102 protein-coding genes, 1 tRNA gene and 1 pseudogene (2 of these 104 only partly in view) are annotated in these 112,250 nt (G+C 72.1%); 53 read left to right on the top strand and 51 right to left on the bottom strand.

Features of this window, described 5'->3' with window-relative positions; all coding sequences use genetic code 11:
* Positions 1-838 carry the 5' portion of a cation diffusion facilitator family transporter gene (locus IFT88_RS13320; RefSeq protein WP_192121128.1) on the bottom strand. The gene continues 143 nt to the left of window position 1, outside the view, so 838 of the gene's 981 nt are visible here — the first part of the coding sequence; it begins with the start codon at positions 836-838; the stop codon falls past the left edge of the window.
* A gap of 326 nt (positions 839-1,164) precedes the next feature.
* Here IFT88_RS13320 and ileS point away from each other — a divergent pair, with 326 nt between their 5' ends.
* From ileS to ndk, 4 genes are all read left to right on the top strand, one after another.
* The gene (ileS, locus tag IFT88_RS13315) at positions 1,165-4,458 is read left to right on the top strand and encodes an isoleucine--tRNA ligase (RefSeq protein ID WP_192121126.1); all 3,294 of its coding nucleotides are present in this window, start codon (positions 1,165-1,167) and stop codon (positions 4,456-4,458) included.
* The gene (locus IFT88_RS13310; protein WP_192121124.1) at positions 4,455-5,861 is read left to right on the top strand and encodes a bifunctional folylpolyglutamate synthase/dihydrofolate synthase; all 1,407 of its coding nucleotides are present in this window, start codon (positions 4,455-4,457) and stop codon (positions 5,859-5,861) included. Before ileS ends, IFT88_RS13310 begins: the two co-directional genes overlap by 4 nt.
* Positions 5,858-6,286 (top strand): DUF4233 domain-containing protein, encoded by a 429-nt coding sequence (locus tag IFT88_RS13305; RefSeq protein ID WP_192121122.1) that lies wholly within the window; start codon positions 5,858-5,860, stop codon positions 6,284-6,286. Before IFT88_RS13310 ends, IFT88_RS13305 begins: the two co-directional genes overlap by 4 nt.
* Before the next feature lie 72 nt (positions 6,287-6,358).
* Positions 6,359-6,775: a nucleoside-diphosphate kinase gene (ndk, locus tag IFT88_RS13300; RefSeq protein ID WP_137847636.1), complete on the top strand. Its 417-nt coding sequence runs from the start codon at positions 6,359-6,361 to the stop codon at positions 6,773-6,775.
* A gap of 93 nt (positions 6,776-6,868) precedes the next feature.
* On the opposite strand, the gene IFT88_RS13295 is transcribed toward ndk, so the two are convergent.
* The 3 genes from IFT88_RS13295 to IFT88_RS13285 all read right to left on the bottom strand — a co-directional run bounded on the left by IFT88_RS13295 (position 6,869) and on the right by IFT88_RS13285 (position 8,839).
* Positions 6,869-7,792: a DsbA family protein gene (locus IFT88_RS13295; protein ID WP_192121120.1), complete on the bottom strand. Its 924-nt coding sequence runs from the start codon at positions 7,790-7,792 to the stop codon at positions 6,869-6,871.
* A 128-nt stretch (positions 7,793-7,920) separates the two neighbouring features.
* Positions 7,921-8,550, bottom strand: a complete 630-nt coding sequence (locus IFT88_RS13290) for a vitamin K epoxide reductase family protein (RefSeq protein WP_342212157.1) — start codon at positions 8,548-8,550, stop codon at positions 7,921-7,923.
* 106 nt (positions 8,551-8,656) lie between these two features.
* On the bottom strand, positions 8,657-8,839 hold the full coding sequence (locus IFT88_RS13285) for a hypothetical protein (RefSeq protein ID WP_043597068.1): 183 nt from the start codon (positions 8,837-8,839) through the stop codon (positions 8,657-8,659).
* Positions 8,840-9,161: 322 nt separating this feature from the next.
* On the opposite strand from IFT88_RS13285, the gene IFT88_RS13280 reads away from it, so the two are divergent.
* The 5 genes from IFT88_RS13280 to IFT88_RS13260 are packed head-to-tail and all read left to right on the top strand — an operon-like array spanning position 9,162 to position 16,050.
* Complete coding sequence (locus IFT88_RS13280) at positions 9,162-11,855, top strand: Rne/Rng family ribonuclease (RefSeq protein WP_446718832.1); 2,694 nt, start codon at positions 9,162-9,164, stop codon at positions 11,853-11,855.
* An 18-nt stretch (positions 11,856-11,873) separates the two neighbouring features.
* A complete protein-coding gene (locus IFT88_RS13275; protein ID WP_192121116.1) occupies positions 11,874-12,680 on the top strand; it encodes a hypothetical protein in 807 nt (268 codons plus the stop codon).
* Complete coding sequence (locus IFT88_RS13270; RefSeq protein ID WP_056227003.1) at positions 12,677-13,729, top strand: permease; 1,053 nt, start codon at positions 12,677-12,679, stop codon at positions 13,727-13,729. The genes IFT88_RS13275 and IFT88_RS13270 overlap by 4 nt, the downstream gene beginning before the upstream one ends.
* Positions 13,719-14,609, top strand: coding sequence for a TIGR03943 family putative permease subunit (locus tag IFT88_RS13265; protein ID WP_192121114.1), 891 nt, complete (start codon positions 13,719-13,721; stop codon positions 14,607-14,609). Before IFT88_RS13270 ends, IFT88_RS13265 begins: the two co-directional genes overlap by 11 nt.
* Complete coding sequence (locus tag IFT88_RS13260; RefSeq protein ID WP_192121112.1) at positions 14,590-16,050, top strand: hypothetical protein; 1,461 nt, start codon at positions 14,590-14,592, stop codon at positions 16,048-16,050. The genes IFT88_RS13265 and IFT88_RS13260 overlap by 20 nt, the downstream gene beginning before the upstream one ends.
* Before the next feature lie 37 nt (positions 16,051-16,087).
* On the opposite strand, the gene IFT88_RS13255 is transcribed toward IFT88_RS13260, so the two are convergent.
* Entirely contained in the window at positions 16,088-16,363 is a 276-nt protein-coding gene (locus IFT88_RS13255) for a DUF4031 domain-containing protein (protein ID WP_369700714.1), read from the bottom strand.
* Positions 16,364-16,541: 178 nt separating this feature from the next.
* Between IFT88_RS13255 and rplU the strand changes: the two genes are divergently transcribed.
* The 11 genes from rplU to IFT88_RS13200 all read left to right on the top strand — a co-directional run bounded on the left by rplU (position 16,542) and on the right by IFT88_RS13200 (position 24,656).
* The gene (gene rplU, locus IFT88_RS13250; RefSeq protein WP_043597080.1) at positions 16,542-16,850 is read left to right on the top strand and encodes a 50S ribosomal protein L21; all 309 of its coding nucleotides are present in this window, start codon (positions 16,542-16,544) and stop codon (positions 16,848-16,850) included.
* Positions 16,851-16,868: 18 nt separating this feature from the next.
* Positions 16,869-17,135 carry a 50S ribosomal protein L27 gene (rpmA, locus tag IFT88_RS13245; protein WP_043597083.1) on the top strand — a complete coding sequence of 89 codons (267 nt, stop codon included), beginning with the start codon at positions 16,869-16,871 and terminating at the stop codon, positions 17,133-17,135.
* A 143-nt stretch (positions 17,136-17,278) separates the two neighbouring features.
* Positions 17,279-18,829 carry a GTPase ObgE gene (gene obgE / locus IFT88_RS13240; protein WP_192121110.1) on the top strand — a complete coding sequence of 517 codons (1,551 nt, stop codon included), beginning with the start codon at positions 17,279-17,281 and terminating at the stop codon, positions 18,827-18,829.
* Complete coding sequence (gene proB / locus IFT88_RS13235; protein WP_082060194.1) at positions 18,826-19,671, top strand: glutamate 5-kinase; 846 nt, start codon at positions 18,826-18,828, stop codon at positions 19,669-19,671. Before obgE ends, proB begins: the two co-directional genes overlap by 4 nt.
* An 87-nt stretch (positions 19,672-19,758) precedes the next feature.
* Positions 19,759-21,027, top strand: a complete 1,269-nt coding sequence (locus IFT88_RS13230) for a glutamate-5-semialdehyde dehydrogenase (RefSeq protein WP_192121108.1) — start codon at positions 19,759-19,761, stop codon at positions 21,025-21,027.
* A gap of 38 nt (positions 21,028-21,065) precedes the next feature.
* Positions 21,066-21,287, top strand: coding sequence for a hypothetical protein (locus IFT88_RS13225; RefSeq protein WP_043597092.1), 222 nt, complete (start codon positions 21,066-21,068; stop codon positions 21,285-21,287).
* 17 nt (positions 21,288-21,304) lie between these two features.
* Positions 21,305-21,931 carry a nicotinate-nucleotide adenylyltransferase gene (nadD, locus tag IFT88_RS13220; RefSeq protein WP_082060195.1) on the top strand — a complete coding sequence of 209 codons (627 nt, stop codon included), beginning with the start codon at positions 21,305-21,307 and terminating at the stop codon, positions 21,929-21,931.
* Positions 21,928-23,136 carry a hypothetical protein gene (locus tag IFT88_RS13215; protein ID WP_192121106.1) on the top strand — a complete coding sequence of 403 codons (1,209 nt, stop codon included), beginning with the start codon at positions 21,928-21,930 and terminating at the stop codon, positions 23,134-23,136. Before nadD ends, IFT88_RS13215 begins: the two co-directional genes overlap by 4 nt.
* Before the next feature lie 62 nt (positions 23,137-23,198).
* A complete protein-coding gene (rsfS, locus tag IFT88_RS13210) occupies positions 23,199-23,612 on the top strand; it encodes a ribosome silencing factor (RefSeq protein ID WP_043597095.1) in 414 nt (137 codons plus the stop codon).
* Positions 23,613-23,783: 171 nt separating this feature from the next.
* Positions 23,784-24,491, top strand: coding sequence for an AAA family ATPase (locus IFT88_RS17690; protein ID WP_192121104.1), 708 nt, complete (start codon positions 23,784-23,786; stop codon positions 24,489-24,491).
* 89 nt (positions 24,492-24,580) lie between these two features.
* Positions 24,581-24,656, top strand: a tRNA-Ala gene (locus tag IFT88_RS13200).
* A gap of 229 nt (positions 24,657-24,885) precedes the next feature.
* On the opposite strand, the gene IFT88_RS13195 is transcribed toward IFT88_RS13200, so the two are convergent.
* The 7 genes from IFT88_RS13195 to IFT88_RS13165 are packed head-to-tail and all read right to left on the bottom strand — an operon-like array spanning position 24,886 to position 32,183.
* Positions 24,886-26,358, bottom strand: coding sequence for an 8-oxoguanine deaminase (locus IFT88_RS13195; RefSeq protein ID WP_213016677.1), 1,473 nt, complete (start codon positions 26,356-26,358; stop codon positions 24,886-24,888).
* On the bottom strand, positions 26,343-27,392 hold the full coding sequence (gene add, locus IFT88_RS13190; RefSeq protein ID WP_199859248.1) for an adenosine deaminase: 1,050 nt from the start codon (positions 27,390-27,392) through the stop codon (positions 26,343-26,345). Before add ends, IFT88_RS13195 begins: the two co-directional genes overlap by 16 nt.
* The gene (locus IFT88_RS13185) at positions 27,389-28,408 is read right to left on the bottom strand and encodes a nucleoside hydrolase (protein WP_192121102.1); all 1,020 of its coding nucleotides are present in this window, start codon (positions 28,406-28,408) and stop codon (positions 27,389-27,391) included. Before IFT88_RS13185 ends, add begins: the two co-directional genes overlap by 4 nt.
* The gene (locus IFT88_RS13180) at positions 28,405-29,301 is read right to left on the bottom strand and encodes an ABC transporter permease (RefSeq protein WP_056227014.1); all 897 of its coding nucleotides are present in this window, start codon (positions 29,299-29,301) and stop codon (positions 28,405-28,407) included. Before IFT88_RS13180 ends, IFT88_RS13185 begins: the two co-directional genes overlap by 4 nt.
* Complete coding sequence (locus IFT88_RS13175) at positions 29,301-30,215, bottom strand: ABC transporter permease (protein WP_192121100.1); 915 nt, start codon at positions 30,213-30,215, stop codon at positions 29,301-29,303. Before IFT88_RS13175 ends, IFT88_RS13180 begins: the two co-directional genes overlap by 1 nt.
* Entirely contained in the window at positions 30,208-31,050 is an 843-nt protein-coding gene (locus tag IFT88_RS13170) for an ABC transporter ATP-binding protein (protein WP_156155610.1), read from the bottom strand. Before IFT88_RS13170 ends, IFT88_RS13175 begins: the two co-directional genes overlap by 8 nt.
* Before the next feature lie 2 nt (positions 31,051-31,052).
* Positions 31,053-32,183 (bottom strand): ABC transporter substrate-binding protein, encoded by a 1,131-nt coding sequence (locus IFT88_RS13165; protein WP_043596631.1) that lies wholly within the window; start codon positions 32,181-32,183, stop codon positions 31,053-31,055.
* Positions 32,184-32,302: 119 nt separating this feature from the next.
* Here IFT88_RS13165 and IFT88_RS13160 point away from each other — a divergent pair, with 119 nt between their 5' ends.
* The gene (locus tag IFT88_RS13160) at positions 32,303-32,902 is read left to right on the top strand and encodes a TetR/AcrR family transcriptional regulator (protein WP_192121098.1); all 600 of its coding nucleotides are present in this window, start codon (positions 32,303-32,305) and stop codon (positions 32,900-32,902) included.
* A gap of 68 nt (positions 32,903-32,970) precedes the next feature.
* Positions 32,971-34,371: an NtaA/DmoA family FMN-dependent monooxygenase gene (locus IFT88_RS13155; protein ID WP_192121095.1), complete on the top strand. Its 1,401-nt coding sequence runs from the start codon at positions 32,971-32,973 to the stop codon at positions 34,369-34,371.
* A gap of 80 nt (positions 34,372-34,451) precedes the next feature.
* Here the strand turns inward: IFT88_RS13155 and IFT88_RS13150 are convergent, their stop codons facing one another.
* A complete protein-coding gene (locus IFT88_RS13150; RefSeq protein WP_192121094.1) occupies positions 34,452-35,189 on the bottom strand; it encodes an HAD family hydrolase in 738 nt (245 codons plus the stop codon).
* 138 nt (positions 35,190-35,327) lie between these two features.
* Between IFT88_RS13150 and IFT88_RS17245 the strand changes: the two genes are divergently transcribed.
* From IFT88_RS17245 to IFT88_RS13135, 3 genes are all read left to right on the top strand, one after another.
* Positions 35,328-36,029 (top strand): general stress protein, encoded by a 702-nt coding sequence (locus IFT88_RS17245; RefSeq protein ID WP_249409033.1) that lies wholly within the window; start codon positions 35,328-35,330, stop codon positions 36,027-36,029.
* Between the two features lie 127 nt (positions 36,030-36,156).
* Positions 36,157-36,396 carry a hypothetical protein gene (locus tag IFT88_RS13140; protein WP_043596013.1) on the top strand — a complete coding sequence of 80 codons (240 nt, stop codon included), beginning with the start codon at positions 36,157-36,159 and terminating at the stop codon, positions 36,394-36,396.
* Positions 36,393-36,845 carry a MarR family winged helix-turn-helix transcriptional regulator gene (locus IFT88_RS13135; protein WP_192121092.1) on the top strand — a complete coding sequence of 151 codons (453 nt, stop codon included), beginning with the start codon at positions 36,393-36,395 and terminating at the stop codon, positions 36,843-36,845. Before IFT88_RS13140 ends, IFT88_RS13135 begins: the two co-directional genes overlap by 4 nt.
* 22 nt (positions 36,846-36,867) lie before the next feature.
* On the opposite strand, the gene IFT88_RS13130 is transcribed toward IFT88_RS13135, so the two are convergent.
* Positions 36,868-37,179, bottom strand: a complete 312-nt coding sequence (locus IFT88_RS13130) for a hypothetical protein (RefSeq protein ID WP_043596011.1) — start codon at positions 37,177-37,179, stop codon at positions 36,868-36,870.
* A gap of 345 nt (positions 37,180-37,524) precedes the next feature.
* On the bottom strand, positions 37,525-38,259 hold the full coding sequence (locus IFT88_RS13125) for a FadR/GntR family transcriptional regulator (RefSeq protein ID WP_043596009.1): 735 nt from the start codon (positions 38,257-38,259) through the stop codon (positions 37,525-37,527).
* Positions 38,260-38,473: 214 nt separating this feature from the next.
* Between IFT88_RS13125 and IFT88_RS13120 the strand changes: the two genes are divergently transcribed.
* The 3 genes from IFT88_RS13120 (at position 38,474) to IFT88_RS13110 (ending at position 41,793) form a co-directional block, all read left to right on the top strand.
* Positions 38,474-39,865: a GntP family permease gene (locus tag IFT88_RS13120; RefSeq protein WP_043596008.1), complete on the top strand. Its 1,392-nt coding sequence runs from the start codon at positions 38,474-38,476 to the stop codon at positions 39,863-39,865.
* Positions 39,865-40,458, top strand: a complete 594-nt coding sequence (locus tag IFT88_RS13115; RefSeq protein WP_192121090.1) for a gluconokinase — start codon at positions 39,865-39,867, stop codon at positions 40,456-40,458. The genes IFT88_RS13120 and IFT88_RS13115 overlap by 1 nt, the downstream gene beginning before the upstream one ends.
* Before the next feature lie 123 nt (positions 40,459-40,581).
* Positions 40,582-41,793 (top strand): alcohol dehydrogenase catalytic domain-containing protein, encoded by a 1,212-nt coding sequence (locus tag IFT88_RS13110; RefSeq protein ID WP_192121088.1) that lies wholly within the window; start codon positions 40,582-40,584, stop codon positions 41,791-41,793.
* Positions 41,794-41,860: 67 nt separating this feature from the next.
* Here the strand turns inward: IFT88_RS13110 and IFT88_RS17465 are convergent.
* From IFT88_RS17465 to IFT88_RS13095, 3 genes and pseudogenes are all read right to left on the bottom strand, one after another.
* Positions 41,861-42,115 (bottom strand): annotated as a pseudogene (locus tag IFT88_RS17465) (GNAT family N-acetyltransferase); the annotation flags it as partial.
* Between the two features lie 91 nt (positions 42,116-42,206).
* Positions 42,207-47,297 (bottom strand): glycoside hydrolase family 3 N-terminal domain-containing protein, encoded by a 5,091-nt coding sequence (locus IFT88_RS13100; protein WP_192121086.1) that lies wholly within the window; start codon positions 47,295-47,297, stop codon positions 42,207-42,209.
* 139 nt (positions 47,298-47,436) lie between these two features.
* Positions 47,437-47,934: a DUF4188 domain-containing protein gene (locus IFT88_RS13095; protein WP_173152438.1), complete on the bottom strand. Its 498-nt coding sequence runs from the start codon at positions 47,932-47,934 to the stop codon at positions 47,437-47,439.
* Positions 47,935-48,007: 73 nt separating this feature from the next.
* On the opposite strand from IFT88_RS13095, the gene IFT88_RS13090 reads away from it, so the two are divergent.
* Positions 48,008-48,616, top strand: a complete 609-nt coding sequence (locus IFT88_RS13090) for a MerR family transcriptional regulator (protein WP_192121084.1) — start codon at positions 48,008-48,010, stop codon at positions 48,614-48,616.
* Positions 48,617-48,667: 51 nt separating this feature from the next.
* Here IFT88_RS13090 and IFT88_RS13085 read toward each other — a convergent pair whose 3' ends face one another.
* The 3 genes from IFT88_RS13085 to IFT88_RS13075 form a co-directional block, all read right to left on the bottom strand.
* The gene (locus IFT88_RS13085) at positions 48,668-50,104 is read right to left on the bottom strand and encodes an MFS transporter (protein ID WP_192121082.1); all 1,437 of its coding nucleotides are present in this window, start codon (positions 50,102-50,104) and stop codon (positions 48,668-48,670) included.
* A 136-nt stretch (positions 50,105-50,240) separates the two neighbouring features.
* The gene (locus IFT88_RS13080) at positions 50,241-52,772 is read right to left on the bottom strand and encodes an ATP-dependent DNA ligase (protein WP_192121080.1); all 2,532 of its coding nucleotides are present in this window, start codon (positions 52,770-52,772) and stop codon (positions 50,241-50,243) included.
* A 191-nt stretch (positions 52,773-52,963) separates the two neighbouring features.
* Complete coding sequence (locus IFT88_RS13075) at positions 52,964-53,851, bottom strand: SDR family oxidoreductase (RefSeq protein WP_043594244.1); 888 nt, start codon at positions 53,849-53,851, stop codon at positions 52,964-52,966.
* A 93-nt stretch (positions 53,852-53,944) separates the two neighbouring features.
* Here IFT88_RS13075 and ku point away from each other — a divergent pair, with 93 nt between their 5' ends.
* A complete protein-coding gene (gene ku / locus IFT88_RS13070) occupies positions 53,945-55,057 on the top strand; it encodes a non-homologous end joining protein Ku (RefSeq protein WP_192121078.1) in 1,113 nt (370 codons plus the stop codon).
* A 9-nt stretch (positions 55,058-55,066) separates the two neighbouring features.
* Here ku and IFT88_RS13065 read toward each other — a convergent pair whose 3' ends face one another.
* Genes IFT88_RS13065 through IFT88_RS13055 form a run of 3 tightly spaced genes read right to left on the bottom strand, consistent with a single transcriptional unit; the run spans position 55,067 to position 59,603 of the window.
* A complete protein-coding gene (locus IFT88_RS13065) occupies positions 55,067-55,345 on the bottom strand; it encodes a DUF7218 family protein (protein WP_043594234.1) in 279 nt (92 codons plus the stop codon).
* 41 nt (positions 55,346-55,386) lie between these two features.
* Positions 55,387-57,762, bottom strand: coding sequence for a phosphoketolase family protein (locus IFT88_RS13060; RefSeq protein WP_192121194.1), 2,376 nt, complete (start codon positions 57,760-57,762; stop codon positions 55,387-55,389).
* A gap of 20 nt (positions 57,763-57,782) precedes the next feature.
* On the bottom strand, positions 57,783-59,603 hold the full coding sequence (locus IFT88_RS13055; protein ID WP_043594249.1) for a glycoside hydrolase family 15 protein: 1,821 nt from the start codon (positions 59,601-59,603) through the stop codon (positions 57,783-57,785).
* Between the two features lie 239 nt (positions 59,604-59,842).
* Here IFT88_RS13055 and IFT88_RS13050 point away from each other — a divergent pair, with 239 nt between their 5' ends.
* Positions 59,843-60,715, top strand: coding sequence for an SMP-30/gluconolactonase/LRE family protein (locus IFT88_RS13050; RefSeq protein ID WP_192121077.1), 873 nt, complete (start codon positions 59,843-59,845; stop codon positions 60,713-60,715).
* A 166-nt stretch (positions 60,716-60,881) separates the two neighbouring features.
* On the opposite strand, the gene IFT88_RS13045 is transcribed toward IFT88_RS13050, so the two are convergent.
* Together IFT88_RS13045 and IFT88_RS13040 are read right to left on the bottom strand one after the other, a co-directional pair.
* On the bottom strand, positions 60,882-62,063 hold the full coding sequence (locus tag IFT88_RS13045; RefSeq protein WP_192121075.1) for an NAD(P)/FAD-dependent oxidoreductase: 1,182 nt from the start codon (positions 62,061-62,063) through the stop codon (positions 60,882-60,884).
* Positions 62,064-62,148: 85 nt separating this feature from the next.
* Entirely contained in the window at positions 62,149-62,688 is a 540-nt protein-coding gene (locus IFT88_RS13040) for a Dps family protein (RefSeq protein ID WP_082059886.1), read from the bottom strand.
* Positions 62,689-62,993: 305 nt separating this feature from the next.
* Here IFT88_RS13040 and IFT88_RS13035 point away from each other — a divergent pair, with 305 nt between their 5' ends.
* Positions 62,994-63,368: a hypothetical protein gene (locus tag IFT88_RS13035; RefSeq protein WP_055973580.1), complete on the top strand. Its 375-nt coding sequence runs from the start codon at positions 62,994-62,996 to the stop codon at positions 63,366-63,368.
* A 19-nt stretch (positions 63,369-63,387) separates the two neighbouring features.
* On the top strand, positions 63,388-64,128 hold the full coding sequence (locus IFT88_RS13030; protein ID WP_137847120.1) for an esterase/lipase family protein: 741 nt from the start codon (positions 63,388-63,390) through the stop codon (positions 64,126-64,128).
* Here IFT88_RS13030 and IFT88_RS13025 read toward each other — a convergent pair.
* Both IFT88_RS13025 and IFT88_RS13020 read right to left on the bottom strand, forming a co-directional pair.
* Positions 64,125-65,081 (bottom strand): alpha/beta fold hydrolase, encoded by a 957-nt coding sequence (locus tag IFT88_RS13025; RefSeq protein WP_192121073.1) that lies wholly within the window; start codon positions 65,079-65,081, stop codon positions 64,125-64,127. The two genes, IFT88_RS13030 and IFT88_RS13025, sit on opposite strands and share 4 nt — an antisense overlap.
* Before the next feature lie 9 nt (positions 65,082-65,090).
* The gene (locus IFT88_RS13020; RefSeq protein ID WP_192121071.1) at positions 65,091-66,167 is read right to left on the bottom strand and encodes an FUSC family protein; all 1,077 of its coding nucleotides are present in this window, start codon (positions 66,165-66,167) and stop codon (positions 65,091-65,093) included.
* A gap of 118 nt (positions 66,168-66,285) precedes the next feature.
* Between IFT88_RS13020 and IFT88_RS13015 the strand changes: the two genes are divergently transcribed.
* From IFT88_RS13015 to IFT88_RS13005, 3 genes are all read left to right on the top strand, one after another.
* The gene (locus tag IFT88_RS13015; protein WP_052505173.1) at positions 66,286-67,482 is read left to right on the top strand and encodes a phosphotransferase family protein; all 1,197 of its coding nucleotides are present in this window, start codon (positions 66,286-66,288) and stop codon (positions 67,480-67,482) included.
* A gap of 346 nt (positions 67,483-67,828) precedes the next feature.
* Positions 67,829-69,301 (top strand): FAD-dependent oxidoreductase, encoded by a 1,473-nt coding sequence (locus IFT88_RS13010; RefSeq protein ID WP_192121069.1) that lies wholly within the window; start codon positions 67,829-67,831, stop codon positions 69,299-69,301.
* Between the two features lie 421 nt (positions 69,302-69,722).
* Complete coding sequence (locus tag IFT88_RS13005; protein WP_192121067.1) at positions 69,723-71,855, top strand: DEAD/DEAH box helicase; 2,133 nt, start codon at positions 69,723-69,725, stop codon at positions 71,853-71,855.
* A 102-nt stretch (positions 71,856-71,957) separates the two neighbouring features.
* Here IFT88_RS13005 and IFT88_RS13000 read toward each other — a convergent pair whose 3' ends face one another.
* The gene (locus tag IFT88_RS13000) at positions 71,958-72,911 is read right to left on the bottom strand and encodes a hypothetical protein (protein ID WP_052505383.1); all 954 of its coding nucleotides are present in this window, start codon (positions 72,909-72,911) and stop codon (positions 71,958-71,960) included.
* 154 nt (positions 72,912-73,065) lie between these two features.
* Here IFT88_RS13000 and IFT88_RS12995 point away from each other — a divergent pair, with 154 nt between their 5' ends.
* Positions 73,066-73,461, top strand: a complete 396-nt coding sequence (locus IFT88_RS12995) for a VOC family protein (protein ID WP_192121065.1) — start codon at positions 73,066-73,068, stop codon at positions 73,459-73,461.
* Between the two features lie 152 nt (positions 73,462-73,613).
* Here the strand turns inward: IFT88_RS12995 and IFT88_RS12990 are convergent, their stop codons facing one another.
* A complete protein-coding gene (locus IFT88_RS12990; protein ID WP_342212156.1) occupies positions 73,614-74,651 on the bottom strand; it encodes an NAD-dependent epimerase/dehydratase family protein in 1,038 nt (345 codons plus the stop codon).
* Between the two features lie 7 nt (positions 74,652-74,658).
* The gene (locus tag IFT88_RS12985) at positions 74,659-74,931 is read right to left on the bottom strand and encodes a mycoredoxin (protein ID WP_043596421.1); all 273 of its coding nucleotides are present in this window, start codon (positions 74,929-74,931) and stop codon (positions 74,659-74,661) included.
* Between the two features lie 83 nt (positions 74,932-75,014).
* On the opposite strand from IFT88_RS12985, the gene IFT88_RS12980 reads away from it, so the two are divergent.
* Positions 75,015-76,772, top strand: coding sequence for a pyruvate dehydrogenase (locus IFT88_RS12980; protein WP_192121063.1), 1,758 nt, complete (start codon positions 75,015-75,017; stop codon positions 76,770-76,772).
* 93 nt (positions 76,773-76,865) lie between these two features.
* Here the strand turns inward: IFT88_RS12980 and IFT88_RS12975 are convergent, their stop codons facing one another.
* Positions 76,866-78,221 (bottom strand): maltokinase N-terminal cap-like domain-containing protein, encoded by a 1,356-nt coding sequence (locus tag IFT88_RS12975; RefSeq protein WP_192121061.1) that lies wholly within the window; start codon positions 78,219-78,221, stop codon positions 76,866-76,868.
* A 72-nt stretch (positions 78,222-78,293) separates the two neighbouring features.
* Here IFT88_RS12975 and IFT88_RS12970 point away from each other — a divergent pair, with 72 nt between their 5' ends.
* A complete protein-coding gene (locus IFT88_RS12970) occupies positions 78,294-79,907 on the top strand; it encodes a CYTH and CHAD domain-containing protein (RefSeq protein WP_192121059.1) in 1,614 nt (537 codons plus the stop codon).
* A gap of 430 nt (positions 79,908-80,337) precedes the next feature.
* Here IFT88_RS12970 and IFT88_RS16815 read toward each other — a convergent pair whose 3' ends face one another.
* The 5 genes from IFT88_RS16815 to IFT88_RS12945 all read right to left on the bottom strand — a co-directional run bounded on the left by IFT88_RS16815 (position 80,338) and on the right by IFT88_RS12945 (position 84,379).
* Positions 80,338-80,940 (bottom strand): DUF1697 domain-containing protein, encoded by a 603-nt coding sequence (locus IFT88_RS16815; protein ID WP_199859246.1) that lies wholly within the window; start codon positions 80,938-80,940, stop codon positions 80,338-80,340.
* Positions 80,941-80,945: 5 nt separating this feature from the next.
* A complete protein-coding gene (locus IFT88_RS12960) occupies positions 80,946-83,054 on the bottom strand; it encodes a S9 family peptidase (RefSeq protein ID WP_192121056.1) in 2,109 nt (702 codons plus the stop codon).
* Between the two features lie 20 nt (positions 83,055-83,074).
* Positions 83,075-83,353: a hypothetical protein gene (locus IFT88_RS12955; RefSeq protein ID WP_192121055.1), complete on the bottom strand. Its 279-nt coding sequence runs from the start codon at positions 83,351-83,353 to the stop codon at positions 83,075-83,077.
* A gap of 92 nt (positions 83,354-83,445) precedes the next feature.
* Entirely contained in the window at positions 83,446-83,976 is a 531-nt protein-coding gene (locus tag IFT88_RS12950) for a hypothetical protein (protein WP_143048733.1), read from the bottom strand.
* Between the two features lie 49 nt (positions 83,977-84,025).
* Positions 84,026-84,379 carry a hypothetical protein gene (locus IFT88_RS12945; protein ID WP_249409032.1) on the bottom strand — a complete coding sequence of 118 codons (354 nt, stop codon included), beginning with the start codon at positions 84,377-84,379 and terminating at the stop codon, positions 84,026-84,028.
* A 103-nt stretch (positions 84,380-84,482) separates the two neighbouring features.
* On the opposite strand from IFT88_RS12945, the gene IFT88_RS12940 reads away from it, so the two are divergent.
* Positions 84,483-84,980, top strand: coding sequence for an 8-oxo-dGTP diphosphatase (locus tag IFT88_RS12940; protein WP_043596434.1), 498 nt, complete (start codon positions 84,483-84,485; stop codon positions 84,978-84,980).
* 128 nt (positions 84,981-85,108) lie between these two features.
* Positions 85,109-85,408: a hypothetical protein gene (locus IFT88_RS12935; protein ID WP_192121053.1), complete on the top strand. Its 300-nt coding sequence runs from the start codon at positions 85,109-85,111 to the stop codon at positions 85,406-85,408.
* A gap of 24 nt (positions 85,409-85,432) precedes the next feature.
* Here IFT88_RS12935 and IFT88_RS12930 read toward each other — a convergent pair whose 3' ends face one another.
* The 3 genes from IFT88_RS12930 to IFT88_RS12920 all read right to left on the bottom strand — a co-directional run bounded on the left by IFT88_RS12930 (position 85,433) and on the right by IFT88_RS12920 (position 88,858).
* Positions 85,433-85,666, bottom strand: a complete 234-nt coding sequence (locus tag IFT88_RS12930) for a hypothetical protein (protein ID WP_192121051.1) — start codon at positions 85,664-85,666, stop codon at positions 85,433-85,435.
* A gap of 19 nt (positions 85,667-85,685) precedes the next feature.
* Complete coding sequence (locus IFT88_RS12925) at positions 85,686-87,035, bottom strand: ABC transporter permease (RefSeq protein ID WP_192121049.1); 1,350 nt, start codon at positions 87,033-87,035, stop codon at positions 85,686-85,688.
* 74 nt (positions 87,036-87,109) lie between these two features.
* Positions 87,110-88,858: a cation:proton antiporter gene (locus IFT88_RS12920; protein ID WP_192121047.1), complete on the bottom strand. Its 1,749-nt coding sequence runs from the start codon at positions 88,856-88,858 to the stop codon at positions 87,110-87,112.
* A gap of 143 nt (positions 88,859-89,001) precedes the next feature.
* Here IFT88_RS12920 and IFT88_RS12915 point away from each other — a divergent pair, with 143 nt between their 5' ends.
* The 4 genes from IFT88_RS12915 (at position 89,002) to IFT88_RS12900 (ending at position 93,840) form a co-directional block, all read left to right on the top strand.
* The gene (locus tag IFT88_RS12915) at positions 89,002-90,561 is read left to right on the top strand and encodes a carboxylesterase family protein (protein ID WP_192121045.1); all 1,560 of its coding nucleotides are present in this window, start codon (positions 89,002-89,004) and stop codon (positions 90,559-90,561) included.
* Positions 90,562-90,671: 110 nt separating this feature from the next.
* Positions 90,672-91,952, top strand: a complete 1,281-nt coding sequence (locus tag IFT88_RS12910; RefSeq protein WP_082060131.1) for an inorganic phosphate transporter — start codon at positions 90,672-90,674, stop codon at positions 91,950-91,952.
* Complete coding sequence (locus IFT88_RS12905; protein ID WP_043596441.1) at positions 91,952-92,161, top strand: hypothetical protein; 210 nt, start codon at positions 91,952-91,954, stop codon at positions 92,159-92,161. The genes IFT88_RS12910 and IFT88_RS12905 overlap by 1 nt, the downstream gene beginning before the upstream one ends.
* A gap of 161 nt (positions 92,162-92,322) precedes the next feature.
* Complete coding sequence (locus IFT88_RS12900) at positions 92,323-93,840, top strand: aspartate ammonia-lyase (RefSeq protein ID WP_192121043.1); 1,518 nt, start codon at positions 92,323-92,325, stop codon at positions 93,838-93,840.
* A 67-nt stretch (positions 93,841-93,907) separates the two neighbouring features.
* Here the strand turns inward: IFT88_RS12900 and IFT88_RS12895 are convergent, their stop codons facing one another.
* Positions 93,908-95,041, bottom strand: coding sequence for a YihY/virulence factor BrkB family protein (locus tag IFT88_RS12895; protein ID WP_192121041.1), 1,134 nt, complete (start codon positions 95,039-95,041; stop codon positions 93,908-93,910).
* A 119-nt stretch (positions 95,042-95,160) separates the two neighbouring features.
* Here IFT88_RS12895 and IFT88_RS12890 point away from each other — a divergent pair, with 119 nt between their 5' ends.
* Positions 95,161-96,537, top strand: coding sequence for a PrsW family intramembrane metalloprotease (locus tag IFT88_RS12890; RefSeq protein WP_137847136.1), 1,377 nt, complete (start codon positions 95,161-95,163; stop codon positions 96,535-96,537).
* Positions 96,538-96,604: 67 nt separating this feature from the next.
* Here IFT88_RS12890 and IFT88_RS12885 read toward each other — a convergent pair whose 3' ends face one another.
* A complete protein-coding gene (locus IFT88_RS12885) occupies positions 96,605-97,945 on the bottom strand; it encodes an MFS transporter (RefSeq protein ID WP_249409031.1) in 1,341 nt (446 codons plus the stop codon).
* Positions 97,946-98,208: 263 nt separating this feature from the next.
* Between IFT88_RS12885 and IFT88_RS12880 the strand changes: the two genes are divergently transcribed.
* From IFT88_RS12880 to IFT88_RS12870, 3 genes are all read left to right on the top strand, one after another.
* Positions 98,209-98,583 (top strand): FKBP-type peptidyl-prolyl cis-trans isomerase, encoded by a 375-nt coding sequence (locus IFT88_RS12880; protein ID WP_043596717.1) that lies wholly within the window; start codon positions 98,209-98,211, stop codon positions 98,581-98,583.
* Positions 98,583-99,416 carry an aldo/keto reductase gene (locus tag IFT88_RS12875; protein ID WP_043596643.1) on the top strand — a complete coding sequence of 278 codons (834 nt, stop codon included), beginning with the start codon at positions 98,583-98,585 and terminating at the stop codon, positions 99,414-99,416. The genes IFT88_RS12880 and IFT88_RS12875 overlap by 1 nt, the downstream gene beginning before the upstream one ends.
* Positions 99,417-99,563: 147 nt before the next feature.
* A complete protein-coding gene (locus IFT88_RS12870) occupies positions 99,564-101,855 on the top strand; it encodes a HelD family protein (RefSeq protein ID WP_192121190.1) in 2,292 nt (763 codons plus the stop codon).
* A gap of 22 nt (positions 101,856-101,877) precedes the next feature.
* Here IFT88_RS12870 and IFT88_RS12865 read toward each other — a convergent pair whose 3' ends face one another.
* The 5 genes from IFT88_RS12865 to IFT88_RS12845 all read right to left on the bottom strand — a co-directional run bounded on the left by IFT88_RS12865 (position 101,878) and on the right by IFT88_RS12845 (position 106,805).
* On the bottom strand, positions 101,878-102,996 hold the full coding sequence (locus IFT88_RS12865; RefSeq protein ID WP_249409030.1) for an adenosine deaminase family protein: 1,119 nt from the start codon (positions 102,994-102,996) through the stop codon (positions 101,878-101,880).
* Entirely contained in the window at positions 102,996-104,066 is a 1,071-nt protein-coding gene (locus tag IFT88_RS12860; RefSeq protein ID WP_043596644.1) for an extracellular solute-binding protein, read from the bottom strand. The genes IFT88_RS12865 and IFT88_RS12860 overlap by 1 nt, the downstream gene beginning before the upstream one ends.
* Positions 104,067-104,179: 113 nt before the next feature.
* Positions 104,180-105,190 (bottom strand): ABC transporter ATP-binding protein, encoded by a 1,011-nt coding sequence (locus IFT88_RS12855; protein WP_137847646.1) that lies wholly within the window; start codon positions 105,188-105,190, stop codon positions 104,180-104,182.
* Positions 105,187-105,984, bottom strand: a complete 798-nt coding sequence (locus tag IFT88_RS12850) for an ABC transporter permease (protein WP_231567170.1) — start codon at positions 105,982-105,984, stop codon at positions 105,187-105,189. Before IFT88_RS12850 ends, IFT88_RS12855 begins: the two co-directional genes overlap by 4 nt.
* Positions 105,981-106,805 (bottom strand): ABC transporter permease, encoded by an 825-nt coding sequence (locus IFT88_RS12845; RefSeq protein WP_235472234.1) that lies wholly within the window; start codon positions 106,803-106,805, stop codon positions 105,981-105,983. Before IFT88_RS12845 ends, IFT88_RS12850 begins: the two co-directional genes overlap by 4 nt.
* 176 nt (positions 106,806-106,981) lie before the next feature.
* Here IFT88_RS12845 and IFT88_RS12840 point away from each other — a divergent pair, with 176 nt between their 5' ends.
* A complete protein-coding gene (locus IFT88_RS12840) occupies positions 106,982-107,950 on the top strand; it encodes a LacI family DNA-binding transcriptional regulator (protein WP_137847647.1) in 969 nt (322 codons plus the stop codon).
* Positions 107,951-107,996: 46 nt separating this feature from the next.
* On the opposite strand, the gene IFT88_RS12835 is transcribed toward IFT88_RS12840, so the two are convergent.
* The 3 genes from IFT88_RS12835 to IFT88_RS12825 are packed head-to-tail and all read right to left on the bottom strand — an operon-like array spanning position 107,997 to position 110,025.
* Positions 107,997-108,635, bottom strand: coding sequence for a hypothetical protein (locus IFT88_RS12835; RefSeq protein ID WP_192121037.1), 639 nt, complete (start codon positions 108,633-108,635; stop codon positions 107,997-107,999).
* Positions 108,632-108,931 carry a protealysin inhibitor emfourin gene (locus IFT88_RS12830; RefSeq protein WP_056227093.1) on the bottom strand — a complete coding sequence of 100 codons (300 nt, stop codon included), beginning with the start codon at positions 108,929-108,931 and terminating at the stop codon, positions 108,632-108,634. Before IFT88_RS12830 ends, IFT88_RS12835 begins: the two co-directional genes overlap by 4 nt.
* Positions 108,932-108,987: 56 nt before the next feature.
* Positions 108,988-110,025 (bottom strand): M4 family metallopeptidase, encoded by a 1,038-nt coding sequence (locus IFT88_RS12825; RefSeq protein ID WP_192121035.1) that lies wholly within the window; start codon positions 110,023-110,025, stop codon positions 108,988-108,990.
* A gap of 141 nt (positions 110,026-110,166) precedes the next feature.
* Between IFT88_RS12825 and IFT88_RS12820 the strand changes: the two genes are divergently transcribed.
* Entirely contained in the window at positions 110,167-110,706 is a 540-nt protein-coding gene (locus IFT88_RS12820) for an adenine phosphoribosyltransferase (protein WP_043596654.1), read from the top strand.
* 33 nt (positions 110,707-110,739) lie between these two features.
* Here the strand turns inward: IFT88_RS12820 and IFT88_RS12815 are convergent, their stop codons facing one another.
* Positions 110,740-111,474 carry a M50 family metallopeptidase gene (locus tag IFT88_RS12815; protein WP_192121033.1) on the bottom strand — a complete coding sequence of 245 codons (735 nt, stop codon included), beginning with the start codon at positions 111,472-111,474 and terminating at the stop codon, positions 110,740-110,742.
* A 147-nt stretch (positions 111,475-111,621) separates the two neighbouring features.
* Here IFT88_RS12815 and IFT88_RS12810 point away from each other — a divergent pair, with 147 nt between their 5' ends.
* Together IFT88_RS12810 and rpsO are read left to right on the top strand one after the other, a co-directional pair.
* The gene (locus IFT88_RS12810) at positions 111,622-112,077 is read left to right on the top strand and encodes a VanZ family protein (protein ID WP_043596658.1); all 456 of its coding nucleotides are present in this window, start codon (positions 111,622-111,624) and stop codon (positions 112,075-112,077) included.
* A 94-nt stretch (positions 112,078-112,171) separates the two neighbouring features.
* Positions 112,172-112,250, top strand: partial view of a 30S ribosomal protein S15 gene (rpsO, locus tag IFT88_RS12805; RefSeq protein ID WP_043596660.1) — the 5' end (the start) only. The gene runs 191 nt beyond the window's last position; only the first 79 of its 270 coding nucleotides appear in the window; the start codon lies at positions 112,172-112,174; the stop codon falls past the right edge of the window.

Here is a 112,250-nt window from a genome sequence, read left to right as displayed (position 1 = left end):
CACGGTCGTTGCCGGTCATGTCGACCGCTGCGACCAGGTAGAGCCGGCCGGGGCCCACGAACTCGGTGTGCAGATACGTCACGCGAGCGATCTCGGGGCGGGCCAGGAGGCGCTCGAGGACGGTCGACTCGAGTTCGTCCGACGGGCTCTCACCGACGAGGAACCGCCGGTTGCGGTCGACCAGCACGAGAGCCACCACGCCGAGCAGCACGCCGACGGCGATCGACCCGATCGCGTCGAACACCGCCGACCCGGTGATCTGGTGCAGGAAGATCCCGAGGAACGCGATGAGGAGCCCGACCAGAGCCGCCGCGTCCTCGGCGAAGACGGCCCGCAGGGTCGAGTTCGAGCTGCGCAGGACGAAGTGCAGGGTCGGCGCGCCCCGCTCGCGGGCCGAACCCCTGGCCTGACGGAAGGCCTGCAGGAACGACGTGCCCTCGAGCACGAAGGCGATCGCGAGGACGACGTAGTTGATCAGGTAGTTCTCCGCCTCCTCCTCGGCGGTCAACTGCGAGATGCCGTGCTGGATCGACACGACGGCACCGACGGTGAAGAGGCCGAAGGCGGCGAACATCGACCAGACGTAGGTCTCCTTCCCGTAGCCGAGGGGGTGGGCGTCGTCCCGGCGCTTGACGCCGCGCTTGTCGGCGACGAAGAGGAAGACCTCGTTGCCCGTGTCCGCCCACGAGTGCGCCGACTCGGCGACCATCGAGGCCGACCCCGTCAGGAAGGCGGCGACCGTCTTCGCGACGGCGATGAGCAGGTTGGCGAGGAACGCCACGATGACGGTGACCGTGCTCTCGGGCTTGGCCGGCGACGCGGACGGGGTGGAGGACATGGCCTCGATCCTGCTCCTCGGAACGACCTCGCGCCTCCTCGGCTCTGACGGTAGGATCGACCACGCATCGATCCGGCCATCACCGGGGAGCACCCGGAAGAAAGCGACCGGCGGGCCACGGCCCGGTGGTCGTCGGTAGAACCGGGCGGGGCAGGCCCGTCACAGCCGCAGCAGAGCGGTCGCGGTCACCGTCCGAGAGGGCGACGACGGCGGCAAGCGGGGTGGTACCGCGCCACCCGGGTCAGGCACCCGGTCGGCGTCCTCGTGGTCAGAAGGTCCCTCGGCCAGAGCAGCGGGGGCGACCCACCGCACGACCTGGAGAACCGATGACCTACCCCAAGGGTTCCGACGCCACGGGCGTCCCCGCCTCACCGCGCTTCCCCGAGATCGAGACCGGCGTCCTCGCCTTCTGGAAGCGCGACGACACGTTCGCCGAGTCGATCCGGGCCCGCGAGGGCTGCGACGAGTGGGTCTTCTACGACGGCCCGCCGTTCGCCAACGGCCTGCCGCACTACGGACACCTCCTGACGGGCTACGCCAAGGACGTGTTCCCGCGGTACCAGACCATGCGCGGCAAGCAGGTGCACCGGCGTTTCGGCTGGGACACCCACGGGCTGCCCGCCGAGCTCGAGGCGATGCGCCAGCTCGGGCTGACCGAGAAGCACGAGATCGACGACATGGGCATCGACGTCTTCAACGCCGCCGCCCGCAAGTCGGTGCTGCAGTACACCGACGAGTGGCAGCAGTACGTCACCCGTCAGGCGCGCTGGGTCGACTTCGACGACGACTACAAGACCCTCGACGTCGACTACATGGAGAGCGTCGTCTGGGCCTTCAAGCAGCTGCACGACAAGGGGCTCGCCTACGAGGGCTTCCGCGTGCTGCCCTACTGCTGGCACGACCAGACCCCCCTGTCGAACCACGAGCTGCGCATGGACGACGACGTCTACAAGAGCCGCCAGGACCAGACGGTCACCGTCGCCTTCCCGCTCGTCGGCGCCAAGGCCGAGGCGCTCGGCCTGACCGGCGTCGAGGCCCTCGCCTGGACGACCACCCCGTGGACCCTGCCGACCAACATGGCGCTCGCCGTGGGGCCGGCCATCGACTACGTCGCCGTGCCGCACGCCCTGCTGCCGGGCGAGCGCACCGGCGACCAAGAGCTGCTCACCGGCAGCGTGTTCCTGCTCGCGGCCGACACGCTCGCCGCCTACGCCCGCGACCTGGGCTACGAATCCGCCGAGGCCGCCCAGTCCGCCGTCACCGCGACCTTCACCGGTGCCGAGCTCGAGGGCGTCGAGTACGACCGCATCTGGGACCTCTACGCCGACACCGAGGCCTGGGGCACCGAGAACGCCTGGCGCATCCTGGTCGCGGACTACGTCGCCACCGGCGAGGGCACCGGCATCGTCCACCAGGCCCCGGCCTACGGCGAGGACGACCAGCTGGTCTGCGCCGCCGCCGGCATCCCCGTCATCGTCTCGGTCGACGACGGTGGGCGCTTCCTGCCGATGTTCGACGAGCTGGGCGTCGCCGGCCTGCAGGTCTTCGACGCCAACAAGCCGCTCGTGCAGCGCCTCCGTGCCGACGGTCGCCTGGTGCGCCTCGCCAGCTACGAGCACAGCTACCCGCACTGCTGGCGCTGCCGCAATCCCCTGATCTACAAGGCCGTGTCGAGCTGGTTCGTCCGCGTCACCGAGTTCCGCGACCGCATGGGCGAGCTGAACCAGCAGATCACCTGGGTGCCCGACAACGTCAAGGACGGCCAGTTCGGCAAGTGGGTCGGCAACGCCCGCGACTGGTCGATCTCGCGCAACCGCTACTGGGGTTCACCGATCCCGGTGTGGAAGAGCGACGACCCCGCGTACCCGCGCGTCGACGTCTACGGCTCGCTGGCCGAGATGGAGGCCGACTTCGGTCGACTCCCGACGAACGCCGACGGCGAGCCCGACCTGCACCGCCCCTTCATCGACGAGCTCACCCGCCCGAACCCCGACGACCCGACGGGGCAGAGCACCATGCGCCGCATCGAGGACGTCCTCGACGTCTGGTTCGACAGCGGCTCGATGCCGTTCGCCCAGGTGCACTACCCGTTCGAGAACCAGCAGTGGTTCGATGAGCACAGCCCTGCCGACTTCATCGTCGAGTACATCGGTCAGACCCGCGGCTGGTTCTACACGCTGCACACGCTGTCCACCGCGCTGTTCGACCGCCCGGCCTTCTCGAACGTCATCAGCCACGGCATCGTGCTCGGCTCCGACGGTCAGAAGATGTCGAAGAGCCTGCGCAACTACCCGGACGTCAGCGAGGTGTTCGACCGCGACGGGGCCGACGCCATGCGCTGGTTCCTCATGTCGAGCTCGGTGATCCGCGGCGGCAACCTCGTCGTCACCGAAGAGGGCATCCGCGAGGGCGTCCGACAGTTCCTGCTGCCGCTGTGGAGCACCTGGTACTTCTTCTCGCTCTACGCCAACGCCGCGTCCGGAGGCGCGGGTCGGCATGCCGCCCCCGGTTACGACGCGCAGTGGCGAACCGACTCGAGCGACGTCCTCGACCGCTACCTGCTCGCGAAGACGCGCCTCCTGGTGTCCGACGTCGAGGCCGCGCTCGACGCCCTCGACACGCCGCGGGCCACCGCGACGCTGCGTGACTTCGCCGACGTGCTGACCAACTGGTACGTCCGACGCTCGCGCGACCGGTTCTGGTCGGGCGACGACGTCGACGCGTTCGACACCCTCTTCACGGTGCTCGAGACGCTCACACGGGTCGCGGCCCCGCTCGCCCCGCTCGTCGCTGACGAGGTCTACAAGGGCCTCACCGGGGCGCGCTCGGTGCACCTGACCGACTGGCCCGACGCCTCGGCGTTCCCGGCCGACGACGCTCTCGTGACCGCGATGGACGCCGTCCGCGCCGTCGCGTCGAGCGGTCTGGCCCTGCGCAAGTCCCAGGGGCTGCGCGTCCGTCTGCCGCTGGCCCGTCTGACGGTCGTCACGCCCGACCCGGCAGGCCTCGAGGCGTTCGCCGACATCGTGCGTGACGAACTCAACGTCAAGCGGGTCGTCGTGACCCGCCTGACCGAGGAGAGCCTCGGCGAGTACGGAGTCACCCGCAAGCTCACCGTCAACGCCCGGGCCGCGGGCCCCCGCATCGGCAAGCAGGTGCAGCAGGTCATCCCCGCGGCGAAGAAGGGCGACTGGCAGCCCGCGGGCGAGAACGTCGTCGTCGGCGGCGTCGAGCTGCTGCCGGGGGAGTTCACCCTCGAGCTGGCGGTCGCGGACGCGTCGAGCGCCCTCGCCTTCGTCGGTGACGGCGGCTTCGTGCTGCTCGACACCGCGACGACGCCCGAGCTCGAGGCCGAGGGCCTGGCTCGCGACGTCGTCCGCGCCGTCCAGCAGGCCCGCAAGGTCGCCGACCTCGACGTGTCCGACCGCATCACGACGACGCTCACGACGGACGCCGCCGCGGCCGCCGCCGTCGAGGCACACCGCGAGCTGATCTCTCGCGAGACCCTGACCACCGAGCTGATCGTCGACGTCCACGAGGGCGTCGGCGACAGGCCCGAGAAGACCGTCGTCGGATCGGGCCCCGGCTCGGCCGTCGTCGTGGAGGTACGACGCGCATGACCCCGAAGAAGAACGACCGTCAGGGCGACCCCGCCGACGAGCAGGGAGGCGAGTTCGTGGCCGGCGCCCGGCGCGTCCACGACGAGCTGCTGGCACGCATCGGCGAGCAGGCCCCGCAGCCCCGGCTCGAGCCGACCCGGCGCGCCGTCGAACTGCTGGGTGACCCGCAGCGGGCCTACCCGGTCATCCACCTCACCGGCACGAACGGCAAGACGTCGACCAGCCGGATGATCGAGAGCATCCTGCGGGCGCACGGCCTGCGCACCGGGCTCATGACGAGCCCGCATCTCGTGCACCTCAACGAGCGCATCGTCGTCGACGGCGAGCCGATCAGCGACGAGCGCCTGGTCGCCAACTGGGACGACATCCAGCCCTACCTGACCATGGTCGACACCGACCTCGAGGCCTCGGGCGAGCCCGCCCTGACCTTCTTCGAGGCCTTGACGGTGCTCGCCTTCGCCTGCTTCGCCGACGCTCCGGCCGACGTGGTCGTGCTCGAGGTCGGCATGGGGGGCGAATGGGACAGCACGAACGTGGCCGACGGCCAGGTCGCCGTCTTCACCCCCATCGCCCTCGACCACCAGAACCGTCTCGGCTCGACCGTGGCCGAGATCGCCCGCACGAAGGCCGGGATCGTCAAGCCCACGGCCGCCGTGGTCTCGGCGTCGCAGACCCCCGAAGCCCTGGTCGAACTCGAACGTGCCGTCGAGTTGAGCGAGGGGTCGCTCGCGGTCGAGGGCACCGCCTTCGGCGTCCAGTCGACCACCGTCGCGGTCGGCGGCCAGGTCGTCACGATCCGCGGGCTCGCGGGCCGCTACGACGATCTGCTGCTGCCGCAGTTCGGAGACCACCAGGCCCAGAACGCGGCCGTCGCGGTCGCGGCCGTCGAGTCCTTCCTCGGCGGCGGGTCGCAGCCGCTCGACCACGAGGTGCTCGCCGAGGGACTCGCGAGTGCGACGTCGCCCGGCCGTCTGCAGATCGTCGCCAACGAGCCGACGATCCTGGTCGACGCGGCGCACAACCCGCACGGCGCCCGCGCCCTCGCCAAGGCGCTCGACGACTACTTCCAGTTCGGCGGCGTCGTCGCGGTGCTCAGCGTGCTGGCCGACAAGGACGCCGCGGGCATCGTCCGCGCCCTGGCGCCCACGGTCACCCAGTTCGTCGTGACGAGCTCGCAGTCCGACCGGGCGATCGACGCCGACGAGCTCGCCGCCATCGCGGTGGGCGTCGTGGGTGCCGACCGCGTCGTCGTCGAGACCGACCTCGTGGCAGCCCTGCGCACGGCGCGCGACCTGGCCGACGAGGTCGAGGGCGACGAGCCCGGCGGCGTCGTCGTGACGGGTTCGATCACGCTGGTCGGCGACGTCATCGCCCTCTCGCAGCAGCCCGAGGGGCTCTCGTGACGACGGCACCGCCTCCCGCCGGAGCCGGAGCCGGAGCCGGCGGACGCGCGCCGCGCCCCCGTCGACGCCGCGGGGCGGCCGAGAGCCTGCTCTCGATCGTCCTCGTGCTCGAGGCGATGACGCTGTTCTTCGTCACCCTCGTGGTCTTCGGGCGGCAGTTGCTGCCGGCCGGCGTCGCCTGGGGCGGAGGCCTCGCCGCGATCGTCCTGACGCTGCTGATCTCGCAGACCCTGCGCTGGCGGTGGGGCGTCGCCCTCGGCTGGCTCGTCCAGCTGGGTCTCGTGGCCTGTGGGTTCCTCGATTCGGTCATGTTCGTCGTGGCCGCCCTGTTCGTCGCCATCTGGACCTACTGCCTGGTCAAGGGCACGCAGCTCGACCGCATGAACGCCGCCCGGCTGCGCGACGCCCCCGGCGACGTGGCCTGAGCCGAGACCCCCCCCGACCCGTCCTCCGGGCGACCGCCCGCGAGCCATCCGCCACCCACCGAAAGAGGAGCAATGTCCGATCTCGAAGAAACACTCGTCCTCGTCAAGCCCGACGGCGTCGCCCGCGGCCTGACCGGCGAGATCCTGCGCCGCATCGAGGCCAAGGGGTACTCGCTCGTCGACGTCCGCCTCGTGCAGGCCGACCGCGACCTGCTCGCGAAGCACTACGAGGAGCACGTGGGCAAGCCGTTCTACGAGCCCCTCGTCGACTTCATGCAGAGCGGCCCGACCGTCGCGCTGCGCATCGCGGGCGACGCCGTCATCGCGGGCTTCCGCTCGCTGGCCGGCACGACCGACCCGACGACCGCGGCCCCCGGCACGATCCGTGGCGACCTCGGCCGCGACTGGGGCTTGAAGGTCCAGCAGAACCTGGTGCACGGCAGCGACAGCCCCGAGAGCGCCGCGCGCGAGCTGGCCCTCTGGTTCTGAGCCACCCGCCGGCGTGACGCCGGAGACCACCGAGCCCGCGCCTCCTGAGTCCATCAGGAGGCGGGGGCTCGGTCGTGTCGACGGGTCGCGTCGTCAGGGGGTCGGCGTCGCCGTCGAGCCACCGGTCTCGCCCGTGCTGGTGTCGCCGGTCGGGGCGTCGTTCTGCACCTCGGCGACGAACTGCGCGAAGGTGCTCGCATCGGTCAGCGAGCCCTGGTACTGCTGGCCGTTCACCAGGACGAGCGGGGTGCTCGCGAGCTTGTCGAGCGACGAGTTCGGGATCGGGTCGTTCAACGCCCGCTGGGTGGCCGAGGCGACCCAGTCCTCGAAGTCGCCCCCCTTGATGCACGACGGGATCTGCTCGTCGGTCGCCCCGGCACCCTGAACCAGGGTGACGAGCTCGTCGTTCGTCAGACCCCGGGTGTTCTCCTCGGGCTGTTGCGCGAACAGGGCCGTGTTGACGTCGAGCGCCTTGTCGGGCTCGTGGTTCGCGACGCAGGCGAAGGCGTTGGCGGCGCGCGTCGAGTACCGGCTGCCCTGCGAGGCGTTGTCGAGGAACCCGATGGGGTGGATCGCCAGGGTGGCGGCGCCGCTCGAGACGGCCTCGTCGAGCTGCTGGGCGTTCGTCGTGTCGAACTGGCCGCAGAACGGGCACATGTAGTCGAGGTAGACCACGATCGACGGCACGTCGCCGGTCGCACTCGGGGCCGGGGTCGGCGTCGCGTCGGCCGCGAGGGCCCCGCTCGGCACGGCGGTGACGGCGCCGTTCGACCCCTCGAGCACGAGACCGTCGCTCGCCATGTTGGCGGGGCCGGGACCGGCCGGCTTGATCGACTGCGTGATGACGAGCGCGACGATCGCGAGGACCGCCACCACGCCGACCACCAGGCCGCCCTGCAGGAGCCACTTGTTGCGTCGGCGCCGTCGGGCCTCGGCCTCACGGGTGATGCGGGCCTTCTCGCGGGCCGCCTCTCGGCGTTCCTTCTTGCTGGCGGGGGAGTCGGTGGGTGGCGTCATCAGTCCTCGTCGTGGCTCGGTGGTCGTCCGACCAGACTGGCGAGGTCGTCCTCGAATCTGCTGGGAGCAGCCTGAGCGCGACGGACGTCGCAGGGGGTCGGCCGCCCCGGGACGAGAGGAGTGGCGGGTCAGCCGAACAGCGTCGGCAGCAGCAGCGGGAACACGACGACGATGGTCGTGGCGACGACGATGTAGTTGAGCACCGGCAGGACCCACGAGTACGGGAGGAACCGTGCCGCCGCCCGCTGGAGAGGCCCCACGGGGACGGTGACGCCGCGAGCCGCGCCCCACACCGTATAGACCCAGAACAGCGGGATGGTGAAGAGCCAGACGAGCATGCACCACGGGCAGAGCGCCCCGATGACGAACACCGTCTGCGTGAAGAGCCAGGTGACGAAGACCCAGGCGAGCAGCAGCCCGAGGTTGAACGCCAGCCAGAACCACCGGGCGAAGCGGGCACCGGCGAGGAGGCCGAGACCCACCGCCACGGGGGCGGCGAAGCCGATCAGGCCGAGGATCGGGTTGGGGAAGCCGAAGAGCGAGGCCTGCCAGCTGTTGATGACCGGCGAGCAGCCCACGAACGGGTTGACGTCGCAGCCGAGCGCCGCGCCCGGGTTCTCGAGCAGCCGGAACTTGTCGAGGGTGAGGGCGAAAGCCCCCACCAGGCCGCCGAGGCCGGCGACGATCAGCAGCACGGCGGCCACGAACGGGGTGCGGCCGGTGGGCAGGGTCACGGCCCGAGGCGTCTCGACGGTCACGGTGAGCAGTATCGCACGGGCCGTCGGGGCGTCCGCTTTGACCCCGCACCGGCCTGGGCGTGCGATAATCGAGCCAGTCGTGGGGCCCAGGCCCCGAGATCCAGGCTTACCGGGCACTGCCGGCCGTCGTCGTCACGCGAGAGATCGCGTTCTCGACGAGGTCGAGCCGAAACCGGGCCAGAGCGCAGGCGCTCATCGTCGGATGGCCAGTTCCGAACCAGCAAGGCGACACGAAGAACAGCACGTCGACGAACGACATCGAGGGCGACGACCGCAGGTCGGTCGACACCCCGGATGACCGAACGTGACGTGTCCGACAAGGCGCGCCGTGAGAGGGCGCGGTGGTCAGGGGCAGGTGCGACGTCACCGCCCGACCACGACACGAGAATTCCTGCCGACGGCATGGCCTCGGCGGGGCGAGGAGCGCACCGCAAGTGGTGAACGACAACACAGACAACGACGGACGTCCGAAGAAGAGAAGGGGATTGTTCGCAGGCCTCAGGGCTCGCCAGGCGGCGGTCGACGCCGCCCCGGCGGCGACCCCCGACGCGCAGCGAGCACCACTCCCTTCACCCGTCCGGACGACAGACGACGCCCAGGAGGCATCACCCGTGACCCACGAGACCGAGACCACCGACGAGCAGGTCGCGGCCCAGGCCCCGACCTCCGAGCAGAACGCGACCGACGCCGTCGCCGAGGCGTTCGTCGCCGCGGCGACCCAGCCGGCCCAGGCCGACGACGCGTCGACCGACGAGTCGTCCGGGTCGCCGATCCCGGCGAACCTGACGACCACGTCGCTGATCTTCCACGCGCCCGAGATCACCGTCCTGCCGGCACGCCCCGGTCGACGACAGCGGGACGACCGTGACGACCGCGACGACTCGTGGGACGACGACGGCGACGACGAGCGCGACGAGCGCGACGACCGCGACGAGCGCGAGCAGCAGCCCGCCTCGCGCCGTCGTCAGCGCGGCCGCTCGCAGGACCGCGAGGAGCGCGACTCCGAGACCCGCGGTCGCGACCGCGACCGTGCCCCGCGACAGGCGGAGCTCATCACCGAGCCGCAGCGCATCAAGGGTTCGACGCGTCTCGAGGCGAAGAAGCAGCGCCGCCGCGACGGCCGCGACGCCGGACGCCGCCGCACCGTCATCACCGAGGCCGAGTTCCTCGCCCGTCGCGAGAGCGTCGATCGCAAGATGATCGTCCGCTCGTCGGGCGACCGCATCGAGATCGGCGTCATGGAGGACGGCACGCTGGCCGAGCACTACGTCGCCAAGGCACAGAACGTGTCGCTCATCGGCAACGTCTACCTCGGTCGCGTGCAGAACGTGCTGCCCAGCATGGAGGCCGCGTTCGTCGACATCGGACGTGGCCGCAACGCCGTCCTCTACTCGGGCGAGGTCGACTGGGACTCCCTGTCGACCGGCAACCAGCCCCGTCGCATCGAGCTGGCCCTCAAGCCCGGCGACCGCGTGCTCGTCCAGGTCACGAAGGACCCCGTCGGCCACAAGGGTGCTCGTCTCACGAGCCAGATCTCGCTGCCGGGACGCTACCTCGTCTACGTGCCCAACGGCTCGATGAACGGCATCAGCCGCAAGCTGCCCGACACCGAGCGTGCGCGCCTCAAGAAGATCCTCAAAGAGGCCCTGCCCGAGAACACCGGCGTCATCGTGCGCACCGCGGCCGAGGGCGCGACCGAAGAGCAGTTGACCCTCGACGTCAAGCGCCTCACGAACCAGTGGGCCGACATCGAGAAGAAGGTCGCGGCGGGCAACGCCCCGAACCAGCTGCACTCCGAGCCCGACCTGCTCATCAAGATCGTGCGCGACGTCTTCAACGAGGACTTCCACGAGATGGTCATCGACGGCGACGAGGCCTTCGAGACGCTGCAGTCCTACCTGTCGGCCGTGGCGCCCGACCTCATGGACCGCGTCAAGCGCTACGAGGGCGACAAGGACGCGTTCGACGAGTACCGCCTCAACGAGCAGATCGAGAAGGCGCTCGACCGCAAGGTCTGGCTGCCCTCGGGCGGTTCGCTCGTCATCGACCGCACCGAGGCGATGACCGTCGTCGACGTCAACACCGGCAAGTTCGTCGGCTCGGGCGGCAACCTCGAAGAGACGGTCACGAAGAACAACCTCGAGGCCGCCGAAGAGATCGTCCGTCAGCTGCGTCTGCGCGACATCGGAGGCATCATCGTCGTCGACTTCATCGACATGGTGCTCGAGTCCAACCGTGACCTCGTGCTGCGTCGCCTGGTCGAGTGCCTCAGCCGCGACCGCACCAAGCACCAGGTGGCCGAGGTCACGTCGCTCGGGCTCGTCCAGATGACGCGCAAGAAGTTGGGACTCGGCCTGGCCGAGTCGTTCTCCGAGGCCGGCAGTGCCGCGCGCGTCCAAGAACAACAGCCCCGCAAGGGCGGCCAGCAGGGCGACCGTCGACGTGGCGGCCAGGCCGGTGGGCCCGGCAAGTCGGGCGGCAACGGCCACAACACGGGCTCCGGTGCCGGCACCGGGCCGCAGTCCGGTCGCGGCGGCCCCTCGGCGCCGACCGGTGGGGCACACCCCACGACGGGCACCCACGCCATCACCGACGACGTGAAGAACGCCCTCTCGCGCATCGCGGCGAGCACCATCGCCCACGCCGAAGAAGGCGGCGGCAAGGACGACGACGCGGCCAGCCAGGCCGCGGCGGCCGTCGAGGCCGCCATCGACGCCGCCGCCGCGAGCGCCACGAAGGCCGAGCCGGTCGCCGAGGCAGCCGGTGACCAGGCGGACGAAGGCCGTCGCGGGCGTTCGGGCCGCAAGGGTCGCCGTGGTTCGTCACGTGCCGCGCGCGAGACCGGCGAGGACGCCGGCGAGTCGACGCCCTCCGAGTCGGCTCCCGCCGACTCGCGCGCCGGTGTGATCGAGGTCCCCGCGGCCGCCCCGGCCGAGCGGTCGGTTCCGGCGGCTGCCGTGGCCGCACCCGTCGACGAACCCACGGAGGCGCCGGTCGCCAAGACCACGGAGCGTCGCCGCTCGTCGGCCACGGTCTCGACCCCGGACGCCACGGTCGCGATCCTCGACATCCCAGTCGCCACCACGCGTCGCGAGCCGCGTCGCATCAGCAGCCAGGACGCCGAGCAGTTGCTCGACTCGGTGTTGGGTGCGTTGCCCGAGCCGAAGCAGCCCGGACAGGGGCGTTCGCGCTCGCGCCGCGCCTCCAGCCAGGGCACGACCGCGGCGGCTCCGGCCGAGCCGACGACGTCCGGCGAGTCCGGTCCGTTCATCCTCGGCGTGGGGGTCAGCTCCGACGATCTGTGAGTCGTCTAGGGTGACCTCGTGCCTCTGACCCAGCCCGGAACCCCGACCGTCAGGTCGAGGTTCCGGGCTGCGTCCGTCGCGGCCTCGGGGCCCGAGGGGCGCGAGCGCCTGCTCATGGCGGGCACGGCCCTCGCCGTCGTCCTGGTGGCCCGTTTCGCCCTCGGGCTCGTCGCACTCGTCGGGTCGGCGGTCGGCTTCTCGGTGACGGCGTTCCCCAGCGGGTTCGTCGCGACGCCGGTCGGACAGTTCCTCGGCAGCTTCGTGCTCTACCCGTTCCCGTTCTACGTCGCCTCGTTCGCCGTGCTCGCCGCGACGAAGCCGCTGACGCCCCGGTCCGACCTCCGGACGGTGGTCCGCCACGCGGTCGTCGCGGGCGGCGTCGGGACGATCGCGCTGGCGGTCGTCGGCATCGTCCCGGGCATCGTCCTCTCGATCGACGGCGGCACCTGGGTGAACCTCGCCCTCTACCTGACGACCATCCCGCTGTCGGCCGGCATCGTCGACACGGCCCTGCTCGTCGCCGGTGCCGTGCTCGCCCGACTCTGGCTGGGCGGCGGCGACGGTGACGAGGTCTGGGCGGTCGAGCCCGGGCCCCGGGACGCCGAGGCCGAGGCGGAGGCCGACGCGGCCGACGTGGACGACCGCACCGCGCCTCCTGCCGTCTCGGACGACCGGTTCACCCGCGTCCCGACGGTCGCCGCCGCGGTGCCCTCGGCCCCCGTCGCCCCGCCCGAGCGTCCCGTCGTACCGGCGCACCCGACCCCCGCGCCGGACGACTGGTCGCGCTTCGCGCCCCCCGCCGAGCCGAGCGGGGACGACCGGTGAGCGCTCCCGTCCGGGAGCGCACCGAGCACGCCGGGCACGGCGTCGGACGTCGTGCGCGCCGGGCGCCGTCCCGCGTCCCGCTGCTCGTGGCCGGTGGGCTCGTGCTCGCCGTGCTCGTGGCGGTCCGCCTCGCCTCGCCCCTCCTCGGCCCGGGCCTGCTGCCGAACGCGCTGCAGGACTTCGTCACGCTGACCATCAGCGTCATCGTCGAGTCGATGCCGTTCGTCCTGCTCGGCATCGTCCTGTCGATCATCGTGCAGGAGTGGCTGCCGCAGGCGTTCTTCTCGTCGTGGCTGCCGAAGCGAGGGCTGCCCCGTCGCGCGGTCATCTCGTTCCTCGGCATGTTCCTGCCCGTCTGCGAGTGCGGCAACGTGCCCTTGGCGCGGGGGCTCGTGCTCAAGGGCTTCACGGTGTCCGAGTCGATGACCTTCCTGCTCGCGGCACCGATCCTCAACCCGATCACCATCATCACCACGCACCAGGCGTTCGGGTGGGACAACGGCATCCTCGTGGCCCGGTTGATCGGCGGGTTCGTCATCGCGAACCTGATCGGCTGGCTGTTCAGCAAGCACCCGAACCAGCAGAGCCTGCTGACCTCCTCGTTCGCGGCCGAGTGCCGGGTCGACGACGGCCATGCGCACGGGCGGGGTCGCACGGCGAAGAGCGTCGACCTGTTCCGCCGCGAGATGTCGACCATGATGCCCGCGCTCTTCATCGGCGCGGCCATCGCGGGCGCGATCCAGACGATCGTTCCGCGGTCGGTGCTCGTCACGCTCGGCAGCAACCCGGTCTGGTCGGTGCTGGCGATGATGGTGCTGGCCTTCGTCATCTCGATCTGTTCGAACGTCGACGCGTTCTTCGTGCTGCCGTTCGCCTCGACGTTCATGCCCGGCGGCATCGCCGCCTTCCTCGTCTTCGGCCCCATCATCGACGTCAAGATGCTGGCCCTGCTGCGGACGACCTACACACCCAAGGTGCTCGGGCAGGTCACCCTCGTGGTGGCCCTGACCAGTGCCGCGATCGGACTGGTGGTCAACTATGTCGCCTAGCCCTGCTCCTCGCCCCTGGCGCCGACTGCTCGACCGCTGGCAGGGGGTGCTGCTGACGCTCGTCGTCGGCGTCGCCACCCTCTGGCTCGCCGCGACCGGTCAGCTCGTGCTGTACATCCACCCCCGGTACGACGTCTTCACGGTGGTGATGATCGTCATCGGCATGACGTTGTCGCTGGCCACTCTGGCGTTCTCGCCCGTCCGGGGTGACGACGCCCACGACGGCCACGACCACGACGCCGGCCATGACCACGACCACGACCACGACGGACGTCTCGACGCGGCCGAGGTGCCCGCGGTCGAGGACGGGCTCCGTCCGCGCCGCCGCCGACCGGTCGCCACGGGAGCCCGCCGCCTCGCCTTCTCGGTGGGCGTGGCCGTCACCGCCGCCGTCGCGATCGCCGTCGTCGCCCTGCCCCCGGCCACCTTGACCAGCGCCACGGCCGGCCAGCGCGACGTGAACTCGTCGACCGCGGCGCTCGACCGTACGACCGTGGCCGACGCGACCGGCGCCTCCTCGGATGCCTACCGGTCGTTCAGCGTCCTCGACTGGGCCGGCCTGTTGAGGCAGACGACCGACCTCGCCTTCTACGAGGGCAAGACCGCGGACGTGGTCGGCTTCGTCACGCCGTCCGACACCGATCCCGACGACGTGTTCTACGTCTCGCGTTTCGTCATCACGTGCTGCGCGGTCGACGCCCAGCCCGTCGGCGTCCCGGTCTACCTGCCGGGGTGGCAGGACCAGGTCGCCGCAGACGACTGGGTCGAGGTCACGGGTGGCTTCGACACCAACCGCAGCAGCTCGAGCCAGGACCCCGTCGCCCTCGTGCCCGACGACGTCACGACCGTGGGACAGCCCAGTGACCCGTACCTCTACTGAGGGCGGGCGGGGCCGGGGCACGACGGGAGGGGCCACGCCCGACCCGTTCGCCTCCGACCCCGTGTTCCTCACCGAGGAGGACGCCCGTGAGGCCGGCGCCCGGTGGCGCACGCGATGGATCGCCGTCGTCACCGTCCTCGCGGTGCTCTGCGCCGCCTTCGTCGGACTGACCTACTTCCAGGGCCCGAAGGCGGGCGAGACGCAGGTCGACACGACGGCCGTGGTCGAGCGCCCCGGCCAACAACTGCGGGTGTTCGCCAACCAGGCGCTCGCCCACGTCGACGCGTCGCAGGTGGTCGTGACGCCCGCGGCCGCGTTCACGGTGCAGACCTCGGGCGACGTGGTCGCGGTGACCTTCACCGGCCGGCTCGCCTATGACACCGACTACCACGTCCGCATCGGCGGCGTCTCGAGCGTCTACCAACGACAGACCTCGACCCTGGAGGCGCGGTTCAGCACGCCCCCGGCGACGCTGTACCGGCTCGTGCGAGGCACGGGCGGGGCCGACGACCGCATCGAACGAGCCGGGCTGCGGGGCTCGGACCGCACGACCGTCTGGTCGGCGCCGCGCATCCAGGCCTACGAGGTGTTCGACTCGGCGGTCGCGGTCGTCACGGACGACGGGGCGCAGAGCAGCCTCAGCCTCGTGTCGCTCGACGGGGCCGCCGTCGAGACCCTGCCCGTGCCCGACCGGCCGGGCCTGATCACGCGCTTCGCGGCCGACCGAGCCACCACGACGCTGGCGTTCTCGTTCCGTCCCACGGGCTCGGACGTCGAGACGCTCTACACGCTGCCGTTGCAGGGGCAGCGGGCGGTGTCCCCGGTCCTCGGCCTGTCCGGGCAGCCCGTCGAACCGACCGACTGGGCCTTCGTGCCGGGTGAGGACGTCGTCGTCGTCCAGTCCGTCGACGACTCGGTGAGCGTGATCGACCTCTCGGGAGCCGACCCGGTCCGGCCGGTCGGCACGTACTCGCTGTTGCAGGGCGTCTCGCTCGACGGCACGACCCTGATCGCCGCGTCGGCGATCGCGTCCATGGTCGTCGACCTCGCCACGGGGGACGAGCGCCCCCGGGCGCCCGCCCCGGTCGACGGGGTCCTCCCGTTCGCCGGCCCCCTCGTGGCCCTCGACTCCGACCACGTCGTGCAGCAGGTGTCGGTGCCCTCCGACGACGGACTGACGTACCGCACGCTCGTCGTCGCCGACGACGGCACCACGTCGCGGACGCTCTGGCAGCCCCCGAGCGCATCCGGAGTGGTCGAGGGCTTCGACGTCTCCCCGAACGGGCAGTACCTCGCGGTCCAGTCGGTCGGGGACGCGACGACGCCGACGGATTACTCGTACACGATCGACCCCGTGGCCGACGGGGTCACCACCACGATCGTCGACATCGCCTCGGGCGCCGTCGTGGCCAGCTACGAGGGCTTCGACACGACCTGGTGACCGCGCCGGGGCGGAAGCGCCCGGGTGGACGGGTGGCTCAGGCCGTCAGGCCGCGTTTGATCCGCTGGGACACCCGGAGTCCGCTGCGCTCGAGACGTCGGGCCAGGTCGAGGCCCGTCACGGCGACGGCGCCCCCGGCGATCAATTCGGCCCGTCGTGACTCGGGCACGTCGTAGTGGTCGTGGTCGAACCCCCGGCGGGGGATGCCGTGACGCGCGGCGAAGGCGTGCAACTCGTCGTAGGAGTCGTCGCTCACCAGGTGTGCCCACAGGGTGTCGTGGGCCGGCCACACGGCCTCGTCGATCAGGATCACGCCCTGGATGGTAGTCGTCGGCCCGCCCTCGGGCGCACGAGTCCCCGAACGGAGGAGGCGCAGGGCCGGCCGGCGGACGCGTTGACGGCCCCCGCGGCCCCCTGTACGATGGGCGGTTGGTGCGCGCAGGCTCGAGGTCGCGTCGCGCCGGACACCCCACAAATCTTAAGGAACAGACATGGTCTACGCAGTCGTGCGCGCCGGTGGTCGGCAGGAGAAGGTCGAGGTCGGCACGATCGTCACCCTCGACCGTCTCAAGGCCGCCGAAGGCGACGCCATCACCCTTCCCGCCGTGCTGCACGTCGACGGTGACACGGTCATCTCGGCCGCCGACGAGCTGGCGAAGATCACCGTCACCGCCGAGGTGCTGAACGACCTGCGCGGCCCGAAGATCGTCATCCAGAACTACAAGAACAAGACCGGTTACAAGCGTCGCATGGGCTTCCGTGCCGACCTGACCCGCGTCAAGATCACCTCGATCAACTGAACCAGGGGCTGAGAACACATGGCACACAAAAAGGGCGCATCGTCCACCCGCAACGGTCGTGACTCGAACGCACAGCGCCTCGGCGTGAAGCGCTTCGGCGGCCAGGTCGTGCTCGCCGGCGAGATCATCGTCCGCCAGCGCGGCACCCACTTCCACCCCGGCGTCAACGTCGGCCGTGGCGGCGACGACACCCTCTTCGCCCTCGCACCCGGTTCGGTCGAGTTCGGCGCCAAGGGCGGCCGCAAGGTCGTCAACATCGTCGCCTCCGCGACGACGACGGTCTAGCACGACCACGCGGCGTCGGCACACGACCCGCATCGGCGGCCCTCGCGGGTCGCACCGTCTGGGGCGAGCATCCTGCTCGCCCCAGACGTGTTTGACCCGGGCAGCTCGCACCGGCACGCACAGACAAAGAGATCAAGCACCTCATGGCCACATTCGTCGACCAAGTGACCCTCCACCTCCGCGCCGGCAACGGCGGCAACGGCTGCGTGTCCGTCAAGCGCGAGAAGTTCAAGCCGCTGGCCGGCCCCGACGGCGGCAACGGCGGTCACGGCGGTGACGTCGTGATCGTCAGCGACACCGGCGTCACGACGCTGCTCGGGTTCCACCGTGCTCCGCACCGGTCCAGCGACAACGGCGGCTTCGGCATGGGAGACCACCGTGCCGGCACCAACGGCGAGACCCTCGAACTCGTCGTCCCCGTGGGCACGGTCGTCAAGTCCGCCGACGGCAAAGAGTTGATCGACATGGTCGAGCCCGGAATGCGCTACGTCGCCGCCGAGGGCGGCATCGGCGGCCTGGGCAACGCGGCCCTCTCGTCCACCAAGCGCAAGGCCCCCGGCTTCGCCCTGCTCGGCACCCCCGGCTGGGCCGGGGACGTGCTGCTCGAACTCAAGGTCGTCGCCGACATCGCCCTGGTGGGCTACCCGTCGGCCGGCAAGTCGAGCCTCGTCGCGGCCCTCTCGGCCGCGAAGCCGAAGATCGCCGACTACCCCTTCACGACGCTGCACCCCAACCTCGGCGTCGTCGAGTCGGGCGACACGCGCTACACGGTCGCCGACGTCCCCGGGTTGATCGAGGGTGCCAGCGAGGGCAAGGGACTCGGGCTCGAGTTCCTGCGCCACGTCGAGCGCTGCTCGGCGCTGCTGCACGTCCTCGACTGCGCGACCCTCGACCCCGGCCGCGACCCGCTGACCGACCTCGACGTCATCCTGCGCGAACTCGAGGCCTATCCCATCCCCGACGGCCAGAAGCCGCTGCTCGACCGCCCGCAACTGATCGCGCTGAACAAGGTCGACGTGCCCGACGGCCGCGAGCTGGCCGACTTCGTCACGCCCGAGCTCGAGGCCCGCGGCTACCGCGTCTTCGAGATCTCCGCCGTGAGCCACGAGGGCCTGCGCAACCTGTCCTTCGCCCTGGCCGACGTCGTCGAGGCCAGCCGAGCCGAGATCGCGGCCCGCCCCGCGCCTCCTCGCATCGTCATGCGCCCCCGCGCCGTCAACGAGAAGCCCTTCGTCATCAGGGTCGAGGGCGGAACCTACGGCAACGTGTACCGCATCCTGGGCCAGAAGCCCGAGCGCTGGGTCGTGCAGACCGACTTCAACAACGAAGAGGCCGTGGGCTACCTCGCCGACCGGCTCAACGCCATCGGCGTCGAGGACGCCCTGTTCAAGGCCGGTGCGCAGGCCGGTTCGACGGTCGTCATCGGCCCCGAGGGCGGCATCGTCTTCGACTGGGAGCCCACCCTCACCTCGACGGCCGAGCTGATGACGAGCGCCCGTGGCACCGACCCGCGCCTGATCCAGAACGACCGTCCGACCCGCAACCAGCGTCGCGAAGAATACTTCGAGCGCATGGACGCCAAGGCCGAGGCCCGCGCCGAGCTGCAGCGCGAACGCGCCGCCGGCCTGTGGACCGACGACGAGGGGTTCCTGGTCAAAGAGGGCGACGACGTCGAAGGCGACGAGCGGGCGTGACCGGGGGCGTCGTCGACCGCGCCGGCCTCGGCACGGCCCGCCGCATCGTGGTCAAGGTCGGCTCGTCGTCGATCAGCGGTGACAACGCGGGCCAGATCGAGCCGCTGGTCGACGCCCTCGCCGCGACGTACGGTCGGGGCGCCCAGGTCGTGCTCGTCTCGTCCGGGGCCATCGCCACGGGCCTGCCGCACCTGCGGGTCGACTCCCGTCCGACCGACCTCGCCACCCAGCAGGCGGCCGCCGCGGTCGGGCAGAACGTCCTCATCTACCGGTACCAGCAGAGTCTGCGCCGCTACGGCATCGTGGCCGGGCAGGTGCTGCTGACCGCCGGCGACATGCAGAACCCGACCCACCGCAGCAACGCCCAGCGCGCCATGGAGCGCCTGCTCGAGCTGCGCATCCTGCCGATCGTCAACGAGAACGACACCGTCGCGACCCACGAGATCCGCTTCGGCGACAACGACCGGCTCGCGGCGCTGGTGTCGCAGTTGATCGGTGCCGACGCGCTCGTCCTGCTCAGCGACGTCGACGCCCTGTACACCCGACCGCCGCACGAACCCGGCGCCGTCGCGATCGTCGACGTGCCCTTCGGGGACGAGCTCGCCGGGGTCACCTTCGGCGAGGCAGGCGCGGCCGGCGTCGGGACGGGAGGCGCGGGCACGAAGGTCGCGGCCGCCCGGTTCGCGGCCGAGGCCGGCACACCCGTCCTCGTGACGAGCACCGGCAACGTCGCCCGGGCACTCGCGGGCGAACAGGTCGGCACCTTCTTCGAGGCGGCGGGAGGCGCGGGGTCGGGACCTGCGACGGGGGACGCCGGTTCCGCGGGCGGGCGACCGGCCTGACCCGCGCCTCCCGGGGTGTCGTCCGGGCGACCGGCGTCGACCGTCGACGGCCTCGCGGGACGGGGGAGCGGCGCATAGGCTTCGTGCATGTCGCTCATCGATGCCCCGGCCCCGTCGCTCACCGACAAGCTGACCGCTGCGAAGGCCGCCTCGCGCGTGCTCGCCACCGCGACGGCCGACCGCAAGGACGCGGGGCTGCGGGCCGTCGCCGCCGCGCTGGTCGCGAACGTCGACCGCATCGTCGCGGCCAACGAGCTCGACCTGGCGAACGCGCGTGAGAACGGCGTCGGTGCGTCACTCCAGGACCGCCTGCGGCTGGACTCCGGTCGGCTGGCCGGGCTCGCGTCGGCCACCGAGCTCGTGGCCTCGCTCGTCGACCCGGTCGGCGAGTCGGTGCGGGGCAAGGTGCTGCCGAACGGGCTGCGGCTCGACCAGGTCCGCGTGCCGTTCGGTGTGGTGGGCGCGATCTACGAGGCCCGGCCCAACGTGACGGTCGACATCGCGGCGCTCGCCCTGAAGAGCGGCAACGCGGCCGTCCTGCGCGGCGGCAGCGCGGCGCAGCAGTCCAACCGTGTGCTGGTCGAGGTCATGCGCGAGGCGCTGGCCGAGGTGGGGCTGCCCGCCGACGCCGTCGTCACCATCGACGAGTTCGGCCGCGACGGGGCCGGTGAGCTGATGCGGGCCCGGGGGCTGGTCGACGTGCTGATCCCTCGGGGCAGCGCCGAGCTGATCGACACCGTCGTCCGTGAGTCGACGGTGCCGGTCATCGAGACCGGTGCCGGGGTCGTGCACGTCTTCCTCGACGCCAGCGCCGACGAGGGCTGGGCCGTCGACATCGTGCGGAACGCCAAGGTCCAGCGCCCGAGCGTGTGCAACGCGCTCGAGACGCTGCTCGTCCACCGCGAGGCGGCGGAGCGCCTGCTGCCCCCGGTGCTGGGTGCCCTGCGCGCCTCCGGGGTGACGATCCACGGCGACGAGCGGACGCTCGAGGTCTTCCCCGACGGGGTTCCGGCGACCGACGACGACTGGGCGACCGAGTACATGGGGCTCGACCTCGCGGTCCGGGTCGTCGCCGACGTCGACGAGGCCATGGCCCACATCGCCCGGTGGTCGACCCACCACACCGAGTCGATCGTGACCAACGACCTGGCGACCGCCGAGCGGTTCCTCGCCGAGGTCGACAGCGCCGTCGTCATGGTCAACGCCTCGACCCGCTTCACCGACGGCGGCGAGTTCGGCTTCGGGGCCGAGGTCGGCATCTCGACCCAGAAGCTCCACGCCCGCGGACCGATGGGGCTCGCCGAACTCACGAGCACCAAATGGGTCGTGCGGGGCCAGGGCCAGGTGCGCGGGTAGACTGACCGACGATCGTCACCGCCTGAACGGGAGAACCCATGCTCGACGCCTCGCTGCTGCTCGCCGAAGCCCACGAAGAACTCGCACCGCTGATCGCCCCGGCCCCGGTCATCGCCGGCGTCTTCGCCATCGCGTTCCTCGTCCTCGGCTACGTGGTCTTCAGCTACCGCGACGTCGCCAACCGGTCGCTGCGCAAGGCGAACAAGCTCGACCACCACGACGGTCCGATCGACGAGTTCGGTCACCCCGAGAAGCACTGACCGCCGAGGCCGGCGAGATGGTCGTGGCGGGCGCCACCGTGCCCGACGGCGAGGGCGTCAGGCGACCCCGCGTCGGCATAATGGGCGGCACGTTCGACCCGATCCACCACGGGCACCTGGTCGCGGCCAGCGAGGTCGCGCAGTCGTTCCACCTCGACGAGGTCGTCTTCGTGCCGACCGGTCAACCGTGGATGAAACCCGAGGTCAGCGAGGCGGAGCACCGCTACCTCATGACGGTCATCGCCACGGCGTCGAACCCGACCTTCACGGTCAGCCGTGTCGACGTCGACCGCGAGGGGCCGACCTACACGATCGACACCCTGCGCGACATCCGTCGCCTGCGTCCGACGGCCGAGCTCTTCTTCATCACCGGCGCCGACGCCGTCGCCCAGATCCTCGACTGGAAAGACGTCCAAGAGCTCTGGGACCTCGCCCACTTCGTCGCCGTGTCCCGGCCGGGGCACGACCTCAGCGTTAGCGGTTTGCCCGAGAGCGACGTAAGCTTGCTCGAAGTCCCCGCACTGGCCATCTCGTCGACCGATTGCCGCGCCCGGGTGGGTCGAGACTTTCCGGTGTGGTACTTGGTCCCCGACGGCGTCGTCCAGTACATCTCCAAGCACCATCTGTATCGGAGCGTTTCATGAGCACGTCCGACGGTCAGCCGCCCCTCACCCGGCGACAGATCCGCGACCTCGAGCGAGCCCGCGAGGCCGGTCAGGCCATCACCGGCGCCGTGCCCGTGGTGCCCGCCTCGATCTCGACGCCCGCCCCGCGCCCTGCGGCGGGCTCGACGGGTGACGTACCGATGCCGGTGCCGTCGTCGGCCGCGCTGCGCGACGTCCCGCCCCCCGCACCGGGCTCCGTCGTCGACCCCGGCACCGGTCTGACCCGCCGACAGATGCGCGCGCTGCGTGACGCGAGCCAGAGCCGCGACGCGTCTCCCGTGCCCCTGCAGGCCCCTGCCCCCGAACCCCGTCGTCCGTTGGCCGACGCGCTCAACACCGTCGACGAGATCGCCCCCGCCGCCGACGACCGTCCGGCCTCCGCGCCCGGCGCGTCCGGTCCGGCTCCGGTAGCCGTCCGCCCCGCCTCGGCCCCCGTGCCGTCCGCCGCACCGGACGACGACGACGCGTCGGACGACGCCCCGGGGCCCCGTCGCACGGGTGCGGCCTCCTCGGTCCCTCCGGTGTCCTCGACCCCCACGCCGACGTCGACGCCCACGGTCTTCCCGTTCGCGTTGTCCGACGAGCAGGGCCGCGGCGGGCAGGGCTCGCCGATCGCGCCTCCTGCCCCGTCCCGTTCCGCGGCGTCGACGGCGTCGCGCCCGTCGGGTTCCGGTTCATCGCCCGAGCAGCGTGACGAGCCGTCCGACGCGTCGCCCGTCGTGCCGTCCGGTCACTGGTCGACCCAGTCCGACGAGCCCGACGCGCAGTCCGTCCCGGGCCGTCAGCTCGGCACCAGCACGGGTCAGCAGAACGCGCTGATCCTCACCGACGCCCAGGTCGCCGACGTGACCGGTGCGCTCAACGCGACCGGCGAGATCATCATCACGGGCTCGATCGATCTGCCCCGCAGCTTGGCGTCGACCGGCTCGCAGGCCCGGATCGACAACTCCGACATGGACCGCATCCTCGAGCAGGGCGACGCCGAGCAGGCGTCGAGCGACGCCGAGCCCGTCCGTGCCAGCCGAGCCATCAGCACGCACACGTCCACCCGCGCCGTCGTGCTGGCCGCGTCGCAGCCCAAGGGCAACCACCTGCCGCTGATCCTCGGGATCTCGGGCGGCGTCGTGGGCCTCGGTATCATCGGCTTGATCATCGGTGGCTTCGCCACCGGGGTGCTGGGCTGAGGCCCGACCCACCCGAACCGACCCCGGTCGGCCCGCATCACCACCTACCCCCTAAGGAACACGTGACAGCCACCCCTCGTGCCATCGAGCTGCTGCAGATCGCCGCACGCGCGGCCGACGACAAGCAGGCCGACGACCTCGTCGCCCTCGACGTGTCCGGCCCCCTGCCCCTGACCGACGTGTTCCTCCTGGCCACCGGCCGCAGCGAACGCAACGTGGTCGCCATCGCCGGCGAGATCGAGGACAAGATGCTCGAGGCCGGCGTCAAGACCCTCCGCCGTGAGGGCCGTGCCGAGGGCCGTTGGGTCCTGCTCGACTTCGGTGACGTCGTCGCGCACGTCTTCCACGACGAGGACCGTCAGTACTACGCGCTCGAGCGCCTGTGGAGCGACTGCCCGACGATCCCGCTCGACGTGCTGGCCGAGTCGGCCACCTCACCCGCCGAGGCCACGGCCGACGCGCCGGCCGAGGCCTGACCGCCCCGCGCCTCCTCTGTTTCGCCGCATCGGCGGGACGTCACGACATGCCGCTCACCCCCGAGGTGAGCGGCATGTCGCGTCTTCTCGGGGCTCGTGGCCGAGAGCCGCGCGCCGAGTGAGTCGGTGTCGGTGCTGGCTGGTGTCGGTGTTGGATGACAGGCTGAGGGCGTGATCGTCGAGCGCGTTCGAGCCCCCGAGGCACTCGTCCCCGACCGCGACCAGTGGCCCTTCACGGTGCCCGTCGTGCGGTCGCTGATCGGCGAGGGGCTCGCTCTCGATCGCGCGGTGACGTTCGTCGTGGGTGAGAACGGCAGCGGCAAGTCGACCGTCGTCGAGGCGCTGGCCGAGGCCTGGGGCGTCGACGTGCGGGGCGGTCGCAGCGATTCGCGGTGGTCGTCGCCGCTCGATAAATCAGCGCTCGGGCGCGTGATGAAGCTCGACCGGACGCCGATGGGTGCGCGGCTGACGGGCACGGCGGCCCGGGGGTACTTCCTGCGATCCGAGACGGCTCTCGACATGTTCCGGCGGTTCGAGCCCGGTGACCCGGCGTTCCGTGACGTCAGTCACGGCGAGAGCTTTCTCCAGGCCTTCGACAGCCACGTCGACGGTCGGGGGCTGTACCTTCTCGACGAGCCCGAAGCCGCGTTGTCCTTCAGCTCGTGCCTGCGCCTGATGGGCACGCTGGCCGACGTCGTCGAGACGGGCGGGCAGGTCGTCTGCGCCACTCACTCACCCGTCCTGACGGCCCTGCCCGGGGCTCGCATCCTCGAGGTGGGCGACCACGGGGTGCGGGCGGTCGAGTGGGCCGATCTCGACCTCGTGGGCCACTGGCGGTCGTTCCTCGAAGGACCCGAGGGGTACCTGCGTCACCTCTGACGTCGGGGTGAACTTGCGGCCGGAAAAAATGTAGTAATGTAGACGAGTTGCTTCCGACGGGGTGAAAACCTCCGAGGGGCAGCAGTCCTGGGTCTGTGGCGCAGCTGGTAGCGCACCTGCATGGCATGCAGGGGGTCAGGGGTTCGAGTCCCCTCAGATCCACCAGAACGGGTTCGCGAGAACCACACGAAGGCCCCTCCTCGAGAGGGGCCTTCGTCGTTTGCGGGGCAGCTGTTCGAGGGCGTCGACCGCAACGCCGCCACGACGTAAACACTCCGCCACGAGATGTCGTGGCGGAGTGTTTACGTCGTGGCGGGTCGCACGGGTCGCGCGGGCAGGGTGGATCGGGCGGCCACGGGACCCACGCCGACGGGCGCAGGAGGCGCGGGTCGCGTCAGACGCGGGCGCGCAGGTCCGCCGACGCCCGGGCTGCGCCCTCGGCGAGCAGACCCTGGTCCGCGTGGACGAGCTCGCCCTCCGCCACGACCGCGTCGCCCCCGACCCAGAGGCGCGCCAGCGGAGGCATCGAGGCCAGCCCGAGGGCGGCCACCGGGTCGGCGATGCCCGCGAACTCGACCCCGTCGACGCGCCAGAGGGCGAGGTCGGCGAGCTTGCCGACCTCGATCGAGCCGAGGTCGGCGTCCCGCCCGAGCACGCGGGCGCCACCGATCGTCGCCAGGCGCAGTCCCTGCCGGACCGAGAACGCGTCCGCGCCCGAGCGCAGGCGCCCGAAGAGCACCGCCTGCCGGATCTCGGTGCCGAGCTGGCCGGACTCGTTCGACGCGGCACCGTCGACCCCGAGCCCCACGGGTGCCCCCGCGCGCAGCAACGACGCGATCGGGGCGATGCCCGCGGCGAGTCGACCGTTCGACGACGGGCAGTGCGCCACACCGGTCCCCGTCGCGGCGAACCGTCCGATCGCGTGGTCGTCGAGGTGGACGCAGTGGGCCATCCAGACGTCGTCGCCGAGCCAGCCGAGGTCCTCCAGGTACTGGGTCGGCGTCCGGCCGAAGCGCTCGAGGCAGAAGGCGTCCTCCTCGACGGTCTCGGAGCCGTGGGTGTGCAGCCGGACTCCGAGCTGCCGTCCGAGGACGGCGGCCTCGCGCAGCAGGTCGGCCGTCACCGAGAACGGCGAGCAGGGCGCGATCGCGATCTGGACCCGCGCGTCGCCGGACGGATCGTGGAACCGGGCCACCGCCTCCTGACCGGCGCGCAGCGCGGCGTCCGTCGTCTCGACGGCGAAGTCCGGGGGCAGGCCGCCCTGCGACCGACCGAGGTCCATCGAGCCGCGCGTGGCGTGCAGGCGGACGCCGACGGTTCCGGCGGCCCGGACGATGCCGCCCAGGAGGTCGCCGGCACCGGCCGGGAAGACGTAGTGGTGGTCGCCGACGGTCGTGCAGCCCGACCGCGCCAGCACGGCGATCGCAGCGGCGGCCCCGGCCTCGACGAGCGGCTCGTCGATGCGCGCCCAGGTCGGGTAGAGCGCGACGAGCCAGTCGAACAGGATCGAGTCCTGCGCGATGCCGCGGGTCAGCCACTGGTAGAGGTGGTGGTGCGTGTTCACCAGGCCGGGGGTCAGCAGGTGGCCCCGGCCGTCGACGCGCTCGACCGGGATCGGCGCGGCAGCCGGCACGGCGGACCCGGGAACCGACCCGGCCGCCGACCCGGGTGCGGCGAGCCCGGCCGTGCACCACGCGGGGGCGGGCCCGGGCCCGACGGCGACGATGCGCGATCCGTCGACGACGACGTGCCCGCCGGCGTGCTCGGTGTCGTGGGCGTCGACCGTCGCGACGTGTGCGCCCTCGACGACCAGCCGCCGGGCCGGCGTCACCGAGGCGGAGGCGGGTGCGGTCACGCCGTCAGCCACGCCGCGATCTCGGCGACGGCCCGCGCTTTCAGTTCCGGCGACGCCCCCGAGCACTCGATCGAGCTCAGCGCGCACGCGGCGAGCTGCTCGTCGGACAGGCCGAGGGTCGTGCGGGCCAGCTCGTACTCGGCGAGCACACCCGGCCCGAACAGGATGGGGTCGTCGGCGTTGATCGAGCACCGCACGCCGGCCTCGACGAGGCGCTTCAGCGGGTGGTCCTCGATGGTGGGGATCACCGAGAGTAACACGTTCGAGGTGAGGCACACGTCGAGGCAGACGCCCTCGGCGGCCAGTCGGGCCATGAGCGGTTCGCTCCGCACGGCCGTCACGCCGTGCAGCACGCGGTCGGCGCCGAGGACGTCCAGCGCCTCCTCGATCTGGTCCGGGCCCGCGAGTTCGCCGGCGTGCGGCGTCGAGAGCAGGCCCGCGTGCTTGGCGATGCGGAACGCCTCCTCGTAGCGGGCCGCCGGGTTGCCGCGCTCGTCGTTGGCGAGGCCGAGCGAGACGACGCCGCGGTCGGCGTACGCGGCGGCCAGGTGGGCCAGCTCGTTCGCGGCCTCGACGCTCTCGGTGCGGTCGACCGTGATCATCAGGCCGACCTCGACGCCCCATCGCTCGCCGCTCTCGGCGCAGGCCGCGAGCATCGCCCGCAGCGAGGCGTCGAGCGACCCGAAGGTGGCGACGTAGAACTGCGGGCTCGCCCCGAACTCGACGTAGGCGACGCCCTCGTCGGCGCAGTCCTCGATCGCCTCGTCGATCAGGCGGAAGAGGTTCGCGCTCTCGGCGAGGACCACGAGCATGCCCTGGTACGTCGCGCTGAACTCGCTGAAGTCCCCGAAGCTGGTCGGCATCGGCACGACGACGCCCGACGCCGCCGCCATGTCGGCCAGCGAGTCCGGTCGGATCGCCGCCTCCATGTGCAGGTGCAGGTGGCCCTTGGGCAGGGCGCGCAGGTCGCGCGCCACGGCGTCGGCGGGCGAGGGGGCGGACGCCGAGGAGGCGCGGGTGGCGTCGGCGGGGGAGGTGGTGGTCACGAGCGGGCTCCGTGGATCAGGGCGTCGACGAACGACGGCAGGAAGAGGTCGGTGTGGACGGCGGTGACCGCCGTGGTGTCGGTGGACGGGTGGTCGGTCGGCACGGGGCCGTCCGGGTGCCAGTCGACCTCGGCTCCGTCGGCCGTGCGCATCACCCGGCCCCGCGTCGCGAAGCCGTCGTGGGTGATGCCGACGGGGCCGGTGACGCTGTCGGCGATCCACTCGGGGTGCACCATCAGCGCCGCGGCGAGGCCGTCGTGCACGGGGCTGACCCGGCGGCCCCAGGCGTTCCGGTAGAAGTCGAGGTAGGTCGCCAGGACGTCGGCGGCGAAGGTGCCGGTCGGCGTGCCCGAGTCGCGGAGCGCCGCGACGTGCGATTCGTCGGTGATGACCTGCGACGTCGCGTTCACGCCCACCATGAGGCGCGAGGTCGCCGGGGCGGCGAAGACCGCGCGGGCGGCCACGCCGTCGTTCTGCACGTTCGCGTCGACCATGTCCGTGCGGCCGAGGGCCGGGAAGGGTCCGCTGCCGCCCATGATCGTCACCGACCGGAACAGGGTCAGGAGGCGCGGCTCGGCCCTCAGCGCCAGGGCCACGTTGGTGAGCGGCCCCAGGGTGAGCAGGTCGATCTCGCCCGGGGACGCCCGGGCGACCTCGACGAGCCGCTCCGCCGCCGGGGTGTCGAGCAGCACGCGCGGGAGCGGCCGCTCGGCGACGACGTCACCGAGACCGTCGTGACCGTGCACGTAGTGGGCGATGTGCGCCTCCGCGTCCACGGGTCCCTCGGCACCGCGGGCGACGGGCACGTCGTCGAGACCGACGAGCCCGAGCACGTGCCCGACGTTGCGCAGGGCGTCGTCGACGACGCAGTTGCCGTAGACGGCCGTGATGCCCACGATCTCGACGTCGGGCTGCGCGGCGAGCCAGAGCAGGGCGAGGGCGTCGTCGATGCCCGTGTCGGTGTCGACCAGCACGCGGCGGGTCACACCGGGGCCGGTCACGCCGTGGCCGGTCACGACGCGGTCGCCTTGCCGGCGTTGGGGCCCCACTTCGCGAGCACCGCCGTCTCGACGAACGTCGTGATCGTGTAGAGCACGATCGAGACGAGCGTGATCAGCACGACGATCGCCCAGATCTCGCCGTACTGCGACTGCGACTTGGCGGCCGTGATGGCGGCGCCGAGGCCCTCGTAGGTGAAGAGCCACTCGTAGAGCATCGCGCCGGTGATGGCTCCCGGCACGGCGATGCGCATCGAGGCGAAGAAGTACGGCAGGGCCGTGGGGAACGCGACCTTGCGCATGATCGTCCAGCGGCTGCCGCCGTAGACCCGGATGAGGTCGACCGACTGGGCGCTGACCGACCGGAAGCCGAGGGTCAGGTTGACGAGCAGGGGGAAGAATACGACCACGCCGCCGATGAAGCCGGCGGTGACGATGCCGTTGCCCAGCACGAGGTAGATGACGGGGGCCATCGCCAGCAGGGGCACGGTGCGCAGCAGCATGGCGATCGGCATGAACATGAACTCGACGGGTCGGATCAGCGTGAAGACGATCGCCACGACCAGCGAACCGCCGACGCCGAAGACGAAGCCGATCGCGGCGTGCCAGAGGGTCACTCCGAGCAGGCCGGCGATGTGCACGCGGTTCTCGGCCGCCGTGGTCCGGCTGAGCTCGGAGTCGACGAAGAACCAGCGGAACACGTCGGCCGGGGTCTTCGCGATGAACGCGTTGGCCTGCAGCACGACGATGGCGAGGTTCCACAGGATGCCGAGGATGATCGCCGAGATCGCGATCGTCAGCACGGTGCGGCCGATGCGCCGCAGGACGAACCGGGCGGTCGAGGAGGCGCTGGTCGAGACCGCGGGGGCGGTGACGCGGGTGCCGGTGCCGGTGGGCAGGGTCGTGGCCATCAGAACCCCTCTCCGGCGCGGCTGTCGCCCGCCGACCAGGGCGTGACCAGTCGGCTGATCCGCCCGATGACGAAGTAGGCGATCCCGGCGATGCCGCCCGAGATCAGGGCCAGGGCCCAGAGCTTGACCGACGCCGCCGTGGCCTGCGCCGCGAGCAGCAGGATGCCGAGGCCCTGGTCGACCCCGATGAGGAAGTACTCGCCGAGCACCGCGCCGAGGAACGCCGCGGGCGCCGCCAGCTTGAGCGCCGCGAGGATGCTGGGCAGGGCGGCGATCAGACGGACCTTGACCAGCTGCGTCCAGCGTGAGCCGCCGTAGGCCGTGATCACGTCGAGCTGGGTCTCGCTCGCGGCCCGCAGGCCGAGCAGCGTGCCGATCACGGTGGTGAAGATCACGCTGAGCGCGGCCAGGAAGATCGACGTCGTCCGGCCGCCGGCAGGCGACATGAGCGTGACGATCGGCGCGATCGCGGTCAGCGGGATGCACGAGCAGACCACGGCGAGCTGGGTCGAGAGGCCCTCGAACCACGGCACGAGCAGCACGGCGAAGGCCAGTGCGAACGCGATCAGGTTGCCCCAGAGGAAGCCCCAGGCCGCGCTGCCGGCGGTCGCGCCGATGGCGCGCCAGTAGACGAGGTCGCTGAGGTCCGTGACGAGCTGGACGAGCACCTGGCCGGGCGGGGGAATCGACCCGGTCACCGAGAAGAGCGTGACGGCCACGACCTGCCAGATCGCGACGATCAGCACGATGCCGACGAGGGCGCCGACCCACGGAGGGGCGGCGGCCATCGAGCCGAGCACCGACCGTCGCTCAGGCCCCCGGGCGGTCTCGGCCCGGAGCGCCACGCTCTGGCCGAGCTCCGCCTCGACCTCGCGCTCGGCGGTCTCGCGCGGCGACGTGTGCAGGTCAGTCATCGGCCACCGTCCCGTGCGAGCCGAACAGGATCTCGGAGATGCGGTCGACGTACGCGTGGAACTCCGGGGTGCGGGTCAGCTCGGGCAGGCGCGGTCGGGGCAGGTCGATCTCGACCACCTCGGCGATGCGGCCGGGCCGGGCGCTCATCACGGCGACGACGTCGGACAGGAACACGGCCTCGGCGATGCCGTGCGTCACCATCAGCGTGGTGGCGGGCTTCTCGCCCCAGATGCGCAGCAGCTCGACGTTCATGCGCTGCCGGGTCATGTCGTCGAGCGCGCCGAACGGCTCGTCGAGCAGCATGATGGTCGGCTGCACGGCGAGGCAGCGGGCGATCGAGACGCGCTGCCGCATGCCGCCCGACAGCTGCGCCGGCTTGGCCTTCTCGAAGCCCTTCAGGCCGACGAGGTCGATCAGGTCGTCGATCAGGCCGGCCGGGGGAGTGAGCCCGGCGACCTCGAGCGGCAACCGGATGTTGTTCTCGACGCTGCGCCAGGGCAGCAGGGCCGAGTCCTGGAACGCGATGCCCGTCTCGTGGCCGCGTTGCACCTCGGCCGCGGTCTTGCCGTTGATCACGACGCTGCCCGACGTGGGCGTCTCGAGCCCGGCCAGGATGCGCAGGATGGTCGACTTGCCGCAGCCCGAGGGCCCGAGCAGGCTGAGGAACGAGTCCTTCTTGGTGCCCAGGTCGATCTGCGTCAGGGCCTGCACGCTCTTCCGACCGAGCTGGAACGACTTGGTCAGTCCCTGGATGTTGATGCCGGTGGCGAGCTCGGGTCGACCGGCGGGGTCGCCCGTCGCCGTCGTGGGTGCGGTCGTGGTGCCGTCCGTCATGGTCATGCCGTGGGGATCGTGAAGGCCGTGATGAGGTCGGGGTTCTCCTCGTAGACCTCTTTGATGATGCTGAGGTCGAAGAGGTCGTCGGCCGACACGTCGGTGCCCATGGCCTTCAGCGAGGCGATGTTCTCGGCGACCAGCTCGTCGGTCATCGTGAACAGGCCGTTGGCGTTGACGTCCTCGGTGAGGATCAGCGTGTTCTGCGCCTCGGCCTCGGCGGTCTGCTCCTCGACGTCGAGGTCCTGGTCCTTGCCGTACTTCTCGGCGGCGTACTTCGCGCTCTGCTCCGGGTCCTTCACCGCGTCGGTCCACCCCTTGATCTCGGCGACCAGGAAGGCCTTGAGCATGTCGCGCTCGTTGTCGATGGTCTCCTGCGTGACGGTGAAGGTCTCGGCGACGAACGGCAGTCCGTTGTCGGCGAAGCCCAGTACGACGGGGGTGAAGCCGTCCATCTCGGCGAGGATCGGCTCGTTCGTGATGTACGACATGTGCGCGTCGTAGGCGTTCGTCTCGAGAGGGGCGATGTCGTACTGCGTGGCGACGAGCTCGACGTCGTCGAGCGTCATGTCGTTGGCCTTGAGGAAGCCCTCGAAGATCGTCTGGTTGCCGCCGGACTGCACGCCGATCTTCTTGCCCTTGAGGTCGGCCAGGGTGCGGATCGGCTCGCCCTCCTCGAGCGAGAGCAGGCAGAACGGGTTCTTCTGGAACGTCGTGCCGATGATCTTGAGCGCCGCGCCCTGCGCCACCGACGGGCCGGTGAGCGAGGCCGACGACAACCCGACCTTGGCCTGTCCGGCGAGCAGCGCCTCCTCGGCTCCGGTCTGTCCGCCACCGGCCAGCAGCGTGACCTCGCTGAAGCCGGCGTCGGTGTAGTAGCCCTTCTCCGTGGCGAAGTACTCGCCCGCGAACTCGATGTTCTTGATCCACGAGAGCTGGACGGCGATGGTGCCGAACGACCCGCCCGAGGCGGCCCCGCCGGTCGCCGCGCCCGTCCCGGCCGACGAGTCGGTGCAGGCGGCGAGCAGGGCGGTCGTGCCGACGACGAGGGCGGCCGACCCGCCGAGGCGCAGGAACCCGCGGCGGTCGAGGGAGGTGGAGCGGAACGCGGGAGGAACGGAGAGAGGGCTCATGGGGGAACTCCTGAGGTTCGTTCGGGTGAGGTGTCGAAAAGCTAGACCCGGACTGTTTCATCGTCGTTTCGGTCGTGTTGCCGTCGTCGTCGACCTCGCGGGACGTTAGTTTCGGGGGCATGGCCACCCGCGAGTCGTCCGACAAGAGGGCCGAACTGCTCGAGCGCGTCGTCGACCACGTGCTCGACCACGGCGTCGGTCAGCTCACTCTGCGGGGCCTCGCGACGGCGGTCGGCTCGAACAACCGCATGCTGCTGTACTACTTCGGCAGCCGGGAAGAACTGGTCGTGGCGGCGCTGCACGGCGCCGAACGACGGTTCCCGGGCATCGTCGGGGTCGTGGACCACCTGGCCGGGCCGGACCTGCCGCTCGACCAGCGCCTCCTGGCCGTCTGGCGGACGGTGTCCGACCCCGTCAACCAGCCGTTCAACCGGCTGTTCTTCGAGGTGTTCGGCCTCGCGAGCTTCGACCGCGAGCGCTACGCCTCGCTGCTCGGCGACATCGGCTCCGAGTGGGTGGGTCAGGTGGCGGCCGCGTACCGCGCCGAGGGCGTCGAGGAGGCGCGGGCCGAGTCGCTCGCGCACGAGACGGTCGCGCTCTGGCGCGGCTTCCAGGCCACGTTGCTCAGCGCCGGGTCGAGCGGGGCCGTCGACCGTGCGGCCCTCGACGCGACCGAGGCGCTCGTCGCCCGCGTCCGCGCCGCCGCGGTCGCCCGCTGACGGGCCGCTCGTGTTAAGAGCTTGTTTCGGGGCTGGACTCCGGATGAACCATCCGGTTCACTGACGGCATGAAGCAGATCCGTCTCGGTGTGTTCGAAGTCGCCGGCCCCCAGGTCGGCGGCACCCTCAGCTGGTCCCACCCGCGCAGCGACTCGCTCGGCTACCACGGGCTCGACCTGTGGATCGGCATGGCGAAGCTGCTCGACCGGGCAGGCTTCGACTTCCTGTTCTTCGCCGACGGTTTCGGCTACCCGTCGATCGACGGCGACCTGCCCGAGACCGCGGCCCACGGGGGCATCAACTTCCCCGGCATGGACCCCGCCCTGCTCATCCCGACCCTGGCCCGTGAGACCGAGCGCCTCGGCTTCGTCGTCACCTCGTCGACCGGCCTCGACCACCCCGTGCAGTCGGCACGCCGCTTCGCCACGCTCGACCACCTGACGGGCGGCCGCATCGGCTGGAACATCGTCACGGGCGCCTCGCAGAACACCGTCGCCGAGCTGTTCGGCCACGACGAGATGCGCGGCCACGACGCCCGCTACGACCAGGCGGACGAGTACGTCGACCTGGCCATGACGCTCTGGGAGGGCTGCTGGGAGGACGGCGCCTTCCGCGGTGACGCCGAGGCCGGCGTCCTCGCCGATCGCGACCGCATCCACCGGGTCGAGTTCGCCGGCGAGCACTTCCGCTCGTCGGGCTACTTCACGGTCGCCCCCTCGCCGCAGCGGACGCCCGTCCTGTTCCAGGCCGGCACGTCCGACCGGGGCCGCGCCTACGCCGCGCGCAACGCCGAGTGCGTCTTCGTGCAGGGGACGACGGTCCCGAAGACCGCGGCGAACGTCGCCGACATCCGGGCCAAGGCGGCCGCCCTCGGCCGTGACCCCGAGTCGGTCAAGATCATGGTCGGGCTGACCGTCACGGTCGCCCCGACCCACGACGAGGCCGTCGCCCTGCGGAAGGAGTTCGACGACCTGCAGACCGACGAGGTCGTCGCCGTCCTCTACGCGGGCAACACCGGCATCGACCTGCTCTCGCTCGACCCGTCGCGCGACCTGACCCAGCTGCAGGACGACGGCGGGCCCGTCGGGCAGATGGGGCAGAGCAACATCGACCGCTTCCTGCCGAAGGACGGCTCGCCGGCGCCGACCGTGCGCGAGATCCTCGACGACCTGCGCGGCAAGGGCACCCGCGGGCTCCAGCTGGTCGGCGACCCCGTCGAGGTCGCGGACGAGCTCGAGCGCCTGGTCGACGAGACCGACCTCGACGGCTTCCTGCTCGAGCCGATCTTCGGCACGGCCGACCTGGCCGACTTCGCCGACCTCGTCGTGCCCGAGCTGCGTCGCCGCGGCCGCATGCCGGCCGAGCCGGCCACGGGCACGCTGCGCGAACAGATGCTCGGCCGTCCCGGGCCGCACCTCTCGGCCGACCACCCCGGTGCACGCTTCGCGGTGGTGCCGGCGACGGTCTGAGGTCGTCCTCGCGTCGGCGGTGCGCCTCCTGCCGGGTGGTGCCCCGGAGGCGCGGCGCGGCTCGGGAGGCGCGCCGCGGCTCAGGAGGTGCGGGTCGCCCAGGCGCGGATCGCCGGGTACAGCTCGGGCAGCGTCGTCGCGCGGTGCGTCGGCCGGGCGTCCGGGGCCGGGAAGCGCTCGACCAGGGCGGTCGGCGATCCCTGGGCCGCGGCCGGCTCGAGGTCGTTCGCCCAGATGTCGCCCACGCTGAGCAGACGGTCGGGCCGGTCCTCGAGGCCCGCGTCGGCCCGGAGCCGGTCGAGCACGGCGGGCAGCCCGGACGGCTTGCGCGCGTCGGTGACGATCTCGTCGACCCGGTCGGCTAGTCCGAGCCGCTCGAGCGGTTGGACGACGCCGTGCTCGGGGGAGTTCGTGACGAGCACCACGTGCACGGCGTCGGACAGCGAGTCGAGCAGCTCGGCGAGCCCCTCGGGGGCCGTGGTCTCGAGGCGACCGTCGGCGAGGGCCGCGCGAGCCCCGGCGTAGGCGGCCGAGCGGGCCGCGTCGTCGACGCCCAGGGCTCGCGAGACCCGTTCGGCGACGACGTACCCGTCGGGGGAGCCGTCGGCGTGCGCGATCGCCTCGTCGACCCCGGCCGGCTCGTCGTCGAGCGGGCTGCCCACGAACCGCGCCAGGACGGCCTCGACCAACCCGGGCGGGTGTCGTTCGTCGGCCGCCGCGAGGGCCTCGTCGAGGAGGCGCGCGTAGGTCAGCACGGGACCGTCGCCCAGGCAGACCGTCCCGTCGAAGTCGAGCACGAGGACGTGGGTGGTGGTCATCCCCCGATCCTGCCCCACGTCACACCGGACCGGGGGAGGGACGGTGGTGCGGACGGCACGACTGGGAGCGCGCCAAGGAATGCTGTGGGCCGACTGTGCATTCCCTCCGCGTCGACGCGGGCGCGATAGAACGGGAGCATGAGCAACGAGCAGGACACCACGCCCACCCCCGACGACCGCCCGCGCCCCGCGTACGGCGAGTACGCGCCGCAGGGCACGGGGCAGCAGCCCGCCGGTCAGCCGGCCTCGCCCGACCAAGGGCAGCAGCCGGGGCAGATGCCCGGTCAGCAGGGTGCACCGTACGGCCAGCCCGGCTACGGTCAGCCCGGCCCGCAGGCGACCCCGACGACGGGCACGCCCGGCCCCGGTGGCATCGGCGCCTTCGCCGGCGCGGGCTACCCCCAGGTGCTGGCCTCCTTCACCAAGTACGAGGACGCGCAGTCGGCCGTCGACCTGTTGTCCGACGAAGGATTCCCCGTCGAGAGCGTCTCGATCGTCGGGCACGACATCCGCACCGTCGAGAACGTCTCGGGTCGCCTGACCTCGGGCAAGGCCGCCGGACGCGGCGCCGGTGGAGGTGCCTGGTTCGGCCTGCTGCTCGGACTGCTGTTCGGCATCTTCGCCCCGAGCGCCGCCTGGATCGGCGTGCTGCTCGTGGCCGTCGGCCTCGGCGCCCTGTGGGGTGCCCTCTGGGGCTTCGTCGGCCACAAGATGCTGCGCGGTCGCCGCGACTTCTCGTCGGTCCGCACCATGGAGGCCGGTCGGTACGAGGTGCTGGTCCGCGGCGAACTCGCCGCCCGGGCGCACCAGACGCTGGCGCAGGGTCGCAAGGTCGCCTGACCGCCGCTCGCCGCGCCTCCTCGGTGCCGCTCTTCCGCGCCCGCCCCGTTCGTCGGGGCGGGCGCGGTCGTGTGTCTCCGACCGTCGCCCTGTCGTTGGGGCACCAATCGTTGGTAGACTAACGATCATGACGAGACCCGAGCGGAACCACGACCACGGCAGCAGGTTCGGCGACCTGGTCGAGCGCATGAACGCCCGGCTGCGGCCCTACATCGGCGGCGCCCAGCTGGGGTTGAAGAACGAGGCCCCGGCGGTCGCGCCGCAGCACGGCGGTGTCTGCCCGCTCTGCGGTGCGCCGATGGACGAGCACGTCGTCGACCGCACGGGCGTCCGCACCATGGTGCACTGCCCGGCGCCTCGGGCATGAGTGCCGCCGGCGTCGCGGACCCGCTCGAACTCGAGAGCCAGATCTGCTTCGCGCTCTCGGTCGCGTCGCGGGGCGTCGTGGCGGCCTACCGTCCGGTGCTCGAGCCTCTCGGGCTGACACACCCGCAGTACCTCGTCATGCTGGCCCTCTGGCAGCACGCACCACTCTCGGGTCGTGAGCTCAGCCGCCTGCTGCGGCTCGACCCGGGGACGCTCAGTCCGCTGCTGAAGCGGCTCGAGGCCCAGGGGCTGTTGACCCGCGGGCGACGGGCCGACGACGAGCGGGCGCTGTCGATCGAGCTGACCCCGGCGGGTGCCGCCCTGAGGCGCGAGGCCGAGAGCATCCCCGGGCGCATGATGGCGCGGCTCGGGGTGACGCACGACGAGCTCGTCGTGCTGCACCGCACGATGACGAAGTTGATCGTCGCCGCCGACGCCGAGGGCGCCTGACCCCGTCGGTCTCCGACGCGCCTCAGCGCAGCGGCGCGGGCACGGTCGCCGACCGCGACCACACGACGTCGACGGTGCGTCCGAGGACGCGGGTCGCGATCTCGCCGGCCAGCGCCTCGCGGAAGTGCGTCGCGGCCCGCTCGTCCGAGACGACGACGTCGACCCGCAGGCCCGCGAGCTCGTCGGTCACCAGGGCCGGGCCGTCGGCGAACCGGACGAGGTACTGGTGGTCCTTCACGGGCACGTTCTCGTAGTGGTCGCGGAGGCTCTTCTCGAGCAGGCGGACCGAGTGGATTCCGTCCTTCGGCTTCACGAGTGCGCTGAGCGAGATCATGCGTCGATGCTCCACCCCGGGGGCGACCGGGGCGTGAACGGGACGTGACGGGCGCCTGTGCGTCCACCGCGCCTCCTCGGTGTGTCAGCCGTGAGCGACGTGCGGGTGTGAGCGGCGTCCGGGGCTGTCGCCCGGTCGAGCTGAGCCGTTCCCGACCGACCGGAGGGTGCGGGACGTGCCGAAACCGACCAGCCGGAGGGTCCGGGACGTGCCGAACCCGACAAGGACGGGCGGACGCGCCGTCTGGGAGGCGCATCGGGCGGCGTGTCGTGGTCGTGTGGTCGCGAAGTGCACAGCGGACGAGAGGGGCCGGCCGGCATTCGGCGTGAGGGCGGGAGGCGCGGGTCAGGGCGCGGGGGAGCCGCCGGACTCGGCGACGAACTCGTCGACGGTCGTGTCGATCAGCCGCCATGAGCGGGAGAAGGCGGCGTCCGCGTCGCCGGCCCGGATCGCGAGGGCCAGGTCGAGGTGCAGCTCGGCCGCCGCGGGCGTGTAGTCGGTGATGGTGAACCGGCGTTCTTCGGTCCGGGTGCGCAGCAGGGCCTCGACGGTCGAGGCGAAGTGGCCGATGACGTCGTTGCCCGAGCCGCGCAGCACGGCCGTGTGGAACTCGACGTCGGCCTCGAGGTAGGCGCGACCGTCCCCGGACGCGGCGGCGGCGACCATGGTGCGGGCGGCGTCCTCGACGGCGGAGGCCTGGTCGGGGGTGAACGCCAGCGCGCTCAGCCGGGCCGCGACCGGCTCGAGGCCGAGCCGCAGCTCGAGCAGTTCGCGCATCTGGACGAAGTACTCGGGGCTGCGACCCCGCCAGAGGATGATCTGCGGGTTCATGAGGTCCCACGAGGTGCGCGGGAGCACCTGCGTGCCGATGCGCTGGCGCGGCTCGACCATGCCGAGCGACTGCAGCACGCGCAGGGCCTCGCGCAGCACCGAGCGGGACACCGTGAAACGGACGGCCAGGTCGTCGAGGTTCAGGATGGAGCCCACGGCCAGTCGACCGTCGACGATCTCGGTGCCGAGGACGTCGACCACCCGGGCGTGCAGACCGCGTTCTCGTGATGAAGAGAGACCGGGTGTCATCGTCGACTCCTAGGGGAGAGGGGGGTGGAAAGGAGGGGTGGCGCGGTCGTGGTGACTGTGGCACACTCCATAAGTCTGATTATTCACACTAATCAGACTCGTCCGCGAGACAAGACTGCCAGACATCCGTCGGGCGCAGCCGGACGACAACCCCACGGGCTCCGGCCCACGACGAAGAGGTCGCAGTGAAGCGTCCTCGGAAGGACGCGACGGAATGCACCTCCTCGCAGCGGCCACGGCCGCCCCCACGCCCTCGGGCACCGACGCACAGTTGATCATCGCGGCCCTCGTGGGCATCGTCGTGATCGTCGGCCTCATCACCTGGCTGAAGGTCCACCCCTTCCTCGCGCTGCTGCTCGGCGCCGTCGGGGTCGGCATCGGTGCCGGCCTCGCCCCCGGCGACGCCGTCACGAGCTTCGGCACCGGCTTCGGCTCGACCATGACGAGCGTCGGCATCCTGATCGGACTCGGCGCGATGTTCGGCAAGCTGCTCAGTGACTCGGGCGGAGCCGACCGCATCGTCGACACCCTGATCTCGCGCTCGTCCCAGAAGGCGCTGCCCTGGGTGATGGCCCTGATCGGCGCGCTGATCGGCCTGCCGATGTTCTTCGAGGTCGGCCTCGTGCTGCTGATCCCGGTCATCGTGCTCGTCGCCCGCCGCTCGGGCCTGCCGCTCATGCGCATCGCGATCCCGGCGCTCGCCGGACTCTCGGCGATGCACGCCCTCGTGCCCCCGCACCCCGGCCCGCTGCTCGCCGTCTCGACCGTGGGCGCCGATCTCGGCCTGACGCTCGGCCTCGGCGTGCTCGTCGCGATCCCCACGGTCATCGTCGCCGGCCCCTTGTTCTCGAAGCTCGCCGCGAAGTGGGCGCCCGTGCCGGTCCCCGACCTCTTCGTCTCGAAGGAGGAGGACGGCGGCGAGGGCTCGGCCCGCAAGCGCCCCAGCTTCGCGAACGCCCTGGTCGGCATCCTGCTGCCCGTCGTGCTGATGCTCGCCCGGTCGATCCGCGAGGCGGCGCTGCCGACCGCCACGGGCACCTGGGTCGACCTGCTCGAGTTCCTCGGGACGCCCATGGTCGCGCTGACCGTCGCCGTGCTCTACGCGATGGTCTTCTACGCCCGCGCCGGGGGCATGGACAAGGCCGCCGTGTCGAAGACGCTCGGCTCGTCGCTGCCCGACGTCGCCGGCATCCTGCTGATCGTCGGCGCCGGCGGCGGGTTCAAGCAGGTGTTGATCGACACCGGCATCGGCACCGTGATCGGCGACGCCGTCTCGGAGTCGGGCGTCAGCGTCCTGCTCGTCGCCTGGGTCGTCGCGGCCCTCGTGCGCGTCGCGACCGGGTCGGCCACCGTCGCCACGGTCACGGCCGCCGGCATCATGGCCCCGCTCGCCGCCGACATGTCCACCCCCGAGGCCTCGCTGCTGGTGCTCGCCATCGGTGCGGGCTCGGTCTTCCTGTCGCACGTGAACGACGCCGGCTTCTGGCTGATCAAGGAGTACCTCGGCACCACGGTCGGCCAGAACTTCAGGACCTGGAGCCTGATGGAGTGCGTCCTCAGCCTCACGGCCCTCGCCGGGGTCATGCTCGCGAGCGTGTTCATCTGATGCCCGTCCTCGAGAACGCGGACCGCGCCTCCTCGGGTGCCGCGACGACCGCAGGAGGCACGGTGCCGACGGGCGGGCCCTACGCCTCCGATCCCGTGCTCGTCGTCATGGGCGTGTCGGGTTCGGGCAAGTCGACGGTCGCGGCCCTGCTCGCCGAGCGGCTCGGCTGGGACTCGTACGAGGGCGACGACCTGCACCCCGACGAGAACGTCGCGAAGATGGCGGCCGGCACCCCGCTCGACGACGACGACCGGGCTCCGTGGCTCGACACCGTCTCGTCCTGGATCGTCGAACACGCCATGGCGGGCGTGCCGGGCGTCATCACCTGCTCGGCGCTGAAGCGGAAGTACCGCGACGTGCTGCGCGAGCACAACGTCGTCTTCGTGTACCTGCGCGGCAGCCGCGACCTGCTCGGCGACCGCATGGCCGCCCGCGAGGGCCACTTCATGCCGACCGCACTGCTCGACTCGCAGGTCGCGACGCTCGAACCGCCCGAGGTCGACGAACGCCACGTCGTGGTCGACGCAGGTCGATCGCCCGAGGACGAGGCCGACGACGTGATCCGGGCGCTGGGACTGACGCCGGTCGCCTGAGCCGATCCGCACCTCCTGCGGTCCGGCGCGTTCACCCGGTGGACGCCGGGGGTTCGCCGGGCCGCCACCCGCCCTGCCTAGGCTCGCGGCGTGCACCGGAGGCCGGGCGCGAAGGGCGGGACGATGTCGAGGGCGACGCAGGCGAGGCGGCTGCGGGCCGACCCGATGCGCCCCGTGCTCGACGGTCACGACGTGTGCCTCGATCCGCCGGCGACGGCGCAGGTCTGGCTCGGCACCGGGCTCGGCTTCAGCGAGATCGCGGTGCCCGGCGTGCGCCTGGCGCGGGGGGACGCCCTGATCGCCGTCGAGCTCGCCGCCGTCGGCCCGGACGAGGTGCACTCGCTCACCGGGCGGGGTGCGGCGTCCCTGCCCGTGGTGCCGGGAGGCTCGGCGGTGGGGCGGGTCGTCGAGGCCGACGAGCACGCGCGAGCACACGACGGCCGGCGGCTCCGGCCCGGCATGCGCGTGGTCTGGTCGCGCACGGTGGCCTGCGGGCGGTGCGTCCCGTGTCACCGGGGCCTGGCCTCGGCGTGCGTCTCGGGGGAGCGGTACGGCGAGGAGCGCACGCGGCGCAGCTGGCAGTTGTCCGGCACGGTCGCGAGCCACGTGCACCTGAGCCGGGGGACCACCGTGGTGGTCGTCACCGACGACGTACCCGCCGCCGTGCTCGCCCCGGTGGCGGGAGTCACCGCGACGGCCGCGGAGGTGCTGCACCGCGCCTCCTCGGTGCTCGGGCTCTCGGGGGTGCCGTCGCTCGCGGGGCAGGTCGTCGTCGTGTCGGGGGCGGGTGCCGTCGGACTGGTCGCGACGGCGATGGCCACCGACGCCGGGGCGCGCGTCGTGGTCGTCGACCCCGAGGAGGCGCGGCGCGAGCGGTCGCGCGCGTTCGGCGCCGTCGCCGTGTCCGACCCCGGGGCGGCGACCGGGCCGCACGCCCTGTCTCGCGTGCTCGCGTCGGTCGACCGGTCGGGGCGTCACCGCACGGTGGGGCTCGCCTTCGACGGGGTCGCGGCGGCGTCGGCCCTGGTCGAGCGGGTGGCCGTCGGGGGAGTCGTGGTGCTGGCGGGGGCGGCAGCGGTGGCGGCGGGCGGTCGGGAGGTGAGCGTGGGCGGCGCCCGGCTGGTCGAGGAGCTCGTCACGGTCAGCGGCGTGCGCGACGCCGAGCCCGCGCGGCTGGATGCGGCCGTGGCGTGGGCGTCCGAGGCGTGGCGGCGGTGGCCGCTCGAGTCCCTCGTCGGCAGGACGATCCCGCTGGCCGAGGTGGGCGAGGCGCTCGCCGCGGCGGGCGCGGACGACGGGGTGGTCGGCGTCGGCGGCGGGTCCACCACGCGATGAACCCCGCTCCGTGCGGCGACCCCCGATCCATCGTGGTTTGTGGCTCGGAACGGGGTGGGCGGCGGCGTCAGGAGGCGCGGCTCAGCCGGTACAGGACGTGGGGCCGCAGCGCGTGGCCGGGCGGCAGCGCGGGGTGCTCGAAGTCGTCGGCGGGGTCGTGGGTCATGCCGAGGCGGCGCATCACGCGGCGGAACGCTTCGTTGACCGCCGCCCTGAAGCTGATCAGAGCCGGCAGGTGGGCGCCGGACGGGTCGAACGCGAATCGGACGGCCTCTCGGGCGGCTTCGGTGGCGAAGCCCTGACCCCAGGCCTCGCGGTCGACGAAGAACCCCGTTCCGAACGATGAACCCCGAAGGAACGGGGTGCATCGCTCGGAACGGGGTTCGAGGGGAGGCGCGGTGCGGCGGAGCGCGTCAGCGGCGGTCGCGCGGGCGACGCAGCCGCAGGGCGATCCCGAGCGCCACGATCAGGAACGCCGCGAGGGCGATGCCGATCCACTCGCCCGAGCCGGTCCAGGCGAGCCCGGCCGGCGACGCCACGACGGTGCCGCCCGAGCCGGAACCCGAGCCCGAGCCGCTGCCCGGCCCGCCACCACCCGGCGTGCCGGGCGTGCCGGCGCCGGGCGTCCCGCCACCCGGCGTCCCGGGGTCGCCCGGCGCCGCCGCGGCGAGCACCGTCAGGGTGGCCCGGGCGAGCTGCCCCGTCCCCTCGAGCTCGACGACGTGCGCGCCCGGCTCGAGGTCGGCCGGCACGACGAACCGCAGCACGCCGACGCCGGCCGCCGTGGCCGTCGTGGCGCCGATCGACTGTGGCTCCGAGAACACGGTGCCCGCGAGGTCCTCGCCGGCGACGAAGCCGGTCGCCGTGATCGACACCGTGTCGCCCGGGCGGGCGGTCGCGGGGTCGAGCGTGCCGGGCACGACGTCCTTCGTCGGTTCGACGACACCCAGGTCGATGCCGAGCACCGAGGCGAACCGGGCGAGCGCCACGTCGGGCAGCCCGCGCTGCAGCGCGTTCTCGGCGTCGGCCGTCAGGGCCGCCGATCCGTCGACCGCCGTGCCGTCGACCATCGCCTGCTGGGCGAGGTCGCGCGCGACCGACACGAGGTCGTCGGCCGTGGCCATCGTGCCGAGGTCGGTCCCGGCGAACGGGGTGACCGCGGCGAGCAGGAGGCGCAGCGCGGCGGCGGCGTCCGTCACCGCACCGTCGCCGTCCCACACGTCGGCGTCGAGCACGGCCTGCACCGCGGCACGGGACGCACCCTCGGGCAGGGAGGCGACCAGCGCCTCCAGACGCTCGCGGGCACCGTCGGTGCGCAGACCCCAGCCGTACGGGTAGAGCGGTTCGTAGTCGGCGTCGCCGACGTTGATCGGCACCTGGTCGGCACGGGCCGCCCAGGTCACGGGCAGGCGCCCGGTGAAGGGCCGGTCGCCGAACAGCACGTCGGCGACGCCGGCGCCCTCGGAGCCCGGCAGCGACGATGCCACGACCGCGTCGGCCACGCTCACGACGTCGCCCAGCAGTTGCGGGCGGCCCGAGACGACCAGCACCACGCACGACTCGGTGGCGGCGCAGACCTCGTCCACGATCGCCTGGTCCGAGGCCGTCAGCGACAGGCTCGAACCGTTGTTCGGCACGTCGCCCTGGCCCTCGGCGTACGGACGTTCGCCGACCACGACGACGCCGGTCTGACCGGCGCCGATCGGTGCCGAGGCGTCGGGGCTCAGCGTGACCGACGCCTCGGGCGCGACCTCGCGGATGCCCTCGGCGATGCTCGTGCCGGTCGTCGTGTCGCCCGATCCGCCCTGCCAGCTGATCGTCCAGCCGCCCATCTGGCGGCCGAGGTCGTCGGCGCTGGAGCCGGCCACGTACAGGTCGGCGTCCGCGGCCAACGGCAGCGCGCCTCCGGCGTTCTTCAGCAGCACCTGCGACTCGCCGGCGGCCTGACGGGCGACGGCGCGGTTCGCGGCCGAGCCGACGCCGTCGACGTTGGTCCGGTCGGCGAACGGCTGCTCGAACAGGTTGAGGTCGAACTTCTGCGTGAGGATGCGACGCACGGCGTCGTCGACCCGCGACTCGGCCACGTCGCCCGAGCGGACGGCCGCCACGATCGCGTCGATGAACGCGCCGTAGTTGTACGGCGCCATCGCCATGTCGAGCCCGGCGTTCACCGAGCGCACGGCCTTGTCGGCGTAGCTGCCGCCGGGCAGCTTGTCGATGCCCTCCCAGTCGCTGATCAGGAAGCCCTGGAACCCCAGGTCGCCCTTCAGCAGGTCGTTGTTCAGTGCCGCGTTCTCGTGCATGCGCACGGGCCCGTCGCCCAGGTCGACCGCCGAGTACGACGGCATGATCGTGCCCACGCCCGCCTCGAGGGCCGGCAGGTACGGGTCGACGTGCAGCCGGGTGAAGTCCTCGAGCGAGTCGGCGTTCGTGACGCCCTGGTCGATCGGGTACGCACCCGTGCCGGCCACGGACTCGTCGTAGCTCGTGCCGCCGTCGCCGGCCCAGTGCTTGGCCGTGGCCAGCACCTCGTCGGCGCCGCCGATGTCGGTCGGGTCCTCGCCCTGCAGGCCGATCACCGACGGGGCCGCGAAGGTGCGCACCAGGTCGGGGTCCTCGCCGAACGACTCGTAGCTGCGGCCCCACCGCTCGTCGCGCGAGACGCAGAGGCAGGGGGCGAAGGTCCACGGCACGCCGGTCGCCCGCACCTCGGTCGCGGTGACCTCGGCGATGCGCTCGACCAGGGCCGGGTCGCGGGTCGCGCCGAGGCCGGTGTTGTGCGGGAAGATCGTCGCGCCGACCACGTTGCTGTGGCCGTGCACGGCGTCCACGCCGTAGACCATCGGGATCTGCAGCCGCGTCGACAGCGCCTCGCGCTGGTACGCGTCGACCATGTCGGCCCACGCCACCGCGGTGTTGCCCTCGGGCACCGAGCCGCCACCGCTGAGCAGCGAGCCGAGCGCGCGTCCGCTGACGTCCTGGGGCGACGACAGGCCGAGCCGCTCGGCCTGCGCCATCTGCCCCACCTTCTCGTCGAGCGTCATGCGGCCGAGCAGGTCGGCGACGCGGTCGGCCGTCGGCAGCGACGGGTCGAGGTACGGCAGGTCGTGCGCACCGATCACGACGCGCGGACCGTCGCCCACCTTCGCCGTGGTCGACGCCAGCGAGACCGCGAACTCCTTCGACTCGGCGGCCCCCGAGGAGGCGCGGGTCGACACGGTCACGGACTGCGCCGTCCCCGAGGCGGTCCCCGCCGCGAAGGTCACGGTGCCCGAGGCCGCGTCGTAGTCGGTGCCCTCGACGGCCGTGCCGTCGGCGGTCGACCAGTCGACCGACACGTCCGACGCCAGGGGCTCGTCACCGGCCGTCGTCACCGTCAGCGGCATCTCGGCCGAGCCGCCCGCGTCGACGAGGTAGACGTCCTGCGACGGGTCGACCGTGACGGACGCGGCGCTCGCCGGGGTGCCGTAGAGCTGCGTGTCGTCGATGGCGTAGCCGACCGGGGCGGGCGTGCCCGGCGTGAAGGTGAACGAGTAGCCGAACGCGCTCGTCAGGTCGAGCGTGCCGTTCGTCGTCGCCGCGTCGCCCGGCTGGTAGCCCGACGGGGTGAACGCCGAGAACGGCAGTTCGACGAGCTTCCAGCGGCTGGTGCTGCTGCCCCAGTTGTCCTTGAAGGTCGTCGCCCACAGTTCGCTGGTCTCGGCGCCGTCGCCGCCGGCCGGGTCGCCGTCCTTGATCTCGACCTTGATGTCGGCACCCGCCGTCGGCGAGGCCGGGTTGTTCGCCTGCGAGGCGTACCACCAGAAGCGCAGGCCCTGGTAGCTCGACCAGTCCTGGCTGTCGGCCAGGTTGTGGCTGAGCCCGCCGTAGCCGCCGGCGGGGATCGACGAGGTACCGCTCAGCACGTGGTTGTCGGCGCGGCCGTCCCGCTCCTGCACGGTGACGTCGCGGCTGATCGTGGGCTCGAGCGGGGCGGGGGAGCCCCAGGTGAAGAAGCCGACCGGGTCGGTCGTCGTGCCGAGCGGGACGTCGCCCTCGAAGTCCTCGATCATCGTCGCGCGCTCGAACAGCGCGACGTCGTCGAACTGCCAGGTGCCCGCGCCGAGGGGGGTCAGGGTGACGGCGAAGCCGGTCGAGGCCGACGGGTCGAAGCGCAGGTCGCTCGACGGCTGGCCCTTCTGTCGCAGGTCGGCGAACAGGACGCTGACCTGCTTCCAGTCGGTGCTGTCGTCGACGACGGTCTGCTCGAAGAGGGCGCCGTCGCCGTTCTTCAGCTCGTAGCGGAGGGGCAGGCCCGAGGCGGCTCCCTTGAACCAGAACGAGAAGCCGTCGTGGTCGCTCCAGTCGGTGGCGGGGACGTCGTGCGAGAACCCGAACCAGCTCTCGGCGGTGGTCGGGCCGGCGACGGTGGCGCGCAGGGCCTGGTCGCCCGTCGATCCCTCGCGCTGCGCCTCCACGGTGTCGAGCACCGGGGTGACGGCGGGGCTCTGGCCCCAGCCGAAGTACCCGGTGGGTACGCCGCCCTCGAAGTCGTCGAGCACGGTCGTCGCGCCGACGTTCGGCAGGGCGCCCGTCGGGGTGAGCGTCACGGTGAGGGTGGCGCGCGTGCCGACGACGGTCGGGTCGCTCGGCTCGGACGCCGTCAGCTCGACGGACTTGCGAGGCGTGAGGGCGCCCGTCGAGGTCGTGACGAGGTCCACGGAGGCACTGGTCTCGCCGGGTGCGAAGGTGACGGTCCCGTCGAGGACCGCGTAGTCGGTGCCCGCCGTGGCCGTGCCGCCGGTGGAGCGCACGCGGACCGTGACCGGCTCGTCGCTCGGACCGGTCAGGCTGAGGCCGGCGGTCAGGGTCTGGCCGGCCGCGACGGTCGCGGTCGACCGGTCGAAGGTGACCGAGCGGGTCTCGGCCTCGCCGAAGACCTGCAGGCCGAAGGCCGAGTAGCCGTAGAAGTGGGGGCGGGCCGGGTCCCAGGTCGCCGCCGAGCGCTGCAGCATGCTGACCCGGACGTAGCGGGCGTCGGTCGGGGTGGACAGCGTGACGTCGTCGCGCCCGCCGTCGCTCGTGACGGTCTGTGCCGTGGTCCAGCTCGCGGGCAGGGTCGGATCGCCCGACGTGACGTCGACCGTGTAGTCGGTCGCGTACGAGGACTCCCAGTCGAGGCCGATCGCGTCGACGCGGGCGGTGCCGCCGAGGTCGACGATCACCGACGCGGTGAACTCGACGTCCTCGTCGGGGCCGTTGCCGCTGGCCCAGCGGGTCGCCGGGTCGCCGTCGATCAGGGCCTCGGCGGGGAACGTGCCGTCGCCGTCGGCCTGGCTCGCCGAGGCGGTCACCGTGCCGAAGCGGGCGAGGTCGACCGGCGCGGCCTGCGCGGCGATCGCGGGCAGGCCGCTGAGCAGCAGGGCCGCGGCGGCGGTCCCGGCGGCGAGCGCGAGACCGCGGCGCGGACGGCGCGGGGCTCGCGACCGAGGGGTCGAGGAGGAGCGGGCAGGGGCAGCGGACACGATTACTCCCTTGTAATCACGGCTGTCTCACGACAGAGCTGGAGCCACCCCCGAACGAGGGCGGCTCACGTCTGGCTCATCGTAGGGTCACAGGCGGCTCAGGGGCAATGGGTGGCTCCGGGGCTCGGCGGCGGACCCGTCAGGCCGACGCGGCGCCGGGGGTCCGGCCGCTCGCGGCCCGGGCCCGCGCGGTGTCGCTGCGCGGACCGACCGGCACCGACCTGGTCGCCCGGGCCAGCCCCGACGGTGCCATGCCGACGTACATGCTCTCGGCGCGCTCGACCACGAAGGTCTCGTGCCAGATGCCGACGGCCCCGGGGGCCTTGCGTGCCCGACGGTTGAACGCCGTCCAGGCCGGCCGGTGCGCCTGCTGCGGCGAGCTGGCATAGGCGTACAGCTTTTCGAGCGAGGTCCAGTACTGAACCAGCACCGGCCCGCCACGTCCGAGCGTCAGCCTCATGCCCGCGAGCCCGCTCTCGGGATCACGGAACAACTCGGTGAGCATCGGTCCCATCGCCGCGAACACCGGCCCCCACTGGTCGGGCCGCCACCAGCGGTTGACGGTCATGCCGATCAGGAAGACGACGAGCTCGCCGTCGTGCTCGTGCGTGGTGCGGCCCGGGTTGACTCTCGACATGATGTCTCCTTAGATGGATAGTGGCGCTCTCCAATATTGGAGAGTCGCGCTATCCAATGTCAAGGGGCAGTCCGTGCGCATCTCCCAGCTCGCCGAGACGACCGGGGTGCCGGTCGCCACGATCAAGTACTACCTGCGCGAGGGGCTGCTGCCCGAGGGCGAGCGCACCAGCGCCACGCAGGCCCGGTACGGCGACGACCACGTGCGCCGGCTGCGGCTCGTCCGGGCGTTGCTCGGCGCGGGTGGGCTCAGCGTCGCCGGCGCGCGCGCCGTCCTCGGGCAGCTCGACGGTGAGCACGAGACGGTCGCCGAGGTGCTCGGCGTCGCCCAGTCGGCCGTCACGACGACGGCCCCCGAAGGCGTCGACCTGACGCGGGCCGAAGCGCTCGTGGCCGGGTGGGGGTGGACGATCGACCCGGGGTCGGCCGACGTGCTCGCCGCCCTCGAGGTCGCGGTCGACGGACTCGAGGCCGCAGGGTTCGAGCTGCCCGACGGGACGCTCGACGGCTACGCGCGGTCGATGGCCGAGGTGGCCGAGGCCGAGATCGCGGGCATCCCGGTCGATTCGGTGGACGCCGCGGTGCAGTACGTCGTGCTCGGCACCGTGTTGGTCGAGCCGCTGCTGCTGGCCCTGCGACGCCTGGCCCAGCAGGACGCCTCCTGGCGCCGCTTCGGGCACTGACACCGCGCCTCCGGCTGGTCGCGTCCGGCTGGCAGCCTCGCGCCCGCGCCCTCAGGAGGCGCGGGTGCGCTCGCGCAGACCGACGAACGACACCAGCGCGCTCACCCCGAGCATCACGGCGACCACGATCACGACGCGATGGAACCCGCCCACCGTGAGCGCGCCTCCGGCGATGACGCCGAGGAACGCGACGGCGACGAGCCCCGCCACGCGCGAGATCGCGTTGTTGACGGCGGAGGCGATGCCCGACTGCGCCGCCGGGATCTGCGACAGCACCGTCGAGGTGAGCGGAGCCACGGTCACCGACAGGCCGAAGCCGAAGAGGACCACGCCGGGCACGACCTGCCACCACACGTCGATCGGATCGGCGACCAGCAGCATCCAGAGGAACCCGCTCGCCGTGATCAGCGGCCCGACCGTCATGAACGGGCGCGGGCCGTGGGTGGCGGCGAGCGTGCCGAACAGGGTCGAGAACAGCAGCGACACGATCGTCGTCGGCAGGGTGACGAGCCCGGCCAGGGTCGCCGTCAGGCCCGCCAGCTCCTGCACCACCAGCGGGATGGTCAGCGTGCCGAGGCTGAGGGCCGCGTAGATGCCGACCGTGGCCAGGTTGCCGACCGAGAACGACCGGGTGCGGAAGAGCGTGAGGGGCATCATCGGCGCCGGGGCCCGGCGCTCCCACCAGACGAAGGCGGCGAGCGCGGCGAGGCCGACCACGAGGGGCAGCACGACGTACCAGGTGCCGAACCCGACCCGCTGACCCTCGATGAGCGCGAAGACCGGTCCGGCGAGGCCCACCGCAGCCAGCACGGCGCCCACGACGTCGACCCGCGCGGGTGCACCGTCGCGCCCTCGGTGGGCGTCGCCGGGCAGGCGGCTCATCAGCACGAGGGTGAGGACGACCGGCACGACGACGACGGCGAACACCCAGCGCCAGCCGAGCGTGTCGACGAGTGCGCCGCCGGTCAGCGGGCCGATCAGGAACGCGACGCCGGTCCAGGCCGTCCAGCTGCCGATGGCCTTGCCCTGCGCGGGGCCGCTGAAGGTCGAGGTGATGAGGGCGAGGCTGCTCGGCACGAGGAGGGCCGCGGTCACGCCCTGCAGGGCCCGGGCGGCGATCAGCAGGCCCGGGTCGGGGGCGAGGGCGGCGAGCACGCTCGTCACGGCGAACCCGATCAGCCCCGCACGCAGCACCCGCACGCGGCCGAACGTGTCGCTGAGCGAGCCCGCCACGAGCATGAGCGACCCGAGCGTCAGCAGGTAGGCGTCGACGACCCACTGCTGCAGGGCGAGGCCGGCGCCGTCGTCGGCCGTCGCGCCGCTGCCTCCCGTGCCGGCGCCGAGTTCGCGCGCGATCGCGGGCAGGGCCACCGTGACGATGGACCCGTCGAGGAACGCCACGAACGAGGCCAGCACGGCGACGACGAGCACGACCCGCCGCCCGCGCAGGGTCGCGGCGTCACTCGGGGCCGGGGGAGGTGTGCTCATGCTGCACTCAACACCCGACGGGCGCCGACCGATACCCGACGAGACGACGCCGGGCGATGGTCACGACGCCAGGTGATGGACATAGCGCCAGGCTTTTTCCTGGCGCCCTGCCCATCTCGTGGCGTCGTGCGCTGCCTCACCCCTCGCGGACGACGTCGTCCGGCGACTTGTCCGGCCGCCATCCGCGCCAGCTCGGCTGCCGCAGCCTGCCGGTCGAGGTCCACTCGGCGATCGACACCTCGCCCACCCGCGAGGGAGTGACCCAGTGCGCGTCGCGCGCGTCGACCGCGGGCACGCCCACGAGCGGGCTGGTCTTCCGCTCGGCGGCCCGCAACGACGGCAGCAGCTCGTCGAGCTCGCGGTCGGTGAACCCGGTGCCGACCCGGCCGACGTAGTGCAGCCCGTCCTCGCCCGGCACGCCCATCAGCAGCGAGCCGACGCCGTCCGCGCGGCGACCCGCACCGGGGCGCCAGCCCGCGATCACGACCTCCTGCGTCTGGTGGTGCTTCATCTTGATCCAGGCCCGCGAACGGCGGCCGGCGCTGTAGGTCGCGTCGCGCCTCTTCGCGACCACGCCCTCGAGGCGGAGGCGCTTCGAGGTCGCGACCGCCGCCTCCAGGTCCCCGTCGAACGCCGGGGGCACGTCGACCGCCCCGCCGCTCTCGACGATCCGCTCGAGCACCTCGCGCCGGTCGTCGTACTCGTCCTTCACGAGCGAGCGCCCCTCGGCCCGCATGACGTCGAAGAGCAGCAGCTTGACCGGCGCGCCTCGGGCGGCCCGGGCCACGTCGCGGGGCCGCGTCAGCCCCATGCGCGTCTGGAGGAGCCCGAAGTCGGGGCGACCCTTCTCGTCGACGGCCACGATCTCTCCGTCGAGCACCGCGCCTCCTTCGCTGTCGACCCGCTCGGCCAGCACCTGCAGCTCGGGGTAGGCCGGGGTCAGGTCGTTGCCGTTGCGGCTGGTCAGCGTGACGGCGCCGTCGTGGACGACGGCCACGGCGCGGATGCCGTCCCACTTCATCTCGAACGCCCACGCGCCCTCGGCCACGTCGTGTGCGTCGCCCGTCGTCGCCAGCATCGGCGCGACCGGGTCGGGTGCCGGGAACTCCTGCTTCCCGTCGCGAGCCGAGGAGGCGCGGCCCGACTTCTCGGGGGACCCGCCGGTCGCGCGTGACGCGCGTGAGGATTTGCCGACACGCGACCCGGCGCCGTGGCCGCCGTGCGCGTGGCCGTCGGCGTCGTCCTTCATGCGGTGGATCAGCCAGTTGGACTCGGCCCGCCCGCCGCCGTGCCCGGTGTGGATCAGCGCGACGCGTCGGGTGCCGCGCTGCTCGCCGTGCAGCACGACGATCACCTCCTTGCCCTCGCGCCACTTCTCGAGCTCGTACTCGCCCGAGTCCCAGATCGTGACCTCGCCCGCGCCGTACTCGCCCTTGGCGATCGTGCCCTCGAAGGTGCCGTACTCGAGCGGGTGGTCCTCGGTCTGGACGGCGAGGTGGTTCGTGCCCGGGTCGTCGGGCTCGCCCTTCGGCAACGCCCAGCTGACCAGCACGCCGTCGTGCTCGAGGCGGAAGTCCCAGTGCAGCGAGCTGGCGTGGTGCTCCTGGATGACGAAGCTCGTGCCGTCGGTCGAGGCCGGGGCCTCGGCGGGCACCGGTTCGGCGGTCTTCGACGCGTCACGCTTCGACCGGTAGACCTCGAGGCGGTCGCGCACCTTCTCGGACGGGTCGTGGTCGGGGGCCTCGGTGTTGCGGAAGTCCTCGCCCAGCTCGCCTGACGGCACCGGCACGTGCGCCGACACGTCGGCCAGGGGGTCGCCGCGGCGCTTCAGGCGCGAGAGCACGTCGGTGTACTCGAGCTGTGCCAGCGTCTTCGACGCGAGCTCGCGCCAGGTACGAGGCATCGCGACGGTCGGCCGGGACCGACCGCGCAGCGAGTACGGGGCGACCGTCGTCTTGTTGCCGTTGTTCTGCGACCAGTCGAGCAGCACCTTGCCCCGACGGTCGGCCTTGCCCATGGTGCTGAGCACGAGGTCGGGGTGATCGGCCTCCATCGCACGGGCCAGCTCGTGGGCGACCTCGCCGACCTGGGCGCTGGTCTGCCTCCCGTCGAGCCGGGCGTACAGGTGCACGCCCTTGCTGCCGCTCGTCACGGGCATCAGCTCGAGCCCCATGCCCTCGACGATCGGCTTCAGCAGCTGCGCCACGGCGACGCACTCGGCGAGACCGACGCCTTCGCCCGGGTCGAGGTCGAGCACCAGCCGGTCGGGGTTGCGCTGCGCCCCCTTCGGGCCGAAGCGCCACTGCGGCACGTGCACCTCGAGCGCGGCGACCTGAGCCAGCCAGGTGAGCGTCGCGACGTCGTTCACCATCGGGTAGACGTTGGCGTGGTCCTTGTGTTCGATGGTGTGCCGGGCGACCCAGTCGGGTGCCGAGTCGGGCAGGTTCTTCTCGAAGAACACCTCGCCGTCGACGCCGTTCACCCATCGCTTGCGGGTCGCCGGCCGGCCCTCGACGTGCGGCAGCATCCACTCGGCGACGGCGGCGTAGTAGCCCAGCACGTCGGCCTTGGTCGTGCCCGCGTCGGGGTAGAGCACCTTGTCGAGGTTCGTCAGCTGCAGCCGGTGCCCGCCGACCTCGACCGTCTCGCCGCGTCCCCTGCCCGCCATCGCGCGCCTCCTCGTGTCGTCCGTCTCTCGTTCGTTCTACCCGACTGCGGCGGGTCCGTGTCGTCCGCGGCGGGTCCGCGCCGACCCGCTGCACGGCGGCAACCCGCCGCATCGACCACGGCCCGCCTCCCCGCGGAGCGGGACGACGGGCCGTGGTGTCGTCAGGACGACGGAGCCGAGGAGGCGCGGGATCAGACCGCTGGCATCGCTCCGGCGATCGTGATGGTCGCGCCCGAGGTGTAGCTCGACTCGGGGCTCACCAGGTGCACGTAGGCGGCGGCGAGCTCGGCGGGCTGACCGGGGCGGCCGAACGGCGCCTGGCCGCCGAACTCCGACACCGTCTCGGCGTCGTCGGAGCCGGGCTGCAGGGGAGTCCAGACCGGGCCGGGCGAGACCTGGTTGACGCGGATGCCCTTGGGGGCGAGCTGCTGCGCGAGACCCGCGGTGAAGACGCCGATCGCACCCTTGGTCAGGGCGTAGTCGATCTTGTCGGGGCTGGGCTGCGTGCCCTGCACCGAACCGGTCGTCACGATCGACGAGCCGGGCTCGAGGTGGGGGATCGCGGCCTGGGTCAGCCAGAACAGCGAGTAGACGTTGGTCTTGATGGTCGAGTCGATGTCCTCGGTGGTGAGCGTGAGGATGTCGTCGTTGCTCTTCATGCGGCCGGCGACCATGACGAGGGTGTCGAGCCCGCCGAGCTCGTCGACGGCCTTCTGCACGAGGTCCTTGCAGTACTGCTCGTCCGAGATGTCGCCGGGGACGAGGACGGCCTTGCGACCCTCGCCCTCGAGCAGGTCGCGCACCTCCTCGGCGTCCTTCTGCTCGCTGGGCAGGTAGCTCAGCACGAGGTCGGCTCCCTCACGGCTGAGCGCGATCGCGGCGGCGCGACCGATGCCCGAGTCGCCACCGGTGACGATGCCGCGGAATCCGGTCAGGCGCTCCTTGCCGACGTAGCTGGTCTCGCCGTGGTCGGGCTTCGGGTCCATCTTCCAGGCCTCGCCCGGCAGCGACTGCTCCTGCTTCGGGAACGGCGGTGCGGGGTAGAGGTCGACCGGGTTCTTCTTGTCGTATTGGCTCATGACCTCCACGGTGCCCTCACCGCGCCTCCCTCGCTCGGGGGCCTGTACCCCGGAGGCGGTCATTCGGAGCGCACGCGGAGAAAGATGAGCGTCATGCGATCGATCTGGAAGGGCGCGATCACGTTCGGGCTCGTCAACGTGCCCGTCAAGCTCTACAGCGCCACCGAGGACCACGACGTGTCCCTGCACCAGGTCCACGACGCGGACGGCGGGCGCATCCGGTACCAGCGCAAGTGCGAGATCTGCGGCAAGGTCGTCGACTACGAGCACATCGACAAGGCGTACGACGACGGCGACCGCACCGTCGTCATCACGGGCGACGACCTCAAGTCGTTGCCCGAGGAGCGCTCGCGCGAGATCGACGTGCTCGAGTTCGTGCCGAGCGACCAGGTCGACCCGATCATGCTCGACCGCAGCTACTTCCTCGAGCCGGACGGCACGTCGCCGAAGGCCTACGTGCTGTTGCGCCGCACCCTGGAGGAGACCGATCGCACCGCGATCGTGCACTTCTCCCTGCGGCAGAAGACCCGGCTCGCCGCCCTGCGCGTCCGCGGCGACGTGCTCATGCTGCAGACCCTGCTCTGGGACGACGAGGTACGCGAGGCACGGTTCCCGGCGCTCGAGAAGCAGACGCGCATCAGCGACAAGGAGCTCGACATGTCGTCGTCTCTCGTCGACTCGCTGAGCGACGACTTCGAGCCCGCCGACTTCAGCGACGACTACCAGGAGGAGTTGCGACAGCTCATCGACGCGAAGCTCGAGGAGGGGGAGTCCCTCGACACCGACGCGACCTTCGGCGAGAAGTCGGACGACGACGAGGACGGCGAGGGCGGCGAGGTCATCGACCTGATGGAGGCGCTCCGCCGGTCGGTCGAGACGAACCGGTCGGGTGGACACCGCAAGCCGGCCAAGAAGGCGGCAGCGTCCACGTCGGCGTCGTCGAGCTCGTCGGCGGCTGCGAAGAAACCGGCTGCGAAGAAGCCGGCTGCGAAGGAGCCGGCTGCGAAGAAGCCGGCTGCGAAGGAGCCGGCTGCGAAGAAGCCGGCTGCGAAGGAGCCGGCCGCGAAGGAGCCCGCCGCGAAGAAGCAGGCCGCGAAGAAGCCCGCCGCGAAGAAGCCCGCCGCGAGGAAGAAACCCGCCTCGCGCGCGACCGAGAACGAGTCCGCGTCCGACGAGAAGGCGACCCCTGAGAAGAAGGCCGGCTGACCGCAGCGCTCAGTGCTGGCGGAGCGCCTCGATGAGGTCGGCCTTCTTCAGGTCGGAGTAGCCGGTGACGCCGAGTTCTTTCGCACGGCCCCGGAGGTCGTCCACCGTCCAGTCGTCGTACGAACCGGACTTCCCGCCCTTCGCGGCCACCTTCTTCTCGCTGTTGCCCTTCTGGGCGGCGGCGTTCGAGATGCGCGCGGCTTTCTCCTTCGACGCGCCCTCGTCGCGGAGCGCTTCGTACATGTCGGGCTTCTTCAGCTGCGGGGGAGTCTCGTCCTTCGGCGTCATGCGCCCGACCGTACACTCGGCGCGACGGCTCGTCGCACGCCTCAGGCGCCGAACTGCCAGCCGGTCACGTCGGGGTGGTCCTCGCCGTGTTCGTAGGCGTAGGCCCGGGCCTCCTCGCGTCGTGACTCGAATTCCGCCACCAGGTCGGGGTGCTCGTCGGCGAGACCTGGCACGCGGTGCAGGACGTCGAGCACCAACCGGTAGCGGTCGATGTCGTTGAGCATGGCCATGTCGAAGGGCGTGGTGGTCGTGCCCTTCTCCTGGAAGCCGCGGACGTGCAGGTTCTCGTGGTTCGTCCGTCGGTAGGTCAGCTGGTGCACGAGCGACGGGTAGCCGTGGAAGTCGAACACGACGGGCGTGGACGTGGTGAAGAGCGCGTCGAAGTCGTCGCTCGTCAGACCGTGCGAGTGGTCGCGCACGTCTTGGAGGCGCATCAGGTCGACCACGTTGACCACTCGGGTGCGCAGCGACGGCAGCACCTGCCGGAGCAGGTCGGCGGCTGCCACCGTCTCGAGGGTCGGGACGTCGCCCGCGCAGGCCAGGACGACGTCGGGGTCGACGCCGTCGACTGGGGCGCCCTCGGTACCGGCCCACTCCCAGATGCCGGCGCCACGGCGGACGTGTTCCTCGGCCTCGGGCAGCGACAGCCAGGCCGGTGACTCCTGCTTGCCGGCGACGATCACGTTGACCGTGTCGGTCGTCCGGAGGGCGTGGTCGGCGACGGCGAGCAGCGTGTTGGCGTCGGGGGCCAGGTAGATGCGCACGAGGTGCGCCTGCTTGTTGACGACGACGTCGAGGAACCCCGGGTCCTGGTGGGAGAACCCGTTGTGGTCCTGCCGCCAGACGTGGGACGACAGCAGGTACGTGAAGGACGAGATGGGCGCGCGCCAGTCGATCTCGTCAGCGCTCTCGAGCCACTTCGCGTGCTGGTTGAACATCGAGTCCACGATGTGCACGAAGGCCTCGTAGGTGTTGAGCAGACCGTGGCGCCCGGTCAGCAGGTAGCCCTCCATGAGTCCCTGCAGCAGGTGCTCGCTCAGCACCTCCATCACGCGGCCGCTGCGGGCCACGTGCTCGTCGTCGGGCCAGATGTCGGCCGCCCACACCCGCTCGGTCACGTCGAACACGGGATCGAGTCGGTTCGAGACGGTCTCGTCGGGGCCGAAGAGACGGAAGGTCGACGGGTTGTCCCGGACGATCTCGGCGAGCCATCGACCGAGCACGCGGGTGGCCTCGGCCTGCGTGCGCCGGTCGTCGGAGGTCTCGACCGCGTGCGTACGGTAGTCCGTGAGGGTCAGGTCGCGGCGCACGAGACCGCCGTTGGACGCCGGGACGGCGCTCATGCGCTTGGCGCCCCGGGGCCGCAGCCCGTCGAGCCGGGCCACCGGCCGACCCGTCTCGTCGAACAGCTCGTCGGCACCGTACGACCGCATCCAGTCGTCCAGCTGCGCCCGGTGCCCGTCGTCCTCTCGGACCCCGCTGAGCGGCACCTGGTGGGCACGCCAGGTGCCCTCGATGCGCTCGCCGTCGACGACCTTCGGGCCGGTCCATCCCTTCGGGGTGCGCAACACGATCATGGGCCACCGCGGGCGTTCGGTGCCGTCGCCGTCGCGGGCTTCGCGCCGCAGTTCGTCGATGCGGTCGAAGGCGTGGTCGAGGGCGGCGGCCATGCGCTCGTGCACCCGCATCGGGTCCTCGCCGTCGAAACCGCCCGCGACGACGAGCGGCTCGTATCCGTAGCCCCGCATCAGCTCGAGCAGCTCGCCCTCGGGGATGCGCGAGAGCACCGTCGGGTTCGCGATCTTGTAGCCGTTGAGGTTGAGGATCGGCAGCACGGCCCCGTCGTGTCGGGCGTCGAGCAGCTTGTTCGCGTGCCAGCTCGTCGCCAATGGCCCGGTCTCGGCCTCGCCGTCGCCGATGACGCAGACGGCCACCAGGTCGGGGTCGTCGAGCACCGCACCGTAGGCGTGGCTCAACGAGTACCCGAGTTCACCGCCCTCGTTGATCGACCCCGGGGTCTCGGGTGCCGCGTGCGACGGGATGCCGCCCGGGAACGAGAACTGCTTGAAGAGCTTCTGCAGTCCCGCCGCGTCTTGCGTCACCTCGGGGAACAGCTCGCTGTAGGTGCCCTCGAGGTACGTGTTGGCGACCATGGCCGGCCCGCCGTGCCCCGGGCCGCAGACGTACAAGAGGTCGCGGTCGTCGCGCCGGATCACGCGGTTGAGGTGCGCGTAGACGAAGCTCAGCGCGGGCGACGTGCCCCAGTGGCCGAGGAGGCGCGGTTTGATGTCGTCGCGCGCGATCGGCCGCGTGAGCAGCGCGTTGTCCATCAGGTAGATCTGCCCGACGGTCAGGTAGTTGGCGGCCCGCCACCACGCGTCGACGAGAGCGAGGTCGTCGGGGGTCGCCGGTGGCATCGGCGTCGAGTGGTCGTTCGTCACTGGCCCTCCATGTCGTCGGTGGTGCCCTCACGGCTCATCTCGTCGATGGTGATCGCCGCGTTGACGAGGGCGAGGTGGCTGAGGCCCTGCGGCACGTTGCCGAGGAACTGCCCGTCGTCGGCGCTGATCATCTCGGTCAGCAGGCCCACGTCGTTCGGCTGCTGCACGAGCTGGTCCATCAGCTCGACCGCTTCGTCCTGACGGCCCACGCACGCCAGGGCGCTGGCGAGCCAGAAGGCACAGGCCACGAACGTGCCTTCCTCCTGGTCGACCTCGCTGTAGCGGAACAGCAGGGGGCCGGCCGAGAGCCCGCGCTGCATCGCGTCGATGGTGCGGGACATGCGCTCGCCGCGGTCGAAACCGCTGGGGGCGTGCAGCAGCACCGACGCGTCGAGCTTCTCGCTGCCCGGGTACATGACGTACGAGCCGATCTTCTCGTTCCAGCCGTGCTCGGCGACCCAGTCCTCGATCAGGTCGCGGTTCTTCCGCCAGAAGACGACGTCCTCGGGGTCGGGGTGCATCTGGCCGACCTCGGTGAGGTGCAGGGCGGCGTCGATGGCCTGCCAGCAGCCCATCTTGCTGCTCACGTAGTGCTGCTCGTCCGGCAGCTCCCACATGCCCGAGTCCTTCTCCTGCCAGCGGCGGCAGGCGTCGTCGGCGAAACCGGCGAGCAGGTCGCCGGTGGACTCGTCGAGGATGTTGCCGTCGGCCGCGTACTGGCTCATGATCGCCAGGATGTCGGCGTAGGTGCCGAGCTGCAGCTGCTCGCCCGCCGGATTGCCCTTGTAGACCGGGCCGATGCCGCGCCAGCCCTCGGACCCCGTCTCGTGGGTGCCGTCCGGCACCGAGCCGTCGAGGTTGAGGAAGATGTGCATCGTGCGGCCGTTGGCCTTGAGCGCCGAGAGCAACCACGAGACGGCTGCCTGGGTCTCTTCTCGCAGGCCGAAGCGGACGAGCGCGTTCACCGTGTAGGCCAGGTCGCGTACCCAGGCGAAGCGGTAGTCCCAGTTCTTGTCCCCGGTGAAGTTCTCGGGCAGGGCCGCCGTGGCGGCTGCCGCGATCGCGCCGGTGGGGCTGAAGATCAGCAGCTTGAGCGCGAGGGCGCTGCGCTGCACGGCGTCGGACCACGGGCCGTCCCAGTTGAACTCGTCCGACCAGGTCTGCCAGTTGCGGACCGTGCGGTCGATGCCCTGGTCGACCACGTGCGGGTCGGGCAGGTGCAGGGGTTCGTCCTCGACGCCGCAGAGACAGATCAACGAGCGCGACCCCTCGTGGGTGGTGAACTCGCCCCAGAACCGGTGCGGTCCGCCGTGGGCCTCGCCGTCGCCGGGTTCGACCGAGTCGAGGCGGCCGTGCTCGAAGCCGACGAGCGCCAGGTTGATGTCGGCGGCGCGCAGGACCGGCCCGTGCAACGTGTCGACCCGGCGGATCGGGTGCGTGCCGAACGTGTTGCCCGGGATCACCGCCCAGCGCATGGCGACCGACCCCGTCACGCCCTCGATGCGGCGGGCGAGCTCGGCCCAGGGAAGGCGCCCCGCGATGCCGGTGACCAGCGCGTCGGTGATCTGGACGACACCCGTGGAGGTGCGGAAGCGGGTCACGAGGACGTTCGTGTTCTCGACGTACTCGCGCTGCACCTCGAAGTCGTCGTCGACGGGGCGCAGTTCGATGCGTCCGCCCTTGCCGGCGTCGACGATGCCGGAGAACACCGGGTCGCTGTCCATGTCGGGCATCGGCAGCCAGTCGATCTGGCCGTCGCGGGCGATGAGGGCGACGGTCCGACCGTCGCCGATCGCCCCGTAGGAGCGCAGCGGCACGTAGCCGTCGTCCCGGGGGTCGGGGCGGTGCCATTCGCCGGCGGCGGCCGTCGTCGCGCCGAAGTGGTCGGCCTGGATGTCGTCGGTGGTCTCGAGGGTGTCCGTCACGCCTCCTACGGTGGCCCAGCGCGCCTCCTCGTGCCCGTCCCTCGCAGTGTTCTGTGTGCCAACAACGGCCTCCGTACCCCTGGGGGCGAGAAAAGGAGCCGGTGGACATGTCGGGCGGGTAGACCGGTCGGATGCCTCTTCCGACCGGAACCACGTCCGAGCCCCGCTTGTTCTTCGACGCGAGAGCCACCCTCGGCGAGAGTCCCGTCTGGGACGTCGACGCCCACGAGCTGGTCTGGACCGACATCACGAACGGCCTCCTGCATCGCACCTCGGCGGACGGCACACGCGACACGACGGTCGTCGTCGACCCGCCCCTGCCGAGCTTCCAGCGTCGTCGCGGCGGCGGCCTGATCGCCGCACTCGACGACACGGTGATCGTCATGCGAGACGACGGGACCGAGCAGCGGACGATCGCGACGGTCGACCACGCCGACGAGCGCCTCCGGCTGAACGAGGGCAAGTGCGACCCGTTCGGCGCCTTCGTCGTCGGCGCCACCGACCCCGAGGGCAGCCCCGTGGCCGGTCTCTACCGCGTCGCCCCGGACGGCACGCTCACCCAGCTGCGCGACGACTTCGCCACGACCAACGGGTTCGAGTGGAACGACGACGGCAGCGAGATCTACCTCACCGACACCGGTGACGACACGATCTACCGGGCCTCGTGGGATGCCGACGGCACCCTGGGCGAGCTCGTCCCGTTCTCGTCGCAGGGCGCCCACGACGGCCTGGCCCGCGACGAGCGCGGCGAGTTCTGGGGGGCCATCTACGGCGAGGGCAAGGTGGTGCACCTCGACGCCGACGGCGGTCTCGTGGACGAGATCACCTTCCCGGTGCCGAACCTGACCGGCATCGGCTTCGGCGGCGACGACCTGCGCACGCTGTTCGTGCTGTCGGCCCGCGAGGGGCTGAGCGACGAACAGCTCGAGGAGTTCCCGCTGAGCGGCGGCATCTTCGCGCTCGAGCTCGACCGGGCGGCCCGACCGCCGTTCCTCTTCGGCTGACTCGAGAGTCCGCGCGTCCGCGAGTCCGCGAGTCCGAGAGAGTCCGCGCGAGCTCAAGCGCCCGCAGGCCCGCACGCGTCCGCACGCCCCCACGCGCCGACCGAACGACGTCGCCCGCCCGATCACGTGCTCGGGCGGGCGACGTCGTACCGTCCTGGGAGACGCGTCAGATGCGCCCCGCGAGCTCGTCGCGTGGCGTGACGCCTGCCGCGATGACGGCCCGGGCGGCGTCACGGGCCTCCTCGACGTTCCACAACAGCACGCCCTCGACCGCGCCGTCGTCGCCCAGGTAGTACGCCACGGCCTCGCCGTCGCCCTTGTCGTCGACGACCGTCTCGAGCGACGCGTCGAGCGTGCCGACGGCCTCGTACGAGATGTCGAAGACCTTCGAGTAGTAGTACGGCGTGTGGTCGTAGACCTCATCGGCCCCGGTCATGTTGCGACCGACGACGGGGCCCTGCGACTTGGCGTTGTCGACGTGCTCGACGCGGCGGCGCCCGAGGATCGCGTCCGGGTACGAGGCCACGTCGCCGGCGGCGAACACGTTCGGGTCGCTCGTCCGCAGGTGCTCGTCGACCACGATGCCGTCGTCGACGGTCAGACCCGCGTCGGCCGCGAGCTGGTCGTCGACCGAGATGCCGAGCCCGACGACGACCGCGTCGGCGTCGAGGGTCGAGCCGTCGTCGAGCCGCAGGTGGACGCCGGCGTCGTCGGCCGTGCCGCTCTCGACGCGACGTCCGCGGGCCAGCTCGACCCGCGCCTCCTCGAAGGCCTTCTCGAAGGTCGAAGCGATCGACGCGGGGAACACCGATCCGCCGAGCACGTCGTCGGGGAAGACCAGCGTCACGCGGGTGTCGTTCTGCACGAGGGCCGCGGCGAGCTCGGTGCCGATGTAGCTGCCCCCCACGACGACGACGTGCCGGCCGCCGCCCGAGAGCGAGCGCAGTCGGCGGTAGTCCTCGGCGGTCCGGAAGTACACGACGCGGTCGTCGTCCGGCAGGTCGAGTGCCGTGGGGCTGCCGCCCGTGGCGAGCAGCAGGGCCCCGTAGCCGATCACGTCGCCGGTGCTGGTGGTCACCGTCCGGGCGTCGCGATCGATCGACTCGACGAGCGTCCGCAGTCGGATCTCGGCACCCGAGTCGGCGACGGTGCCGAGGTCGTTGTCGGCCTCGGTGTAGTCGGGGTCGGTCCAGAGCTTCTTGGACAACGCCGGACGCGTGTAGGGCGCGTCGACGTCGGCGCTGACGATCAGCACCGACGCGTCGGGCGTGGCCTCGTGGATGGCCTTCGCGGCGGCGTCGGCGGTCATGCCGCCGCCCACGATGACGTGGTCGAACGATTCGGTCATGGGGTCGTCCTCTCGACGAGAGAGGGCACCGCCCAGGAGGCGCGGGTGGCGCGCTCCCGGACGGTGCCCTCGTGAGGTGGTCGGGTCAGTTGGCGACGGCGCCGACGCGGTCGAGGCCCTCGGCCGCGGCCTCCTCGTCACGCTGACGGGTGTCGTCCTGGCGGGCGTCCTTCTCGGGGTGACGGTTCTCGGCACCGGTCATCCAGGCGAGCTGCTCGAGGCGCTCGAGGATGCTGTGCAGCACGTCGGCCGTCGTGGGGTCCTCGTCGTCGACGTCGTCGTGGACCGCGCGCATCGTGCCGGTGACGGCGTACATGCGGTCGACGATCAGGTCGACCACCGCGGTGGTCTCGACGGGGCCGGCGGGGAACTCGGGCAGGCTGGTGCCGCGGGTGACGGTCGAGGTGCGGCCGTCGGGGATCAGGTAGACGGCACGCATGCGCTCGGCCACCTCGTCGCTGAACTCGCGGGCTGCGTCGACGATCTCGTCGAGCTGCAGGTGGAGGTCGCGGAAGTTCGAGCCGAGCAGGTTCCAGTGCGCCTGCTTGCCCTGGACGTGCAGTTCGATGAGGTCGACGAGGACCTTCTGCATGTTGTCGCGGAGTTGGTCGGATCCCTGGAACATGATGTCTCCCGTTCGTCGTGGGTTCGTGCGGAGTCGTCGCACCGGTGGGTGCGAGGTGGACGGTAGACCGCGGCCCTCGGCGACGGCTCAGTCTTCGGGGGACACGCGAGCAGGACGTCCCGTCCGGAGCGCCCGACCGTGCCCCCGGGGACGCGCCGACGGGGCGCTGCCGGCTGTGATCGACTCGTGATCCACGGCCCTGGAGGACGGACCGTACCGGATGGTATGTTCGCCTGCATCGGCACCGAAGCCGACGCCCGGCCGTGGGTACCCGATCCTCGGCCCATGCTCTGAGGGGGGCTGACATGGCACGAGCGGTACCCGGACGCGCCGACCGTCCTGGATTCGACGCGACCGAGATCACCCGGCTGCGACGTGAGATCGAGAGTGCCTGGGGAGCGTTCGACGACATCGAGCAGATGGACTTCGCCCATCGGGTGCGGGTCGTCCACGGTCTCGCCGACGCCCTGCCCGACGCGGCGAGCGCGGCGGCCCGAGCCGGGCTGGGTGGCCTCGCCCTCGCCCTGCTCGACGACGCGGCGTCCTTCCCGCCTCCGTGGGCGTCGATCTGTGGCCGCTGGGACCTCACGCTCGAGATGGCCCGGGCCGCGGTCGAGTCGATCGCCTGGCCGGAGGGCGAGCCCTGGGGCGAGCTGCCGCTGGTGGGCACGGCCGCCTGACGTCGCCTAGCGTGGCGGCATGAGCTCCACACCGTCGCGCGGCCACGGACGTCGCCGGGTCGGCCTGTGGCGCTTCGTCCGCACGGTCGTGCTCGACTACCGGTACGTCTGGTGGGTGCACCTCGTCCCGCGGTCGGGCCGGGTGGTGCCGGCCCGCTACCGTCACGGCGACCGTGAGCCCGTCCTGCTGCTGCCCGGCGTCTACGAGACCTGGCGCTTCCTCCGACCGGTGGCCGACCGGCTGAACGACCGGGGCCACCCGGTCGTCGTCGTCCCGGGCATGGGTCACAACCGTCGTCCGATCGCGGCGACCGCCGAGGTCGCCCAGCGCATCCTCGACGCCCACGACCTCCGGGACGTCGTCGTGCTGGCGCACAGTAAGGGCGGGTTGGTCGGCAAGACGATGATGGTCTCGACCGACACCGATCGGCGCATCACCCGCATGGTGACGGTCAACAGTCCCTTCTCGGGTTCGCGCTGGGCGACGGTGCTGCCGGTCAGGGCGCTGAGGCCCTTCTCGCCCCGGGACGCCGACCTGCTGCGCCTCGCCGAGCAGCGTGAGGCGAACCGCACCATCACGTCGATGGCGTCGCGGTTCGACGCCCACGTCACCGAGGGCAGCGTCCTGCCGGGGGCCGTCAACCTCGAGTTCCCGGTCGACGGCCACTTCCGGCCGCTGGGCCACGCCCGGTGCGTCGCGATGATCGTGCGCGAGGTCGAGGCCGGGGCGGGCTCGGCGGCGTCGACCGCGGCGTCCTAGCCCTCGACCCAGCCGAGGGCCCGCAACGTCTCGTGGGGCCGTTCGACGTGGGCGAAGTGCCCGCAGTCGGCGAGCAGGGTCGTCCGGGCGTGTCGCACGAGCCCGGCCAGGCGGTCGAGGTCGGACGCCCGGGCGAAGACGTCGTCGGCTCCGCTGACGGCGGCGACGTCGCAGTCGATCCCTTGCCACCTGGTCGCGTCGTAGCCCTGTCCCGACCGGGAGGCCGCGAGGAAGCCCCGGGGCCTGAGCTCGGCCACGAACGCCTCGAGCACCGAGCGCGGGACGCGGTCGACGTGGCGGAACACGGGCGACGACAGTGCTCGCAGCAGTCCGATGCGGGCCGCGCCGCGCAGCAGGGACGCGGAGGCGCGGGGGAGCGCCCCGAACGCCGCGCGCAGCAGCGTGAAGGCCGGCAGTCGCACCAGGCCGCGCACCGGGTGCGTGACGGCGTCGATCGCGGAGAACGACGTGGCCGACACGACCGAGACGCTGAGCACGAGGTCGGGGCGGACGGCGGCCAGGTGCAGGGCGACGAAGGCGCCCATCGAGTGACCCACGAGGTCGAACTCCGTGACCCCCAGCGCCTCGGTGACCTCGACCACCACGGCGGCGGCCGACTCGACGTCGAGGCCCGGATCGGGCTCGGGCGAGTCACCCCAGCCGGGCAGGTCGATCAGCACCGGGCGGGAGACCATCGCGTCCACCTCGCGGGCGGCCTGCAGCAGGGGAGTCCAGGTGGTCCACGACCCGGCCGCGCCGTGCAGCATGACGGTCGCCCGGCGTCGTGCGGATCGGTCGACCGGTGACGCCGCGTGGTGCACGACCGTGCGGCCGTGCGCCGTGTCGATCGTCTCGCGGGTGAGTCCGATGGCCCGGGGATCGGTGACCAGGTCGAACGGGGCGTATGCGTCGACGGTCGGAGCGACCACCCCTGTCGCCCGGCCCCGTCGCATCGTCGGATGCTACCCGATGATCTCTTCCCGCACGCGTCTCAGATCCTCGAGCAGCGACCCGACCAGCACCCAGTTGTCCGGGTCGGGTCGCAGCACGCTCACGGGCGAGGTGAGGGCCGGGCCGTCGTCGTGCCCGAGGCCCGTCACGTGCCCGGCGGTGGTGTCGGGGACGCGGGAGGCGCGCCCGGCCGGCAGCGCCTCCTCGGTGGTCCGCGCCAGCAGGCGCACGTCGTGGGCGGCCCGTCTCAGGTCTTCGGCGATGCTCTGCACCACGGGGTCGTCGGCCAACCCCGAGTCGTAGTTGTCGTGGACCGACCGGACCATGCCCACGACGCGGTTGACGAGCACGGTCAACCGCCGGAGCAGCGCCGCGTCGGCCTCGAGCACGCTGCGGTTGCGGCTCGCGCGGGGGTTGAGCTGCAGGCTCTCCTCGCCCGCGGTGACCGCGTCGACCGCCCGGGCCTGGGTCACCCGCAGCTCACGGGCCTGCGTCAGACCGGTCGCGAGGCGCGACCCGTCGACCGGCTCGTCGAGCACGGCGGCGGTCTCGTCGAGCACGGACGCGATGTCGCGCGCCAGGCGGCCGACGGCGAGGTGAGCCGGCGCGAGCGCGACGGGAGGCACGATCAACGCGTTGATCGCCAGGGCGATGGCCGCGCCGATGATCGTCTCGAGCACCCGGTCGAGCGCGTAGTCGGGCGTCTGGGCGCCGATCGCCAGCACGAGCATCGCCGAGATCGGCACCTGGTTGGCCGAGCTCGGCGTCAGCCGGAACGCCCACGCGACGAGCAGGCTCACCACGACGATCGCCAGCACGATCCAGGTCGCGTCGCCGAAGAGCCGGCCGGCCGCGAACGCGATGAGCACGCCGGCGATGACGCCCACGCTGCGCTCGAGCCCCCGGACGAACGACTGGTTGACGCTCGGCAGCACCACGAGCAGGGCGGCGATCGCCGCGAAGATCGGCAACGGCTGCTGCAACAGGGCCACCGAGGCGAACCAGGCCGCCATCACCGCGACGCTGGTCTTCACCACCTGCAACAGGGGCGTGCGCTTCGTCTGGCGGATGCGCGAGACGATCTTCACGACCCCAGGGTAGACGGGGAGGCGCGGCCTGCGTCGCGACGCCGCGTCAGGTCACGAATCGGTCACCCCGCCCGCGCCTCCCCGCCGATCGGGCCCGGTGCTGGTTGACTGCCTCCCCGTGTGGCCCAACTCCGCCGAGGTGCTCCCCGCCGCGTTCGCGAACTCGGGGCTGACCGTCGTCGCCTTCCGACCGCACTCGGTCGAGCCCTCGGGCGCCGGGTTCCTCTACGGCTACGAGGTCGACACGGTCGACCCCGCCGGCGCGACCGCGACCGTGCTCACCTTCATCGACACCGACACCCGGGCCGCCGACGCGTCGTCGGTGCTCACCCGCGACCCGACCACCGGTCAGCCGCTCGCCGTCTGGGCGTACCCGGCCGACCCCATGCTGCCGGCGCTCGCCGGAGCCACCTACCCCGACCGGGTGGCCGACGCGCTCGCGGCCCTCGGCGTCGTCGTCACCGAACCCCGTCTGAGCGTCGCGGCGTACCGGCCGGGCAAGCGGGCCGTGATCCGCCTCGACGCGGCCGAGACCACCGTCTTCCTCAAGGTGGTCAGGCCCGACCGGGTGGCACCGATCGTCGCCCTGCACGAGGCGTTCCGGGCCCAGGGGCTGCCGGTGCCCGCCGTGCTCGCGTCGCGACCCGACGGCCTGCTCGTCCTCGAGCGCGTCCCCGGGGTGCCGGCCGGGCAGCGCGTCGTCGAGCTCGGCGACGACCCCCGGTTCGTCGAGCAGATGGTCGACCTCGGGACGCGCATCGCCCGGGTCGAGGTGACCGCCCGGGCACAGTCCGACGCCCTCGACCACGGGGCCTGGCACCGCTCGACGCTGCGAGCCGCACTGCCCGACCGGGCGACCGAGATCGACGGCCTCTACGACGAGATCGACCGGCGCCGCGCCTCCTCCGCCTCGGACGCCCTGGCCGTGATCCACGGCGACCTGCACCTCGAGCAGCTGTTCGTGCACCCGTCCGAGCCGTGGCGGGTCACCGGTCTGCTCGACGTGGACACCGCGGGGCTCGGGCACCCGGCCCGCGACGCCGCGGCCCTCGTCGCCCACCTGGTCGTGACCGGGCAGTGGCACCGGGGCAACGGCGACGAGGCCGAGGCCCGGGCCTGCGAAGGTCTCGCCGACGACGTGACGCGCGCCTGGGTCGAACGCCTGCCCGACCTCGCCGACCGGCTTGCGCCCGGCGTCGCGTCGCAGCTGCTCGCCCACGCCGGCGGCCAGGCCACCCTCGGCACCGACACCGGCCGCCGCAAGGCCGTGCAGCTGATCGGCGCCGCCGCCGGCACCCTCGCCCGCCCCGCCTGACCCGCCCCGCGCCTGCCCCCGCCCCCCGCCCGCCCCGCCTGGCTCGGTGTGCAATTCGCGACCACCACGTCGCGACACGCCGCTCACGTCCGTCACGCGGCGGCGTGTCGCGAGCCCGGTGTCGGGTTGTGCACGCAATTCGCGCCCCCCGCGGTCGGGTTTGGCTCGCCGACGCCGCCCCCCTAAGCCGACGCCGACGCCGACCCCTGAGCCGACGCCGACGGCAGCGGCAGCAGCCGTGACGGCGGGTCGTGCCGTGGGTCGCCCGCTCGCCCGTCGGACACACACGCACCGCCCGACGGGCCTACCGTGGCGCGCAACACCCACCCGCGCACCCGGAGGCACCATGCCGTCACCCTGGCTCGACGCCGCGCCCGACGTCACGACCGACAGGATCGACCCCGAGACCGTCTACGACGACGTGATCGTCGGCGGCGGCCTGACCGGCCTGGTCACCGCTCTGCTGTTCGCACGGCGCGGCCACCGCGTCGCCGTGCTGGAGGCGCGCTCGGTGGGCAGCGTCGCGAGCGGCAGCGGCACGGCGTCGATGTCGCTGCTGCAGGGCAAGCAGCTCCAGCGCATCCGCACCAACACCTACCAGAGCGTCGTCGACGCCTATGTCGCGGGCAACCGGGCGGGTTTCGACTGGATGGTCGACTACCTCGACGAGGCCGGAGTCGAGGTCGAGCGTCGGGACGCGTACAGCTATTCGACGACCCGGGGAGGGATCGCCACGGTCGACGACGAGTACCTCGTCGCGCGGAGGGCCGGCCTGCCCGTCGTGAAGGAGTTCGGCCTCGACCTGCCGTTCGGCACCACGGGCGGGCTCCGGCTGCCCGACCAAGCTCAGTTCGACCCGATGCAGGCCGTCGTCGCCCTCGTGGCGGACGTCCGGGCGCTCGGCGGCATCGTCGTCGAGGGGGTGCGCGTCACCGGGGTCGACGCGTCCAGCCCGACGGTGACCCACAGCGACGGACCCGACGTCCGCGGCCACCGGGTCCACGTCACGACCGGCAGCCCTGTGCTCGACCGCGGCCTCTACTTCGCGAAGCTCCGCAGCGAGCGCTCCTACGGCCTCGCCTTCGAGGGCGCCGACGACCTGCCCGACGGCATGTACCAGGCGGTCGACGGGCCCACGCGGTCGTTCTCGGCGGTGGGCGACCGCCTCGTGACCGGGGGCAACCGGCACCCGGTGGGCCGCGCCTCCTCGACGACCGAGCTGGTCGACGACCTCGTCGACTGGACGACGCGCCACTGGCCCGGAGCCCGGCTGACCCACTCGTGGAGCGGTCAGGACTACGGCACGCCGCACCACGTGCCGTTCGTCGGCTGGCTGCCGCGCGGTCGCGGGCGCATCTACCTCGCGACCGGGTACGAGCACTGGGGGCTGACCAACGCGGTCCAGGCGGCGATGACCCTCGTCTCGGACGTGCTCGGCGATCCCCAGCCGTGGATGACCACGCTGCACGGGCGCGTCACCACGCCGATCGCGATCGCTTCCGGCATCGGGATCAACGCGGCCGACGCCTGGTGGGCGGCCAAGGGCTGGGCCGGGGCGATGACCCGCCGTCTGGTCGCCGTCGCCCCCGCCGAGGGACAGGGCGAGGTCGGTCGCTCGGGCGGCTTCGCCCCGGTCGCGCGCTCGACCGTGGACGGCGAGGTGTGCACCGTGTCGGCGATCTGCCCGCACCTCGTCGGCATCGTCACCTGGAACGACTCGGAACGGTCGTGGGACTGCCCGCTGCACGGGTCGCGGTTCGCCGCCGACGGCACCGTGCTCGAGGGGCCGGCGACCCGCGGCCTGCGTCGTCGCGGCTGACGGGCCGCCGACCCGCCGCGACGGACCGAGGCGGCCGAGCGGCCGCGACGGGCCGGCCGCGACAGGCCGTCGAGACACGAGGAGGCGCTGGTGGCGTACCGGCGCGTCGTACGCGTAAACTGTCCCCAGCTTCACCGCCCGGGTGTTCTCCGGTCCGCGCCTCCTCCGGTGCGAGTCGACACCTCGGCGTGACGGGGCTTCGGGGCACGCGCCGTCGTCGGACTGCCCGCCACGAAGGTCGCCCGTCGCGAAGCCGGTACAGCTGTCCACCGCGCGGCACCCCGCCCCGCACGCATCCGGCGTGACCGTCTCGGTCGTCGTCCGTCCGGGTCGCCGAGCCTCTCGGTGCCCCGCGCAGCACCCACCGCCGACATGGCGGCACAGCACCGTCGACGCCCCGCGTCGACCACGAGGAGGAGCCTTGGCTCGACCAGGCCAGCGTCAATCGGGTGGTACCCGCACCGCCCAGCGTCCGAACCGTCGCCGCGAGGTCGACAACGACGGGCTGATCCCCGTCCTCGCCCGCGCGGTGCGCGAGGTCGAGGCCGCCGCGCAACGCGGTCAGGTCAAGCCCTCGAGCCGCACCAAGTTCCAGGTCATCGCCCTGCTCATGCGCGAAGAACGCGCCCGGGTCAAGGTCGACAAGGCCATCAGCGAGTCCGAGCGCGCCGAGCAGATGAAGCGGCTGGACGGCGTCGCCCAGATCCTCGCCAAGACCGCCGCCCGCGACACGTCGTTGATCACGCTGCTGGGTGACGCGGCGACGGTCAGCGAGGCGGCCAAGACCCTCAAGCGCGACATGCAGATGTCGGCCGGGCTCGAACTCGAGCCCGAGCAGCAGATCATCGTCACCGAGGCCGCGCCGGTGGTGCCGACCTCCGAGCGACAGGTCGTCCCGCAGTCGGTCATCTCGCGACAGCTGGCGAACCCGTTCCTGCCGCCCGACTTCGCCCTCGCCGAGGTCGCCCGCGAGGCGCACCCGCGTCGCCTCGCCAACTGGGAGCTCTTCGGCCCCCTGTTCAAGTCCTTCGATTACGGCGCCGGCGGCGGCTCGGCCTGCATGCCGCTGCCCGAGCCCACCACGGTCGACGCTCCTGCGGGCGCCACGCTGATGCACCACCAGGCGCAGCTCGTCGAGTCCGCCCGCCAAGGCCACCGCACCTACCTGCTCGCCGACGAGCCGGGCCTCGGCAAGACCGCCCAGGCCCTGCTGGCCGCCCAGGCGGCCGCCGCGTACCCGCTGCTCGTCGTCGTGCCGAACGTCGTCAAGACGAACTGGGCCCGCGAGGTCCAGCTGTGGACGCCGACGCGCACGGCGACCGTCATCCACGGCGACGGCGAGAAGCTCGACGCCTTCGCCGACGTGGTCATCGTCAACTACGAGGTGCTCGACCGTCACGTCGGCTGGCTCGGCGACCTCGGCTTCAAGGGCATGATCGTCGACGAGGCCCACTTCATCAAGAACAAGGAGTCGCAGCGGTCGCGCCACGTGCTGCAGCTCGCCCAGCGCATCCGGTCGCGTACCGCGCACCCCCTGCTCATGGCGTTGACCGGCACCCCGCTGATCAACGACATCGAGGACTTCCGCGCCATCTGGGAGTTCCTGGGCTGGATCGGCGACAAGAAGCCCGCTGCCGAGTTGATGGAACGCCTCGAAGAGGTCGGGCTGACCCCTGCCGATCCCGGGTTCTTCTCGTCGGCCCGCGAGATCGTGATCGATCTCGGCATCGTCCGCCGCAAGAAGGTCGACGTCGCCTCCGACATCCCCGCTCGTCGCATCGCCGACCTGCCGGTCGAGCTCGACGACGAGGTGGGCCGGTCCATCCGCGACGCCGAGCGCGAGCTGGCCCGCCGCATGGTGCAGAAGTACCGCACCGCGCTCACCACCCGCACGTCGGGCGTCCGCGTCGAGGGCATCGACCACGACCTCGTCCGCCAGGTCGCCAAGTGGGAGCTCGAGGACGCCAGCGCGTCGAGCACGGGCGAGAACGTCTTCAGCATGGTGCGCCGCATCGGTCAGGCCAAGGCCGGGCTCGCCGCGGACTACACGGCCCAGCTCGCCCGCAACGTCGGCAAGGTGGTGTTCTTCGCCAAGCACATCGACGTCATGGACGTCGCCGAGGCCACCTTCGCCAAGCGCGGCATCAAGTACTCGTCGATCCGCGGGGACCAGACCCCGGCCGTGCGCCAGCGTCAGATCGACGCGTTCGTGAACGATCCCGAGGTCGAGGTCGTCGTCTGCTCGCTGACCGCGGCCGGCGTCGGGCTCAACCTGCAGGTCGCCTCGAACGTCGTACTGGCCGAGTTGTCGTGGACGGATGCCGAGCAGACGCAGGCCATCGACCGCGTGCACCGCATCGGCCAAGCCGAGCCGGTCACGGCGTGGCGCGTCATCGCGGCGCAGACGATCGACACGAAGATCGCCGAACTGATCGACAGCAAGGCCGGCCTCGCCGCCCGCGCTCTCGACGGCGACGACTCCGAGGTCGTCGACTCCGTCGACGTGCAGCTCTCGGCCCTGGTCGCTCTGCTCACCGACGCCCTCGAGGCCTGACCAGGCCCCACCCCACCGCACCGCGACACACCGCGTTTCGTGCACGGCACCGCGACACACCGCCGCACCTCGACGCACCGCGTTTCGTGCACGGCACCCCGACTAGTCACGGTGCCGTGCACGATTCGCGGTGTGGACGCGCGGGAGGCCGGCTCGCTCGAGCCGTGTGACGATCCGCTGCGGACGCGCGAGATCGCGCCAGACGGTTCGTGTCACCCGGTTCACGTAGGGCAGCCCCCTCAGCCGGTCTTCACGGACCTTCTCGAGGACCACGATCTCCTCCGCCGTCAGCCCGTGCCGCATCTCGCGGTCGAGGTACTTCACGAAGCCGTCGAACTCGTCGTACACGCCGTAGGCCTCCCACCCGAAATCGGTGAACCCGATGAGCCCTTCGTCGTCGACGTGCCGTTCCTGGAGACGGGGTGCCGGGAATCCGAGACCGTCCAGGGCGACCCGGTAGACCGATTCACCGGCGGAACCGGCCAGGGGGCTGGCGAACTCGGCGACCCAGGAGGCGCGGGTCGAGCCCCGGACACGGTCTCGTCCCAGCAGGCACGCCTGGTACTCGGCCAGCGTGCACAACCGACGTCGCAGGCAGTGGTCGAGGACGGCCACGGCCTGGCTGCGTGTCCCGCTCAGAGCGACGTCCACGGCCGTCCGGGCCGGCGTGGTCACGAGGAGACCCCGATGAGGGGTGATCTCGTCCGAGAGCAGCGGTGCCGCATGTCTGGTCACGTGCGCACCCGTGTGGGTCCGGGCGCGCGCCGGGTCGGTCGTCGAGACGCGGGCGAGCGGCGGGCCGAGCACAGGCATGCCCCACACCGCGGCCGCCGAGGTGTGGGAGACGACGACCGCGTCACGCATCCGGCCGACCGCGGCCGCCGTTCGGACGGCGTGGCGTTCCTCGCGGCGCAGGCCCCGCCAGACCGCCGACTCGACGTAGCGTCCGGGCGCGACACGCACGAGTTCGCCACGCGCGTGGGCTCGGCGTTCCGACGGATCGTCGAACCGCGAGCGGATGAGGAGGGAACGAAGGTCTCGTTCGTCGGTGGTCACGCGTCGATCGTCTCGGGCGCGAGCGGACTCCGGGATCGGATCTCCCGACCCTGTGGAGGGATGCGGGGGACGGCGGGGCGCGGGACGAGAGGCCGTTCTCAGTCGAGGCGAGTTCGGTGGGTCGGAGAACACCCGACCACCGAAGGAGCACCCCATGCCCGAACTCTCCGGCTACGCCCACGTCGCCATCACCGTCTCCGACCTCGACACGAGCCTCGCCTTCTACGAGAAGCTGCTCGGCTCCGGCCCCGTCGGCCGCATCGAACTCGACGGCCTCGATCGCCGCATCTTCTCCGTCGGCAACGGGCAGATCTTCGGGGTGACGGCCTACACCGGGGGATCGAGCGCGGCCTTCGACCCGACCGTCCCCGGGCTCGACCACATCGGCCTGGCCGTGACCGATCGTGACGGCGTCGTCGCCTGGCAGGAGCACGCCACGTCGGTCGGCATCGAGTCCGACCTGCAGGACGCGGACTTCGGCCACGCCCTCATGATCAAGGACCCCGACGGCAACCAGATCGAGTTCTTCGCCCCGCCGGCACAGAACTGACATGGGCCGCCTGCCGGCATCGCACCACGATTCGTACACCGCACCGCGACTAGATGGTGTGTGGTGCACGAAACGCGGTGCGCTGCATGGCGGCGGGTGGCGTGCGACGAGCGCTGCGTGGCTTGCAGAGACCGGCGGAGTGCGGGTCGGCCTCAGCGGTCGCGGGCGGCGGCGAGCAGGTTGCGTTCGTCGTCGGGCTCTAGCCCCGCACCGTGAGGGCCGGCCGCGCCGGGACGCGAGAGCTCCCACGCGAGGACGTCGCGCAGCGTCTCGTCCACGGGGCGCGGCACGAGGCCCGTGGCCCGGCCCGCGCCTCCTGACCGGGCGCCGAAGCCCGCGTGCGTGGCGACGGGCACCCAGAGGGGCATCGACCGGGGTCCGGCCCACGGTCCGACCCCGTGAGCGTCGAGCCAGGCCTCGTCGACCGGGACGACCTCGCCCGTGTGCCCGGCGACCCGGCGGGCCACCGCGAGGTGGTCGGCCAGCGACTGCCGATCACCCACCGCGTCGAACGGCCCCGAGACACCTCGCTCGAGGGATGCGACGATCCAGCCCGCCAGGTCCCGGACGTCGATCGGCTGCACGTCGAGACCGGGCACGTCGGGCACGAGTACGGGGTCGGGCTCCGTGGACGCGGCAGCCCGGGCGAAGCGGACCGGCCACCACCCCGTGCGCCCGGTGTGGTCGCCCGGTCCGCCGATGAGGCCCGCCCGGACGAGCAGCGACCGATCGGCCCCGAAGGCCTCGACGACGGCGCGCTCACCTGCGACCTTCGACCCGCCGTAGTCCGACTCGTCGGCGTCGACGAGGGCCGCCGTCTCGTCCGCCCCGGTGGTCGCGGTGTCGGCGTAGACGCTGACGCTCGAGACGAAGACGAAGGAGGCGCTGGCCGGCTCGAGCACCGAGACCGCGTCACGCACGTGCGACGCCTCGCGGCTCAGGTCGACGACCGCGTCCCAGCGCCGTCCGCCCTCGAGCACGGGATCGTACGCCCCGGGCGTGCGGCGGTCGGCCCGGACGAACGTCGCGCCGTCGGGGACGCCGCCGGACGACCCGCGGGCGAGACACGTGACGTCGTGGCCACCGGCGAGGGCCGCCTCGACGATCGTCCGACCGAGCCAGGCGGTGCCGCCGAGGATCAGCAGCCGCAGGGGGCGACGTGCCGAGGCGGTCGTGCCGGTCGGGCCCACGACGGCGTCAGAGACCGAGCTTGGCCTGGACGTCGGCGAGCGACGGGTTCGTGGCCGTCGAACCGTCGGGGTAGATGATCGTCGGCACGGTCTGGTTGCCGCCGTTGGCCTTCTCGACGATCTCGGCCGTGCCGGGCACCTCTTCGATGTTGACCTCGGTGAAGGCGATGCCCTGCTTGCCGAGCTGCTGCTTGAGTCGGGCGCAGTAGCCGCACCACGAGGTGCTGAACATGGTGATACTGCCGGACTCGGGGACGTACGTGCTCGCGATGTCGCTCATGGCCCCAGGCTAAGCCCGGTCGGCGGTGAGCGCCGGGGGAGTTGGCTGGGAGGCGAACCAGCACGCACCACGAAGGGAACACCATGGCAGACACGGTCGCCGACCAGATCATCGCCCAGCTCGTCACCGCCGGGGTCCGGCGCATCTACGGCATCGTCGGCGACAGCCTGAACCCGATCGTCGACGCCGTGCGTCGCACCGGTGGATCGGCGAAGGGCGGGATCGACTGGATCCACGTCCGCAACGAGGAGGCCGCGGCGTTCATGGCCTCGGGCGACGCCCAGATGAGCGGCGAGCTCGCCGTCTGCGCCGGGTCGTGCGGGCCGGGCAACCTGCACCTGATCAACGGCCTGTACGACGCCAACCGCAGCCGCGCAAAGGTACTGGCCATCGCGAGCCACATCCCGAGCACGATGATCGGCTCGGACTACTTCCAGGAGACCCACCCCGACCGCCTCTTCGTCGAGTGCTCGGGCTACAGCGAGATGATCTCGACGGCCGAGCAGTCGCCGATGGTGGTCGCCAGCGCGATCCGGCACACCCTGGCGGGCGAAGGCGTCAGCGTCATCACGCTGCCGGGCGACATCGCCGAGCTCGACGCGGGCGGCAATGTGCCCGCGTACGTCAGCGTCCGTCCGCCCGAGCTCGTGCCGGATCGGCACGACGTGCAGGCCCTGGCCGACGCGATCAACCAGGCCGACACCGTCGCGTTCTTCGTCGGCGAGGGCGGCCGCGGGTCGCACGACGAGATCATCGCGCTGGCCGACGTCGTGGCCGCCCCGATCGGGCACAGTCTGCGCGGCAAGGACGTCATCCAGTACGACAACCCGTTCGACGTCGGCATGACCGGCCTGCTCGGCTACGGGGCCGCCCACGCCGGCATCCACGACGCCGATCTGCTCGTGCTGCTCGGGACCGACTTCCCGTACCCGCAGTTCCTGCCGGACGCCTCGAAGGTGACCATCGCGCAGGTCGACGTCGACGCCGCCGTCATCGGCCGTCGCGCCGACGTGCAGGTGCCCGTGCACGGCGCGATCGCCCCGACCCTCCGGGCGCTCATGCCGCTCGTGACCCGCAAGAAGAACCGGAAGTTCCTCGACAAGACGCTCAAGAAGCACGAGAAGCTGATGACGGGTGCGGTCGGGGCCTACACGAAGAACGTCGAGAAGATGCGGCCGATCCACCCGGAGTACGCGGCCTCGCTGCTCGACGAGGTCGCCGCCGACAACGCGATCTTCACGGCCGACACGGGCATGGGCAACGTCTGGGCCGCGCGCTACGTCACCCCGACCCCGCGCCGACGCATCTTCGGCTCGTACCTGCACGGCTCGATGGCGAACGCCCTGCCGCACGCCCTCGGGGCGCAGATGGCGTACCCCGACCGCCAGGTCGTCTCGATCTCCGGCGACGGCGGGCTGTCGATGCTGATGGGCGAGCTCGTCACGGCGCAGATGTACCAGCTGCCGGTCAAGATCGTGGTCTTCAACAACTCGACGTTGGGCCTCGTCAAGCTCGAGATGCTCGTCGACGGATTCCCCGACTTCGGCGTCGACGTGCCCTACACGGACTACGCCGCGGTGGCGCGCGCCATCGGCATCCACGCCGTCCACGTCGACGACCCCCGCGACCTCCGGGCGGCCTACGAGGCAGCCTTCGAACACGACGGTCCGGCGCTCGTCGACATCGCGACCGACCCGAAGGCGCTCTCGCTGCCCCCGACGATCACGGGCGCCCAGGTGAAGGGCTTCTCGCTCGCCATGTCTAAGATCGTCATGAACGGCGGCGCGGGCGAGGCCGTGGCCATGGCGCGGTCGAACCTGCGCAACGTGCCCCGTCCCTGAAGCCGTCGCCGCGCCTCCTGCGTCCTCGCTCCCGAGGGGTCAGGAGGCGCGGTGCGTCACGGGCAGGACACCTCGCGACCCTGCCCGCCCGGCTCAGCCCGCGGCGGGAGCGCTGCGCGCGGCCAGCCGGGCGACGGCCGTGAGCGGGATGTCGATCCAGTCCGGCCGGTTGCGGCTCTCGTAGATCGCCTCGTACACGGCCTTGTCGATCTCGAACGCGTCGAGCAGGGCGCGGGCGGCTCGGACGTCGACACCGGACGAGGCGACGTACCCGTCGACGAACGCGCGGCGGGCGTCGTGCGCCCAGGCCTTCGCGTCGACCGGCACGTCCTCTTGCGCGAGCGAGCCGGCCACGTAGTCGAAGGACCTCAGCATGCCCGCGATGTCACGGATCGGCAGGTCGGGGCGCGAGCGCTCGGGCATCGGCCGCAGGGGCTCGCCCTCGAAGTCGATGAGCATCCAGCCGCGCTCGGGCGAGAGCAGGGCCTGACCGAGGTGCAGGTCGCCGTGGATGCGTTGCAGGTCGGGCCAGTGCAGGTGCTCGGCCGCGTCGTAGACCCCTCCGATCGCATCGGCGTGCTCGGCGATCTGCGGCACCTCGCGCGCCGCGGTCGTGATGCGCCGCCGCATGCTCGTCAGGGCCCCGGCGATCTCGTCGTCGCCGGCGGGCACCGTGCCGAGGTCGGTGGCGAGGGTGGCGTGCACCTCGGCCACGGCCACGCCGAGCGCGTGGGCCTCGGCCGTGAAGTCGGTGCCCTCGGCCGCGGCCGTCAGGGCCACGCGCCAGGCGTCCTCGAGGCCGGGCAGGAACTCCTGGGAGAAGGCGAGGTGGCCGGTGGCCGTTCCGCCCTCGCGTCCGACGTCGGGCCAGGTCGCCCGCAGCGAGCCGAACGACGAGGGGACGTGCGTCGACCCGCCCCGGGTCAGGGCGGCCTGGGTCGTGACGTCCGGGTTGTCGCCGTGGTGCAGGACCCGGAAGACCTTCGCGATGACCTGGTCGACGGGACCGCCCTCGACGTCGTAGACGATGGACGTGTTCGACTGCTCACCCGAGAGCACGCGCGAGCGACGCACCTGCCCGGGGTCGACGATGCACGTGCCGTCGACCGTGACGTCGGCACCCTCGACGTGCGCCTCGGCGGACATGGTGCGCAGCAACTCACGGGCGTAGGCCGGGTCGTGGGGGCCGTCGTAGAGATAGCGTCCGTCGGCCGAGCCGATGAAGGCCGAGTCGCCGCCGGGCAGGGGCGTCGCCCGGCTGACGAGGGGCACCTGGTACAGGACGGGGACGTCCGCCGCCTCGTCGATGATCAGCAGCGTCATGGTGAGGGCGTCGTCCACCTCGGCCTCGAACGAGCCGATCACCCGCAGCGCGGGCGTCCGTCCCTTGGTCGCGTACCAGCGCTGTCGCGCCATCCATCCGGCAAGAATCGGTGCCACATCGCTCATGCGACGACCCTACGCCGGGCCGCCCGGCGGGGTCCGGGAGCGGCCCACCAGCCCCTCGACTACAACGGAGTGATGAGCACCGCATCCCCGCGCCGCACCGAACAGACCGAGATCGAGCGCAAGTACGACGTCCACGAGAGCGCCCGGGTGCCCGACCTGGCCGGGGTGGGCGGTGGCACCGCCGGGGCACCGGTCGTCGACGTCGTCGGGCACGACGACCCGGTCGAACTCGCCGCGACCTACTGGGACACCGTCGACCACACGCTGCTCGGGGCCCGGACCACCCTCAGGAGGCGCGAGGGCGGTGGCGACGCCGGATGGCACCTCAAGCTGCCGCCGTCGGCCGGCACGTCCGGGCGCCGCGAGGTGCACTGGCCGCTCGGCGAACCCGACGAGCCCGTGCCGGACGCCCTGCGGCGGCTGGTCGAGGCACGGCTGCGGGGCCGGCCCGTGCACCCCGTGCTGCGACTCGAGACGACGCGCACCGTGACCCGCCTGCTCGACGGCTCGGGCCGCCGGCTGGCCGAACTCGCCGACGACGTCGTGCGGGCGTCGAACCCCGACACGGGCGTGCTGCGCACCTGGCGCGAGTGGGAGGTCGAGCTCGCGCCGGGCGTCGACGGCGACGAGGGCGAGCGGCTGCTCGACGCCGTCGCCGAGCGACTCGAGTCGGCCGGGGCGTCGGTGTCGTCGTCGAAGTCGAAGCTGGCCCGAGGACTGGGCTCGGAGCCGGCTGGGCCGTCGGTGACGGGCGAAGGCGCGGGCGGGGCCGCCTCGACGGTCGTGCCTGCCGGGGCCCCTGCCCCGGCCCCGAAGAAGAAGTCGGCCGCGGCTTTCGTGGCGTCCGCCGCGTCGGGACTCCGTGACGAGCTGCTCGCGGTCGACGCCGCCGTGCGCGACGGCCGGCCGGAGGCCGTCCATCGGCTACGGACCACGATTCGTCGACTGCGCGCCCTGCTGACCGTGTGGGACGGCGTCCTCGACCCCGCGCTCGCCGCGACCGTCGTGGCGGGTGCCCGCCACGTCGGCCAGGTCTCGGGGGTCGCTCGGGACGTCGAGGTGGCGCGTGGCCGGGTGGCGACCCGCGCCTCCTCGGCTCCGGCGGGGTTCGTGGCCGCCCAGGCCACGGGGCGGATCGACGCCCGGCTCGGCGAACGGCTCGACGAGGCCGTCGGTGACGTGCGTCGCCTGCTCGACTCGGGAGCCTGGTTCGACCTGCTGGACGCGGTCGACGCGCTCGTGGCGGCCCCGGCGACGGGCACGCACGCGGCGGACCCGGCGGCCGAGCTCTCCGCCGCACGGCTGCGGGGCGAGCGGAAGCGGACGAAGCGGGCCGTCCGGGCCGGGCTCGCGGCACAGGACGCGACGGACCTCGAGAACGGAGCGGCGGCGGTCTCGGCCCTGCACGACGCCCGGAAGGCCGCCCGACGGCTGCGGTACGCCCTCGAGGCCGACCGGCTCCGCAGCGGGTCGGGTCGCGGCCGCGCCCGCCGGGCCGAGGCCGTGCAGGACGCCCTCGGCGAGCACCGGGACGCCCTGGCCGCGGTGAGGACGGTGCGCGAGGTCGCGTCGTTCGCCCACCGGTCCGGCGAGGATGCCTTCGGCTACGGCGTGCTGGCGACCCTGGAGGCTCGCGGGGCCGAGGACGCCCTCCGCCGCTTCCGCCGCGCTGCCCGACGGCTCTGACCGCGGAGGCCGGAGACCGGAGGCCAGGGCAGAGGGCGGAGGGTGGGCCGAACCCGACCGTGCCGGACGCCGAACACGGGCGTGTCCGTGGCGGACGGTCGATCGGGCCCGCCCACATCCGTCGGACTCGCCCGTCTTCGGTCGGGCCCGCCGACGCCGGGCGGGTCAGGACGGTCGGGTCGCTTCCCTCGGGCGGCGGGCCGAACCCGACCGCGCCTCCTTCGGGCGGCGGGCCGAACCCGACCGCGCCTCCTTCCGGCGGCGGGCCGAACCCGACCGCGCCTCCTTCGGGCGGCGGGCCGAACCCGACATCTGCCGCCCGACACGCCGTGCGCAGGGAGACATGAGCGGCGTGTCGTCACCTGGTGGTCGCGATTTGCACAGGCAGGCAGGCAGGCAGGCACTCGGGGCGAGGCCGGCAGGGATGGGGTCAGGGGGTGCGGCGGGCGAGCACGGCTTGCAGCTTGCGGACGGTGGCGTCGTTGCGGGCCGTGACCGGCGTGGGCAGTCCGCGCCACCAGGCGGCGGGAACCCGCGAGGCGAGGACGCCCGCCGGCAGCCACTGGTAGACGGCGTCCGGCGCGACGACCAGGTCTTCGTCGCCCAGGTCGACGGCAGGAGGCGCGACCCCGTCGAGAGCGCCCGGCACCTCGGCGAACGCCACCGACAGCAACGTCGGCTCGCGCCCCTCGCGGCCGTCGTGCCCTTCGCCGCCGGCTTCGCCGTCGTGCCCATCGTGCCCGTCGCCGCCGTCGCGTCGGAGCGGGTTGGCCACGGCCAGCCGCGTGAAGCGCACGGCGTCGAGCAGCACCAGGTCGGCGTCGACGCCGGTGGCCCGGGCGATCGCCGCCCGGAGCCCGGCCGCGTCGTCGGCACCGAGCCGCGACGAGGCCCCGAACACCAGGTTGCCGCTGTTCAGCAACGTCTCGGGGCGTTCGAAGCCGAGGTCGGCGGCCACGCGCCGCAGGTCGGCCATGGCCACCCGCTTGGCCGTGCCGACGTTGACGCCCCGCAGCAGCGCGACGGGGTCCACGCGCGTCAGGCCCGCCCGAGGACGTCGAGGATCCACGCGATCTCGAACGCCCGCTCGCGCCACGACTCGTACCGACCGCTGACGCCTCCGTGCCCGGCTGACATCTCGGTCTTGAGCAGCACCGGGGCGTCGACCTCGCGCAGCCGCGCCACCCACTTGGCGGGTTCGACGTAGAGCACCCGGGTGTCGTTGATCGAGGTCACGGCGAGGATTCGCGGGTAGGTCACGTCGTCGCGCACGTTCTCGTACGGGCTGTAACCGCGCATGTACTCGTAGACCTCGGCGTCGTGCAGGGGGTCGCCCCACTCGTCCCACTCGATCACGGTGAGCGGCAGGTCGGGGTCGAGGATGCTCGTGAGGGCGTCGACGAACGGGACGGCCGCGACGATGCCGGCGAACCGGTCGGGGGCGATGTTCGCCACCGCGCCCATCAGCAGGCCGCCCGCGCTGCCGCCCTCGGCCACCATCAGTTCGGGGGTCGTGCGTCCCTCGGCGATGAGGTGGTCGGCGACGGCGACGAAGTCGGTGAAGGTGTTCTTCTTCGTCAACGTCTTGCCGTCCTCGTACCAGGAGCGTCCCAGCTCACCGCCGCCGCGGACGTGCGCCACGGCGAACACGACGCCGCGGTCGAGCAACGACAGGCGGGCGACGCTGAAACCCGGGTCGATGCTGTGCTCGTACGAGCCGTAGCCGTAGAGGTGCACCGGTGAGGGCCCCTCGGCGGGGACGGCGTCACGACGCCAGACGAGCGACACGGGGACGCGGGTGCCGTCGGCCGCCGTGGCCCACTCGCGGGCCTGGTCGTAGTCGGCCGGGTCGTAGCCGCCGAGGACGTTCTGGCGCTTGAGCAGGTGACGCTCGCCCGTTCGGACGTCGAGGTCGTAGACCGTCGACGGCGTGACGAACGAGGTGTAGCCGAAGCGGACGGTCGGCTGGTCGAACTCGGGGTTGCCGCCCGCGCCCGCGGCGAACAGCGGCTCGTCGAAGCCGACCTCGGTGACCTCGCCGTAGCCGTCGGGACCGAGCGGCACGACCGCGAAGCGCGGCAGCGCGTCGCGGCGGTACTCGACCACGAGGTGGCCGGAGAACGCGTCGACGGACTCGAGCCGGACGGAGGCGCGGTGCTCGACGATCACGCGGCGGTCGGTCGTCGAGGTGGGGTCGTCGGCCGGCACGTCGACGAGCTCGAAGTTCTCGGCGCCGTCGTTGTGGACGATCAGCAGGCGGTCGCTGCCCGCGACGATCGCGTGTTCGACGTCGTACTCGACGCCCTCGCGACGCGGCCAGACGACCCGGAACTCGCCGGTCGGGTCGGCCGCGTCGAGCAGCCAGGTCTCGCTCGTGATCTTCGACCCGACGTCGACAACGAGGTACTGGCGGCTGCGGGTGAGGCCCACCCCGATCCAGTAGCGGTCGTCGGTCTCGGTGAACACCGTGACGTCCTCGCCGGGCTGCCCGACCTCGTGACGCCAGATGGTGTCGGGCCGCCAGGACTCGTCGACGGTGGGGTAGAAGACGTAGCGACCGGTGGCGTCGAACAGGGCGCCGGCGGCCGTGCCGGTGACCACGTCGTCGAGGTCGTGGCCGGTCGTCAGGTCGCGGATGCGCAGCGTGTAGCGCTCGTCGCCCTCGACGTCGACCGCGTAGGCGAGCAGGGAGCCGTCGGGCGAGACGTCGAAGCTGCCGATCGAGAAGAAGTCGTGGCCCTCTGCCTCGGCGTTTGCGTCGAGCAGCACCTGCTCGCCCTCGGCGGCCTCGCCCGCCTCGATCGACGGGGGAGTCCAGTCGTCGGGCCCGGCGATCGGTGCGCGGCAGTGGATGCCGTACTGCTGCCCCTCGGCCGTGCGCGAGTAGTACCACCACGAACCCTCACGGACCGGGACGCCCAGGTCGGTCTCTTGCACCCGGCCCTTGATCTCGTCGAAGACCGTCTGCCGCAGATCGGCGAGGTGGGCCGTCTCGGCCTCGGTGTGCGCGTTCTCGGCCTCGAGGTGCGCGACGACCTCGGGGTCGTCCTTGGCGCGGAGCCACTCGTAGTCGTCGACGAAGTCGTGACCGTGGTGCGAGCGGGTGACGGGCTTCTGGGGGGCGCGGGGGGCAGGAACGGAGGCCATCACCCGAGCCTAACGGCGGCTCAGATCGAGCGGTCGCTCGCGGTGATTCCGCCGAAGGCCGGTACCTCGGGGTACTCGTCCGAGGCGACGTGGACGTCGGCCGGGTCGGGGGCCTCGCCCTCGCGGGCCTCGTCGATCGCCTGCTCGGGGGTGCCGGCCTTCTCCGCCGCCGACTCGGAGTGCGTCCCGGGGACGGTGTACGTCGCGTCGACGTCGTGGCCGGCCGGGTCGGTCGCGGCGGACGCGCCGTCGCGGGGTTCCGAGGTGTAGGGAGTCGTGGTCTCGTCGCGGTCGCTCATGTCGGGGACGGTACCCGCGCCTCCTCGGCGACGTCCGGTCGGGTCGTCGGTCGTCCGCCTGCCCCGACGCGGGTCACCGCCCGGCCCGGCGGTCAGTCGTCGACCGGCAAGGCGGTGGTCGGCGCGGTCAAGCCCTGGACGGTGGGGCCGAGGTGCGCCTCGCCGGGTTCGAGGTCGGAGATGGACCGGCGGTCGGACCGCAGCCGCCTCACCGAGGCGTTGAGCCGGGCGTGCAGCTGCATGAGGTGCAGGCGGTAGCGCTCGGGAGCGTCGTCGCTGTCGTCGAGGAACGTGTTGCAGGCGAGCGTCATCTCGTTGAGCACGGGCAGGGCCGACGAGCGGGGGCGGAGTGCTCGCCGGGCCCGCCGGATCTCACCCCGCAGGGCCGAGATCGAATGGCGCGCCTGCTCGTAGACGGGGTCGAGGGCGCGGGGGTTGGGGCTGAGCCTCGGCGCCACCCGGCGCAGCACGCGCCGGAAGTGGATCTCGGTGATCAGCTCGTTGAGGGCGGACGCCTCGCGCCGCCGCGATTCGATCAGACGCACGAGCAGGTTCGACGCGAACGCCGCCCCGGCACCCACGAAGGCACCCACGGTCACCGTCACGACGTCCCACCAGCTCATGGCCACACGCTACGACGCACCACCGACAGGCGGGGCGGGGGAGCGTCGGTCAGCGGGAGGCGTCGTCGAGCCGACCCATGAGCGACCAGACGGCCCGCGACAGCTCGGGGTGCCACAACGCGATGGTGCGCAGGTAGCCGAGTTCGTCGGCGAGCCCGAGCCCCGTCGCGGTCGGCACGCCGTCGGTGCCGAGGGCGTCGGCCCGCAGCGAGATGACGACCTGCTCGTCGACGGTGGGCAGCCCGGGGATGACGTCCCAGGGGTCCTCGCCGTTGCGGCAGCGCAGTTCGATGAGGGCGGAGAGCTCGTCGTGGGCCTCGGCGCGCAGCACCTCGAGGCTGCGACCGGCGCCGAGGAACTCCGGCCCGGGGCGTCGCCTCCCGCTCGATCGTGCTTCGGACATGCCGACGAGCCTACGCGCGAGCCGCCGAGCCGTTCCCGGGGACGCGCCCCGCGCCTCCGGCCGTCCGTCCTCCCGGCATGACGGCAGCCGATAGCCTGCCGTCATGCCGGTCTACCGCGTCTGCGTCGCCTACCTGTTGCGGGAACACGAGGGCCGCACCCAGGTGCTGCTGGGTCGCAAGAAGCGTGGACTCGGCACGGGGCACTGGGTCGGCCTCGGCGGCAAGCTCGAGCCGGGCGAGGGGGTCGAGGAGGCGGTGGTCCGCGAGATCGCGGAGGAGAGCGGCGTCGAGGTGCTCCCGTCCGACCTCGACCGGCGGGGCGACCTGCTGTACCTCTTCCCGCACCGCGAGAGCTGGAGCCAGCGGTCGACGGTCTTCGTCGTCACCGCGTGGCGCGGCGAACCGGCCGAGAGCGACGAGCTGGTGCCGCGGTGGTTCGACCTCGACGACCTGCCCCTGGACGAGATGTGGGACGACGCGTCGCGCTGGCTGCCCGGGGTGCTCGCCGGGGGACGGGTGGCTCGGACGTTCGTGTTCGCGGCCGACCTCGCGACGGTGGCCTCCGACGCCCCGCTGCCCGCCGGCCACGCCGGTCCCTGAGGTCGTCCGGCCCTGGCGCATGGCCCTCGCAGAGGGGGGCGCGGCGGCGGCGCGCCCCGCTTAGGGTCGGACCCGAGACGGATCTCGGGGGACACCCCCGCCGTCGGACGGATCTCACGGGGAGCGACATGACCAGCTACGACGGCCTGACCACGACCACGGTCCGGAGCGCGGCCGGCACCGCCATGGCGCCCCGCCACCTGTCGTTGCCGCTGTGGCTGCCCGCGGTCGCCTGGGCCCTCGGCCTCGTCGCCGTCGTGGTCGGAGCGGCGTTCGGCGGCGTCCTGTGGGCACTCTCGAGCCTCGGCGTGGTCGCCCTCGTCGCGGGCATGGCCGCCACGGCCGCGCGATGGCACCGCATCGAACGCCTGGCCGCGAACGAGCTGGCCGAACGACGGGCGTCGGCCGCCGAGGCCCGACTCGTCTGAGACCGGTACCTCACCCGCCCGGGGTCAGCGCCCGCGTCGAGTCCTGGTGCGGGACAGCCCCGCCCGCACGAAGAAGTCGACGACACCCGTGAGCACAGCGCCGACGACCGCGATCCAGGCGTAGCCGACGAAGCGTGCCGCGACGTCGGGACCACCCTGTGGTGCCAGCGTGACCGAGAACACGTAGAGCGTCCCGGCCGCGACGAGCAGCAGGACGACGAGGGTGACGAGCAGACGGTGCAGGGTGTTCGTGGTCACGAGCGTCGAGGGTACCGCCTCAGCGCGCCGCACCGGAGTCGCGCGCGGGGTGCGCCGACCCGGCCCGGTCGCTCGGCACGACCCGCACGGGTCGCGTCGAGAGTTCGTCGTTCTCGAGCCCGCCGGGTGCGCCGAGGAACATGTCGCCCCGCTCCCCGTCGTCACCGAGATCGCCGCGCTCGTCCTCGGGGATCGTGTTGATGGTGCCCGTGTCCGTCGCCACGAGGCCGTGGCGGGAGAGCACCTCGTCGCGCTCGGCGACGAGGAACTCGCGATTCGCGTTCTGGGCGTCGGCGAACATCGTGGTGCGACCCGACACGATGCGCGCGATGCGACGGTTCTCCCACCAGCGCTTGCCGACGATCATCAGCACGATGCCGAGGGTGGCGTAGCAGAGCATCATCGTCACGCCGCGGCCGTATCCGGGGCCGACGCCGTAGAGCACCCGTTTGAGCATCTCGGTGATGCCGCTGCCGACGACGACGGCGTTGAGCCAGGCGAACGGTTGGGGCATGAACCACGCGGGGTAGGCGGCGCCGGACGACGGCATGGACAGGAAGACGAAGACGATCATGGCGGGCAGGGCGACGAACCGTCCGACGAAGTAGCTGATGCCGTTGACCGCGAGGCCGATCGCGATGATCCAGGCCCAGGCGATGAGGAAGAGCGGCACGAAGTGCCCGTCGACGGCGCCGATCACGGGCCCTGCGAGGACGTTCGTCACGAGCGAGATCACGCCGCCGCCGACACCGATGACGGTCATCCGGGTGCGGTGGCGGAGCGGCGCGCCCATCAGCCCGATGAACATCGCCACCATGTAGCCGCCGATGCACCACGAGAGCATGAGGTACATCGACACGGTGCCGTACTCGTCGTTCGCGGGCAGGGGGGCCAGGTCGGTGACGGTGGGCGTGACCCCCTGGGCCTCGAGCACGGGGGTGATCGTCGCCGGGATGAGGGCGGCGACCTGGTACTGGTGGGCGCTCGCGGTGTAGATCGTGGTGTCGGCCGGGTCGTAGGCCACGGCGACCCGTCCGGCGAGCACCGCCTCCTCGGCCTCGTCGGCGGAGCCGTAGGCGCGGACAAGGATCACGCCGGGGCGGGCGTCGTCGAGGCCCGTCTGCAGATCGGCGGCGGCCGACGAGGACCCGACGACCGCGACGGGGACGTCGTGCGGGTGGGGGGCGTGGAAAGCCGCGATGTAGCAGAGGCAGAAGCCCACGATGAAGAACAGCGGCAGCCAGAGCTGCAGGCCGATCAGCTGCAACGACGGGTGGAGGGTCGAGTACCAGCGGCGGTAACGACCGGGCTCGGGCTTCGGCGGCCCGCCCGCGTCGTCCGTGGTCGTCTGGTTCGTCGTGGTCGCCACGGTGCCGTGCCCTCCTGCTCTCGGTCGTGTTCCCGTCTCGCCGCCGGTGCCGCTCACGATACGCCGCGCGGGCGTCACGACCTCGTGCTCGTGAAGGCCGAGGTGTCCATCGCGAGCTCCTCGGCGTCGAGCCCGAGCAGCACCCGCCTCATGACCTCCTCGTCCAGGGCGCCGGCATCCCGCTCGCGCAGCACCACCTCGCGTCGCTTGGCGAGCAGCTCGCGTCGGATCGAGCCGAGCGCCTGGGGTGCCGCACGACGGCGGGCGCGCTGGGCGGCGGTGGCCCCCGAGACGTCCCGTTCGTCGGCGTCGTCGAGGGCCGTGCGTTGCAGCGCCTCGTTCTGTCGCAGCAGTCGGGTCGTCGAGAGCTGCACCGCGCGCTCCGTGAGCTCGGGCCCCCACCGTTTCTCCCACTCGGCGCGACGCTCGGCGACGTAGGCCATGGTCTCGTCCGTGCTCGTCGCGAAGACCGCCAGCTCGGCGGCGAGGTCGCGGTCGCGTTGCGTGTCGTCGCGGACGCCGAGCACCCGGATGACGACCGGCAACGTGAGCCCCTGCAGCAGCAGGGTGCCGACCGTGACGATGAACGCGATGAGGAACATCGTGTCGCGCGCCGGCACGGGGATGGTCGACTCGGTCACCGCCGGAATCGACACGGCGGCGGCGAGGGTGACCACGCCCCGCATGCCGGTCCACGAGATGACGCTCAGCTGTCGCCAGTCCATGCGGGGTTGCGGGTGGTAACGCACCGTCCGCAGCGCCGGCGCTCGCCGCAGCCGCCGGAGCGCCGGCACCCGTCGGAGCTTCCGCAGGACCGTCGAGAGGAAGAGGTACCGGCCGGCGCGGGCTGCGTAGTACGTGCCGAACACGAAGACCGGGCGCACGAGGACGACCACGGCGAGGACCGCGAGGGCGACGCCGACGCTCTGTCCGAGGCCGCGCTCGCTCTCGCTGACGTCGATCACGACGGCCCGCAGCTGGAGGCCGATCAGCGCGAAGACGAAGCCCTCGAGCACGACGTCGGCGGCCGACCAGAACGGGCGCTCCTGCAGCCGGGTCGCGTAGCCCGTGCGGGGTGAGTTGAAGCCGACGTAGAGGCCCGCGGCCACGACGGCGAGCACGCCGGAGCCGCTCAGCTCCTCGGCGGCGATGTACGCGATGAACGGCAGCAGCAGGCCGATGACGTTCTCGACCACGGGGTCGTCGATCCGCATCCGCACCCGGTGGGCGACGAAGCCCAGGGTCAGACCGACCGCGACGCCGACGCCGATCGCGAGGCCGAAGATGCCGAGGTCGTCCCAGAGCGTGAGGCTGGCACCGCCCACGATCGCCAGGAACACCTTGACCAGGGTGAGCGACGCGGCGTCGTTGATCAGGCTCTCGCCCGAGAGCACGGTCATCACCTTGCGGGGCAGCCCGAGCTTGCGGCCGATGGCGGCTGCCGACACGGCGTCGGGAGGCGCGACCACCGCCCCGACGAGGAGGGCGGCCGGAAGGGTCATGTCGGGGATCATGACGTAGGCGACGCCCCCGACGGCGAAGGCCGTCACGATCACGGCACCGACCCCCAGCCGGGCGATCTGAACGCGGCTCTCGCGGAAGTTCAGCAGCGAGACGTCGAGGGCGGCCGAGTAGAGCAGCGGCGGCAGGACCACGGTCAGGATGACCTCGGAGTCGATCTCGATGTCGGGCACGCCGGGGATCAACGACACGAGCAGGGCGATGCCCACCGTCAGCAGGGGGGCGGGCAGGCCCCGCCAGCGGGCGAAGGCGGTCACGACGAGCGACCCGGTCAAGATGATCAGCAGCTCGCCGAGTTCCATGTGAGCCGGGCTCCGTCCTGTCGTCGGGGCAGCCGAGTCATGTGCATCGACTGCAGAGTTCCGACCATCCTCCCAGGCGCCCCCTAGGAGAACGTCGGGTGAACGGCCCCGAGCGACCGTCCGACCACCCGTAGCATCGCTCCGTGACCGCACAGCCCCGGGCGACCGTCCCGGCCCCCGACCTCGTCCGCACCACCCGCTCGGGCGAGGTCCGCGGCGTGCGGGAGCGCGGCGTGCTCGCCTGGCGCGGCATCCCCTTCGCCGCACCACCCGTGGGGCGCCTCCGGTTCCGGGCCCCCGAGCCGCCCGCGGCGTGGACGGGCGTCCGCGACGCCGGACGGTTCGGCCCCGCCGCCCCCCAGGACCGCGTGCAGTTCGTCGGCGTCGACGCCACCACGCCACTCAGTGAGGACTGCCTGACGGTCAACGTGATCACGCCCGACGGAACCACGCCGGGAGACGCGCTGCCCGTGCTCGTGTTCGTCCACGGAGGCGCGTACAGCGTGGGGTCGTCGCGCGAGTTCCCGAGACAGGGCGAGGCGCTCGTCCGCGAGGGCGGCATCGTGTACGTCAGCCTCAACTACCGTCTGGGCGCCTTCGGCTACCTCGACTTCAGCCACTGGGCGACCCCGGAGCGCCCGTTCGACAGCAACCTCGGGCTGCGCGACCAGGTCGCCGCCCTCGAATGGGTCCGCGACAACGTCGCCGCGTTCGGCGGCGACCCCGACCGCGTGACCGTGTCGGGCGAGAGCTCCGGTGGCAACGCCGTGACGACCCTCATGACGGTGCCGCGCGCCCGCGGCCTCTTCCGCGGGGTCGTCGCGCAGAGCGCACCGCCGAACGCGATCTACCCGCCGGACGTGACGCAGCGGTGGGCGGGGGAGTTCCTCGAGCTGCTGGCGCACGACCTGGACGACGACGACCTCGAGTCCACGAGCGTGGACGACGCGGCCGCCTTGCTCGCCGACGCGCCGACGACGGCGATCGTCCGAGCCGCCAGCCGGCTGCAACTGCGCACCCCGGACGAGGACCCGGGCACGATCTGTTTCAGTCCGGTCATCGACGGCGACTTCCTGCCCGAACGTCCGCTCGACGCCTTCAAGGCGGGACGCGCCCACCCGGTGCCGCTGATCATCGGCACGAACGACCGCGAGGGGTCGGTGTTCACCGGCCGCCGCGACATCCTCGCCACGACCAAGCCGCGCATCCGGGCCATCTTCGCCGCGACCGAGAAGAAGGCGCGGAAGGCGATCAAGAAGCACTACCCGGGACTGCCCGCCCGCCCGGCCGCCCTCGACTTCGGCGGCGACTACGCGTTCTGGTTCCCGAGCGTCAAGGTGGCCGAGCGGCACGCGCTGCACCAGCCGGTCCGGTTCTACCGGTTCGACGCGACGACGCGCATCCTGCGCGCGGCCGGGGTCGACGCGTTCCACGGTCTCGAGCTCTGGGCGATCTACGACCGCATGGGCTCCGCGTTCGGCTGGGCGATGAGCCTGCTGGGCGGCCGCCGGGCCTTCCTGCGGACGGCCGCGCGGACGCGCTCGCGCTGGCTCGAGTTCGTCCGCACCGGGGCGGTCGCCGACTGGCCGACCTACGACCCACACCGGAGGCGCACCCTCATCATCGACGCCCGCGACCGTGTCGAGCACGATCCTCGGGGCGAACGGCGACGGGCCTGGCAGGACTTCGTGCCGCACGTGTGAGGCGTTCCCCCGCCGGTGCGACGGCCGGCGTCACCCATCGTTCACCGGGATGTACCCCGCAGGTCACCGCCGAGTTGACCCGCGTCCACCCAGCTGTGACACTCAGGCCGGTGGACATCACTCTCATCGTCGTCCTGGTCATCGCGTTGGCTCTCTTCTTCGACTTCACGAACGGGTTCCACGACACGGCCAACGCCATGGCGACACCGATCGCGACCGGAGCGATGAAGCCCAAGGTCGCCGTCACGGTGGCCGCGATCCTCAACCTGGTCGGGGCGTTCCTCAGCACCGAGGTCGCCAGGACCGTCTCGGGCGGCATCATCCGTGAGGGCGACGGCGGGGTGCAGATCACCCCCGAGATGATCTTCGCCGGCCTCATCGGCGCCGTCGTCTGGAACATGTTCACATGGCTGCGCGGATTGCCGTCCAGCTCGTCGCACGCCCTGTTCGGCGGGTTGATCGGCGCGGCGATCGTCGGTGCCGGCATGGGGTCGGTGGACTTCGGCGTCGTGTTGTCGAAGGTCGTGCTGCCCGCCCTGCTCGCGCCGTTGATCGCCGGCGTCGTGGGGTACACCGCCACGCGTCTCGCCTACACGATCACCCGACGCCGTGACGACAAGAGCGAGCGGGGCGGCTTCCGCTACGGCCAGATCTTCACGTCGTCCCTCGTCGCCCTGGCACACGGCACGAACGACGCGCAGAAGACCATGGGCGTCATCACGCTCACGCTCATCGCGGGCGGGCTGCTCACGCCCGACTCCGGCCCGCCCTTCTGGGTCGTCGTGGTCTGCGCCTTCGCCATCGCGCTGGGCACGTACACGGGCGGCTGGCGCATCATCCAGACGATGGGAGGCGGCCTCACCGAGGTCAAGCCCACGCAGGGCTTCTCGGCCGAGGCCTCGACCACCGCGACCGTGTTGGCCTCGAGCCACCTGGGCTTCGCCTTGTCGACGACGCAGGTCGCGAGCGGATCGATCATCGGCGCCGGCCTCGGACGCCGCGGCTCGAAGATCCAGTGGGGCACGGCCGGCAAGATCGTCGTGGCCTGGTTCATCACGCTGCCCGCCTCGGCGGCCGTCGGTGCCGTCGCGGCGCTCATCGCCACGCTGGGCGTCACGGGACTCGTGATCGACGCCGTCGTCGGCGCGGTCGTCATCGCCGGCATCTTCGTCCTCTCCCGCCGTCGACCGCACGACCAGGGCTCGGCCATCGAGGTCGACGTCGCGGCCACCTCGGTGCTCTCGCGTCGTCGTGCCCGGCGGGCCGTCCGCAAGGGCCGCGTCGACACCCCGGCGTCCGGCGTCGAGGCCCCCTTCGTCCGGATGGACGACCCACCCGAGCCCGTCCCCGCCCCCCGCGGCACGGCGCCGGCCGATGACGAGGTGCGCTGATGATCGACTGGTCCGCCTTCGTCGTGGTGGCGCTCGTCGCGCTCTTCTCCGCCGCCGCCCTCGTCTCGCTCTACTCGTTCGGCCTGCGCCTCCTGACCGTCGAGGGCCGGACGCCCGTCCGCACCGCCGCCGGGTACGCCTGCTTCGTGGTCTGCGCCCTCGGCGTGCTGTACGGCATCTACCTGATCGTCCCGGGCTTCCACCGCTGACCGGCCCTCTCGGGTCGTCTCGTCCCCCGGGGCGGGCTCGTCCCGGGCGACCGAGCCGCGCCTCCCCGGGAGGGACCCGTCCACCGTCCCGCCGGTAGGGTCGACGGAAGCGTCCGGTCGACGACGACCGGGCCCCGACTGACGACGGAGGCGCACCACAAGTGACGACCGAGACAGCAGCACCGACCCGCACCGAGACCGATTCGCTGGGCAGCCGAGAGGTCCCCGCCGACGTCTACTGGGGCATCCACACCGCCCGGGCGCTCGAGAACTTCCCGATCTCGCAGCGGCCGATCTCGGTCTACCCCGACCTCGTCACCGCTCTCGCGCTCGTGAAGCAGGCGGCGGCCCGCGCCAACGTCGAGATCGGTGTCCTCGACCCGGTCAAGGCCGAGGCCATCGAACGCGCCTGCGAAGAGATCCGCGGCGGCGCGCTGCACGACCAGTTCGCCGTGGGGGTCATCCAGGGCGGTGCCGGCACGTCGACGAACATGAACAGCAACGAGGTCATCGCCAACCGCGCCCTCGAGCTGCTCGGCCACGCCAAGGGCGAGTACCGCCACCTGCACCCGATCGACGACGTCAACCGCAGCCAGAGCACCAACGACACCTACCCCACCTCGATCAAGATCGCGATGGTGCTCACCCTGCGCCGCCTCCTCGTCGAGCTCGACCTGCTCGCCGACTCGTTCGCCGCCAAGGGCGCCGAGTTCCACGACGTGCTGAAGGTCGGTCGCACCCAGCTGCAGGACGCCGTGCCCATGACCCTCGGGCAAGAGTTCACGGGCTTCGCGCACACCCTGGCCGAAGACGTCCAGCGACTGCGCGACGTGGTGCCGTTGCTCGGCGAGATCAACCTCGGGGCCACGGCCATCGGCACGGGCATCACGGCCGACCCGCTCTACGCAGACGCCGTCCGCCGCCACCTCAGCACGCTCTCGGGCATGGACCTCGTCACCGCCCCCGACCTCATCGAGGCGACGAGCGACACGGGCGTCTTCATGACGTTGAGCGGCGCCCTGAAGCGCAGCGCGATCAAGTTGTCGAAGATCTGCAACGACCTGCGACTGCTGTCGTCGGGCCCGCAGGCCGGCATCAGCGAGATCACGCTGCCGCCGCGCCAGGCCGGGTCGTCGATCATGCCGGGCAAGGTGAACCCGGTGATCCCCGAGGTGGTCAACCAGGTCGCGTTCTCGGTGGCCGGGGCCGACGTCACGGTCACGATGGCCGCCGAGGCCGGGCAGCTGCAGCTCAACGCGTTCGAGCCCGTGATCACCCACTCGGTCATGCAGAGCCTGCAGTGGATGACCTACGCCTGCCAGACGCTGCGGATCAACTGCGTCGACGGCATCGAGGCGAACCGCGCCCGCCTGACCCAGCAGGTCGAGACGAACGTCGGCAGCGTCACGGCGCTCACGCCCTACATCGGCTACTCGGCGGCGGCGGCGATCGCGCACACCGCGCTGACCACGAACGCGGCGATCGCGCCGCTCGTCGTGGCAGCCGGCCTCATGACCGACGAGCAGGTGCGCAAGGTGCTGTCGCCCGCCCGACTGTCGGGGCTCGCGCCGATCACCAGCGCGATCACCGTCATCGACGTCGACGACCCCGCCGCGGCGGTGGCCCGGGCGGCCAACACGACGGGCGCCCGCAACCCGGGCGACGAGACCGCCGGCTGACGCGACCATCGTGCAGGAGGCGCGGTGTCGGGCGGCCGGGCACCGCGCCTCCTGAAGGTCCGCGCCTCTAGGACGTCGAGGGCGCGTGGGTGCTCGGGTCGACCTGGTCGGCGCGTTGCGCGGCCTGCGGCCGTTCGTCGGCCGGCCGGTCTCGATCACCCCGGAGGTGGACGCGCCGGAGTTCGTCGGGTTCGAGCACGCCGCCGTTCTCGCGCAGGGCACGCTCGCGGATCGCCCGGCCCACCCGGACGTCCCACGCGAGGTTGCGAGCCAGGATGTGGTTGCGCGCGGTGTCACGGAGCGGCAGGGGGATGACCTCTTCGGCCTGCACCCCGCGACGGAGCTGACGCATCCGCAGGATCTCGCTGTCGAGCTCACCGCCGATGACGAGCACGAAATTGCTGATGTACGCGTAGAGCAACACGACCACGACGCCGCCCACCCAGCCGTAGAAGCGGTCGTAGTTCGACACCGTCGCGACGTAGACCGCGAAGCCGACCGTGGCGAGCGCCCAGCCGCCGAGGGCGACCATGGCCCCGTACGACACCCAGCGCAGGCGCGGAGGCCGCACGTTGGGCGTGAAGAAGTAGAGCATCGCGACCGACAGCACGGCCAGGGCGACGAGCAGCGGCCACTTGACGACGTTGTAGACGTCGGTCCAGGGGCGGCCGATGCCGAAGCGTGCGGCCACCGCGTCGCTCAACGTGGGCGTCACCAGCAAGATGACGGCGATGACGGCGAACGACACCATCAACACGAGCGTGACGATCATCATGTGGCCGCGGAACTTCCAGATGCGGCGCCCCTCCTCGACCTCGTAGGCCGTGTTCATGGCCCGGCCGAACGCCGTCGTGTAGGCCGACAGCGACCACAGCGTGAGCCAGAGGCCGATGCCGAACGCGACGCCGGGGTTCGACAGGCTGAGCATCTGTTCGAGCGGCCAGCGCAGGGTGTCGATCGCGTCGGGGGTGAGGACGTACCGGGCCACCGAGAGGATCTCGTCCACGGCGTCACCGTCGTCGACGAACAGCGCGACCCCCGAGACCAGGGCGAGTGCGCCGGGCACCAGGGCGAGCATCGAGAAAAAGGTGAGCGACCCGGCCGCGTCGATGGTGCGATGGCGCAGGAAATCGTGCCAGACCCGCATCACCACGTACCGGACCAGCGACGGGTCCTCGGGTAGGGAACGCGTCGAGGCCATCCTGCGAGATTACCGGGCCGTCCGGCTCGTCGCGGCAGGCCCGCGTGCTGCGCCGACCCCGGCGTCAGCCCGCGCCCGCAGGCTGCGCCGACCCCGGCGTCAGCCCGTAGGGTCGGGGGATGACCTGGTCCGATCCCCGCGGCGTCGGACACGACGCGTACGGCCGCCCGCTGACGCCGTATGCCGACCCCTCCTCCGTCACCCCGGGGGCCGCTCCCGGGTGGTCGGCGCATGCTCCCGCGATCAACCCCGAGCCGGTCTGGTACCCCGTGCAGCCGGTCTTCGTCCAGCCGACGCCTCGCCGCCGGGTGGCCAGTGCCGTGGCGCTCGCCGTCGGCTTCACCGTGATCGGCACCTTCGCCCTGGCCGTCGGCCTGTACTTCTTGATCTTCGTCCAGCCCGCCGTCCTGCTGGCCGGGAGCCTGCTCGCCTTCGTCCCGTTGGCCATCGTCCTGGTCGGCATCTGGTTGGTCGACCGCTGGGAGCCCGAGCCGCGCGTGGCGCTGCTCTTCGCCTTCCTCTGGGGTGCGGCGGTCGCGGTCGGCACCGCACTGATCGTCGACATCGCCCTCACGACGGCGCGGTCGGTGCTCGGGGTCCGCTCGAGCGGGCTCGAGGACGTGCTCGGGGCGGTGGTCCAGGCGCCCCTCGTCGAAGAGGGGGCCAAGGGGCTCGGCGTGTTGCTCGTCCTGTGGATCTTCCGACGACACTTCGACGGCCCGGTCGACGGCATCGTCTACGCGGCGACGGTCGCGGCGGGCTTCGCCTTCGTCGAGAACATCCAGTACTTCGCCCTGCAGGTCGGGGAAGACCTGGCGACGGGCAGCCAGGGGCTCGCCTACGTCTTCTTCGTCCGCGCCCTGATGTCGCCGTTCGCCCACGTCATGTACACGGCCTGCACGGGCTTCGCCCTCGGCCTCGCGGCACGGCGGACGGGTCCGTACGGCGCGATCGGCTGGTTCTTCGTCGGCCTCGTCCCCGCGGCGGGTCTGCACGCGCTCTGGAACGGTGCCCTCTTCGTGGTCGGCGACGGCTTCTTCGTCTACTACCTGCTCGTGCAGGTGCCGATCTTCGTGGCCATGGTGTTGCTCGTGGTGTTCCTGCGACGCAACGAGCGGAGGGTCACCCACGACCGGCTCGCCGAGTACGCCGCGGTCGGCTGGTTCAGCGCCGACGAGGTCGGCATGCTCTCGTCGAGCGCCGGTCGCCGCCGCGCGCGGTCGTGGGCGGCGTCACGGGGCATCCGACCCGCCATGAAGGTCTTCATCTCGAACGCGACGCGCCTCGCCTTCACCCGCCAGCGGCTGGTGAAGGGCCGCCGCGCGCTCGACGAGGCCGTCCAGCGCGACGAGGCCGAGCTGCTGCAGGCCCTGACCGCGAGTCGCGTCGCCCTGCAGGCTCCGCCGACGGCGTTCGTCGGGTACCCCCAGCACCCGGGGTGGCCGCCGCAGGTGCCGCAGCACCCCGGGTCGTCGCAGCCCGGCCCCGGTTGGTGACCTGCACCTCCGCGAGTCCTCTCGCCCCGGGTGCCGTCGCCGCGACGACCGCCCCCGACGACTCGGATCAGGGAGTCGGCGCCTCGGCGTCGTAACGTCCGAACGCGGGCGTCAGCCGGGCCACGAGGGCGACGAGGGCGACGACCAACAGACCGCCGAGCAGGGGCGGCCAGAAGACGGCGATGCCCGCGACGAGTCCGACGAACAGGTCCCCGACCCGGGGGCCGCCCGTGACCACCACGATGAAGATCCCCTGGAGGCGACCCCGCATGGCGTCGGGCGCGGCCGACTGCAGGATGGTCGACCGGAAGATCGAGCTCACGTTGTCGCTCGCACCCGCTCCCGCCAGCGCGAGGGCGGCCCCGCCGAGGGCGACGAGGTTCGCCTGGTCGAGTCCCGCCGTGACGTCACCGCCGTGGGCCGGCGTCACGAGCAGCACGACGCCGAACGCGGCGATGCAGAGCCCGTAGGCGGTGATCGCCCACCGCACGGCGAGGCCCTGTCGGCGCACGTGGCCGAGGCGTCCCGAGAAGACGCTGCTCAGCAGCGCCCCCACCGCGAACGAGGCGGAGAGGACGCCGACCGTCACCGCGCCTCCTCCGATCACGAGCGTGCCGACCACGGGGTAGAGCACGCGGGGCATGCCGAAGGTCATCGCCACGACGTCCATGACGAAGGTCGTCCGGATGCTCGGCGACCGCTTCAGGAACGCCAGGCCGAAGCGCAGCGACTCGAGCCCCGGACGTTGGGTCTCGCCCTCGGGCCGGATCGGGGGCAGCGTGACGATCCCCAGGAACGCCGTCGAGAACAGCACGACGTCGACCGTGTAGGTCAGCGGGAACCCCACGCTCGCCACCAGCACGCCGGCCAGGGCGGGCCCCACGGTCAGCATGAGACCCATGCTGATGCCGCTCAGGGCGGACGCGGCAGGCAGCAGCTCGCGGGGGAGGAGGCGCGGCACGATCGAGGCGCGCGAGGTCGCGATCATCGTGCCCGCCACGGCGTTGACCGTGGTCAAGAGGTAGAGCAGCCACACCTCGTGCAGCCCGAGGTAGGCGTGCAATGCGATGGCCGCGGTCGAGAGCCAGGCGAAGACGGCGGCGACGAGCGCGACCTTCCGCCGGTCGAAGGCGTCGGCGAGCATGCCGCCGTAGAGGCCGGCCAGGATCATCGGCACGAGCGAGACGACGCCGACGAGCGCGACGGCGAAGGTCGACCGGGTGATCTCGAAGATCTCGAGTCCGACGGCGACGAGCGTGAGCTGCGTCCCGATGCCACTGATCGCGCTCCCTGCGAAGAGGCGGGCGAAGGCCGGGCTCGTCCGCAGCGGGGTGACGTCGACGAACAGCGGGCGACGGACGGTCGCGGCGGGATCGGAAGGCGGAGGCGGAGGCGGGGTGGCGGACAAGCTGCCATTCTTGCCGATCGTGCACATTCCCGCAGGCCCGTGCCGCCCGCCGAGGTCGGTGCCGCGCCGGGTCCGCCCGGGCCCCGCCCCGACCGCGACGGTGGTCGATCGATTTGGCGTCCCGTCACCGTCGGAGTAGCGTCCATGTGTTCGCATCGATGACGTCATCTCGGTGCGGATGTCGGGTCGGCTCCTCGAGCCTCGCAGGGAGGACGCGAGTGGCCGACCCGCCCCCTCGGCTCGTCGGTGGTTGGATGGTCGGCATGACTCACGATCCCCAGACCAAGCCCGAGATCGACGCCCCCACCGGCCCCGCCCCCACCGAGCTGACGATCACCGACATCACCGTCGGCGACGGAGCCGAGGCGCAGTCCGGCTCGACCGTCAACGTCCACTACCTCGGCGTCGAGCACGACTCCGGCGAGGAGTTCGACTCGTCCTGGAGCCGTGGTGAGGCCATCAACTTCCCGCTGCAGGCCCTGGTCCGTGGTTGGCAGGAGGGCATCCCCGGCATGAAGGTCGGCGGACGCCGCGAGCTCGTCGTGCCGCCCCACCTGGCCTACGGCCCCGCCGGCGGCGGTCACCCGCTCTCGGGCAAGACGTTGATCTTCGTCATCGACCTGCTCGGCGTCAGCTGATGACGGTCGCCCCCTCGGTCGGCCTCAACGACGGGCGCACCCTGCCCCAGCTCGGCCTCGGCACCTACGGCCTGAACGGCGACGAGGGCACGGCCCAGGTCGTCCAGGCGATCTCGTCGGGCTACCGTCTGCTCGACACGGCGCTGAACTACGGCAACGAGGCGGCCGTCGGGGCGGCGATCCGCGAGACCGACGTGCCCCGTGACGACCTGGTCGTCACGACGAAGTTGCCCGGCCGACACCACGGGTTCGACGAGGCCCTGGCGAGCTTCGACGAGAGCCGGTCGAACCTCGGCCTCGACTTCGTCGACCTCTACCTGATCCACTGGCCCCTCCCGCGCATCGACAAGTACGTCGAGGCGTTCAAGGCCTTCGTCCGGTTGCAGGAAGACGGCCTCGTCGGCTCGGTCGGCGTCTCGAACTTCACGGCCGAGCACCTGCAGCGCGTCGCCGACGAGACGGGTGTGGTGCCCGCGGTCAACCAGATCGAGCTGCACCCGTACTTCCCCCAGGCCGAGCTGCGTGCCGTGCACGAGAGCATGGGCATCGTCACCGAGAGCTGGAGCCCGCTCGCGAAGCAGAGCGAACTCCTGACGGAGGCGCGGGTCACCGACATCGCGCGGGCCCACGGCAAGACGCCCACCCAGGTCGTCCTCCGCTGGCACGTCCAGCTCGGCGCGGTCCCCGTGCCGAAGTCGGCCGACGCCGGTCGTCAGCGCGAGAACCTCGACGTCTTCGACTTCGAACTCACGCCCGACGAGGTCGAGTCCATCAGCGGCCTCGAGCGCGGTCGGCTGTGGGACGGCGACCCGCTGACCCACGAGGAGTTCTGACCCGGCTCCGACGCGACCACCCCAGGAGGCGCGCTCGTCCCGTCGAGGACGAGCGCGCCTCCTGCGTCCTCGGACCGATTCGGGGCCTCGGCGTCGGTGGCCGGAAGCTAGACTGGCGTGCCGACTTTTCCCGAAGGGTACGAACACCTGTTGTCATCCGAGATCGACCGCGAACGCGCCTACGTGGGCACCCTCTACGAACGCCTCGACGAGCTGAAGGCCGACGCCCGCGTCCGGCTCGAACGGACCCGCCGCGAGACCGTCGGCGGCAACCACCAGAGCCGAAGCGAGCGCGACGCCTACGCGCGCCTGTACGAGGACACCATCGTCCAGCTGGGCTCGGTCGACGAGCGGCTCGCGTTCGGTCGCCTCGAGCTCGAGACGCCCGACCTGCTCGGCCAGACCGGCGACGTCGACCGGCCGGCCGAGCCGGGCGAGGGCGGGCGCTACCGCTACATCGGTCGCATCGGCCTGCGCGACGAGGCCCACCACCCGATCCTGCTCGACTGGCGCGTGCCCGGGGCCAGCGCTTTCTACCAGGCGACCGCCGCGACTCCCATGGGGGCCCGCGCCCGTCGCCACCTGACCCTCGAGGGGCGCACCGTCACCCGTCTCGAGGACGAGGTGTTCGACCCCGACCTGCTCGACCGCGACGACGTGCAGTTGCAGGGCGAGGGGGCGCTCATGGCCGCGCTGACGGCGCAGCGCACCGGCCGCATGACCGACATCGTCGCCACGATCCAGGGCGAACAAGACCGCATCATCCGCTCGCAGCTCGACGGCGTGCTCGTCGTCCAGGGCGGCCCCGGCACGGGCAAGACGGCCGTTGCGCTGCACCGGGCCGCGTACCTGCTCTACTCGCACCGCGACCGGCTGAAGGGCTCGGGCGTGCTCGTCGTCGGGCCGTCGCGGTCGTTCCTGCGCTACATCGAACAGGTGCTGCCCTCGCTCGGCGAGAGCGGCGTCGTCCTGTCGAGCCTCGGCGGCCTGTACCCCGGCGTCGAGGCCCAGACCGACGACGCGCCCGACGTCGCCGCCCTCAAGGGGTCCGCCGAGATGGCCGAGCTGATGCGTCGTGCCGTCCGGTCGCGGCAGATCCGCCCGGCCGAGGCGACCACCATCGACATCAACGGCGAACGCCTCGTGGTGCGCCCCGAGCTCGTCGGCGAGGCCATGCGCAAGGCCCAGGAGCGCGGCAAGCCGCACAACGTGGCCCGGGTCACCTTCAACAAGGCGGCCCTCTCGGCGCTGACGCGCCAGCTGGTCGACCAGATGCGCGAGCACGGCACGACGGTCGACGAGTCCGACGAGGCCGTCCTCCGAGAAGACATCCGGCAGTCGTACGACGTGCGCGTGCTGCTCAACACGGCCTGGCTTCCGCTGAGCGCCGAGAAGCTCGTCGAAGACCTGTACGCCCGGCCGAACTGGCTCGCCTCGATCACCCCGCGTTGGACGCCCGAGCAGCGCGCCCTGCTGCGGCGCGAACGCGGGGCGGGCTTCACGGTCTCCGACGTGCCGCTGCTCGACGAGGCCGCCGAGCTGCTCGGCGAGTTCCAGGCCGGTGTCGACCCCGAGCGCCTGGCCCGCAAGGCCCAGCGCAAACGAGACATCGAGAACGCCGAGCGCGCCATCGAGAACATGGGCGTCGAGGGCATGGTCAGCGCCGAGCAGATCGCCGGGGGCTTCGCCGAGCGCGCGGCGTCGATGACCACGGCCGAGCGGGCCGCGGGGGACCGCACCTGGGCCTACGGCCACGTGGTGGTCGACGAGGCGCAAGAACTGTCGCCCATGCAGTGGCGGCTGCTCTCCCGTCGGTGCCCGCTGCGGTCGTTCACCGTCGTCGGCGACATCGCCCAGGCCTCGAGCCCGGCGTCGGCGACCTCGTGGGACCGCGCCCTGCAGGCCCTGCTCGGCCGTCGTCGAGGGGGTGGCGCGCAGGGCGCCTCGGCTCCCTGGCGGCTCGAAGAGCTGACCGTCAACTACCGCACGCCGGCGCAGATCGTGACCTACGCCGAGGACGTCGCGACGTCGACCGGGCTCCGGATCACCCCGAGCCGGTCGGTGCGGTCGAGCGAGTGGCCGGTGCGCGAGGTGACCGGCGCCTCCTCGAAGGACGACTTCGTGCGCGCCACCGTCGAGGCCGTCCGGGCGGACCGCGCGATCGACTCCGAGGGCACGCTCGCGGTGATCGCCCCCGAGCAGGCCGTCCAGGCGCTGGTCGAGGCCCTGTCCGCGGAGTTCGACGGTCTGGTGGCCGCCGGCACGGCGTCGTTGACCAAGCCGATCTCGGTGCTGAGCCCGACGACGTCGAAGGGGCTCGAGTTCGACTCGGTGGTCGTGGTCGACCCCGAGCGCGTTCGCCAGGCCAGCCGCCGCGGCAACGCCAGCCTCTACGTGGCGATGACCCGGCCCACGCAACGCCTCACGGTCGTCTCGTAGGCCGGGTCGGCCCCGAGCCGGGTCAGACCCCGGCGACCCCGAACTCGTGGTCGAGGGCGGCCAGCTCGCGGTCGAACCGAGCCCGCAGCGCGTCCTTCTCGGCGCCGGGCAGCCAGCTGGCGTCGACACCGGCGTAGGCCATCGAGCGCACCTGGTCGGCGGTCGCCCCGATCTGCTCGTGCACGATCCGGTACTCGGCGGCGAGGGTCGTCGGGAACATGCCCGGGTCGTCCGACGCCGGCACGACGTTCAGGCCCGCCTCGAGCATGGCCTCGACGGAGGCGCGGCGCCAGGGACGCCACGACCGTCGTGAGGTCGTCGACACGACGGTGAACGCCACCTGCTCGTCGCGCATGCGCGCGACGACCTCGTCGTCCTCGAGCACGTAGTACCCGTGGTCGATGCGGTCGCAGCCCAGCTGGTCGAGACACGTGATCGTGTTGACCGCGGTGGGGGAGTGCTCGGACGAGTGGGCCGTCCGACCCAGCCCGGCCTCGCCCGCGAGACGGTAGGCGTCGACGAACCGCTCGGGCGGCCCGCTCGTCTCGAGGTTGTCGAGGCCGATCCCGGCCACGTACTCGTGCGGGTGGTCGACCACCTGACGGACGAGCTCGAGGGCGTGCTCGCCGCTCCGGCTGCGGTCGATGCCCTGGATCATGCGTCCGGTCATGCCGAAGTCGCGCTCGGCGAGCCGGATGCCCTCGGCGTAGGCCTCCACCGAGCCGGTGTAGCCGAGCGACGCGAGGTGCGGCGGGACGGCGTCGAAGAACAGCTCGAGATGCCGCGTCGCACTCGCGTGGTGCGCGTCCTCGAAGGCCTCGTAGACGATCCGGGTGAGGTCGTCCGCGTCGCGCAGCACCTCGACGACCCAGTTGGACGCCTGGAACAACGAGTACGACACCTCGGGCTCGTCGGCGCTGGGCCCCTGCGGCACGGGGATGCGGGTGTCGCGGTAGAGCGCCGGGTCGGGCGGCAGCGAGTTGATGTCGGCGAAGATCCGCTCGGGCTCGTCGGGCAGGACGAGTCCCTCGCGGCGGGCCAGTTCGGCGAACGTGCTCGGGCGGACCGTCCCGATCAGGTGGCAGTGCAGGTCCGCCTTGGGCATGCGGTCCAGGTAGGCCGGGGGCAGGGTGGTGCTCATCAGCGCGAGGTCACCTCACGGGCGAAGCGGTCGACCCACTCCGAGCGGGTGGGGACGAGTTCGGTCGGGTCGAGGGTCGAGTAGCCCGCCGCGACCGGGTCGGAGGCGATGTCGCCCACGACGGCCTCGATCGTGTCGGGCACCGTGGCGCCCGGGTTGACCGGCAGGTCGCCGACGATCTCGGCGGACGAGGTCTGCGCCTCGACCGAGAGCAGGTAGTCGACGAACTGGTTCGCGCCGTCGACGTTCTCGGCACCCGTCGGGATCATCGCGCGGTTGGTGGCCATGTAGCGGCCGGTGGCCGGCGCCGTCCAGGCGATCGGTTCACCCGACTCGACGAGGTCGGTCGCGAATCCGCTCAGCGAGTCCGCGGCGACGATCTCGCCCTGCGTCAGCAGGTTGGTGACCTCGGTGGACGAGCTGTAGAACTGCAGCACGCCCGGGGCCCACTCGCCGAGCTGGTCGAGGGCCGCGTCGATGTCGTAGGGGCCGTCGCCGTACTCGGCGGCGACGCCCGAGACCATCAGCTGGCCGGCCGTCACCGAGATGTCCGGCAGGGCGACCTTGCCCGAGAGCTCGTCCTCGCCGTACAGGCTCCACTCCGCGGCCTCGTCGGCGGTCAGCTCGTCGGTCGAGTACATCGTCCCGTTGAGCTGGTAGCTGTAGGCCGGGCCGAGGTAGGTGTCCTCCTTCGCGAAGTCGGCGATCTCGTCGAGCGACGGCACGGCCGAGGCGTCCACCTGCTGGAAGAGGTCGTCCTCCTGGCCGAGGGCCGCGTAGTAATCCGAGATCAGCATGACGTCGACGTCGGGCTGCCCGCCCGCGACCTGCAGCTGCGACAGGCGGTCCGAGTTCGATCCGGTGTCGACGACCACCTCGATGCCGGTCTTCTCGGTGAACGGGTCGATGACGGCTTCCTGGAACTCCTCGACGCCGAACGGGAACGTGCTCACGGTGATCGTGTCGGCGTCGGGCTCGCCGCCGCCGTCGGCGGAGCAGCCGGCGAGCACGAGGGTCGTCGCGGCGACGCCGGCGACGATCGCCAGGCGGGTGCGGAGGGTGGAGGTCATGGTCGTGTCCTTTCGGGGCGGTCTCGGCGAGACCGGGCGGTGTGGAACGCGGGTGGGTGGGGTGGTGGAGGGGAGAGCCGAGGAGGCGCGCGCGGCTCCGCGCACCGGGCGGGTCAGTCGGCGAGGGCCACGAGCCGCGACGCCGGGGCCGTGACGGTCACCCGGTCGCCGATCGCGACCGTCTCGGAGCCCGTGCTGCGGACGTCCGAGAGCAGACGCACCTCCGCACCGGTGGCGTCGACGGCCTGCACGGTGACGAGCAGGTCGACCCCGCGGTACGCGACGTCGCTGACGACCCCGGCGAGGTGCAGGCCGTCGTGCGCCGCGCCTCCTGCGGGGGTCTCGGGCGTGACCCCGAGGTGCTCGGGGCGGATCGCGAGCAGGGTGCCGTCGGCCGCCGTGACGAAGTTCTCGTAGCCGAGGAAGTCGGCGACGAAGCGGTTCGCCGGGTTCGGGAACACGTGCTGCGGCGCGCCCTGCTGCATGATCCGGCCGGCGCGCATGAGCACCATGTCGTCGCTCATCTCGAGCGCTTCGTCCTGGTCGTGCGTGACGAGCACGACGGTGAGGCCCGTCTCGCCCTGGATGCGGCGGATCTCGGCGCGCATCTGCACGCGCAGACGCGCGTCGAGGTTCGACAGCGGCTCGTCGAGCAGCAGCAGCTTCGGGCGGATCGCGATGGCGCGGGCCAGGGCGACGCGCTGTTGCTGGCCGCCCGAGAGCTTCTTCGGCTTGCTGCCGGCGAGGTGGGCCAGACCGACCAGGTCGAGGGTCTCCATCACGCGACGGCGGCGCTCGGCGGTGTCGACGCCGCGCAATTTGAGGCCGTAGCCGACGTTGTCGGCGACGCTGAGGTGCGGGAAGAGCGCGTACGACTGGAACACCATGCCCAGGTCGCGCTTCTCGGGCGGGGTGCGCGTGCTGTCGACGCCGGCGATGCGGATCGTGCCCGACGTCGGGGCGGCGTAGCCGGCGAGCATGCGCAGGCTCGTCGTCTTGCCGCAGCCGCTCGGGCCGAGCAGCGTCGTGAGCTTGCCCTCGGCGATCGACAGGTCGATCGAGTCGACGGCGGTGAAGTCGCCGAAGACCTGGCTGACGGCGACGAATTCTGCTGCGGTGCTCATCTGTTGATGCCTCCGAAGATCTTGGCGAAGCCGACGGTACGTTCGGCGATGACGGCGATGACGACGGTGCCCGCGAGGATCAGCGTCGCCATCGCCGCGACCATGGGGTCGTAGCTCTGCTGCACGTAGTCGAGCATCGTGACGGGCAGGGTGCGGAAGTCACGGCTCTGCAGCAGCAGCGACAGGGGCACGTTGTTGAACGAGGTGACGAAGCTGAGCAGCGCCGCCGAGAAGATGCCCGGGCGCAGCAGCGGCAGGGTCACCGTGACGAAGGCCCGCAGGGGAGAGGCGCCGAGCCCACGGGCGGCCTCTTCGAGCGCGGGGTCGGCCAGGGCCAGGGAGGCACCGGTCACGCGGACCGCGTAGGGAAGCATCAAGACGGTGTGCCCGATCAGCAGCACGGGGAAGGCGTCGAGCCGGAACCCGATGACGAGCTGCTGGTAGAGCGCGAGCCCCACCACGAGCTCGGGGACGATCAACGGCGAGAGGAACAGCGCCTCGACGAGCCCCTTGCCCGGCAGCCTGCCGCGATGGATCGCCAGGGTCGCGGGGATGCCGACGAGCAGGGCGAGCACGGTGGCGATCAGGGCGAGCTGGAGGCTCGAGACGAGGGCCTGGGTGAAGGGGTCGTAGCCGAGTGCGGCCTCGAACCAGCGCAGCGAGAACCCCTGGGGCGGGAAACGCAGGGTGCGTTCACTCGTGAACGCGGTGGCGACGACGAAGAGGATCGGGACGATCATCACGACGTAGCCGGCGACGGCGAGGGTTCCGGCGACCGGGCGGCGGGTGGTCACGAGGTGGCTCCCTTCCGGGCGACGAGCGACGACAGGCCCGACACGACGAAGACCAGGACGGTCATGATCAACGCGGTGGCCGAGGCTCCGGCCCAGTCGATCGTCACGCTCGAGTACGAGAAGAGCTGGGTGGCGAGCATGCGTTGGCCCGAGCCGCCGAGCAGGTACGGGGTCGTGTAGGCGGTGACCGAGCCCGCGAAGACGAGGGTGGCCGCGACGACGACACCGGGCAGGGAGAGGGGCACGACGATGCTCCAGAAGGTTCGGGTGCGGCTCGCGCCGAGTCCGCGGGCGGCGTCGTCGAGGCCCGGGTCGACCTGGGCCACGGCCGAGTAGCACGAGATGATCGCGAGCGGCAGGAACAACTGGGTCAGGCCGAGGACGATCGCCAGCTCGGTGTAGAGCAGCTGTGGGGCCTCGTCGACCAGGCCGAGCGTGGTGAGCAGCTGACCGATGGCGCCGTTCTTGCCGAGCACCACGAGCCAGCCGAAGGTGCGCACGACGTTGCTGAGCAGCAACGGGAAGATCGCCAGGGCGAGCAGGACGCCCGACCAGCGCGAGGTCGAGCGGGCGAGCAGGTAGGCGACGGGGAAGCCGAGGGCCACGCAGATCACGGTCACGACCAGGCCGAGCCCGACCGTGCGTCCGATGATGCGCAGGTCGAAGGGGTCGGTGAGCATCTGGCCGAGGCGGCCGACGATCTCGCCGGCGGTCACGCCGGGTGGGGCGAAGAGCATCGCGAGCGATGGCACCGCGAACCCGATCAGCAGGAAGGCGAGGCCCGGCAGCAGCAACAGCAGCGCGGGTTTGCGGGACGTCACGAGTGTCCTCCGATGGGTTCTGCCTCAGGGGGATGTCGGCTCCACGTCGGGTGAAACCGGTTACATCGACCCTAAGGGCGTAGATCGCCCGCATCGGCCCTGCCGTGTAAACACCTTGTTACAAGCCTCGGACCGCCGCGCGGGACCGGTTTCACGGAGGCCCTAGGGTGGTGGGCATGACTGGGGCAGGGCGGCTCGCGACGCTGGCGGACGTGGCGACGCTCGCGGGCGTCTCGAAGGCCACCGCCTCACGCGTGCTCAGTCGCCCCGAGCTGGTGTCGCCCGACACGGCCGGTCGCGTGCTCGCCGCCGCCGCGAAGCTCGGCTTCGTGCCGAACCGTGCGGCGCGGCAGCTGGCCCGCGGGCGCACGGGCGTCGTCGCCCTCGTCGTGCCGACCCTCGACAACGCGTTCTTCACGCCGATCATCGCCGGGGCCCAGGCCGCGGCGGGCGAGGCCGATCTGCAGCTGACGGTCGCCGTGCACCCCTTGGCCGAGGCGGGCGAACTGGCCGCGTTCGAGCGGCTGTCCCACCAGGTCGACGGGTTCATCGTCGTGGCCCCCCGCGGGGCCGACGACGTCGTGCGGGCCGCGACGGGCCACAAGCCGACCGTCCTCGTCGACCGTGAGGTGGCCGGGGCGTCGTCGGTCGTGGCCGACACGGCGACCGCGTTCGGTTCGCTCGTGTCGCGCTTCGTCGCCGAGGGGCACGAGCGCGTCGTCTACCTCGGCGGGCCCGACGGCTCGTGGCAGAACGTCCAGCGCACGGCCGCGGTGGTCGAGGCCGCCGCCGGACGGGCCGAACTCACGGTGCTGGGGCCGTACCCGTCCACCTTCGAGGCCGGGGTGCGGGCGAGCGACGACGTCCTCGCCTCCGGGGCGACGGCCGTCGTTCCCTACGCCACGGCCATCGGGCTCGGCCTGATGTTCGTCCTCCGGGCCGACGAGCACCGTGACCGCTCCGTGACGGTCAGCTCGGAACGCATGGTCGTCGACGCCCTGGGGCTGGTCGGGGTCCCGGCGATCGACGTCGACGGCGAGCACCTGGGGCGGGTCGCAGCCGGTCGCCTGCTCGAGCTGCTGGCACCGGGCGGCCCGTCCGAGCCGACGACCACGCGCCTCCCGGTCCCGGTCCGCTGGCCGTGACCTGGTCGGCGGGCTCCGGCGACCTGGGCCGAGCGGTCGGGGCGGCTCAGCGGTAGTCCGCGGGCCAGGCGAAGGCCGGAGGCGCGGTGACCGTCTCGCCGATCGGCGCGAGCACGAGGTCGATGCGTTCGAAGTCCCGCAGCGGGATGCCGGCCGGGTCGGCCGGGTAGGGGCTGCCCCCGACGAAGGCGTGCAGCTCGAGCCCGTCGTCGTGCCCGAGCGACCCCACGCCCTGTCCGTCGAGCGCGACGTCCCACTCGCTGAACAGCTGTCCCAGGACGAACGTCTCGCGCGTGGGCGACTCGACGTGCACGATGCCGCTCGTGTCGTGCGTGTGGATCTCGGCGGCGAACTTCGTGTCGGAGTCGTGCCCGATGTCACCGGGCACCGTGACCGCCTGCCCGTCGACGGTGATCGAGAGGTGCGTGTGCACGTGCATGGCGAGGTCCTGCCCCCAGACGTTCTCGAGGCCGGCGGCGGCCGCCCTTGTCTCGAGCTGGTCGGTCGCAGGGCGAGCCCACGGAGGCGCGGTGGCGGCCCCGCGGACGTTCAGCGGGTTGCCGCTCTGCACCACGGCCACGCCGATCCCGCCCGCCACGAGGACGACGAGGGCGAGCAGCCCGGCCAGCACCTCGCCCGAGGGTCGTCGGCGAGGTCGGCGAGGTCGGCGCACTCCGTCGCTCATCGCGTCGGACCGGCCTCGGCCTCGGACGTGCTGCGGACACGGTCCACGAGCTCGCGCCACGGGCCGGTGACCTGCTGCTCGGGCAGCTTGGCCTTGCGGGTCGGTCGGGTCTCCGCCGTGATGACCCAGACGAAGCGGTCGGGTTGCACCGCCTGCGGGGCCGCCGGGGCCTGCGACCAGGGCACCTGGTCGATGAGCACGAGCCACGACTCGGTGTCGGGCTCGGAGTCGACGTCGACCGACCAGCTGCGGGTGAGGCCGGCGAAACCACCGGAGCGCGACACGGTGACCTTCATGGGCGCGATGCTACCCCGGCGGTGTGCGGGACAGCAGGGGCTCGCGCCGGCCGGTCTCAGGCCGCCGGGGTGACCCCGACGCCCTCCCACCCGGCCGATGTCGCCCGGGTCTCGTCGGAATCCGCTCCGTACCGTGCCGTGGCGGCTTCGACCGTCGCCGCCGCGAACTGGGCGAAGGAGGCCTCGGTCGACAGGGTGCCGCCGGTGAGCGTGTCGTACCAGATCTGACCCGCTCGCAGCCAGGCCTCGCCGCCCAGGGCCTCGGCGACGAGGTAGAAGGCCCGGTTGGGGATGCCCGAGTTGAGGTGCACCCCACCGTTGTCGTCGGTGGTCTCGACGTAGTCGTCCAGATGACCGGGTTGAGGGTCCTTCCCGAGGACGTCGTCGTCGTACGCGGTGCCCGGGGCCTTCATCGACCGCAGTGCCCGACCCTGCACGTCGGGGGTGAAGAGCCCCTCGCCGATGAGCCAGGTCGCCTCGTCGGCGGTCTGGCCGAACAGGTGCTGCTCGACGAGGGCCCCGAACACGTCGCTCACCGACTCGTTGAGTGCACCCGACTGCCCCTGGTAGGTGAGGTTCGCGGTGTACTGGGTGACCCCGTGGGTGAGCTCGTGCCCGATGACGCTGACCGACGCCGTGAAGCGTTCGAAGACCTCGCCGTCTCCGTCGCCGAAGACCATCCGCTCGCCGTTCCAGAAAGCGTTGTCGTAGTCCTGGCCGTAGTGGACGGTCGCGTCGAGGGACAGCCCGGCGCCGTCGATCGACGATCGCCCGTAGACCTCGCGGAAGAGCGCGTAGGTCGCGCCGAGTGCGTCGTACGCCTCGGTGGCGGCGACGTCGTCGGTGGCGGGTTCACCCTCGCCGCGGACGCGGACGCCCGGCAGCTCTTCCGTGCCCTGGGCGTCGAACACCGTGCGCTCGAGCACGGACTCGGCGCCGAGCGCGCCCCGGACGACGGGGGGAGTCGCGTTGCGGTCGACGGACTCCATCGCGAGCAGCCCGTTGCGTGCGGCCTGCGGCGCCCGGTGCAGGCGGGGCGAGTCGGCCTCGGCGAGGTGGGCGAGCAGGTACGGGGGGACGATGAACCGCGACATGCGTGCACTCTCGCACGCGCCTCCGACATCGGGCCCGACTGTTCACACGATCGTGACGTACCGGTCGGTCGCGCGTCGCCGTCCGGACGACGAAGGGCGCGAGGGGCGGGGGGCGCCGTCCGCCCGACTAGCGTTGACGGCATGACCGTCACCGATGCCTCCACGTTCGTCGACAGCAAGATCGCCGTCGTCCCCGACTTCCCGAAGCCCGGCATCCTCTTCCGCGACGTCACCCCGCTCTTCTCCGACGCCGACGCCTTCGCCACCGTGACCACGGCGCTCTCCGAGCCGTTCGACGGCGGGTTCGTCGCCGTCGCCGGCATCGAGGCGCGCGGCTTCGCGCTCGCCGGGGCCATCGCCATCGAGCAGGGCGTCGGCGTCCTCACGGTGCGCAAGGCGGGCAAGCTGCCCGGCGAGGTCCTGAGCGAGAGCTACGCCCTCGAGTACGGCGAGGCCACGCTCGAACTGCGTCCGAACCAGATCCCGGCGGGGTCGAGCGTCCTGATCGTCGACGACGTGCTCGCGACCGGCGGCACGGTCGAGGCGACCGTCACCCTGCTCGAGCGCGCGGGCTACGTCGTGGCCGGCGTCGCCGTGCTGCTCGAGCTCGACGGTCTCGGCGGCCGGGCCCGACTCGAAGGCCACGTCCCGGTGCACGCCCTCTCGTCCGCCCCCGCCTGACGCCTCGCGCCGTGTGACGGGCACCGACCGGCCTCAGGCGAACGAGCGCGCGGCCTCGAGCGCCCCGGGGAAGAGCAGCCCGGCCCCGCCGAGCAGGCAGGCGAGGGCCACGAGAACGAAGACCCCGACCCACACGACGCCCGGCACCCGGGTCAACCCGGCGAGCTGGTCGGCGTCCGACGCGGTCGAGCGGGAGCGACGCCGGCTCCGCTGCAGCTCGAGCGACGCGCGCAGCGCCCCGAACCCCAGCACCGCCGTGACGACCAGCCCGAACACGGCCTGCCAGGTCGGTGACGCGAAGAACGTGACGGCGACGACGAGGGCCGCGCCCAGCAGCACAACCCAGAGCCCGAACCAGTTGCGGATCTGCACGAGCATCAGCGCGAGCAGCAGCAGCAGCGCCCAGAGCAGCCCCGCCGCGTAGCCGGCCGACAGCAGCCACGCGGCGCCCAGGGCGGCGATCGCGGGTGCGGTGTAGCCGGCGAGGAGCGTGATGATCATGCCCGGCCCGGTCCGCGGCCCCTTCGAGACGGTCAGGCCCGAGGTGTCCGAGTGCAGGCGGATGCCCGTGAGCCGCCGCCCGGTCAGCACCGCAGCGAGCCCGTGCCCGCCCTCGTGCACGACGGTGACGGCGTGCCGCACGGTGTGCCAGGTGCCCGGCAGCAGCACCAGCAGCAGGCCGGCGGCGACGCTGCCGAGCAGCCACGAGCCGGGCAGGGGGGCGGCGAGCTGGCTGATCCGGGCCCAGAGGTCGGTGAGAGCGTCCACGCGACGAGCCTAGGAGGCGCGGTGCACGCGGTCGGACGCCGCGCCTCCTCGGCCCTGCCGCGGTCGCCCCCGGGGCGGGTCGTCCTCCAGGCTGATCTTCGGCCGTTCCGGGCGTCCTCCCACCGACCGGTGCCGCACGATGGACGGATGCGTCGCGCCGTCCTCCTCCTGCTCACCCTCGTCTACCTCGCCGGGGTCGCCTGGATGACCCTGCGCCCGAGCGTCTACGACGCGAACACCGGGGCGCTGCTCTGGCGGGCGCTCGACGTCTTCGCCCGGCACGACGAGACCTCGTGGATCACCTTCGCCCGGGTCGAGGCCGCCGCGAACGTGGCGATGTTCGTGCCGATGGGCATGTTCCCGGCGCTGCTGCTGCCCAAGCGGTTCTGGTGGGTCGGCATCGTGGTGGGCTTCGCCGCGACGGTGGGCATCGAGACCGTCCAGGCGACGTACCTGTCGGCGACGCGCTTCTCCGACCCGCAGGACCTCGTGATGAACACCCTCGGGGCGGCGATCGGTGCAGCGTTCGTCGGACTTGTCCTGCCCCGTCGGCGTCGCGGTCGGAGCCGACCGCGACAGCGGGCGGCGTCGCCCGTCTGGTAGGCTCCTCAGGTTGCCGTCTGAACGGCCGCGGAGAAAGAGAGCTCGCACATCCGGTGACGAGCACCGCGCAACGAACTGAAAGGGGATACCTCTCATGGCACTCGCACCTGACGTCAAGACCCGGATCATCGAAGAATACGCGACCCACCCCGGCGACACCGGATCCCCCGAGG

The sequence above is a fragment of the Frigoribacterium sp. CFBP 8751 genome (assembly GCF_014841545.1).
Lineage (GTDB): Bacteria > Actinomycetota > Actinomycetes > Actinomycetales > Microbacteriaceae > Frigoribacterium.
This window is presented reverse-complemented; position numbering and strand designations above follow the sequence as displayed.

What these genes read in the sequence shown, in the direction of transcription:
- IFT88_RS12840 (WP_137847647.1), top strand. Translation starts at nt 106,982, where the DNA reads ATGACTGGGGCAGGGCGGCTCGCGACGCTGGCGGACGTGGCGACGCTC.
- IFT88_RS13165 (WP_043596631.1), bottom strand. Translation starts at nt 32,183, where the DNA reads ATGAGCCCTCTCTCCGTTCCTCCCGCGTTCCGCTCCACCTCCCTCGAC.
- IFT88_RS13075 (WP_043594244.1), bottom strand. Translation starts at nt 53,851, where the DNA reads ATGAGCCAATACGACAAGAAGAACCCGGTCGACCTCTACCCCGCACCG.
- IFT88_RS12875 (WP_043596643.1), top strand. Translation starts at nt 98,583, where the DNA reads ATGACGGTCGCCCCCTCGGTCGGCCTCAACGACGGGCGCACCCTGCCC.
- IFT88_RS13115 (WP_192121090.1), top strand. Translation starts at nt 39,865, where the DNA reads ATGCCCGTCCTCGAGAACGCGGACCGCGCCTCCTCGGGTGCCGCGACG.
- nadD (WP_082060195.1), top strand. Translation starts at nt 21,305, where the DNA reads ATGGTCGTGGCGGGCGCCACCGTGCCCGACGGCGAGGGCGTCAGGCGA.
- IFT88_RS13125 (WP_043596009.1), bottom strand. Translation starts at nt 38,259, where the DNA reads ATGACACCCGGTCTCTCTTCATCACGAGAACGCGGTCTGCACGCCCGG.
- IFT88_RS13295 (WP_192121120.1), bottom strand. Translation starts at nt 7,792, where the DNA reads ATGACGCCACCCACCGACTCCCCCGCCAGCAAGAAGGAACGCCGAGAG.
- IFT88_RS13160 (WP_192121098.1), top strand. Translation starts at nt 32,303, where the DNA reads ATGGCCACCCGCGAGTCGTCCGACAAGAGGGCCGAACTGCTCGAGCGC.
- IFT88_RS13085 (WP_192121082.1), bottom strand. Translation starts at nt 50,104, where the DNA reads ATGAGCACACCTCCCCCGGCCCCGAGTGACGCCGCGACCCTGCGCGGG.
- IFT88_RS13180 (WP_056227014.1), bottom strand. Translation starts at nt 29,301, where the DNA reads ATGGCCACGACCCTGCCCACCGGCACCGGCACCCGCGTCACCGCCCCC.
- IFT88_RS12835 (WP_192121037.1), bottom strand. Translation starts at nt 108,635, where the DNA reads ATGAGCGACGGAGTGCGCCGACCTCGCCGACCTCGCCGACGACCCTCG.
- IFT88_RS13045 (WP_192121075.1), bottom strand. Translation starts at nt 62,063, where the DNA reads ATGACCGAATCGTTCGACCACGTCATCGTGGGCGGCGGCATGACCGCC.
- IFT88_RS13140 (WP_043596013.1), top strand. Translation starts at nt 36,157, where the DNA reads ATGACGAGACCCGAGCGGAACCACGACCACGGCAGCAGGTTCGGCGAC.
- IFT88_RS13095 (WP_173152438.1), bottom strand. Translation starts at nt 47,934, where the DNA reads ATGTCGAGAGTCAACCCGGGCCGCACCACGCACGAGCACGACGGCGAG.
- IFT88_RS13060 (WP_192121194.1), bottom strand. Translation starts at nt 57,762, where the DNA reads ATGCCACCGGCGACCCCCGACGACCTCGCTCTCGTCGACGCGTGGTGG.
- IFT88_RS12950 (WP_143048733.1), bottom strand. Translation starts at nt 83,976, where the DNA reads ATGAGCTGGTGGGACGTCGTGACGGTGACCGTGGGTGCCTTCGTGGGT.
- IFT88_RS13150 (WP_192121094.1), bottom strand. Translation starts at nt 35,189, where the DNA reads ATGACCACCACCCACGTCCTCGTGCTCGACTTCGACGGGACGGTCTGC.
- IFT88_RS12940 (WP_043596434.1), top strand. Translation starts at nt 84,483, where the DNA reads ATGCCGGTCTACCGCGTCTGCGTCGCCTACCTGTTGCGGGAACACGAG.
- obgE (WP_192121110.1), top strand. Translation starts at nt 17,279, where the DNA reads ATGGCCACATTCGTCGACCAAGTGACCCTCCACCTCCGCGCCGGCAAC.
- IFT88_RS12905 (WP_043596441.1), top strand. Translation starts at nt 91,952, where the DNA reads ATGATCGACTGGTCCGCCTTCGTCGTGGTGGCGCTCGTCGCGCTCTTC.
- IFT88_RS13120 (WP_043596008.1), top strand. Translation starts at nt 38,474, where the DNA reads ATGCACCTCCTCGCAGCGGCCACGGCCGCCCCCACGCCCTCGGGCACC.
- IFT88_RS17245 (WP_249409033.1), top strand. Translation starts at nt 35,328, where the DNA reads ATGAGCAACGAGCAGGACACCACGCCCACCCCCGACGACCGCCCGCGC.
- IFT88_RS13175 (WP_192121100.1), bottom strand. Translation starts at nt 30,215, where the DNA reads ATGACTGACCTGCACACGTCGCCGCGCGAGACCGCCGAGCGCGAGGTC.
- ndk (WP_137847636.1), top strand. Translation starts at nt 6,359, where the DNA reads ATGTCCGATCTCGAAGAAACACTCGTCCTCGTCAAGCCCGACGGCGTC.
- IFT88_RS12820 (WP_043596654.1), top strand. Translation starts at nt 110,167, where the DNA reads ATGACCGTCACCGATGCCTCCACGTTCGTCGACAGCAAGATCGCCGTC.
- IFT88_RS13135 (WP_192121092.1), top strand. Translation starts at nt 36,393, where the DNA reads ATGAGTGCCGCCGGCGTCGCGGACCCGCTCGAACTCGAGAGCCAGATC.
- IFT88_RS12830 (WP_056227093.1), bottom strand. Translation starts at nt 108,931, where the DNA reads ATGAAGGTCACCGTGTCGCGCTCCGGTGGTTTCGCCGGCCTCACCCGC.
- IFT88_RS12960 (WP_192121056.1), bottom strand. Translation starts at nt 83,054, where the DNA reads ATGGCCTCCGTTCCTGCCCCCCGCGCCCCCCAGAAGCCCGTCACCCGC.
- IFT88_RS12985 (WP_043596421.1), bottom strand. Translation starts at nt 74,931, where the DNA reads ATGAGCGACATCGCGAGCACGTACGTCCCCGAGTCCGGCAGTATCACC.
- IFT88_RS13050 (WP_192121077.1), top strand. Translation starts at nt 59,843, where the DNA reads ATGCCTCTTCCGACCGGAACCACGTCCGAGCCCCGCTTGTTCTTCGAC.
- IFT88_RS13130 (WP_043596011.1), bottom strand. Translation starts at nt 37,179, where the DNA reads ATGATCTCGCTCAGCGCACTCGTGAAGCCGAAGGACGGAATCCACTCG.
- IFT88_RS13040 (WP_082059886.1), bottom strand. Translation starts at nt 62,688, where the DNA reads ATGTTCCAGGGATCCGACCAACTCCGCGACAACATGCAGAAGGTCCTC.
- IFT88_RS12970 (WP_192121059.1), top strand. Translation starts at nt 78,294, where the DNA reads ATGAGCACCGCATCCCCGCGCCGCACCGAACAGACCGAGATCGAGCGC.
- IFT88_RS12895 (WP_192121041.1), bottom strand. Translation starts at nt 95,041, where the DNA reads ATGGCCTCGACGCGTTCCCTACCCGAGGACCCGTCGCTGGTCCGGTAC.
- IFT88_RS12810 (WP_043596658.1), top strand. Translation starts at nt 111,622, where the DNA reads ATGCGTCGCGCCGTCCTCCTCCTGCTCACCCTCGTCTACCTCGCCGGG.
- IFT88_RS13155 (WP_192121095.1), top strand. Translation starts at nt 32,971, where the DNA reads ATGAAGCAGATCCGTCTCGGTGTGTTCGAAGTCGCCGGCCCCCAGGTC.
- IFT88_RS12955 (WP_192121055.1), bottom strand. Translation starts at nt 83,353, where the DNA reads ATGAGCGACCGCGACGAGACCACGACTCCCTACACCTCGGAACCCCGC.
- IFT88_RS13080 (WP_192121080.1), bottom strand. Translation starts at nt 52,772, where the DNA reads ATGGCGGGCAGGGGACGCGGCGAGACGGTCGAGGTCGGCGGGCACCGG.
- IFT88_RS12880 (WP_043596717.1), top strand. Translation starts at nt 98,209, where the DNA reads ATGACTCACGATCCCCAGACCAAGCCCGAGATCGACGCCCCCACCGGC.
- IFT88_RS12865 (WP_249409030.1), bottom strand. Translation starts at nt 102,996, where the DNA reads ATGAGCACCACCCTGCCCCCGGCCTACCTGGACCGCATGCCCAAGGCG.
- IFT88_RS12890 (WP_137847136.1), top strand. Translation starts at nt 95,161, where the DNA reads ATGACCTGGTCCGATCCCCGCGGCGTCGGACACGACGCGTACGGCCGC.
- IFT88_RS12995 (WP_192121065.1), top strand. Translation starts at nt 73,066, where the DNA reads ATGCCCGAACTCTCCGGCTACGCCCACGTCGCCATCACCGTCTCCGAC.
- IFT88_RS12920 (WP_192121047.1), bottom strand. Translation starts at nt 88,858, where the DNA reads ATGGAACTCGGCGAGCTGCTGATCATCTTGACCGGGTCGCTCGTCGTG.
- ku (WP_192121078.1), top strand. Translation starts at nt 53,945, where the DNA reads ATGCGATCGATCTGGAAGGGCGCGATCACGTTCGGGCTCGTCAACGTG.
- ileS (WP_192121126.1), top strand. Translation starts at nt 1,165, where the DNA reads ATGACCTACCCCAAGGGTTCCGACGCCACGGGCGTCCCCGCCTCACCG.
- IFT88_RS12980 (WP_192121063.1), top strand. Translation starts at nt 75,015, where the DNA reads ATGGCAGACACGGTCGCCGACCAGATCATCGCCCAGCTCGTCACCGCC.
- IFT88_RS13170 (WP_156155610.1), bottom strand. Translation starts at nt 31,050, where the DNA reads ATGACGGACGGCACCACGACCGCACCCACGACGGCGACGGGCGACCCC.
- IFT88_RS12825 (WP_192121035.1), bottom strand. Translation starts at nt 110,025, where the DNA reads ATGTCGCGGTTCATCGTCCCCCCGTACCTGCTCGCCCACCTCGCCGAG.
- IFT88_RS13030 (WP_137847120.1), top strand. Translation starts at nt 63,388, where the DNA reads ATGAGCTCCACACCGTCGCGCGGCCACGGACGTCGCCGGGTCGGCCTG.
- rplU (WP_043597080.1), top strand. Translation starts at nt 16,542, where the DNA reads ATGGTCTACGCAGTCGTGCGCGCCGGTGGTCGGCAGGAGAAGGTCGAG.
- IFT88_RS13230 (WP_192121108.1), top strand. Translation starts at nt 19,759, where the DNA reads ATGTCGCTCATCGATGCCCCGGCCCCGTCGCTCACCGACAAGCTGACC.
- IFT88_RS13215 (WP_192121106.1), top strand. Translation starts at nt 21,928, where the DNA reads ATGAGCACGTCCGACGGTCAGCCGCCCCTCACCCGGCGACAGATCCGC.
- IFT88_RS12935 (WP_192121053.1), top strand. Translation starts at nt 85,109, where the DNA reads ATGACCAGCTACGACGGCCTGACCACGACCACGGTCCGGAGCGCGGCC.
- IFT88_RS13265 (WP_192121114.1), top strand. Translation starts at nt 13,719, where the DNA reads ATGTCGCCTAGCCCTGCTCCTCGCCCCTGGCGCCGACTGCTCGACCGC.
- IFT88_RS12860 (WP_043596644.1), bottom strand. Translation starts at nt 104,066, where the DNA reads ATGACCTCCACCCTCCGCACCCGCCTGGCGATCGTCGCCGGCGTCGCC.
- IFT88_RS13010 (WP_192121069.1), top strand. Translation starts at nt 67,829, where the DNA reads ATGCCGTCACCCTGGCTCGACGCCGCGCCCGACGTCACGACCGACAGG.
- IFT88_RS13225 (WP_043597092.1), top strand. Translation starts at nt 21,066, where the DNA reads ATGCTCGACGCCTCGCTGCTGCTCGCCGAAGCCCACGAAGAACTCGCA.
- IFT88_RS13065 (WP_043594234.1), bottom strand. Translation starts at nt 55,345, where the DNA reads ATGACGCCGAAGGACGAGACTCCCCCGCAGCTGAAGAAGCCCGACATG.
- IFT88_RS12855 (WP_137847646.1), bottom strand. Translation starts at nt 105,190, where the DNA reads ATGAGCACCGCAGCAGAATTCGTCGCCGTCAGCCAGGTCTTCGGCGAC.
- IFT88_RS12945 (WP_249409032.1), bottom strand. Translation starts at nt 84,379, where the DNA reads ATGTCCGAAGCACGATCGAGCGGGAGGCGACGCCCCGGGCCGGAGTTC.
- IFT88_RS13025 (WP_192121073.1), bottom strand. Translation starts at nt 65,081, where the DNA reads ATGCGACGGGGCCGGGCGACAGGGGTGGTCGCTCCGACCGTCGACGCA.
- IFT88_RS13035 (WP_055973580.1), top strand. Translation starts at nt 62,994, where the DNA reads ATGGCACGAGCGGTACCCGGACGCGCCGACCGTCCTGGATTCGACGCG.
- rpmA (WP_043597083.1), top strand. Translation starts at nt 16,869, where the DNA reads ATGGCACACAAAAAGGGCGCATCGTCCACCCGCAACGGTCGTGACTCG.
- IFT88_RS13110 (WP_192121088.1), top strand. Translation starts at nt 40,582, where the DNA reads ATGTCGAGGGCGACGCAGGCGAGGCGGCTGCGGGCCGACCCGATGCGC.
- IFT88_RS13310 (WP_192121124.1), top strand. Translation starts at nt 4,455, where the DNA reads ATGACCCCGAAGAAGAACGACCGTCAGGGCGACCCCGCCGACGAGCAG.
- IFT88_RS12975 (WP_192121061.1), bottom strand. Translation starts at nt 78,221, where the DNA reads ATGAGCGATGTGGCACCGATTCTTGCCGGATGGATGGCGCGACAGCGC.